Annotated in this window: 100 protein-coding genes (2 of these 100 cut by a window edge); 54 read left to right on the plus strand and 46 right to left on the minus strand. The window is 45.7% G+C overall.

From position 1 onward, the window contains the following. Both DFP81_RS08960 and DFP81_RS08965 read right to left on the minus strand, forming a co-directional pair. Positions 1-407, minus strand: the 5' portion of a protein-coding gene (locus tag DFP81_RS08960; RefSeq protein WP_115897434.1) for a DUF1007 family protein. 160 nt of this gene lie to the left of the window's left edge; only the first 407 of its 567 coding nucleotides appear in the window; the start codon lies at positions 405-407; its stop codon lies off the left edge, out of view. Positions 408-410: 3 nt separating this feature from the next. Continuing rightward, positions 411-1,367, minus strand: a complete 957-nt coding sequence (locus tag DFP81_RS08965; RefSeq protein ID WP_115897435.1) for a homoserine kinase — start codon at positions 1,365-1,367, stop codon at positions 411-413. Between the two features lie 275 nt (positions 1,368-1,642). Between DFP81_RS08965 and polA the strand changes: the two genes are divergently transcribed. The 4 genes from polA (at position 1,643) to DFP81_RS08985 (ending at position 7,145) form a co-directional block, all read left to right on the plus strand. Beyond that, entirely contained in the window at positions 1,643-4,378 is a 2,736-nt protein-coding gene (polA, locus tag DFP81_RS08970) for a DNA polymerase I (RefSeq protein WP_115897436.1), read from the plus strand. 158 nt (positions 4,379-4,536) lie between these two features. Then, positions 4,537-5,187 (plus strand): Abi family protein, encoded by a 651-nt coding sequence (locus DFP81_RS08975; RefSeq protein WP_115897437.1) that lies wholly within the window; start codon positions 4,537-4,539, stop codon positions 5,185-5,187. Between the two features lie 176 nt (positions 5,188-5,363). After that, positions 5,364-5,516 (plus strand): DNA polymerase, encoded by a 153-nt coding sequence (locus tag DFP81_RS08980; RefSeq protein WP_281272030.1) that lies wholly within the window; start codon positions 5,364-5,366, stop codon positions 5,514-5,516. A 93-nt stretch (positions 5,517-5,609) separates the two neighbouring features. Beyond that, positions 5,610-7,145 carry a P-loop ATPase, Sll1717 family gene (locus tag DFP81_RS08985; RefSeq protein ID WP_115897439.1) on the plus strand — a complete coding sequence of 512 codons (1,536 nt, stop codon included), beginning with the start codon at positions 5,610-5,612 and terminating at the stop codon, positions 7,143-7,145. Between the two features lie 580 nt (positions 7,146-7,725). On the opposite strand, the gene DFP81_RS08990 is transcribed toward DFP81_RS08985, so the two are convergent. After that, positions 7,726-8,382 (minus strand): metal-dependent hydrolase, encoded by a 657-nt coding sequence (locus tag DFP81_RS08990; RefSeq protein WP_115897440.1) that lies wholly within the window; start codon positions 8,380-8,382, stop codon positions 7,726-7,728. A gap of 233 nt (positions 8,383-8,615) precedes the next feature. Here DFP81_RS08990 and mtgA point away from each other — a divergent pair, with 233 nt between their 5' ends. From mtgA to DFP81_RS09005, 3 genes are all read left to right on the plus strand, one after another. Then, positions 8,616-9,296 carry a monofunctional biosynthetic peptidoglycan transglycosylase gene (mtgA, locus tag DFP81_RS08995; protein WP_115897441.1) on the plus strand — a complete coding sequence of 227 codons (681 nt, stop codon included), beginning with the start codon at positions 8,616-8,618 and terminating at the stop codon, positions 9,294-9,296. A gap of 98 nt (positions 9,297-9,394) precedes the next feature. Beyond that, positions 9,395-11,296 (plus strand): B12-binding domain-containing radical SAM protein, encoded by a 1,902-nt coding sequence (locus DFP81_RS09000; protein ID WP_245959126.1) that lies wholly within the window; start codon positions 9,395-9,397, stop codon positions 11,294-11,296. A gap of 210 nt (positions 11,297-11,506) precedes the next feature. After that, positions 11,507-13,129: a methyl-accepting chemotaxis protein gene (locus DFP81_RS09005; protein WP_115897443.1), complete on the plus strand. Its 1,623-nt coding sequence runs from the start codon at positions 11,507-11,509 to the stop codon at positions 13,127-13,129. Between the two features lie 114 nt (positions 13,130-13,243). On the opposite strand, the gene DFP81_RS09010 is transcribed toward DFP81_RS09005, so the two are convergent. Continuing rightward, entirely contained in the window at positions 13,244-15,592 is a 2,349-nt protein-coding gene (locus DFP81_RS09010) for a bifunctional diguanylate cyclase/phosphodiesterase (protein WP_181903066.1), read from the minus strand. Positions 15,593-16,021: 429 nt separating this feature from the next. Here DFP81_RS09010 and adhP point away from each other — a divergent pair, with 429 nt between their 5' ends. After that, positions 16,022-17,032: an alcohol dehydrogenase AdhP gene (gene adhP, locus DFP81_RS09020; protein WP_115897446.1), complete on the plus strand. Its 1,011-nt coding sequence runs from the start codon at positions 16,022-16,024 to the stop codon at positions 17,030-17,032. A 93-nt stretch (positions 17,033-17,125) separates the two neighbouring features. Here adhP and DFP81_RS09025 read toward each other — a convergent pair whose 3' ends face one another. After that, a complete protein-coding gene (locus DFP81_RS09025; RefSeq protein ID WP_115897447.1) occupies positions 17,126-18,412 on the minus strand; it encodes a dicarboxylate/amino acid:cation symporter in 1,287 nt (428 codons plus the stop codon). A gap of 328 nt (positions 18,413-18,740) precedes the next feature. Here DFP81_RS09025 and DFP81_RS09030 point away from each other — a divergent pair, with 328 nt between their 5' ends. Further along, the gene (locus DFP81_RS09030) at positions 18,741-19,148 is read left to right on the plus strand and encodes a GFA family protein (RefSeq protein WP_115897448.1); all 408 of its coding nucleotides are present in this window, start codon (positions 18,741-18,743) and stop codon (positions 19,146-19,148) included. A 495-nt stretch (positions 19,149-19,643) separates the two neighbouring features. Here DFP81_RS09030 and DFP81_RS09035 read toward each other — a convergent pair whose 3' ends face one another. Further along, positions 19,644-20,480 carry an HPP family protein gene (locus DFP81_RS09035; RefSeq protein WP_115897449.1) on the minus strand — a complete coding sequence of 279 codons (837 nt, stop codon included), beginning with the start codon at positions 20,478-20,480 and terminating at the stop codon, positions 19,644-19,646. A gap of 38 nt (positions 20,481-20,518) precedes the next feature. On the opposite strand from DFP81_RS09035, the gene DFP81_RS09040 reads away from it, so the two are divergent. Both DFP81_RS09040 and DFP81_RS09045 read left to right on the plus strand, forming a co-directional pair. Next, positions 20,519-21,364 carry a LysR family transcriptional regulator gene (locus DFP81_RS09040; RefSeq protein WP_115897450.1) on the plus strand — a complete coding sequence of 282 codons (846 nt, stop codon included), beginning with the start codon at positions 20,519-20,521 and terminating at the stop codon, positions 21,362-21,364. Positions 21,365-21,438: 74 nt separating this feature from the next. Next, positions 21,439-22,716: a DEAD/DEAH box helicase gene (locus DFP81_RS09045; RefSeq protein WP_115897451.1), complete on the plus strand. Its 1,278-nt coding sequence runs from the start codon at positions 21,439-21,441 to the stop codon at positions 22,714-22,716. 71 nt (positions 22,717-22,787) lie between these two features. Here DFP81_RS09045 and DFP81_RS09050 read toward each other — a convergent pair whose 3' ends face one another. Beyond that, positions 22,788-23,933 carry a methionine aminotransferase gene (locus DFP81_RS09050; RefSeq protein WP_115897452.1) on the minus strand — a complete coding sequence of 382 codons (1,146 nt, stop codon included), beginning with the start codon at positions 23,931-23,933 and terminating at the stop codon, positions 22,788-22,790. A 582-nt stretch (positions 23,934-24,515) separates the two neighbouring features. Here DFP81_RS09050 and DFP81_RS09055 point away from each other — a divergent pair. Then, positions 24,516-25,373 carry a PA4780 family RIO1-like protein kinase gene (locus tag DFP81_RS09055; RefSeq protein ID WP_115897453.1) on the plus strand — a complete coding sequence of 286 codons (858 nt, stop codon included), beginning with the start codon at positions 24,516-24,518 and terminating at the stop codon, positions 25,371-25,373. A gap of 27 nt (positions 25,374-25,400) precedes the next feature. Here DFP81_RS09055 and DFP81_RS09060 read toward each other — a convergent pair whose 3' ends face one another. Further along, positions 25,401-25,763: a ribbon-helix-helix domain-containing protein gene (locus DFP81_RS09060; protein WP_115897454.1), complete on the minus strand. Its 363-nt coding sequence runs from the start codon at positions 25,761-25,763 to the stop codon at positions 25,401-25,403. 181 nt (positions 25,764-25,944) lie between these two features. Further along, positions 25,945-26,508, minus strand: a complete 564-nt coding sequence (locus DFP81_RS09065) for a DJ-1/PfpI family protein (RefSeq protein ID WP_115897455.1) — start codon at positions 26,506-26,508, stop codon at positions 25,945-25,947. Positions 26,509-26,793: 285 nt separating this feature from the next. Between DFP81_RS09065 and DFP81_RS09070 the strand changes: the two genes are divergently transcribed. Beyond that, positions 26,794-27,465, plus strand: a complete 672-nt coding sequence (locus tag DFP81_RS09070; RefSeq protein WP_115897456.1) for a 7-cyano-7-deazaguanine/7-aminomethyl-7-deazaguanine transporter — start codon at positions 26,794-26,796, stop codon at positions 27,463-27,465. Positions 27,466-27,522: 57 nt separating this feature from the next. Here DFP81_RS09070 and DFP81_RS09075 read toward each other — a convergent pair whose 3' ends face one another. Continuing rightward, on the minus strand, positions 27,523-28,047 hold the full coding sequence (locus tag DFP81_RS09075; protein ID WP_115897457.1) for a YgjP-like metallopeptidase domain-containing protein: 525 nt from the start codon (positions 28,045-28,047) through the stop codon (positions 27,523-27,525). A gap of 289 nt (positions 28,048-28,336) precedes the next feature. Here DFP81_RS09075 and DFP81_RS09080 point away from each other — a divergent pair, with 289 nt between their 5' ends. The 4 genes from DFP81_RS09080 to DFP81_RS09095 all read left to right on the plus strand — a co-directional run bounded on the left by DFP81_RS09080 (position 28,337) and on the right by DFP81_RS09095 (position 32,747). Then, positions 28,337-29,077, plus strand: coding sequence for a DUF481 domain-containing protein (locus tag DFP81_RS09080; protein WP_115897458.1), 741 nt, complete (start codon positions 28,337-28,339; stop codon positions 29,075-29,077). A gap of 245 nt (positions 29,078-29,322) precedes the next feature. After that, on the plus strand, positions 29,323-30,096 hold the full coding sequence (locus DFP81_RS09085) for a DUF481 domain-containing protein (RefSeq protein WP_115897459.1): 774 nt from the start codon (positions 29,323-29,325) through the stop codon (positions 30,094-30,096). A 670-nt stretch (positions 30,097-30,766) separates the two neighbouring features. Further along, on the plus strand, positions 30,767-31,789 hold the full coding sequence (locus tag DFP81_RS09090) for an OmpA family protein (RefSeq protein WP_115897460.1): 1,023 nt from the start codon (positions 30,767-30,769) through the stop codon (positions 31,787-31,789). Between the two features lie 409 nt (positions 31,790-32,198). Continuing rightward, positions 32,199-32,747, plus strand: coding sequence for a porin family protein (locus tag DFP81_RS09095; RefSeq protein WP_115897461.1), 549 nt, complete (start codon positions 32,199-32,201; stop codon positions 32,745-32,747). Positions 32,748-32,827: 80 nt separating this feature from the next. Here DFP81_RS09095 and DFP81_RS09100 read toward each other — a convergent pair whose 3' ends face one another. Continuing rightward, positions 32,828-34,054: a TIGR03862 family flavoprotein gene (locus tag DFP81_RS09100; protein WP_245959127.1), complete on the minus strand. Its 1,227-nt coding sequence runs from the start codon at positions 34,052-34,054 to the stop codon at positions 32,828-32,830. A 340-nt stretch (positions 34,055-34,394) separates the two neighbouring features. On the opposite strand from DFP81_RS09100, the gene DFP81_RS09110 reads away from it, so the two are divergent. From DFP81_RS09110 to DFP81_RS09125, 4 genes are read left to right on the plus strand one after another with little or no spacing between them, the layout of a single operon-like run. Beyond that, positions 34,395-35,387: an ABC transporter substrate-binding protein gene (locus tag DFP81_RS09110; RefSeq protein WP_115897463.1), complete on the plus strand. Its 993-nt coding sequence runs from the start codon at positions 34,395-34,397 to the stop codon at positions 35,385-35,387. 28 nt (positions 35,388-35,415) lie between these two features. Then, a complete protein-coding gene (locus tag DFP81_RS09115) occupies positions 35,416-36,216 on the plus strand; it encodes an ABC transporter ATP-binding protein (protein ID WP_181903067.1) in 801 nt (266 codons plus the stop codon). Continuing rightward, a complete protein-coding gene (locus tag DFP81_RS09120) occupies positions 36,194-36,997 on the plus strand; it encodes an ABC transporter permease (RefSeq protein WP_115897464.1) in 804 nt (267 codons plus the stop codon). Before DFP81_RS09115 ends, DFP81_RS09120 begins: the two co-directional genes overlap by 23 nt. 12 nt (positions 36,998-37,009) lie before the next feature. After that, on the plus strand, positions 37,010-37,486 hold the full coding sequence (locus DFP81_RS09125; RefSeq protein ID WP_115897465.1) for a nucleoside deaminase: 477 nt from the start codon (positions 37,010-37,012) through the stop codon (positions 37,484-37,486). Between the two features lie 43 nt (positions 37,487-37,529). Here DFP81_RS09125 and DFP81_RS09130 read toward each other — a convergent pair whose 3' ends face one another. Beyond that, a complete protein-coding gene (locus tag DFP81_RS09130; RefSeq protein ID WP_115897466.1) occupies positions 37,530-38,120 on the minus strand; it encodes a DUF502 domain-containing protein in 591 nt (196 codons plus the stop codon). A gap of 169 nt (positions 38,121-38,289) precedes the next feature. Between DFP81_RS09130 and DFP81_RS09135 the strand changes: the two genes are divergently transcribed. The 11 genes from DFP81_RS09135 to DFP81_RS09185 all read left to right on the plus strand — a co-directional run bounded on the left by DFP81_RS09135 (position 38,290) and on the right by DFP81_RS09185 (position 49,655). Further along, positions 38,290-39,204, plus strand: coding sequence for a LysR family transcriptional regulator (locus DFP81_RS09135; protein ID WP_115897467.1), 915 nt, complete (start codon positions 38,290-38,292; stop codon positions 39,202-39,204). Positions 39,205-39,295: 91 nt separating this feature from the next. Continuing rightward, a complete protein-coding gene (locus DFP81_RS09140; RefSeq protein WP_115897468.1) occupies positions 39,296-40,102 on the plus strand; it encodes a putative hydro-lyase in 807 nt (268 codons plus the stop codon). Between the two features lie 90 nt (positions 40,103-40,192). Further along, positions 40,193-41,167, plus strand: a complete 975-nt coding sequence (locus tag DFP81_RS09145) for a TRAP transporter substrate-binding protein (RefSeq protein WP_115897469.1) — start codon at positions 40,193-40,195, stop codon at positions 41,165-41,167. 87 nt (positions 41,168-41,254) lie between these two features. Further along, entirely contained in the window at positions 41,255-41,773 is a 519-nt protein-coding gene (locus DFP81_RS09150) for a TRAP transporter small permease (RefSeq protein WP_115897628.1), read from the plus strand. Next, positions 41,773-43,080 carry a TRAP transporter large permease gene (locus tag DFP81_RS09155; RefSeq protein ID WP_115897470.1) on the plus strand — a complete coding sequence of 436 codons (1,308 nt, stop codon included), beginning with the start codon at positions 41,773-41,775 and terminating at the stop codon, positions 43,078-43,080. Before DFP81_RS09150 ends, DFP81_RS09155 begins: the two co-directional genes overlap by 1 nt. A 20-nt stretch (positions 43,081-43,100) precedes the next feature. Beyond that, entirely contained in the window at positions 43,101-43,841 is a 741-nt protein-coding gene (locus DFP81_RS09160; protein ID WP_115897471.1) for a 5-oxoprolinase subunit PxpA, read from the plus strand. Then, the gene (gene pxpB, locus DFP81_RS09165; RefSeq protein WP_115897472.1) at positions 43,838-44,563 is read left to right on the plus strand and encodes a 5-oxoprolinase subunit PxpB; all 726 of its coding nucleotides are present in this window, start codon (positions 43,838-43,840) and stop codon (positions 44,561-44,563) included. Before DFP81_RS09160 ends, pxpB begins: the two co-directional genes overlap by 4 nt. Further along, positions 44,553-45,476, plus strand: coding sequence for a 5-oxoprolinase subunit C family protein (locus DFP81_RS09170; protein ID WP_115897473.1), 924 nt, complete (start codon positions 44,553-44,555; stop codon positions 45,474-45,476). The genes pxpB and DFP81_RS09170 overlap by 11 nt, the downstream gene beginning before the upstream one ends. Before the next feature lie 197 nt (positions 45,477-45,673). Beyond that, positions 45,674-46,231: an alkyl hydroperoxide reductase subunit C gene (gene ahpC, locus DFP81_RS09175; protein ID WP_115897474.1), complete on the plus strand. Its 558-nt coding sequence runs from the start codon at positions 45,674-45,676 to the stop codon at positions 46,229-46,231. Positions 46,232-46,408: 177 nt separating this feature from the next. Next, complete coding sequence (gene ahpF, locus DFP81_RS09180; protein WP_115897475.1) at positions 46,409-47,956, plus strand: alkyl hydroperoxide reductase subunit F; 1,548 nt, start codon at positions 46,409-46,411, stop codon at positions 47,954-47,956. A gap of 283 nt (positions 47,957-48,239) precedes the next feature. Beyond that, positions 48,240-49,655, plus strand: coding sequence for a hypothetical protein (locus DFP81_RS09185; protein ID WP_115897476.1), 1,416 nt, complete (start codon positions 48,240-48,242; stop codon positions 49,653-49,655). A gap of 449 nt (positions 49,656-50,104) precedes the next feature. On the opposite strand, the gene DFP81_RS09190 is transcribed toward DFP81_RS09185, so the two are convergent. The 7 genes from DFP81_RS09190 to DFP81_RS09220 all read right to left on the minus strand — a co-directional run bounded on the left by DFP81_RS09190 (position 50,105) and on the right by DFP81_RS09220 (position 60,397). Next, positions 50,105-51,934 carry a DUF4209 domain-containing protein gene (locus tag DFP81_RS09190; protein WP_115897477.1) on the minus strand — a complete coding sequence of 610 codons (1,830 nt, stop codon included), beginning with the start codon at positions 51,932-51,934 and terminating at the stop codon, positions 50,105-50,107. A gap of 908 nt (positions 51,935-52,842) precedes the next feature. Continuing rightward, positions 52,843-53,184 carry a zinc ribbon domain-containing protein YjdM gene (locus tag DFP81_RS09195; protein ID WP_115897478.1) on the minus strand — a complete coding sequence of 114 codons (342 nt, stop codon included), beginning with the start codon at positions 53,182-53,184 and terminating at the stop codon, positions 52,843-52,845. A gap of 250 nt (positions 53,185-53,434) precedes the next feature. Further along, the gene (locus tag DFP81_RS09200; protein WP_115897479.1) at positions 53,435-54,934 is read right to left on the minus strand and encodes a mannitol dehydrogenase family protein; all 1,500 of its coding nucleotides are present in this window, start codon (positions 54,932-54,934) and stop codon (positions 53,435-53,437) included. Between the two features lie 21 nt (positions 54,935-54,955). Beyond that, the gene (locus tag DFP81_RS09205) at positions 54,956-56,659 is read right to left on the minus strand and encodes a purine-cytosine permease family protein (RefSeq protein WP_115897480.1); all 1,704 of its coding nucleotides are present in this window, start codon (positions 56,657-56,659) and stop codon (positions 54,956-54,958) included. Between the two features lie 642 nt (positions 56,660-57,301). Then, positions 57,302-58,597 (minus strand): MFS transporter, encoded by a 1,296-nt coding sequence (locus tag DFP81_RS09210; protein ID WP_245959128.1) that lies wholly within the window; start codon positions 58,595-58,597, stop codon positions 57,302-57,304. After that, positions 58,554-59,339, minus strand: coding sequence for an ABC transporter ATP-binding protein (locus DFP81_RS09215; RefSeq protein WP_115897482.1), 786 nt, complete (start codon positions 59,337-59,339; stop codon positions 58,554-58,556). The genes DFP81_RS09210 and DFP81_RS09215 overlap by 44 nt, the downstream gene beginning before the upstream one ends. Before the next feature lie 2 nt (positions 59,340-59,341). Continuing rightward, entirely contained in the window at positions 59,342-60,397 is a 1,056-nt protein-coding gene (locus DFP81_RS09220; protein ID WP_181903068.1) for a FecCD family ABC transporter permease, read from the minus strand. 274 nt (positions 60,398-60,671) lie between these two features. Here DFP81_RS09220 and DFP81_RS09225 point away from each other — a divergent pair, with 274 nt between their 5' ends. Next, entirely contained in the window at positions 60,672-61,754 is a 1,083-nt protein-coding gene (locus DFP81_RS09225; RefSeq protein WP_115897483.1) for an ABC transporter substrate-binding protein, read from the plus strand. Between the two features lie 93 nt (positions 61,755-61,847). Here DFP81_RS09225 and DFP81_RS09230 read toward each other — a convergent pair whose 3' ends face one another. The 5 genes from DFP81_RS09230 to DFP81_RS09250 all read right to left on the minus strand — a co-directional run bounded on the left by DFP81_RS09230 (position 61,848) and on the right by DFP81_RS09250 (position 66,009). Next, the gene (locus DFP81_RS09230; protein ID WP_115897484.1) at positions 61,848-63,086 is read right to left on the minus strand and encodes an MFS transporter; all 1,239 of its coding nucleotides are present in this window, start codon (positions 63,084-63,086) and stop codon (positions 61,848-61,850) included. 9 nt (positions 63,087-63,095) lie between these two features. Then, the gene (locus DFP81_RS09235) at positions 63,096-63,530 is read right to left on the minus strand and encodes a MarR family winged helix-turn-helix transcriptional regulator (RefSeq protein ID WP_115897485.1); all 435 of its coding nucleotides are present in this window, start codon (positions 63,528-63,530) and stop codon (positions 63,096-63,098) included. Positions 63,531-63,710: 180 nt separating this feature from the next. Next, complete coding sequence (locus tag DFP81_RS09240) at positions 63,711-64,223, minus strand: glycine cleavage system transcriptional repressor (RefSeq protein WP_115897486.1); 513 nt, start codon at positions 64,221-64,223, stop codon at positions 63,711-63,713. Positions 64,224-64,349: 126 nt separating this feature from the next. Beyond that, the gene (locus DFP81_RS09245) at positions 64,350-65,411 is read right to left on the minus strand and encodes a class I SAM-dependent methyltransferase (RefSeq protein ID WP_115897487.1); all 1,062 of its coding nucleotides are present in this window, start codon (positions 65,409-65,411) and stop codon (positions 64,350-64,352) included. Further along, complete coding sequence (locus DFP81_RS09250; RefSeq protein WP_115897488.1) at positions 65,401-66,009, minus strand: gamma-glutamylcyclotransferase family protein; 609 nt, start codon at positions 66,007-66,009, stop codon at positions 65,401-65,403. Before DFP81_RS09250 ends, DFP81_RS09245 begins: the two co-directional genes overlap by 11 nt. A gap of 216 nt (positions 66,010-66,225) precedes the next feature. Here DFP81_RS09250 and DFP81_RS09255 point away from each other — a divergent pair, with 216 nt between their 5' ends. Next, entirely contained in the window at positions 66,226-66,975 is a 750-nt protein-coding gene (locus DFP81_RS09255) for an SDR family oxidoreductase (RefSeq protein WP_115897489.1), read from the plus strand. A 21-nt stretch (positions 66,976-66,996) separates the two neighbouring features. Here the strand turns inward: DFP81_RS09255 and DFP81_RS09260 are convergent, their stop codons facing one another. The 8 genes from DFP81_RS09260 to pdxR all read right to left on the minus strand — a co-directional run bounded on the left by DFP81_RS09260 (position 66,997) and on the right by pdxR (position 76,032). Then, positions 66,997-68,640, minus strand: coding sequence for a tannase/feruloyl esterase family alpha/beta hydrolase (locus DFP81_RS09260; RefSeq protein ID WP_115897490.1), 1,644 nt, complete (start codon positions 68,638-68,640; stop codon positions 66,997-66,999). Between the two features lie 207 nt (positions 68,641-68,847). Then, the gene (cyoE, locus tag DFP81_RS09265) at positions 68,848-69,738 is read right to left on the minus strand and encodes a heme o synthase (RefSeq protein WP_115897491.1); all 891 of its coding nucleotides are present in this window, start codon (positions 69,736-69,738) and stop codon (positions 68,848-68,850) included. A 57-nt stretch (positions 69,739-69,795) separates the two neighbouring features. Next, entirely contained in the window at positions 69,796-70,116 is a 321-nt protein-coding gene (cyoD, locus tag DFP81_RS09270; protein ID WP_115897492.1) for a cytochrome o ubiquinol oxidase subunit IV, read from the minus strand. Next, on the minus strand, positions 70,116-70,727 hold the full coding sequence (gene cyoC / locus DFP81_RS09275; RefSeq protein ID WP_115897493.1) for a cytochrome o ubiquinol oxidase subunit III: 612 nt from the start codon (positions 70,725-70,727) through the stop codon (positions 70,116-70,118). Before cyoC ends, cyoD begins: the two co-directional genes overlap by 1 nt. A 2-nt stretch (positions 70,728-70,729) precedes the next feature. Then, on the minus strand, positions 70,730-72,709 hold the full coding sequence (cyoB, locus tag DFP81_RS09280) for a cytochrome o ubiquinol oxidase subunit I (protein WP_115897494.1): 1,980 nt from the start codon (positions 72,707-72,709) through the stop codon (positions 70,730-70,732). Continuing rightward, positions 72,709-73,740: a ubiquinol oxidase subunit II gene (gene cyoA / locus DFP81_RS09285; protein WP_115897495.1), complete on the minus strand. Its 1,032-nt coding sequence runs from the start codon at positions 73,738-73,740 to the stop codon at positions 72,709-72,711. Before cyoA ends, cyoB begins: the two co-directional genes overlap by 1 nt. 197 nt (positions 73,741-73,937) lie before the next feature. Further along, a complete protein-coding gene (locus DFP81_RS09290; protein ID WP_115897496.1) occupies positions 73,938-74,273 on the minus strand; it encodes a hypothetical protein in 336 nt (111 codons plus the stop codon). 241 nt (positions 74,274-74,514) lie between these two features. Beyond that, positions 74,515-76,032: a MocR-like pyridoxine biosynthesis transcription factor PdxR gene (gene pdxR, locus DFP81_RS09295; protein ID WP_115897497.1), complete on the minus strand. Its 1,518-nt coding sequence runs from the start codon at positions 76,030-76,032 to the stop codon at positions 74,515-74,517. A gap of 105 nt (positions 76,033-76,137) precedes the next feature. On the opposite strand from pdxR, the gene DFP81_RS09300 reads away from it, so the two are divergent. Beyond that, complete coding sequence (locus DFP81_RS09300) at positions 76,138-76,785, plus strand: pyridoxamine 5'-phosphate oxidase family protein (RefSeq protein ID WP_115897498.1); 648 nt, start codon at positions 76,138-76,140, stop codon at positions 76,783-76,785. A 24-nt stretch (positions 76,786-76,809) separates the two neighbouring features. Here the strand turns inward: DFP81_RS09300 and DFP81_RS09305 are convergent, their stop codons facing one another. Then, the gene (locus tag DFP81_RS09305; protein WP_115897499.1) at positions 76,810-79,671 is read right to left on the minus strand and encodes an FAD-binding and (Fe-S)-binding domain-containing protein; all 2,862 of its coding nucleotides are present in this window, start codon (positions 79,669-79,671) and stop codon (positions 76,810-76,812) included. A 317-nt stretch (positions 79,672-79,988) separates the two neighbouring features. On the opposite strand from DFP81_RS09305, the gene DFP81_RS09310 reads away from it, so the two are divergent. Then, the gene (locus DFP81_RS09310) at positions 79,989-80,762 is read left to right on the plus strand and encodes an FCD domain-containing protein (protein ID WP_115897500.1); all 774 of its coding nucleotides are present in this window, start codon (positions 79,989-79,991) and stop codon (positions 80,760-80,762) included. Positions 80,763-80,787: 25 nt separating this feature from the next. On the opposite strand, the gene DFP81_RS09315 is transcribed toward DFP81_RS09310, so the two are convergent. Further along, the gene (locus DFP81_RS09315; protein WP_115897630.1) at positions 80,788-82,104 is read right to left on the minus strand and encodes an MATE family efflux transporter; all 1,317 of its coding nucleotides are present in this window, start codon (positions 82,102-82,104) and stop codon (positions 80,788-80,790) included. Positions 82,105-82,510: 406 nt separating this feature from the next. Here DFP81_RS09315 and DFP81_RS09320 point away from each other — a divergent pair, with 406 nt between their 5' ends. Together DFP81_RS09320 and DFP81_RS09325 are read left to right on the plus strand one after the other, a co-directional pair. Continuing rightward, complete coding sequence (locus DFP81_RS09320; RefSeq protein WP_115897501.1) at positions 82,511-82,714, plus strand: hypothetical protein; 204 nt, start codon at positions 82,511-82,513, stop codon at positions 82,712-82,714. Continuing rightward, positions 82,715-83,149, plus strand: coding sequence for a group II truncated hemoglobin (locus DFP81_RS09325; RefSeq protein ID WP_115897502.1), 435 nt, complete (start codon positions 82,715-82,717; stop codon positions 83,147-83,149). It abuts the gene before it with no gap. On the opposite strand, the gene norR is transcribed toward DFP81_RS09325, so the two are convergent. Next, positions 83,146-84,732, minus strand: a complete 1,587-nt coding sequence (norR, locus tag DFP81_RS09330) for a nitric oxide reductase transcriptional regulator NorR (RefSeq protein ID WP_115897503.1) — start codon at positions 84,730-84,732, stop codon at positions 83,146-83,148. The two genes, DFP81_RS09325 and norR, sit on opposite strands and share 4 nt — an antisense overlap. A gap of 210 nt (positions 84,733-84,942) precedes the next feature. Between norR and hmpA the strand changes: the two genes are divergently transcribed. Then, entirely contained in the window at positions 84,943-86,136 is a 1,194-nt protein-coding gene (hmpA, locus tag DFP81_RS09335; RefSeq protein ID WP_115897504.1) for an NO-inducible flavohemoprotein, read from the plus strand. Positions 86,137-86,185: 49 nt separating this feature from the next. Here the strand turns inward: hmpA and DFP81_RS09340 are convergent, their stop codons facing one another. The 5 genes from DFP81_RS09340 to DFP81_RS09360 form a co-directional block, all read right to left on the minus strand. Beyond that, a complete protein-coding gene (locus DFP81_RS09340; protein WP_115897505.1) occupies positions 86,186-87,361 on the minus strand; it encodes a GNAT family N-acetyltransferase in 1,176 nt (391 codons plus the stop codon). 2 nt (positions 87,362-87,363) lie between these two features. Beyond that, a complete protein-coding gene (gene aroE, locus DFP81_RS09345; RefSeq protein WP_115897506.1) occupies positions 87,364-88,170 on the minus strand; it encodes a shikimate dehydrogenase in 807 nt (268 codons plus the stop codon). A gap of 67 nt (positions 88,171-88,237) precedes the next feature. Next, complete coding sequence (gene hemF, locus DFP81_RS09350) at positions 88,238-89,179, minus strand: oxygen-dependent coproporphyrinogen oxidase (protein ID WP_115897507.1); 942 nt, start codon at positions 89,177-89,179, stop codon at positions 88,238-88,240. Between the two features lie 178 nt (positions 89,180-89,357). After that, positions 89,358-90,296 (minus strand): lauroyl-Kdo(2)-lipid IV(A) myristoyltransferase, encoded by a 939-nt coding sequence (gene lpxM, locus DFP81_RS09355; protein WP_115897631.1) that lies wholly within the window; start codon positions 90,294-90,296, stop codon positions 89,358-89,360. A gap of 130 nt (positions 90,297-90,426) precedes the next feature. Next, positions 90,427-91,017 carry a TetR/AcrR family transcriptional regulator gene (locus tag DFP81_RS09360; protein ID WP_115897508.1) on the minus strand — a complete coding sequence of 197 codons (591 nt, stop codon included), beginning with the start codon at positions 91,015-91,017 and terminating at the stop codon, positions 90,427-90,429. 133 nt (positions 91,018-91,150) lie between these two features. Between DFP81_RS09360 and lpdA the strand changes: the two genes are divergently transcribed. Together lpdA and DFP81_RS09370 are read left to right on the plus strand one after the other, a co-directional pair. Then, positions 91,151-92,551, plus strand: a complete 1,401-nt coding sequence (gene lpdA / locus DFP81_RS09365) for a dihydrolipoyl dehydrogenase (RefSeq protein ID WP_115897509.1) — start codon at positions 91,151-91,153, stop codon at positions 92,549-92,551. A 272-nt stretch (positions 92,552-92,823) separates the two neighbouring features. Continuing rightward, the gene (locus DFP81_RS09370; RefSeq protein ID WP_115897510.1) at positions 92,824-94,224 is read left to right on the plus strand and encodes a sensor domain-containing diguanylate cyclase; all 1,401 of its coding nucleotides are present in this window, start codon (positions 92,824-92,826) and stop codon (positions 94,222-94,224) included. 13 nt (positions 94,225-94,237) lie between these two features. Here DFP81_RS09370 and DFP81_RS09375 read toward each other — a convergent pair whose 3' ends face one another. Then, the gene (locus tag DFP81_RS09375) at positions 94,238-94,591 is read right to left on the minus strand and encodes a hypothetical protein (RefSeq protein WP_245959129.1); all 354 of its coding nucleotides are present in this window, start codon (positions 94,589-94,591) and stop codon (positions 94,238-94,240) included. Between the two features lie 156 nt (positions 94,592-94,747). Here DFP81_RS09375 and DFP81_RS09380 point away from each other — a divergent pair, with 156 nt between their 5' ends. From DFP81_RS09380 to DFP81_RS09395, 4 genes are read left to right on the plus strand one after another with little or no spacing between them, the layout of a single operon-like run. Continuing rightward, complete coding sequence (locus DFP81_RS09380; protein WP_115897511.1) at positions 94,748-95,707, plus strand: dihydrodipicolinate synthase family protein; 960 nt, start codon at positions 94,748-94,750, stop codon at positions 95,705-95,707. Further along, positions 95,698-96,642: a 4-hydroxyproline epimerase gene (locus DFP81_RS09385; RefSeq protein WP_115897512.1), complete on the plus strand. Its 945-nt coding sequence runs from the start codon at positions 95,698-95,700 to the stop codon at positions 96,640-96,642. The genes DFP81_RS09380 and DFP81_RS09385 overlap by 10 nt, the downstream gene beginning before the upstream one ends. An 18-nt stretch (positions 96,643-96,660) precedes the next feature. Then, entirely contained in the window at positions 96,661-97,914 is a 1,254-nt protein-coding gene (locus DFP81_RS09390; RefSeq protein ID WP_220342901.1) for an NAD(P)/FAD-dependent oxidoreductase, read from the plus strand. Positions 97,915-97,956: 42 nt separating this feature from the next. Then, positions 97,957-98,973 (plus strand): Ldh family oxidoreductase, encoded by a 1,017-nt coding sequence (locus DFP81_RS09395; RefSeq protein WP_115897513.1) that lies wholly within the window; start codon positions 97,957-97,959, stop codon positions 98,971-98,973. A gap of 21 nt (positions 98,974-98,994) precedes the next feature. On the opposite strand, the gene DFP81_RS09400 is transcribed toward DFP81_RS09395, so the two are convergent. Continuing rightward, the gene (locus tag DFP81_RS09400) at positions 98,995-99,663 is read right to left on the minus strand and encodes a GntR family transcriptional regulator (protein WP_115897514.1); all 669 of its coding nucleotides are present in this window, start codon (positions 99,661-99,663) and stop codon (positions 98,995-98,997) included. A gap of 370 nt (positions 99,664-100,033) precedes the next feature. Between DFP81_RS09400 and DFP81_RS09405 the strand changes: the two genes are divergently transcribed. From DFP81_RS09405 to DFP81_RS09415, 3 genes are all read left to right on the plus strand, one after another. Beyond that, positions 100,034-101,497 carry an NAD-dependent succinate-semialdehyde dehydrogenase gene (locus tag DFP81_RS09405; RefSeq protein WP_115897515.1) on the plus strand — a complete coding sequence of 488 codons (1,464 nt, stop codon included), beginning with the start codon at positions 100,034-100,036 and terminating at the stop codon, positions 101,495-101,497. 97 nt (positions 101,498-101,594) lie between these two features. Beyond that, a complete protein-coding gene (gabT, locus tag DFP81_RS09410) occupies positions 101,595-102,872 on the plus strand; it encodes a 4-aminobutyrate--2-oxoglutarate transaminase (protein WP_115897516.1) in 1,278 nt (425 codons plus the stop codon). 244 nt (positions 102,873-103,116) lie between these two features. Beyond that, positions 103,117-104,970: a DUF3413 domain-containing protein gene (locus DFP81_RS09415; protein WP_115897517.1), complete on the plus strand. Its 1,854-nt coding sequence runs from the start codon at positions 103,117-103,119 to the stop codon at positions 104,968-104,970. Between the two features lie 35 nt (positions 104,971-105,005). Here DFP81_RS09415 and DFP81_RS09420 read toward each other — a convergent pair whose 3' ends face one another. Together DFP81_RS09420 and fabF are read right to left on the minus strand one after the other, a co-directional pair. Next, entirely contained in the window at positions 105,006-105,944 is a 939-nt protein-coding gene (locus tag DFP81_RS09420) for a LysR family transcriptional regulator (protein WP_115897518.1), read from the minus strand. A 173-nt stretch (positions 105,945-106,117) separates the two neighbouring features. After that, positions 106,118-107,392, minus strand: coding sequence for a beta-ketoacyl-ACP synthase II (gene fabF / locus DFP81_RS09425; protein WP_115897519.1), 1,275 nt, complete (start codon positions 107,390-107,392; stop codon positions 106,118-106,120). Positions 107,393-107,481: 89 nt separating this feature from the next. Here fabF and DFP81_RS09430 point away from each other — a divergent pair, with 89 nt between their 5' ends. After that, entirely contained in the window at positions 107,482-108,093 is a 612-nt protein-coding gene (locus DFP81_RS09430) for a TetR/AcrR family transcriptional regulator (protein WP_115897520.1), read from the plus strand. Between the two features lie 22 nt (positions 108,094-108,115). Here the strand turns inward: DFP81_RS09430 and cysQ are convergent, their stop codons facing one another. Then, positions 108,116-108,967 (minus strand): 3'(2'),5'-bisphosphate nucleotidase CysQ, encoded by an 852-nt coding sequence (gene cysQ, locus DFP81_RS09435; protein WP_115897521.1) that lies wholly within the window; start codon positions 108,965-108,967, stop codon positions 108,116-108,118. A 47-nt stretch (positions 108,968-109,014) separates the two neighbouring features. On the opposite strand from cysQ, the gene DFP81_RS09440 reads away from it, so the two are divergent. Next, complete coding sequence (locus tag DFP81_RS09440) at positions 109,015-109,434, plus strand: RNA-binding S4 domain-containing protein (RefSeq protein ID WP_115897522.1); 420 nt, start codon at positions 109,015-109,017, stop codon at positions 109,432-109,434. Positions 109,435-109,551: 117 nt separating this feature from the next. Here DFP81_RS09440 and dprA read toward each other — a convergent pair whose 3' ends face one another. Next, on the minus strand, positions 109,552-110,892 hold the full coding sequence (gene dprA, locus DFP81_RS09445) for a DNA-processing protein DprA (protein WP_115897523.1): 1,341 nt from the start codon (positions 110,890-110,892) through the stop codon (positions 109,552-109,554). Between the two features lie 259 nt (positions 110,893-111,151). On the opposite strand from dprA, the gene def reads away from it, so the two are divergent. From def to trkA, 4 genes are all read left to right on the plus strand, one after another. Beyond that, complete coding sequence (gene def / locus DFP81_RS09450) at positions 111,152-111,664, plus strand: peptide deformylase (RefSeq protein ID WP_115897524.1); 513 nt, start codon at positions 111,152-111,154, stop codon at positions 111,662-111,664. 126 nt (positions 111,665-111,790) lie between these two features. After that, positions 111,791-112,768, plus strand: a complete 978-nt coding sequence (gene fmt, locus DFP81_RS09455) for a methionyl-tRNA formyltransferase (RefSeq protein WP_115897525.1) — start codon at positions 111,791-111,793, stop codon at positions 112,766-112,768. A 5-nt stretch (positions 112,769-112,773) separates the two neighbouring features. After that, positions 112,774-114,144 carry a 16S rRNA (cytosine(967)-C(5))-methyltransferase RsmB gene (rsmB, locus tag DFP81_RS09460; protein WP_115897526.1) on the plus strand — a complete coding sequence of 457 codons (1,371 nt, stop codon included), beginning with the start codon at positions 112,774-112,776 and terminating at the stop codon, positions 114,142-114,144. 577 nt (positions 114,145-114,721) lie between these two features. Next, positions 114,722-115,343, plus strand: the beginning of a protein-coding gene (gene trkA, locus DFP81_RS09465; RefSeq protein WP_115897527.1) for a Trk system potassium transporter TrkA. It continues 752 nt past the right edge of the window; the window shows 622 of its 1,374 coding nt (coding positions 1-622); its start codon is at positions 114,722-114,724; the stop codon falls past the right edge of the window.

Raw genomic sequence — 115,343 nt, forward strand, 5'->3', positions numbered from 1 at the left:
GTTAACTTTGTTGTTTCAAGGTTAACTGGCGCCGGCAAGGTTACCTTTAGCGTCATCCAAAGCATTTTGTCCTTCATACCAAGATCGCTAATGGTAACGGATGCTGGCTTTAGCGTTTCGTCCGCTACTTTTAGCTGTACAAAATAATCGTCTTTCTTAAGGTTTTGCAAACCTTCTAACAACTGCGCACGCTCATTCCCCGTAAACTTGCCGTCTGCGTTTTCATCATACGCTTCAAGCAAACTCAACGAAGTGAACACATCCCACGACCAAGTCGCGTTCAAGGTTTCTATGGCGGGCATGTCTACTACTGCTTGGTATTGAACATCCACCCAAATATGTGGATGCGCCAGCGCTGAGTTAGCACCAAGTAAGGCAAACCATAAAACCCCAATTAATCGGAACAAGTGCTACTCCATTAACGCGGGAGCATGACGCACGCGCGCTTCTAATATTCGCTGAAATTCTTTTGGATCATGCTGCTGGGCTAAACGCTCTGGGTCGTCTTTAGCACCATGCCAAGCTTCAAGGCGAGACAACCAAAAACGCACGGCCGCAATCCTTAACATGTGTGGCCAAGCCAGTATTTCCTCAGCACTCGGACGGCGCTCATGGATGTAGTTGTGCAATAAAGCACGGTACTTTTCCATGTCTAATTCACCGCTATTAAGATCCGAGCACCAATCGTTTACGACGATCGCTAAATCGTACATCACCCAAGAATGGCACGCATTGTAAAAGTCGATAATCGCCGACAGTTGGTCCCCTTCAAACAAGGTATTGTTAAAAAACAAGTCACCATGAATGGTTGCTTTAGGCAGATCTGGGTGCTGCTTCACAAACTCATCAAAGGCATCAATTTGTGATAATAAAAGATGTGCTTGCTCTGGCTCCAGTTCAGGTGCGATTGCCTGACTTGTTGCCTTCCACCAAGCTTCACCGCGGTGGCTCTCTCTGTGCTCCGGGAAATCTTCTCCAGCAATATGCAGCTGTGCCAAAGCAGAGCCCATTAGCGCACAGCTTTCTACGCTGGTGCTTTCAAGACCATCGCCTGGGAAGCAATCAACAATAATAGCAGGGCGATCTTTGACCACCCGCAAGCGCTCACCATGAATATCAATCAAGGCAGCAGGGACGTTAAAACCTTTGTGTTTAAGGTGCGCAACCACATCCAAAAAGTAAGGCACTTCATCAAATTCAAACTCTTCAAACAAGGTAAGAACGTATTTGCCCGTGGTGGTGTTTAAAAAATAGTTGGTGTTCTCCACACCACCAGAGATACCTTGGTACGAAACCAATTCACCTAAATAATAATCAGCCACTAGGGCCTTCATGTCAGAGTCCGAGAGGGAAGTGTAAACAGCCAAGTTTGCTACCTATTGATCGTCAAGGGGATAGAGCGATTAAGAAAACGTCTATGCTCCACAATAAGCGACGAAAGGTCAATTCGAAGTGATGGAAATCCTCTATTTCTGGGGCGATTTTCGACTTAATCTAAGCTGACAGCCAAAACAGCTTTTGACAGTTAATGCGCAATTTAGACTGAAAAAATCCTCGTAAGTGCTTAGAATAGGCAGCAATAATCGCCGATTCATACAGAGGTTTCATTTTGGCTACCGATTCTAAGACACACACTCCACCAATGATTCTGGTAGACGGCTCGTCTTACCTTTACCGAGCGTTCCACGCGATTCCACCGATGAGCACCAGCGATGGCCAACCGACCAACGCGACTCGCGGTGTAATCAGCATGATCCGTAGCCTGATCAAGAGCTACCCAGACTCCCCTATGGTGATCATTTTTGATGCCAAAGGAAAAACCTTCCGCGATGAGATTTACAGCGAATATAAAGCACAACGCCCACCTATGCCGGACGATTTGCGCCCGCAAATCGAACCGATTCATCGCATGGTAGAAGCCATGGGCTTACCGCTAGTGATCATCGACGGTGTAGAAGCCGACGACGTCATCGGCACCATCGCCAAACAAGTGGGCGAAACAGGCCGTGAAGTGATCGTATCCACAGGTGATAAAGACATGGCTCAGCTCGTCACTGACAAAGTCACCTTGGTCAACACCATGACAGATACTGTAATGGACATTCAGGGCGTAAAAGATAAGTTTGGTATTCCACCAGAACTCATCATCGATTATCTGGCCCTAATGGGTGACAAGGTCGATAACATTCCTGGCGTACCAGGTGTTGGCGAAAAAACAGCACTCGCCCTCTTACAAGGCTTGGGCAGCATCAAAGACATCTACACTCGCCTAGACGACATCGCAGCCTTAGGCTTTCGCGGCTCGAAAACCTTGGCGAAAAAGATGGAAGACAACAAGGAAATGGCCGAGTTGTCCTACACCTTGGCCACCATCAAGTGCGACGTGGAGCTGCCGTTCAATGCCCTAGAATTGAAAAACAAAGAAGCTGATAAAGATGCTTTAAGAGAGTGGTTCACCAAGCTTGAGTTCAAACGTTGGGTCGCAGAGCTTGACCAAGCGCCAAGCGTCGAAACCGCCAGTGACACGCTTAATACAGATGGGCAAGCCGCCGTGCCAGTCGCGCCTAACCTTGTCGCAGACTACACCACAGTGTTGGATAAAGAGACCTTCGCCGTTTGGCTTGAGAAAATCCAAAACGCTGAACTGACCGCTTTTGACACAGAGACCACCAGCCTAAACTACATGGCCGCAGAATTAGTCGGCGTGTCTTTCTCAGTAGAAGCCGGCGTTGCCGCGTATGTTCCCTTTGCCCACGACTACGAAGGCGCACCAGAACAGCTCGATCGCGATTGGGTACTCGAACAGCTCAAACCTTGGCTAGAAGATGACAGCAAAGCAAAAGTTGGCCAACACCTTAAGTACGACGCTAACGTATTGAATAACTATGACATTGTGTTGCGCGGCATCGCCTACGACACCATGTTGGAATCTTACGTGTACAACTCGGTTAGCTCGCGCCACGACATGGACACCCTGGCGAAGAAGTTTTTAGACCATACTTGTGTGAGCTTTGAAGACTTGGCCGGTAAGGGCAAAAAACAGAAAACCTTTAATGAAATCGACCTAGAACAAGCCGCTTTCTATGCCGCAGAAGACGCCGATATTACCTTGCGCCTTCATCAAGCGATCTGGCCACAAGTTGAAAAAACACCAGAATTGGTCAGCATCTTTAAAGACATCGAATGCCCTCTTGTACCCGTATTGGCAAAAATGGAACAAACCGGCGCCTTGATCGACCCTGATTTGCTGCACGCGCAAAGTGCAGAGATCGCCGGTAAGTTACAAGAGCTGGAAATCAAAGCCCACGAGCATGCTGGCGAAAGCTTCAACCTCAGCTCGCCAAAACAGCTGCAAGTCATCTTGTTCGAAAAACAAGGTTTGCCTGTCATCAAGAAGACACCAAAAGGCCAGCCATCTACCGCCGAGCCTATCTTGCAAGAACTGGCACAAGACCACGAACTGCCACGCTTGATCATGGAACACCGCACCTTGTCTAAGTTGAAATCAACGTACACCGACAAGCTACCAGAAATGATCCAGAAAACGGGCCGCATTCATACCTCTTACCATCAAGCCATCACGGCGACCGGTCGTTTATCGTCCACGGATCCAAACTTGCAGAACATCCCGATCCGCTCGGCAGAAGGCCGTCGCATTCGCCAAGCTTTTGTGGCGCCAAGTGGTTACAAGCTCATCGCAGCCGATTACTCACAAGTGGAACTTCGCATCATGGCGCATTTGTCACAAGACAAAGGCTTACTCGATGCCTTCACTAGAGACGCCGATGTGCATAAAGCCACCGCTGCCGAAGTCTTCGAAGTCAGCCTAGACGAGGTCACCACAGAGCAACGCCGCCGTGCTAAAGCCATCAACTTCGGCCTGATCTACGGCATGTCCGCGTTTGGTCTGGCGAAACAACTCGACATCAGCCGCCCAGAAGCCGCGAAATACATAAAACGCTATTTCGAACGCTACCCAGGTGTACAGCAATACATGGAAAACACCCGCGAAGGCGCGAAAGAAAAAGGCTTTGTGGAAACCATCTACGGTCGTCGTTTGTACTTGCCTGACATCAGAGCGAAAAACGCCATGATGCGCCAAGCCGCCGAACGCACCGCGATCAACGCACCGATGCAAGGCTCCGCCGCCGACATCATCAAACGCGCCATGATCAAGATGCACGACTGGCTCGCCGACACCGACCTAGACGTGAAAATGATCCTACAAGTACACGATGAATTGATCTTTGAAGTGGCCGAAAAAGACCTAGACGCCGCCCAAGCAAAAATCACAGACATCATGCAAAACAGCAGCACAATCGACGTGCCTTTATTGGTTGAAGCAGGCATTGGAGACAACTGGGACGAGGCGCACTAGGGGCTTTGATAAACCCTAGAACAAAAAAAGCCATGCATGAGCATGGCTTTCTATTTCGTCTGTCTTCGGTGGGCTGCCTAAGCAGGGATATCCGAAGCTCTCGTTGATAATGCTAGCCAAAAGAAGTGTATCCGTCAAGACAACTTAAGGAGGCAAGGATGCCATATAACGCTATAGAGTACGCTCTTTCCGTTAATCGGTTCTCAACATATCGCCAAGCGGTAATAACATCGTTTGGTCATAACTGCACTGTAACGACCTTAAGGCTCTATGAATGGAATGCAGAGCTTTCCAGTCGATTCTTCTTTCCAATACATATTTACGAAGTTGCCATTCGTAATGCTATTTCTGATGCCATTAGCGGACGTTACGGCAGTGACTGGCCAACCAACACAGTCTTTCAAAACTCGCTAAACCACTTAGATAAGCAAACGCTTTTGGCGGCGTTGCGCAACGGCTACCAAGGAGTCGGCAAGCTACTTCCCGAAATCAAGTTTGTGTGGTTTGAGAATATGCTTACCAGCCGACATGATGGCCGCATATGGAAACCATATATCACCACAATTTTTCCAAATGCACCGACATCCATGACACCACAGGAAATCAGAAAAGCATTAAAAGACGCATGCTACATCATACGAAAATTCAGAAACCGATGTGGTCACCATGAACCGATATTTAACAGTGCGAGTTTATCTGATGTATATCCACATATCCGCAAGTCATTGCATTGGCGATGCGCAACAACAAGTAACTGGATGGACAGTAAACAGTCTGTTAGTGAACTATTGTGCAAGCCTGTGATATAAAGCGGTTTGAAGAATTGAGAAGATAAAAACCCCTAAGCAAATTCGTCGCAAGCAACTTCATTGAAAGGGGCCATGTTGGAACTAATTATATACGAAAGGTTCATGAATCAAAATGCTATATAGGGATGTGCTCCCTGAGCGATATTCACGACTGACTTGTGGTAGCCGGCCTAGACGTGAAAATGATCCTGCAATTTCACGATGAATTGATCTTCGAAGTGGTTGCAAAAAACATCGACGCCGCCAAAGAAAAAATCGTCAGTATTATGCTGAATAGCAGCAAAATCGACGTACCATTACTTGTGGAAGCGAGAATTGGAAACAACTAGGACGAGGCGTATTAAGCGCCTCCTCCTAAAAAAATATGTTAGGTGCTTAACCCCTCGAACTAATCATATGACCAAAGATAAAAGGACTTTAAAATGACTCCATACAAGTTTAGATCTGACGACACTATTGGTAATTTAGATGCTGAATCCGACTCATTTCTATCTAGTTGCTTCCTTGAGTCGAATGTCTACAAAATTCTTGCCAACTTTGAAAACAATATGGATTTTACCAAAAGAATAATAGTGGGCAGAACCGGTTCTGGAAAAACGGCACTCCTAAAACAGATAAAAGAAGATCATCGAATCAAAAAAACCAATGAAATTGAAGCAGAGTCTACGGTTTTTGAACATATAAAAAATAATGTATTCATATCACAACTCACTGATGAAAAAATTGATTTAAGAGTTTTTTATAAATCTTTATGGGTTCATGTTTTACTAACCAAAATAATAGAAACAATTGATACCGATAGGTTCATGGACTTACTCAAGAAACCTTTAAGTACAATAAAGAAAAGATACAATATTGAATTAGCTAAGGATTATATAGAGTCATTCAGCAATGGTTTTTTTAATGATAACATAATTTCTGAAATGACAGATAGAATGCAAAATGATTTAAAAGCATCTTTTAGCATTTCAGGCATAGGCATAAGTGGCGGTACATCTTCTGATACTTCTCAAAAAATCCAAAGAGAAACATCCAGATATGTAAGCTCAGAATTACTTAAAAAACAAAAAGAAATTATAAAAATAATTGAAGATGAATTTAGTAATGAACATCAAATAAAAATAGTAATAAGCATTGATGATCTCGATAAGTCTTGGCTTAGTTCTAGTGAAATAAGATATGATTTCATTAATGCTCTTTTAGATGCTTTCAAAGAATTAGTGAACGTTAAATCTGTAAAAATATTAATATCTATCAGAACCGACATTATGATGGGGATATATAAAAACAACTTAAGACAAGAGGAAAAAGATAAGGCTTTCATTTTGCCAATCAAATGGAGTAGGCAAGAAATATCAGAAATATTAGACAAACGTATAAATCACTTAATAAAACATAGATATCAATCTAAATCAGATGTTAGTTTTTCCGATGTTTTTAGCTTTCCGATAAAAAACACTACTGTCGATAATTATATTTTAGACAGAACAATGCTAAGGCCTAGAGATGCTATTGACTTCATAAATATCTGTCTATCAAATTCTGATGGACTCAATGAAATGGACGAGAATTTAGTTTTACGATCAGAAGAAGAGTTTTATACTTCAAGAAAACAAGCATTAGTAAAAGAGTGGATCAGTTTATACCCTCATATAAAAGATTATATCGATGGAATTTCATTCTTACTTAATTCTAATTTCACAATATTAGAAAATAAAAACACATTTGAAAAAATTGAAGAGTTTTTAATATCGAAATCAAAAGATAATGAGGGAATAGAGCATAACAAGATTGTCACCAACCCTTTTGATCTGATAAATATTTGGTTCATGATTGGAATTGTAGGGATTAAAAAATCAGACTCACTCATCATCTACTCCAGTTTTGATAAACAAGAGTTAGACATAACAGACCAAACTAAGAACTTCATTATTCATCCTTTATTTTTTAGAGAGTAACTTTACAAGCGAAAATCACACAGCTAACAATTGGGGTCAGATGAAAATTTAATCCATCTGACCCGGTTACCTACCTCGCTTTCTTGGCGTCACTCGCCTACCCGTTAGCTTCTCGATATCCTCTTTAAAAAGTTTGTTTCCCAATGCTATATCTACAACAATTGATTGAATGTCATGAGGACCATCGAGTCTAATAGTAAAGGTACAGAAGAAACTAAGTCAGGACTTTCCATATCCATGGTTTACCAGCGCCTTCCAAGACTTTAGAAGTGAAAAAACCGACACTAGGCCGGCTTATTCGTCCAACTCCAGGGGGCTGTATGTCGCCACGCGTGGAAGAAGGATAAGTTGTGAGCATAAAATAGCCAACTAGAGTAAACATTGCAATGCGAACCCTCTAAAAACTATGACATTAAAATGAGCAAAGTTCTGCTCAAAAACTGCTCTTAATCACCATAATGAGCAAAACTATGCGAATTCAGGTACTCGACAACACACACTATCCAGCCAAATGCTTAGAAAAAATGCCATCCGATGAAACCTTTATGAGCATAGTAGCAGCAGAACAACACCAAGTTTATTAATAGAGTTTCAAAACAGACAGCCAAGCATCTGGGGGTGGGCTTAGCCAGTATCCTGCGGCGCAGAATAGTACTAGCACTAATGAGGCGAGCGGTTCGCCCCAGTCGGTGAGTTTGAGTGCGGTGCCGAAAGAGCGTTTGATGCGCATGCCTGAGAGTTCGATGCTGTATAGCTCGTCGAGTATCAGGTGTATGGTGGCGCCTAGGAAGATAAAAGCGCCGATGCCCCATGCGGTTTTTGCACTAAGGTCAAACACATGATACGCAATCGGCACGGCAATAGCGGCAAACATGACGTTGGCCAGTAAGCTATGCAATGTTCCTCTGTGGATGGTGAGTTGTTCAAACAGCCATTGTATTGGGAAGCGTACGATTAGGTAGCCTGTCGCCGCCAGTGCAAGTACTTGCCAGTGAGGCAGCTGATTTACCCAAGCGGCGATGATCAAGCCTGCAACCAGTGCGCCGAACAAGCGGAACACCAGCCGGATGGCTATCGATTCATCCGCGTCAATATCGGGTAAAAGCCCTCCTAGGGTTCCAGCCAAAGCGTAGAAAATCGCTTCATTCATATGCGCAAATCCCATTACAAAAGCACTGGCTGCCAATGGCGCGCTGATGGCGGCAGCAACGGTAACGTGGGTATTAAAATTGGCCATCTGAGGTTGTCCTTGTGGCGATAAATTAAGCTAAGGTGATGTAGAGCTGACAGTAATTTTTAGCGGGTGAAGGCTACAGGACTCGAGAGATAAGGTCTGCGTATCAATACGTAAAAGGTCTGACCCTTTCCTGTAAAGATGGCATTCGCGGCGTCTAAGTCATTAGACATGCTAGTGTAAAAAGTTGCTATTATATTAAAAGGGTAACCCCTTGCTCACCTTTGAGGTAATAAATGGCAAAACGCAAACACGGTGTTATCGCTAAAATCTGGTCTGTCATGTGGCGTCTGCTGGTCGCCTTTGCGTTGGTTTTGTTGCTGTTTCGCTTTGTATCTCCCCCCACCACGGCTTTTATGCTGCAAAGTGACTACCCAGTCAAACAACAGTGGGTGGATATCGATAAGTTGCCAATACAGGTGCCCTTAGCGGTAGTGGGTTCAGAAGATCAGCGTTTTCCCAATCACTTTGGCGTCGACTTTACTGCCATAAGCAAAGCCATTAGCCAATATGACAATGGCGAAGGTCTGCGCGGTGCCAGCACCATTACACAACAAACAGCGAAAAACTTATTTCTTTGGCCTGGCCGGAGCTTTATTCGCAAAGGGTTAGAGGCCGGACTAGCCATCAGCCTTGAAGCTATTTGGGGTAAAAAACGCATTTTAGAAGTGTATTTAAACGTCGCAGAATTCGGCAAAGGGATTTATGGCGTAGAAGCCGCTAGCCAGTATTATTTTGGCAAATCCGCCCGCCATCTGACAAGCAATCAAGCCGCACGATTGGCGGTATTATTACCCAGCCCCCGTACCCGAAGCCCAAATCACCTAACCTCAAACCTTCGTCAACGGGTCAATTGGATCGAGCGGCAAATGCAGCAGCTAGGTACGGCTTACCTAAAGCCTATACTCGATAATTAGCAAGATATGCCCCTTCTTTGCTGCTAGAATGCTCCCTTATTTTTATTCCTTGTTACCCTTAAAGGTAGGCTATGACCGTTCTTCTAATGACCCCTCCAATGACTCAGTTAAATACACCGTATCCAGCGACGGCGTATCTTACGGGTTTTTTACGCTCTAGGGGCTATGAGGCAGAGCAACGTGACCCTGCCATTGAGCTGTTTCTTGAGATGATGACGGCCCCTGCTTTGGACATTATTCGTCAGCACGTGGAAGACAACTTCGAGCAATTTGAAGACGACGAGTTGCCCGATGTGATTTTCACCTTCTTGGCAGAGTTTGACCGCTATCGTCTCGCGGTGGAGCCCGTGATCCGCTTTTTACAAGGTAAAGACCCAAGCCTTGCCCTGCGCATTATCTCCCGTCGTTTCCTACCGGAAGGCCCAGCTTTTGACACCATTGAGCAAATGGAAGCCGTCTCGGGCGATGTATTAAAAGCGGCGTTTGGTAACTTAGGGGTGCAAGATCAAGCCAAGTATTTAGCCACCCTGTTTATCAATGATTTGTCGGCGGTAATCACCCAAGGTGTGGACCCTTATTTCGAAGTCAGCCGTTACGGTGAACGCCTTGCTGCGGCGAACCCAAGTTTTGATAACTTATATGACACACTAATGGGCGAGCCGAGCTTTAGTTCTGAAATCCTAGAACAATTGGTTGAGCAATATTTGGAAGAAACCCAACCCAGCGTGGTGGCCTTAACCGTTCCTTTCCCGGGCAATATGTTGGGCGCATTACGCATTGCGCAAACCTGCAAGGCGATTAATCCAGACTTGCCAGTCGTTATGGGGGGCGGTTTTGTGAATACCGAGCTACGTGCCCTGAAAGACACACGCGTGTTTGAGTTTGTTGATTTCATCTGTTTGGATGACGGCGAGCGCCCATTTATGACGCTGCTGGAGTTCTTTGACGGACAGCGCGAAATCGACGAGTTAGTGCGTACTTACTTTCTTGCTGAAGATGAAAGTGGCATCCCTTATGTGCATTTGAATGACAACAAGGAGTTACACGACATTCCCCAAACCGATGTGGGTACACCAAGCTACGACGGCTTACCTTTAAGCGAGTACCTGTCCCTTTGTGAAATGCTCAATCCAATGCATCGTATTTGGAGTGATGGCCGCTGGAACAAGCTGACCATTGCCCACGGCTGTTACTGGCGTAAGTGTAGCTTTTGCGATGTGAGCTTAGATTACATTGACCGCTACGATGCCGCAGGGGCTGATCTGCTGGTCGACCGAATTGAAGAGTTAATCGAAGAAACCGGACAAACTGGCTTTCACTTTGTGGATGAAGCCGCGCCACCAAAAGCCTTGTTTGCGTTAGCGAATCGCTTAATCGAACGCGGCGTTGTTATCAGTTGGTGGGGCAATATTCGCTTCGAAAAAACCTTTACCCCAGAGCGCTGCCAATTGTTAGCAGATTCTGGCTGTATCGCCGTCAGTGGTGGCCTTGAAGTGGCCTCAGATCGATTGCTTAAGTTGATGAAAAAAGGCGTCAGCGTCGAACAGGTGGCGCGAGTCACTAAAGCATTCAGTGACGCCGACATTCTAGTCCATGCTTATCTTATGTACGGTTTTCCAACGCAAACCGAACAAGAAACCATTGATGCACTAGAAATGGTACGCCAAATGATGGCTCAAGGCTGCTTCCAATCGGCCTTTTGGCATAGATTCGCCGCCACCATACACAGTCCGATTGGCATTAATCCTGACGACTATGGCATCACCCTAGATGAACGCCCTGAGATTCTGTTCGCAGAAAACGATGTAGACTTCACCGACCCAACCGGCACAGACCATGAAATGCTAGGTGAAGGGTTGCGTAAAGCACTTTACAACTACATGCATGGTATTGGCTTTGATCAACCGATGAATTTCTGGTTTGAGCGCCCTGTTTCAGATACCACTATGAGACAAGACCTAATATCAAAAGCCATTAATGATGTGATTGCACACAGCTAACCCTATGGCTGCAAAATAATACGGCGTGAGTCTTAGCGCGGATGCGAAAAACAGACGCTACAACAGACTCTAAGCCATAAATTAAGCTACACTCTTCCTTCACTTTTATATTATAGGGTAAAGCACTACGGCTGGAACTTCTCTACCCCTTTTGTGGACCAACTATTGTCTGCTTTCTGCAACGCTTGAATAGATTAACGGATTTAACTTATGACGATTAATGCTCGCCTTGTTATTGGCTTTGGTATTACTTTAGCCCTAACGGTTATTTTGACAGTAATTGCAATTCATCGAGTGAACTTCATCGACAGTACAATCACTCAGATGACTGACATTAATTCTGTAAAACAACGCTATGCCATTGATTTCCGAGGCAGTGTTCACGACCGTGCCATTGCGGTGCGTGATGTGGTTTTAGCCAGAGATAACAACGAGGTTTCTGCTGTCATCAAAGACATTGAGGAGCTTCATCAGTTTTATCAGAAGTCGGCAAACATGCTTAGCTCAGCCAAGCTCCCTATGACGGCACAAGAGCAATCCATTTACCGCAAAATACAAAGTATTGAAGAAAAAACCCTACCGCTTATTCAACGGATCATCAGCGCCAAACAAGCCAATGATTTAGACTCCGCTCATGCTCTATTGCTAAACGAAGCGAAGCCCTCTTTTGTGGAGTGGCTTGCGGCCATCAACGCCTTTATCAATCTTGAAGAAATGGCCAATCAACAAGCTACTCGGGAGACCCGAGAAGTTTCCAGTAGTTTCCAAGGCTGGATGATAACCCTTGCTGCTGTCGCGATTATTATTGGCCTTAGCGTGGCGTATTTAATCGGTCGCCGAATTAAAAATGCGGTAGGAGGTGAGCCTCAAGCAGCGGCGGATGTGATTGCCGAGATTTCCAAGGGGGACTTAACTGGCTCCGTCTCTTCTTGCTGTCCAAACAGCATGATGTCGTCAGTACAAATAATGCAGCAACAACTGGTCTCGATCGTTAACGGTATTATGAGGTCCTCTAATGAGCTGTCTCAGCGCTCAGCAACCGTGGCATCTGGCACCAAACAATCATTGGTTGCTGCCGATACTCAGCTAGAGTACACCAACTCTGCCGCTCATAAACTGGTCGAAATGAACGACAGTATCAACGCTATCTCAAATCGTGTTCGTGAAACCGAAAGCAACTCTAATGTCACCGCTGAACTTTCCTTGAAAGGGCAAACGGCAGTACAAAAAGTCGCCACAGAAATTGAGCAAGTGTCTCTCACCGTGCAAGCCACAGTGGAACAAGTTAACACTCTTGAGGAGCGCACCCGTAGCATTGGCGATATTATCAATGTGATTCGCGGTATTTCAGAACAAACCAATTTATTAGCATTAAACGCTGCCATTGAAGCCGCTCGTGCCGGCGAAACAGGCCGAGGTTTTGCGGTTGTAGCAGACGAAGTACGCCATTTAGCACAACGTACTGGCGATGCCACTGGCGATATTGAGAAAATGATTTTGCAAGTCCAAGAGGAAACCAAGGCTTCCGTAGAAGCAATGGAAACTACGGTGCCTAAGGTGCAAAATGGTTTATTGCTTACCCAAGAAGCCAATACCCTGTTGAATGAAATCCAGCAGCAGTCGAAAAACTCCTTAGAGAATGTGCTCGAGGTGGTCGCTGCCACCGCTCAGCAAGTCGCAACGGTCGCTGAGATCAATAGCGAAATTCAAGAGGTTGCTAATATGTCAAAAGAAACCAGCCAAGCACTGCAGGTGAATGCTGATGAAACCCTTGCTTTGCAACAGCTTTCTGAAAAGCTTAAAGCCGATATTAATTATTTCAAAGTTCAATAACTCGCAGCAAAACCTCTAAATAAATGGCCAGCTGAGACCTGTCTCAGCTGGCCATTTTTTGTTTTGAACCAGTCTATTGCTACCTAGTATCGGACGCTCTAACTCGATAATACCCTAGCTCAATAACACCTTACCTTGTTGATAACTGAGTACTTTTTGCAATGGGATCGGCTTAGAAAAGTAATAGCCTTGTAGGTAATCACAGCCGTAACCTAATAACAAATCCGCTTGTTCTTGGGTTTCCACCCCTTCCGCTACTACCAACACACCCAACGCATGAGCCATCGAGATAATGGCCTCACATAAGGTTTCTGAGGTGGTTTCTGCGCCAAGTTTCTGTACAAACTCACGGTCTATTTTCAGGTAATCTATATCGTAATTCATAATATAGGCAAGCGACGAATAACCTGTGCCAAAATCGTCTAAGGCCACTTGAATACCCTCTTCTCTAAAGGCTAAAAGTGCTTTTCGAGTACTTTCATCAGAGTTCATCAAAAGGTGTTCCGTGATTTCCACGATTAAGCCATTGTGTTGCTGTATTTTTCGACTGCTCGTGTTGTGAAGAAGTAACTCAGCAAGCAAACGACCGTCTTCACCTTGTTGTTTAGACAGCTGTATTGGGGAAACATTTACACTGATTTGAACCTGATCGCCGTGCACCTCACGAATAGATGCCAAAGCACGCTTCGCTTCCTGAATGACCCAATGTCCTATCTCAACAATTTGCCCTGACTCTTCTGCAAATTGAATAAATCGGTCAGGTGGGATTAACCCTTTCTCGGGGTGCACCCAGCGAATAAGGGCTTCGAATTTGGTTACCTTGCCATATTTGTTAACGATGGGTTGATAGAGCAGGTGAAATTCTTGGTTCAAAATGGCGTGGCGCAGATCTTGAATCAACTCTATTTTGCTTGTTAGCGCCTCTTTTAATTCCCAACTAAAGCGCCGTGTAGCATCTCGGCCACTTTGTTTAGCAAAGTACATGGCTTGGTCAACAGCAACCATCAACTCTTTGGCATTCGTCCCGTCGTCTGGGAAAAGGGCAATACCAATACTCGCCGTTACGACTATTTCAAAATGTGACACATTAAAGGGCTCTTTAATTAAGAGTCTAATTTGCTCACTCAATGCCACTATTTCTTCTTCGTCTATATTATCCAGCAACAAAATAAACTCATCGCCCCCAATTCGACTAATGAGCTTAGCCGAAGGGGCACAGCGAATAAGCCGAGAGGCGATCATTTTCAGTACTACATCTCCCGTTTCATGACCTCGGGTATCATTCACTTCTTTGAAGTTATCAAGATCAAGTAAGATAACACCGACCTGGCGGTTATCTTGATTCTCACACAGTATTTTAGCTAGATTAAAGTTGAGTGCGTCACGATTGGACAATGCGGTTAAGCTGTCTGTTTGCGCCTGTTGTACGATGAGCTCCTCAGCTTGGACTTTGTGTTTGGCCATATCCAAAAAGCTGTTTTGTAAATCGTCCATTTCTTTTACGCCAATCGGCAATGCCGTATAGACTTTCTCGTTTCTCCCGAGGCGCATAGCGAGCTCACCTAAACGATTCAGTGGCTTAGATATAGTGTTCATAAAAAACACCCTCAACAACACCAACATCACGATAACCATCAGGGTAAAGCTGGCCACTATCACCGTATAGCGTTCCTTCACCATGGAGATAGGCTTATCTACTGACACTCCGGTCAGAAAAGTCAGTAACACTTGTCCGTCTTCGTTAAACACTGAATTTCGAACGAATACACGATAGATATCGTCATTTCCCTCAACTATGGTGTTAAAAGTTTGAGGGGGCTCAAACACAAGATCATTCGGGTAGCTGGCAACCACTTTTCCTGTACTGTCTAACACATAAGCCACGCTCTTTTCAGGTAACTGACTATTACTTAACAAGAGGTTCCACCAATCTAGAGTGATAACGGCGACCGCCACTCCTAAGGAATATTTATTATTCGTTTCTAAATGAATAGGGTAGGCAAAATTAATGGTTGGCCGACCAACCGCACGGTCAATTTGTACCCCGCTTGACGTAAAACGGTCTTGGTTCATCGCTTGTTGGATATATTGACGATCGTATACATCGAGAGGGGAGGTAAGCGCTGTCCCATTACAAGTCAATATCCCCTCATCATTCGGGATGCCGATATTGATATAACGTTCAAATAACAAGGTAAGGTCGCTGACAAAACGTCGACAATGTTCTGAGTTCGGCTGTCGAACTTGCGGTAGCGAGGCAAGCGCTACTAAGAAGCGTCGAGTGGAAGACACTAGCTCTTCTTGATTTTCTGCCACTTGATTGGACACTATTTCAGCCGTTACAAGAAACTCTTCTTCGATAATGTCACGGCTGTAATCGAAGCTCAAGTAAGTGAAAAAGTAGAAAGGCATAACAATCAATATAGAGAGAAAATAAAGGCGTCCTTTCAGTGTATTAAACATTCTATTTCTCATACTCCATGATACGCACTTGGCACACCTCAAAACATATGAAAACCATCACCAGCCCAATACAAGTGCATTAAAATAAATACCAAGTACATCTCCAAGGTAATCATTGTTGACACAAGTGTGTCAACAACACTCTGATTTACTTCTCTTGAAGCTAGCAGATATACCGCAAAACATGCTCCCCTTTTTGTAATAATTCGCAAACCACAAGGCACTCAAGCTCACTCTTAGCAGACGATAAACGCAGAATTACCGACGTTTTACTTCATGCCAAAAGGTAAATTGTACTCAGGTGCAAACATAATGGACTATGAGGAAAACTTTTCTCTGCAGTGTTTTTAAAGTAGAAGGAAGGCAGGTGTTTGATGCTGTTAAACCTTGCCTTAACACTCACTTAATAAAAACTAAATGGAGTTTGTTATGAAAGCAGCAGTAGCCAGTCAATTTGGCGCCATTCTCAATATAGAAGAAGTGGCGAAACCAAGGATCGAAGCACATCAAGTGCTGGTCAAAATACATGCCTGTGGCGTGTGTCACACAGATTTGCACGCCTGTCACGGTGATTGGCCGGTCAAACCTACTCTTCCCTTTATCCCAGGACATGAAGGGGTTGGTGAAGTGGTCGAAGTCGGCAGCGCCGTAAAGCATTTAACCCTTGGCGATCGTGTTGGCATTCCTTGGTTATACAGCGCATGTGGGCATTGTGAATACTGCTTAACAGGCAATGAGAACCTGTGTTTGTCTCAACAAAATGCCGGTTACTCCGTAGATGGCGGTTACGCAGAATACTGCGCTGCGCACGCTGAATATGTCGTTAAAGTTCCAGATGGCTTAGGCTATATCGAAGCCGCCCCATTATTTTGCGCAGGTGTAACTACTTATAAAGCACTTAAAGTTTCAGCGGCAAAACCAGGTGACTGGGTCGCATTATTTGGCGTCGGTGGGCTGGGGCATCTCGCGGTGCAATATGCGGTCGCCATGGGCTTTCGCGTGGTCGCCGTCGACACTGGTGACGCCAAACGTGAGTTGGCTCTGTCACTCGGTGCCGAACACTTTTTCGATTTCAAGACAGACGATGTGGTCACACAGATACTAGATACCACCCAAGGCGTTCATGCCACTGTCTGCACAGCTGTGAGTAAAGCCGGCTTTAGGCAAAGTTATGATGTGATTCGCCGTGGTGGAAAATGTGTCTTGGTTGGCCTGCCACCCGAAGACATGCCACTGCCTATTTTCAATACAGTGCTGAATGGCGTAAGTGTAATTGGTTCAATTGTCGGCACCCGTAAGGACCTAGAAGAATGTCTAGAATTTGCTGCTCGCGGTAAGGTCAAAGCTATCATTGCAGAAAAGTCATTAGATGACATCAATGATATTTTTGACGACATGGTAAAAGGCGATATTACAGGACGTATTGTTATGTCGTTTTAACACATAAAAAAACGCCGTAGTGACATGATGCTTTATGGCATTCACCTCACTACGGCGCTTTCGTTAACGCGCGACTACGGCTTACAAATAGGCTTAAGCCTGGCCGGAGTCTGTCTTAGCAGTATGATGGCCTGCGTCAGGATCATTGTAGACACTTTCATCTAGTTGACCTTCACTTTTCGCCACAACCGCACTCACAACCGCATCACCAGAAATATTAACAGCGGTACGTATCATGTCTAATAAGCGGTCGACCCCTAGGATCAAGCCAATGCCTTCGATTGGCAAACCAACTTGAGCAAATACCATAGACAGCATGATCAAGCCCACTCCAGGTACACCTGCTGTACCAATAGAAGCCAACACAGCCATTAGGATAACTGTAAGGTAGCCCATCATACCAAGGTCAACATTGTAGATATTGGCGATAAAGACAGTGGCAACACCCTGCATGATCGCCGTACCATCCATATTAATAGTGGCGCCGAACGGTACCGTAAAGGAAGCAACTGAGTTTTTAACACCGAGACGGTCTGTCACGGTACGTAAAGTCACAGGAATAGTCGCGTTCGAGCTCGACGTACTAAAAGCAAAGATCTGCGTGCTACGCATTTTCCTAATAAAGGTTAATGGGTTTAAGCCAGACATAAGTTTTAAGATAATCTGCAGAGTCACAAACAAGTGGAACAGCAGAACGCCGATCAACACCAATACATAACCCAAGAGCTGCTCTAATAGATCTAAGCCTAGGTTAGCAATGGCTTTCGCGATAAGACAAAACACCGCGTAAGGTGCAACGGCCATAATCACGTTCACCATTTTCATCATGATTTCGTTCAGGGCCTCGATAAAACTGCTCACTGAATCCGCTTTTCTACCGACCATTAGCAAGCTAACACCGAATACGATCGAGAAGAAGATAACTGGCAGCATTTCACCTTTCGCCATAGCACTGATCGGATTAGATGGCACAATATTGATGATAACAGAAGACAGCGGTGGCGCTTCTTTACCTGTGAAGCTGTTATTAGCAACGGCATTCATGCCTTCGCCAATTCCTAAACCAGAAGCAAAGAAAATCGCACTAGCAATGGCGATTGCCGTGGTCATCAGGTACAAAACAAATGCTTTCGTACCAATCCGGCCAAGCAATTTAATGTCACCTATTCCACACACACCACAAACCAATGAGAAAAAGACCAAAGGCACGACTAGCATTTTCAATGCATTGACGAACATACTGCCGACAACATGAAACAAGCCATTGGTTAAATATTGATTCACCCAGCTACCGGATACATTGGATCCCGTTAAGTTGATAATTAACCCAACGGCGATACCTAACGCCATCCCCAGTAACACCTTCATTGTTGTACTCATAACACTCTCTCTAGTTTTTATATGTTACGTTGATTTGCTATGCCCAATAAATATGGCTGAAAATAAAAGTGGGGCATGATACATGGCATCAAGCCGTATCAAAACCTATATTTTCTTTACAAACAGGGAGATAACTTGCGCGCCCCCCTTGAAAGCCCCGAAATTACTGGCTTTTCAAAAGAAGGACATACTCTGTTTCGCGCCAAATACCGAACATAAGCCATAACGATAGGGCGTGATGAGTGATATAAGATCCAATATCAACGTTAATTTACTCTTAGCATAAAGCGCTGATAGTGACCTCAACAGATGCAGAAGGAACGAAACTATGAACCAAACACACACTGGCTCTTGCCTCTGCGGCACGGCCAAATTTGAATTGATCGGCGAATTTAAAAAATTTTTCCTATGCCATTGTAGCCGCTGTAGAAAAAGCTCAGGGAGCGCCCATTGTGCTAACCTTTTCGCTCCAGGAGCGGAGTTAATTTGGCTAAGCGGGGCGGATAAACTCAGCTTTTACAAACATCAAGAAACTAACTTTTCACGTACCTTCTGCTCCGTCTGTGGTTCTAATGTTCCTACAGAAATCAAAGCGCGAGGAATCGTTGTTGTACCGGCAGGCTGCTTGGATACAAGTCTGGAGCTGTCGCCTCAAGCCCATGTTTTTAGCGGCAGCAAAGGCAATTGGGACGATGGCTTTGCCGACCTCCCTGTCTTCGACGGTATGCCAAGTTAGACAGGGTGTTGCGCAGCGCCAACACAAAGACGCCAAAGCCAAGCTTATGTTTGGCGCTTCTCTCAGAGCAGTTTGATATGACTAAACTGTTATCAGCGGATCAAGAGTGGTCGAAGATCGGCCACTCTTTAGCAGGAGGACAGCACAACTTGTATGACCTTTAAGACTGATGCAAACTAGCAAGTATTCATAATAACAAAGAGTTAGATTGACCAGATGAAGTGCCCACACTGCCAAGAAAAACTGCCCTTTTCACTGCTTAAAAAAAGCCTTTTTCGGCCCCAAGCATGCCAGAGCTGTAAAGAGGGATATGTACTAACCATTAGCATTGGTCGTATGCTCTTACTGCTCTTGCCCGTCGCGTTTAGCCTTATCATGATCCGGCCAATCAGTCTTCATTGGGGTATTGAGCCTACTTTTTTCTCTGCTTTAATTCTGCTGTTGTATGGCCTTTCTTGCCTTACACTCAGCCAACGGGCAATCAAATAACGCACTTTAAGCCGCTGTTAAAAATTTGCGTTTGGCCTTGGTGGACGCCTCGGCCGCACGCCGTTGCTCGGCAATAGTGTGCGCCGCATCATAAATGCTTTGTAATTCATCCAAGCTAACATCAACAAACACATCTTGCTGTTGTAGCACTTGATGTAAGTCTTCTACATTAAACTGCTCAAGGTTGGCCGCTACTTGATGAGCGTGTTTCTCTGTCGATTTTCTATTCAACCAAAACAGTGGATAGCGCCGCCAATGAAACAGATTATTTATCACCATGGCTAACGCTAGGATAATCAAAATATTAACGATGAAAACAAGCACGGATTGCGCCAAGTTAATCTGCGGCAAATTGGTCACAAAATAGAAGGCGGTAGCACCACCAGGTGGATGCAAACAGCCCAAATAATGCATCAAAATCACCGTCACACCCACCGCCAATGCGGCGGTCAGTAGGCTGCTATCCAACACACTGGCAAAGCCCACGCCAACCACCACAGACAAGGTTTGACCAGCCAACGCAGGCCACGGCTGAGATAAGGCTCCATGGGGTAAAGCAAATACTAGGAAAGCCGTCGCCGCGGTTGAAGCAAAAAACAAGATATGTGCATCCGTCGACAAACTCCACTGAGTAACAAAAGCCACAATGGCAATCGCTAAGCAGGTGGTAATACCAGACACTATCCGCTCTAGATGCGATGTTCGGTTGGCTTCCACGCCAATAAATTGACAAAACGTTTTAACAAAAGACAGCTGCATAATAAAGAAAACGTAGACGAGGGTAAAAAGTTGAGTGGCTATAGTACGGAACTCTTTAAGATCGGTATAATGAATATTAAACAATCATAAGTTCAATTAAATTGCACTTAAACTGGATTCATATGGATATTGAGCTAGCAAAAACCTTTCTTGAAATTATGCAGTCCGGCACTTTTGCTAGGGCAGCGGAGCGGCTTCATGTGACACAAACAACCATCACCGCACGAATTCACTCTCTTGAAGCCAACCTGAACTGTACGCTTTTTATCCGTAATCGCGGTGGCGCACGCCTCACCCCTGAAGGCGAGCGTTTTGTGCGGTATGCTAAAGAAATGATCGCCTCATGGCAGGCGGCACAAGAAGTCTGCTGCAGCCCTTTAACAGAAAGTAAAACCACCTTATCTCTCGGCGCGGAAAACAGCTTATGGAACCCCATTATGGTGGAATGGCTGATTCAGCTTGCAGAATTTGAGCAGCTACAATTACACAGCCAAGTAGATAACACTGACGCACTCTATGATGCCATCCGAACGCTTCGCTTGGATGCGGCCGTGGTTCACAGCGCTCGCTACTACCCTGATTTAAACATCGAGCAAGTTGCCGAAGAAAAACTCATTCATGTCGCCTCTGTGCACACGCCAGAACCCAACCTTTATATCGATTGGGGCGAAGAATTTGCTCAACAGTTCGACCGCTGCTTGCCCTTCAATCGGCAAACGGCAATGCAATTTTCACTTGGCCCAATGGCGTTAAAAGTCATGTTAAAACAAGGGGGGAATGGTTATTTTAGGACCCGAGTAGTAGACCAATATCTGCAACAGGGCCACCTCAAGCGGGTACCTAATGCTCCTGAATTTAGTTACCCTATCTACCTTGTTTCACACCGCGGGCATCTGCCAAAAGAGTTCAATCAGGTCAAACACCGTCTAAAAAGAGTGCTCAAAAGTAGCAACCAATGGCCGGTATAAAACAGCCCGTCTGGTGCCGTAAAATGCTACACTAATGACCTTTGTTATTCGTCTACCATTAAGCGAGCAAGTTCATGAGTTTTGCGTCATTAGGCCTTCATAAAATACTGGTTAACACGGTTTCTGAGCGTGGTTACAGTAGCCCTACCCCCATCCAAAAAGAGGCCATCCCAACTATTTTAAAAGATCGGGATGTGATGGCTGGCGCACAAACCGGAACCGGTAAAACGGCCGCGTTTGCTTTGCCAATTTTGCACCGTTTGCTAGAGCAATTTGACTTAGACCAAACCAGCGATGCGGGCTTGGCCAACCAGAAATATAAAAAAGTCAGTGCACTCGTCCTAGCGCCAACACGCGAGCTTGCCCAACAGGTATACAAGAGTTTTGCGACTTACAGCCAAGGCACATCGCTGCAGTCGGTCGTGGTGTATGGCGGAGCAAGCATCAACCCCCAAATCAATGCTCTCAATAAAGGCTGTGATGTATTAATTGCGACGCCTGGCCGCTTACTAGAGTTACTAATGAAAAACCTCGTCAAACTCGATGGGCTAAAAACACTGGTACTAGACGAAGCCGATCGCATGCTCGACATGGGCTTCATCGTCGATATTCAGCGTATTCTGACGAAAATCCCAAAGAAACGACAAACATTGTTTTTTTCCGCCACCTTCAATCAGGATATCTTTGCGCTGAGTAAAACCCTGCTAAACGATCCAAAGTTGATAGAAGTCGATCAGCGTAACGCGACCGCAAGTAAGGTTAAGCAGCTGGTCTATCAAGTCGATAACGATCAAAAAAGTGGCTTATTGTCCTACCTAATTGGCTCAAAAAACTGGCAACAAGTACTAATATTTACTCGCACCAAACAAGGTGCAGATGCGCTGGCAAAAGAAATGCAAAAAGATGGCATAGCCACTCAAGCTATCCATGGGGATAAGTCTCAAGGGGCTCGTGATCGCGTTTTGTCTGACTTTAAAGCAGGCCAAGTAAGAGCCCTAGTCGCAACCGATGTCGCCGCTCGAGGCTTGGATATCCAACAACTACAGTATGTGGTCAATCATGAGCTGCCATACAACGCGGAAGATTATATTCATCGTATTGGTCGCACCGGTCGTGCTGGATTAGAAGGGCTGGCGATTTCTTTAGTCTCTAGCAAAGAAAACTATTTATTAGATGATATAGAGAAGTTAGTCGGCGAGAGCTTTAACCCTCAGTGGTTCCCAGGCTTTGAACCTGATTTAGACAAACAAGAAAGCAGCAATAAACGTCCGCCATCGAAAAAAACGCTACGAGCCAAAGCCTTAGGTAAAGAGACGCGCAAAGATAAAAAGCCAAGAAGAAACCGACGATAAGCCAGTCTAAGGCGCATAATCAATGATAGAAGATTACCCAAACGTTCATGGGCAATCTTCTACTGTTTTTGTTATAACTGGCTTAATTTCTGTGCGGCTTCCACCAAGGTATGTTCTTCCTTAGCAAAGCACAAACGAATAAGACGTTGGTCTTGGGGTGCATCTTGATAAAAGACGCTGACAGGAATCGCGGCCACTCCCACTTCATCGATCAACCATTCACAAAATGCCACGTCATCAAGCTCACTAATGGCGCGGTAATCCAACAACTGGAAATAGGTGCCATCACAAGGCAATAAATCAAATCGGCTACTTGCTAGGGCTTCTCTTAATACGTCCCGTTTTTGTTGATAAAAGCCTGCTAATTCAGCACTACTTTCTGGTACATCAACTAAATGCTCCGCCAATGCTTGTTGCAATGGCGTGGCCGTGCAGAAAGTGACATATTGATGAACTTTGCGCAGCTCTTCGGTTAGTGCCACTGGTGCCACTACATAACCAACTTTCCAGCCTGTTAGGTGAAAGCTCTTGCCAAACGAAGACACCACAAAACTTCGCGCACTTAGCTCTGCGTGTTTATGCACACTTACCGCTTGCCCAGAAAAGTGAATAAATTCATACACTTCATCGGATAAAACATAAATATCTTGGCTTTTAATCGCCTGCCATAAAGCGTCTAGGTCCTCTGCACTCCAACAACTGCCCGTAGGGTTATGTGGCGTGTTAATAATCACTAGGCGCGTTTTCTCTGTTAGCAAAGACGCAAACTCCAGCCAATCAGGTCGAAAATCAGGCGCAGTAAGCGTTACCCGTCGGCAGACACCGCCAGCCAATGTAATGGCGGGTTCATAAAGGTCGTAAGCAGGATCAAACAGTATTACTTCATCGTCTGGCTGGATCAAAGCGGTAATAGCATTAAAAATGGCTTCTGAAGCACCACTGGTCACAGTGATTTCTTCTGTGGCATTAACCTGTCGTCCATAATGGCGAGCAATCAAACGGGCAATGGCATCGCGCAATGATGGCAAGCCCGTCATTGGAGCGTACTGATTGTTACCTTGTAATAGTGCTGTTGAGGCGCGCTGCAATAAACCTTCGTCTGGTTTGAAATCAGGGAACCCCTGAGATAAATTAATCGCACCTTTTGCGCTGGATAATGCGGACATTTTACTGAAGATATTGGTACCCACTGCGGGTAATTTAGAAGAAATAGCCACGTTGTACTTGCCTTAAAACAAAATGAAATACGGAAAAACAATAGCGCTAGTAAAAAGATTTACTGACTTAAGGTCAATGTATTCTCTGTTATACCTGAATAAACAGACCACCACGCAGCCAGTGTGCTCTTGCTTGTACTAAAATTTGCAAAAGCGCGTGCTATTAAGAGTCATTCTGGGAGGTTTTCATTTACGATATAATGGCAAGCAAGGTTGAGAAAATCGGTTATCTAGGGGAAGTATGAGCAACGCTTCTTGCTTCAGCACGAGGAGAAAAGCGAGCAGTGCGCAACGAGTATCGGATCTAAATAGTAGACCTATTGACGATTTTTCTTAAAGCCTGATACTGAGACAACTTATTCGCACCTTTCCTAGCGGTATTACTGATAAAATAAAGTCGCTGTTGTCATCAGAGGCACCGATTGCCCTGGAAAAAAGAAAAACAGGGGGTAACTGTCTGATCTGCTCTGAGCTACTATATCGTGACGCCATGACGTCTAAATTGACCAAAATAAGGAATATGTTTTTGTTTTTTACTTCTGTTAGTAACCTTTGTTATCTAATACCCACACAAGGAGTAGCATGAAAATCCCTAAGAGAATTCAACCACTTCTTGAAGACGGTTTGGTCGATGAAGTACTTCGGCAATTAATGAGCGGTAAAGAAGCCACTGTTTATGTTGTTCGTTGCGGCTCTGAAATTCGCTGTGCGAAAGTCTATAAAGAAGCCAGTAAACGTAGCTTTAAACAAGCAGTGCAATATCGTGAAGGCCGCAAGGTCAAAAACAGCCGCCGTGCTCGAGCCATGGAGAAAGGCTCAAAATTTGGTCGTGAAGAGCAAGAAAATTTATGGCACAACGCCGAAGTCGATGCCTTGTACAAACTTGCCAATGCCGGTGTCCGTGTACCTAAACCCTATGGCTGTTTTGATGGGGTATTGCTGATGGATCTGATCATGGGCGACAACGGCGATGTCGCACCACGTCTCAACGATGTTTCCATGTCGGCAGAGCAAGCTCGCGAAGATTTCGAGCTTATTATCCGAGACATAGTACGCATGCTGTGCGCCGGGTTGGTTCATGGGGATCTGTCGGAGTTTAATGTATTAGTGGATGCAGACGGCCCAGTCATCATTGACCTGCCCCAAGCAGTCGATGCGGTTGCTAATAACCATGCTGAGTGGATGTTAGAGCGCGATGTAAACAACATGCGAGATTATTACGGCATGTTCGCGCCAGAGATCTTAGAAACCCAATACGCGAAAGAAATTTGGTCTATTTACGAAGCAGGAAAGCTCACCCCAGAAACAGAATTAACCGGCCTCTTTGAAGAACCAACCGAAGCCGCCGATGTAGACTCTGTACTGCTTGAAATAAAAGAAGCATTAGCGGAAGAAGAAGCGCGCCTAGCAAGAATCAGCGCAGACGACGAAGAAGGCTAAGCTCAGCTGGCAGCCAGATACATAGTATCAGTGAACACCGCGACTCGCAGATTTAGACTCATTTTGTAAAATGCGCTCTGAATCGAGCGAGGCGATCGGAACATCTGTTTGCAGCGGAATGTCACCATTTAACTGCAACGCCTGGTAACGCAACGCGCAAACACGCAAAAAGGACGTGAAGTTAGCCACATCATGGCCCACTTTAATCGATTCTTGATAAAGACGAGTAATCAACTGGGTTACGCTTAACCCATCCCGAGCACCAATTTCAGTTAACAACGCCCAATATGCATTTTCCAGGCGTACACTGGTCACCATGCCATTAATCCGCAAAGAATGCGTGGTCGACGACCAAAGCTCTGTATCGGCATTAATAAAAAGCTTACACATGGTGCTAACCTCTTCGCGGACTGAGCAAAAAGTGTAGCGACAGAAATCTAAAATGGCAACCAGCTAAAAAGCCTGAAAATAGACGCTGAAAGTGAGAGTCACGCCACCGAAACACAAAGAGGAACATCTATTATTGGCGTTTCTCTTTGCTCATTCAGCGTCAATCAACAGACCTTGCCATCTATAGCAAAGCGATAAATTGCGCCAGCCAAGCGGGATGCGCAGGCCATGCCGGAGCCGTTACTAGGTTGCCGCTCGTGACGGCTTGATCGACTGGAATATCAGCATACTCACCACCGGCCTGCTCCACTTCTGGACGACACGCAGGATAAGCAGAGCATTTTTTCCCTTCTAATACGCCAGCTGCAGATAAGATTTGCGCACCATGGCAAACCGCCGCCACGGGTTTATTCGCGCTAAAGAAGTGGCGCACCATGTCTAATACGGCTGGATTTAAGCGTAGATACTCAGGTGCACGACCACCTGGGATCACTAAAGCGTCATACTCTTCTACTTGAATCTTGTCGAAATCTGCATTCAAGGCGAAGTTATGGCCCGGTTTTTCGGTATAGGTTTGATCACCTTCAAAGTCATGAATGGCTGTTTTTACCGTATCACCACTGACTTTACCTGGGCACACCGCATGCACGGCATGCCCCACTGCCATTAGGGTTTGAAATGGCACCATGGTTTCATAATCTTCGGTGAAGTCTCCAGTAATCATGAGAATTTTTTTTATTGTCATCACAGGCTCCTAAACTATTGTTGGGTCGAGCTATGATGCTAACAAGCGATAACAACGAACAGGTATTAGGCCATTACTACAATAAAAGAAACACAATAAAAGAAAACAAAGGCTGTATAAAAAACATCCCAAAAGCTATTTCCTGAACAGTCGGTTAATGTATAATCGCACCCAACTTTGGCCAACAAACGAAAGCGAAAGTTTATAGCGCAAATCTTAATGTTTTTATTTGGGTTCCCTCACCCCAAACAGCATTCCAGCCGAAATTAAAAAAAAGGTGTTATCATGAGTAGTTTTACCCCCGAGCAACAGCGTAAGGCGTTGTGGTATCTTGCTGGATTCCACTTGCTGATTATCGCGTCTAGCAATTACCTAGTACAAATTCCATTTACCGTATGGGGCTTCCATACCACATGGGGTGCATTTACTTTTCCGTTTATTTTTCTGGCCACAGATCTCACTGTCCGAGTTCTCGGGGCGGCACTCGCTCGGCGCATCATTTTTCTCGTTATGATCCCCTCGCTGCTGGTGTCTTATGTGTTATCTGTGCTGTTTGCACAAGGGCAGTTTCAAGGGGCTGAAGCCCTGTCTTCATTAAATTTATTTGTCGCTCGGATTGCCATCGCCAGCTTAATGGCGTACTTACTTGGCCAAATTCTAGATGTTCAAGTGTTTAATCGCCTACGCCAAATGAAGCAATGGTGGATTGCACCAGCGGCGTCTACTGTATTGGGGAATGGCTTGGATACTTTGGCGTTTTTCGGCATCGCTTTTTACCAAAGTCCTGATCCTTTTATGGCGCAACATTGGCAGGAAATCGCACTTGCTGATTACGGTTTTAAGCTATTTATTAGTATCGGTTTATTTATTCCAATGTACGGTGTTTTATTGGCCTATTTGGTAAAGAAAATTACCGCCGTAAAACCAGACTTCAAACTAGAAAGCAGTAAGGCCTAATACTAAAAAAGCAGGCTAACCTTGCGTTTAGCCTGCTTTTCTCACCTTATTTACGCGCTACCAAAGATCACCAAAAAGCTCGCGATGACATAAATAAAAGCGCAGTTCGAACTCCAGTTGGTGGTATTCCGGCTCCATATAACAGCACAATTTGTAAAACGCCTTATCGTGCTCCTTCTCGCGTAAGTGTGCTAATTCATGCACGACAATCATTTTTAATAAAGGCTCGGGCATACGACGGAATAATGAGGCAATACGAATCTCATTCTTTGCCTTCAGCTTGTTACCCTGCACGCGAGAAACATAAGTATGCAAACCTAATGCGTTATTAATGACATGGATTTTGTCATCGTAGACCACTTTGCTTATCGGTGCTGAGCTACGCATAAATGTGTTTTTCAGCGCCATTGTATAATCATAGAGCGAGCGAGGAGCACTCAAGTCATGCGCTTCAGGATATTTCTTCAAAAAAAATGCCGCTGTTTTCTCTGTCTCTAACAAGACCTGCGCTTGCTGCTGTAGTTGGGGGCTATAGGCACTGAGATAACCTAGGTTCGGTGCTGTTTGACGACTCCGACTCATCGTTTCTTCCTTCGATATTTGAGCCGTCAGTTTACTTTATATTGTTTTTAAACACAGGAGGAATAACGCTTCACCAATGGCTTTTGTCAGTTTTTTCTCTGCATAAAAGCACGAATATGAAAATAGCCTAAGGGGAGGGGATTTTCCGCCGAGAAGGCTAAAAGCACACCAAGCTTTATGTTAAATTCTCGGATATTCACCGTTTTTTTAGCACTTGGCTCAAACGTCTATTATCACTCTTTATCTTGAACGATACGGTATTTTACCCTTCCCAATAAAAAAGGTTTTCATGATTTTAAGGTACAGCTTACCTATCTTGGTGATGCTTGCTACACAAACAGCATTTGCAGCAGATAAGACAGCTGACAAGCTCGGCGTCAGAGGCTCAGCAGAGTTTGGTCTGCAAATGACTTCCGGCAACAGTAACACCGACAACCTTAGTAGCGGTCTCCATATTCACCAGAACCTAAAGAACTGGCGTAACCATTATGCTTTTGAGTCTTTCAATTCTGATTCAGACCATGTGGCCACCAGTGAAATCTATCGCGGTTCATTACAAAGTGATTATAAATACAACAATAAGGAATTTTGGTACTTGCGAGGAGAGGCGGAGAAAGACCGTTTTTCCGGCTATAAATACAAAACGAATGTTTCCACAGGTTACGGAAACCGTATATGGCAGCAAGAAGATGGCTCTTTTCTAGAAACATCTGTGGGTGTCGGTTACCGCAGAAATCAAATTGAAACCGGCACAGAAGAAGACATTTTTGATCGGGGTGTTATCACGCGCTTCGCTCTCAAGTTATTAAAAAAAATCTCCCCGACTGCCATATTTCGACAATCTCTCACCACTCAATTGAACTTAGAACACTTAGGCACAGTGACAGAATCCGTCTCATCATTGCAGGTAAGTATTGTCGATAACTTTGCGATGAAGCTATCTTATCGTGCCCAGTATTCTTCAAAAGTCCCCATGGATACCGCAAAAACAGACACAGAAACCTCGATCACACTGCTTTACTCTTTCTAAGTTCCCGCTTCTTCAATATAAATTCTGTCACAAGCGATTACAGTGTCTAAATATCATGAAGCAAAGGTGTAACCTTGGCTATTTGCCCGAATATTATGCTTAGAAATGTTAGTTTTCTAGCCACACAAACACCCTTATCAGCAACACAAGCGACGTGACCGTTTCGTTTCTTTGTTATGTCACAGTGGTGATCACACTGGCGATTATTAAGCGTCATCAAGCTATATAAACAGGGAGAAGAGTCAATGAAACCCAGCTACCATTTACCCCTTATTGCGTTGCTTGCCACACAAGCAGTCCAAGCAGCGGGTAATGATTCCCCCCCAGAAAAAAAGACAAACCCGCAAAACAAAACACAAAAGCCATGGCAAGGGTCTGTGGAGTTAGGTGTCATCCTTACAACAGGTAACAGTGACACGACTAATATCAACTCTAAGTTCAATCTGGTTCAACAGCTAGAAACATGGCGTAACACTTATACCTTCACCTCGCTGTACGCCAATTCAGACGACACCACCACCGAAGAACAATATCGTGGCGCTATTCAATCGGACTATATTTTTAACGACCACCAGTTCTGGTATATCCGTGGTGCTTACGATAAGAATTTGTTCTCTGGCTATGAATATCAAAGCTCGGCTTCAACGGGTTATGGTAATCGCTTTTGGCAAAAAGAAGACGGTTCATATTTAGAAGCCTCTGCCGGTGGTGGTTATCGGAGCAATAAGATTGATGAGGATAATACAACAGACGATTCTGAGCGAACGCCCATTGTGCGTTTTAGTGGCACCTATGAAAAACATTTATCCAAAACATCATTGTTTAAACAAGAATTAAATACTGAAATAGGAACAGAAAATGGCAGTTCAATTACTGAGTCAATTTCGTCATTACAGGCTAACGTTGTCGATAACTTAGCAATGAAGATTTCATACCGAGTGAAATATTCTTCAAATGTACCAGAAGATACTAAAAAAACAGATACTGAAACAACGGTCTCTATGCTGTATTCCTTCTAAAAATGCTCACTTCCCTAGACTAGAGTTTATTTAAACATTCGTCTTTTCGAGTTTAGAAGTAGCCGATAGAAAAATCTAAAGGGGGTATAGTGTGCTCTTATGCTTACCGATGTAGCGCAAGCCCCCTTCTTAGCTGTCCATCAAAGTCGCTAGTGGTCACTTTATGATACTAATAAAAAGCTTATGAAAGTTACCCTGATGCAGAAAGAAGCAACTTGGCGACCTGGTTTTTATTCACTTTTCTGTAATATAAAAAACTTTTATTTCGCGCACCACCAAGAGACTAAAAGAGGTTATTTTCTCTATTATTAATAACCAAACTGTGCCCTCTCATTCTAGTGGTAAATAATACCATTCTATGTCCACCCCCCTCCTATAACATTTATCAATCAAGTTACAAAAATATATATTGAAAAATTCTTGTAATGAATCACTACATTTCCAGACATTTCTAAACATTTCTCTCCCTATTGATAGATCGCCTGTGTGGTAAAGTTGCCATATACGTCAACCACCCGTAATGAATGTGAAATAGAATTTTTATTCGCTATTTTTTATGCAATAGAGGAAGGCTTTTCCTATAGTTAAAACAGGCTTATGGTGTGAAGTAGAAATGGCAACGAAAACGCATAGTTCAGAATATTTAAGAATGCATTTAAGGAGAAAGGAAATGTCTTTAACATTAAAAAAACGCACTATTGTTGGTGGTATTATTGCCGCTTCATCCATCTCTACCGCAGCGCTTGCTGCACCAACAGAAGGTTTCACAATATCCCCTAGTATTGGCTATTACGATTTTGACAGCGACCGAGACACAGATAACGATACCGCCTACTCGCTCGGTCTAGGGTATCAATTCGATAACCCATGGGCGGTTGAATTTACCTACCTGAATGCAGACAGTGAAAAAGATGGTCAAGATGTCGGTGTAGACGAATACCGCCTTGATGGCCTATATCATTTTGCTGAGTTCTCCAATACTAGCATTACCCCTTATCTCGCAGCGGGTGTTGGTATCGCAGACTTTAGTGACGCATCCGACAGCACTAACACTTTCGTGAATGCCGGTGGTGGTCTGAAATACGCGATCAATAAAGCATTGTCGCTGCGCGCAGACTTCCGTCTTATCAAAGATGTAGAAGATAACCACTTGGATAATCTAACTTCTTTGGGGGTGACCTACACGTTTGGCACTTCTCATGATTCTTCAAGCAACGATGACTCAGATGCCTATATGCAACAAGAGCCTGCTCCTGTAGAGGCACAGCCTGAGCCCGTTGCAGAACCAATGCCAGAGCCCGTTGCAGAGCCAATGCCAGAGCCAGAACCTGTTGTGGTACCAGTGCATAAAGTTGATCTTGTGGTTCCCTTTGCCACTGACTCCGCAGAAGTTCAACAGCAATACTACCCAGAAATTCAAAAACTTGCGGATTACCTAAAAGCGATGCCTAGTGCAACCGTTGTGATTGAAGGTTATACCGATGACCGTGGTGCTGCCAGCTACAACAAAGCACTTTCTGAAAGACGTGCCGCAGCGATTTCTGACGTGTTAATCAACACCTTCAATGTCTCTGCTAATCGCGTCTCTTCTATTGGTTACGGTGAAGAACGACCATTAATGGATAACGATACTGCAGCAAACCGCGAAGCGAACCGTCGAGTTGTGGCTGTCGTTTCAACCAACGAGGCCTAAGCCTTACAAGGTTGCCGCGTTACCAAAATAAACAGATAGAAAACGTTTCTAGCGCCTCTGATGAGCAATCATCAGAGGCTTTTTTATGCCTTATTTTGGGCATCCAGTTAGACAGTCTACGAGTTATTAAGCCTCTATAGTCCTTTATAAAAGCCACCAGCACTCTATTTCTAATGAAAATAGTCTGTAATAATCCGCTGTTTTATTTCACCCTTTCGACATAAAAACGACGCTCAAAAAAGAACCTATCCTAGTTTTCAGTCTAGTTAGTCAAGCCCATGTAATGATTCCGCCATGGCTCTATTTTGTCGCCCATTTCACGCTTTTTTCAAAGGCTTTTAAGTCGCTAAAAAGCGCGTATTGTGGGGGCTAGAACAACAAACACTAGATTCATTAGGAGATTTAAAAGATGTCTATTTCATTGAAGAAGCGAACACTTTTTAGCGGTGCAATATTGGCAACCTCCATGTCCACTATGGCGTATGCAGAGCAACCAAAAGAAGGCTTCACCGTGACCCCAAGCCTAGGTTACATTCATACTGATTCGGATCGTCATCTTTCTAATGATACGACCTATTCCATCAGTGTCGGTTATCAGACTAAAACACCTTGGGCGGCAGAATTAACGTATTTGCACTCTGATTTGAAACACCGCGGAAGCAGTGTCGATCTTGATCAATATCGTCTAGATGGCCTTTACTCACTAACGGAGTTCACCAATACCAAACTCACTCCCTATCTAGCGGCTGGCATAGGTAATAACTACTACACCAACAATGCTTCGGCGACCGATAACGACACCTTTATTAATGCCGGTGGTGGCGTCAAATATGCGATCAATCAAGACGTCTCGTTACGGGCAGATTTTCGTCTCACCAAAGACCTGACTAACACCAAATTCGACAACATCACTTCCATCGGAGTGCAATACAACTTTGGCAAGCCTGCGGCGCTATAGTCACTGATAAGCTCAGCAACAAAAATGCCCAATCAATATCATTGGGCATTTCTGAGTAAAAGAGCGTAACCCCACAGTTCTTAGCTGGCTAAATAGCGGCTCACACCTTGCGCTGCTCGATGGCCTGTTGCAAAACAGGCGGTTAACAAATAGCCTCCGGTAGGTGCTTCCCAATCCAGCATTTCACCCGCACAAAATACACCGGGTAGCGCCTTTAGCATCAAATAATCATCAACACTGCTTTCACACACACCACCAGCGCTAGAGATGGCTTCCGCAATGGGTTTTACCTGATGCAAACAAACAGGGATAGCTTTCAAACAACGCGCTAGCCCTTCCGGTGTTTGCCATGCGGACTTTTCATGAGTCTCATAAAGCAACGCGGATTTAATACCGCTAACGCCTAGGGTACGCTTTAAATACTTACTGAAGGACTCTTTTGGCTTTGTCTTTTGCAGCTTGCGTACCAGTTGCTCTTCACTAAAAGCCGGCAGTAAATCTATCAGTAAATGAGCCTTTCCAGTCTGCTTAATAGTGTCCCGCAGGTATTTTGAAAATGCGTATACAAGGCTGCCTTCCAAGCCATCCTTAGTCACAATACACTCACCTTTACGGGTGATAGACAAACCGTCCAACGAGGTAAAAGTAAACGCCATGTCCTTGAGAGGGCTACCAGAAAAATGACTTTTTAAATGCTCACTCCAATCACTATAAAAACCGCAGTTTGCACTTTCTAGTGGGGCAAGATTCACGCCTTGCTCGGCCAATACTTTGTGCCAGGCACCGTCAGACCCTAGTTTAGGCCAGCTAGCGCCGCCCATTGCCAAGATAATCGCATCGGCATTAACAGACACCCGCTCACCGTCATGGTCGAAAGTGGCGTGATTGGCGTTCAGTTCGATCATTTTATGGCGCATATGAAACTGCACTCCGGCATCTCGCAGACGCTTAAGCCAGTTGCGTAGTAACGGAGCGGCCTTCATATCACTTGGAAAAACCCGACCAGAGGTTCCTATAAAAGTTTCAATGCCAAGATCATGAATCCACTGGCGCAAAGCGTCTGCATCAAAATCACGAATCGAGGTATCGAGCCATTGGGCTTTGTCATAATAACGTTGAATAAATGCATCAAAAGGTTCTGAATGTGTGATGTTCATCCCCCCTACGCCCGCCAGCAAAAATTTGCGACACGCACTGGGCTTAGCGTCATAAACATCGACTTGGAATCCCGCCGCGCAAAGACGCTCTGCCGCCATCAAGCCCGCAGGGCCTGCTCCAATCACCATGACAGATTTCTGTTGCTGCACCAAGATCACCCTAAAGCAAAAGAGCGCATGATAAAGAAAAACACGCAGCGCACCAATGCTTCATGAGAAAAGTTTTCACCAAAGCAGTGAATTAACGCCATGCACCAGCAGTCAGCAGATAAGATCGTTGAGCAGCACTTTTTGTGTGCAGTCACCAGAACTCATCACAGAAAATACCCTTGTATTTCAATTATTGCCTTTTTTAATAAAAAAAATAGCAGGCATTTCATTGCGTTAGCACCTTTACATTGCAAACAAAAAAACAGGCTCACTTTTTGCAGATTGAAACAAACGTTGCAAGCAACATCTTTATGACTCGTCATATCAAGGAGAACAGTCGATGAAAAAATTGAACCGCTTATCTATGATCGTCATGGCCCTCACCATGACCAGCAGCGCTTTCGCGGCTGACAAGGTAACGTTTCAGCTTGATTGGTTACCAGGAGGGGATAAAGCACCTGTTTATGTTGGCATCCAAGAAGGCTTCTTTAGCGCGCTAGAGCTGGACGTCAAAATAGCCAGCGGGCGCGGCTCTACGGATGCGATCACCAAGCTTGCAACTGGGCAGTCTGACGTTGGCAGCTCAGATATTGGCGCTTTGATGGCCGCCAGAGCCCAAGATAATGTGCCTGTCAGCGCCGTCATGTCATATTTTACAGAAGCCCCTCATGCTTTCTATGTGCTCGCTGATAGCGGTATAAACAGCATCAAAGACTTACAGGGCAAGAAAATTTCCACCTCGCCTTTTACCTCTTCAAATGCCTTTTTACCTCTGGTACTAAAACAAAATAATGTACCAGTAGATTCTGTGAAATTAAGTAAAGTCGACCCTGGCGCCCTTGGCCCTATGCTCATGGTAGGGAACACTCAGGCGATTATTGCTTGGGTCACAAACACCGCTTTATTTGAGCAACAAGCCGCGCAAACAGGCAAAAAAATCAAGGTTCTACCTTGGTCTGAAGGCGGCTTATCCCTCTATAGTTCGGCATTGTTAGCGTCTGATAAATTCTTAGCCTCACGCCCCGAGGTCGCGAAGCGTTTTATTAAAGCTTATGCACAGTCCGTTCAGTTTACCTACCAACACCCAGACAAGGCAGGACAAGATCTACATAACATGGTACCCGAAGTTGATGCCGACATTGTCTCTGCACAAATCAGCAGTATTCATGACTTGGTTTTCAACAAAATCAGTCAACAGGATGGATTTGGCATGCTGACACCAACACGCATCGCGACCACATGGAAATATGTCGCGCAGGCCAATGACCTCAGATTGGATTCACTCAACCCTGAGAGCGTCGTCAACCGGGCTTTTATCCCAAGCCACGAATAACCCACAATCAATTGAAGGGAAACAATGGATGAGTGAATCAAGCGAAAACAACCACCAACAAGCCTACGTGAGCATGAAAAACTTCGGCCATCGCTATGGCCCAGACCCTCAAGCTCCGATAGCTGTGCAAGACATTAACCTAGACATCCACCGCCATGAATTTGTTGCTGTGGTTGGGCCTTCTGGCTGTGGTAAATCGACCCTATTACGTATGGTATCTGGCTTGCTGATACCGAGTCATGGTGAAGTCTCTGTGTTTAATCGAGCGGTAACAGAGCCCCGAGATGATGTGGGTATTGTGTTTCAAAAGCCAAATCTATTGCCTTGGCTGACGGTAAAAAAGAATGTGCTCTTCCCCCTAAAACACAAATATGGTCGAGTACGAGAAGAAGATAAAAAGCGCGCTGATGAGCTACTGAAAATGACCGGGCTCAGCGCCTTTTCCGACAAAATGCCAGATGAGCTATCGGGCGGTATGCAACAAAGAGTCGGCATAGTGCGAGCCTTATTACTCAACCCTGACATTCTGTTAATGGACGAGCCTTTCTCCGCTCTCGATGCCCTGACTAGAGAACAAATAGGTTTCGATCTGTTGGATATTTGGCGTGACCACCCCAAAACCGTACTGTTTATTACCCACTCCATTACGGAGGCAGTGTTATTAGCCGATCGCATTCTCGTGATGAGCAAGCGACCTGGCACTGTGCTGGATTTAATCGAGGTCGACTTGCCCAGACCGCGAAACGCCGAAACCATTAACAGCGCACGTTTTTCCGAACTCACCAACATCATCCGAGGGCATATTTATGAACCAACCAGCCATGCCTAAACTCACTTATCGCCAGTGGTTAAACAAGCAAGGGTGCCGCTTTGCACCGGCGCTCTTTTTTATTGCTCTACTCGTCTTCTGGGAGCTAATCTGCCGCTTGGGGAACGTACCACAATATATATTGCCCTCTCCTTCTGCCATTGTAGAAGCCTTTTTTAACGTCGAATTCTCCCGCTGGATGACCCACTTATGGGCCACGCTACGAGTCGCGTTAATGGGCTTTGGATTATCTATCTTAATAAGCTTACCGCTGTCGATTGGCATGATCCGCTCAGAGCTATTAAACCGCACTCTCTATCCAGCCCTGATCGTGATTCAGTCAACTCCTGTGGTGGCCGTTGCGCCTTTAATCATTGTGTTAATGGGCACAGATGACCCATCTAGGGTGCTCATCACCTGTTTAATTACCTTCTTTCCGTTAGTGGTTTCAACCACCACAGGTATGTTGGAAACACCACCAGAATTGATCGAGCTAAGTCAATCGTTGCGCGCACCTCGCTATCGTGAAACCTGGCAAATTCGTATTCCCTATGCGATTCCGCATATTTTCAGTGGCTTACGGGTGTCGATTACGCTGGCCATCATTGGCGCCGTGGTCGCGGAGTTTGTCGCGGCCGAGCAAGGACTGGGATACTTCATCCAATTTTCGACTTCCTTCTTTAAAATCCCACAGGCATTTGCGGGCTTAATCTTCCTGTCTGCCATCAGTTTATTACTCTTTAAGTCTGTGCAATGGCTGCAGCTTTGGCTCTTTCCATGGAGCCTGCCAAAGAAAAAATAATCAGGAGTAGCAATGCAATTAAACACCCAGGATGAACAACATCTGCGACACAGTTTCAAACTCGCAGATGAGGCAAAAAAACAAGGTATTCATCCCTTTTCTGCGGTCTTAGTGGACGCAACTGGAAAGGTACTAATGGAGCAGGTAAACGGCTATCTACCGGATTTGGACATGACCGGCCATGCTGAGCGAATTATTATGACTCGTGCTAGCAAAGCGTACCGTCCAGATTTTTTGAACCAATGCACCTTGTTTGTCTCCGCCGAACCTTGCGCCATGTGCGCTGGCGCAATTTACTGGGCAGGCGTCGGACGCGTGGTTTATGGCTTAAGTGAAGAGCGCTTAAAAGCGATGACTGGCAACCACCCAGAGAATCCAACACTCGCCCTACCTTGCCGTGCTGTTTTTGCATCCGGCCAAAGAAGCACAGAGGTAATCGGCCCAGTGTTAGAGGCCGAAGCCGCGGCGCTTCATGAGGGAGTCTGGTAGCTGGAGCATAAAGCAAGCTGTCAAAACACAGCTTGCTTTATAGTCACACTCTCGGGGATTCTTTGCCTGATTGGATGCCTGCGGTTAGGGCTAAGCGCATCGCTTCTTCCACACCTATGTCCAACTCGGTTAAGCGATCACGGGAAATGTATAACGTAATACCACCGATTTGATAGCTCAATGGGACATACACTCCGACCAGGTTTTGATCACCAAATAATCGCTCTCCGGTTTTCTCACCGGTGATAAAACCAATGACCTGTGCGCCATTCCACTCTAATGACACTACGCTTTTCATTTCTTTCTTTTCTGACAGATTAAAGACCGTCATCATGTCTTTAAACGCCCCATAAATGGACTTTACCAACGGAATGCGTTCGAAAATATTTTGACTCAACTTCACTAAATAGCGAACGCCATACAGGTTGACCAACAAGCCAATCAAAATCAAAGCACCCAGCGTAGCCAGTAAACCAAGACCTGGGAAGTATAAGGAATCAGGTAGAATCCAAGTAATCACCGGCTTGGCAATTTTCTCACCGGTCGCCAACAGCCAATAAATCAAATAAACAGTAAGGCTGATCGGCAACACCGCCACCAGACCCTTTAATAATAAGGTAACTAATTTATTCATCTTTACATCGTCTCTTAAGTTTACAACAGCATAACGCAAGCTTTATGCCATACCTATGACTCTCGCAATAGTTAACGAAAAGATTGCCGAAACATGATCGGGCTTATACTCTTTTGCTAAATACCTTCTTATTTACTATCTCCATTTCATTACTCACTGGAATAACAACGTGAACTATAAGCGACTAGAAACCTTTGTCTGGGTGGCCTCTCTCGGCAATTTCCGTAAAGCCGCAGAGCGCCTCCATACTACCCAGCCAGCTATTTCTGCTCGCATTGCTGGTCTTGAGCAAGAATTGGGGGTTAAGCTCTTTGAAAGAGAAGGTGGTTCAAGCCCCATCATATTGACACCAAAGGGAAAAGAATTACTCCCTTATGCGGAAAAGATTCTCTATCAATCAGCACAGCTGAGAAAGCAAGCAGACGTCTCGACCACCTATTCCGGGGTCTTACGATTAGGAGTATCGGAAACCATAGTGAACACCTGGTTACCGGATTTTTTGGCACAGCTGCACAAAAATATGTCGAAGTTGAACGTCGAATTAACCGTTGATAATACCAGCTCATTGGCAGAAGGCATTAAAGAGCGAACACTCGATTTGGCCTTTCTAATGGGCCCTATTTCAGAACCCTATATTGTCAATCGAGAGCTTTGTACCTTCTCTTTATCTTGGGTTGCCAGCCCTACGCTTGAGCTTCCAGATCGCTTGCTTTACCTAGAAGAACTGGCGGCATGGCCGATTGTAACCTATGCCAGATCCACCAAGCCTTATATCGAGATCGTACAGAAATTTCGTGAATTAGAAGGTGCTCCGGTGAACTTTTTTGCCTCCACCTCGCTCGCCGCTTGCTTGAGTTTGGCGGTCAACGCGGTCGGCATTTCGACCATGCCCAACGTCATGATAAAAAAGGAATTAGCCGACGGAAAACTGCGTAGATTGCGAGCCATGTGGACACCCAGTGACCTCTCCTTCACCGCGTCGTACTCAGACACTCCCTATAACCCAATTGCAGAAGTCGCCACCAGCCTCGCGGTTGCATCGGCCAAAAAGTACGAAACAGAACACCTTGATAAAAATAATTGATCAAATATCCCAAAAAAACGCGATTAGACTTTTTGGCTATCGAGGATCTACTCTAGAAAAATCGTATATTACGATTTTAGGAGCACCGAGAATGAAACAAGAACAAAATGTGTCCAGCTTACAACAACAAACAAAACAGCTTCGTGGCGCTATTCGCAGTGCTCAGCACACCGGCCCAACCAGCGGCTTAGCCACGGGAGCAATGCAAGGTAATGTGGTAATACTACCGGCAGAATGGGCAAATGAGTTTTTGCTTTATTGTCAAAAAAACCCTGTTTCCTGCCCTTTGCTTGGTGTCTCTGAAGTCGGTAATTTCACCTTGCCTGAACTGGGCGATGACATCGATATGCGTTATGACGTCCCTGAATACTTGGTTTACCGAGATGGCGAGAAAGTCGACAGCTGTGTTGATATTGCCGATTTATGGCAAGACGATTTTGTTGCTTTTGTTCTAGGATGTTCTTTCTCTTTTGAAAACGCCTTATCGCAAGCTGGGTTAACACCCAGAAACATAGAACAAAACGTCAATGTGTCTATGTACGAAAGCTCTATCCCAACCGTACCTGCTGGGCGCTTCTTTGGTAATACCGTGGTAACAATGCGACCTTACCAGCCCAAAGACGCCATTCAAGCGATCCAAATCACGGCTCGTTTCCCGAAAGCACATGGCTCCCCTTTGCATTTCGGCAACCCAGAAGAGATTGGAATAGAAGACCTTTCACAGCCTGACTTTGGTGAAGCCGTAGAGATAAAAGAAAAAGAGGTTCCCATCTTTTGGGCTTGTGGTGTTACGCCTCAAGTCGCAATTCGCAATGCAAAACCACCGATTTGCATCACCCACGCTCCTGGGAAAATGCTCATCACCGATCTATTAGATACGGACCTAGCGGTTCTTTAGCCGCTTTGCCGTGTAATCACGGCATGCTAAAAAAACTCTAAAATCAAAAACAAAACAATAACGAAAATAATCACTTAAAAGGAACGAACCATGTTAAAAACAACGAGCGCAATACTTATTGCCGGTCTGATGTCCGGTACCAGCTTTGCAGCAAAATGGCACATGCCAACACCTTATGGTGACGGTAACCTACAAACCCAAATCGCTTACAGCTTTGTAAAAGAAGTAAAAGAAAACACCGAAGGCGCCCTTGATATCACAGTGCATTCAGGTGGATCTTTGGTAAAACACACAGAAATCCCACGTTCGATCAAAACCGGGCAGGTACAAATTGGCGAGGTGTTTTTAGGCATTCTGGGCAATGAAAGCCCTGTTTTCAAACACGACAACATCCCCTTTTTAGCCACCTCTTTTGACGATGCCAAAAAACTGTGGAAAGCCGCTAAACCCGAAATTGCGAAGCATCTAGACAAAAATGGCATGATGCTGCTTTATACAGTTGCTTGGCCTGCACAAAGCCTCTACAGCAAACAAGCAGTCAATAGTTTGGCCGATCTGGAAGGTCAGAAAATGCGTGCCTACAGCCCGACTCAGTCACGTCTAGCGGATCTGATGCACACCACCCCAATGACAATCCAAACACCAGACATTCCACAAGCATTCAGCACAGGCATCATTCAAGCCATGATCACCTCACCGTCTACCGGTGTGGATAGCCAAGCATGGGACTACGTGAACTACTACACGGACGTTAAAGCATGGATTCCAAAGAATGTCGTTGTGGTGAATAAACGTGCCTTCCGTCGCTTGGATAAAGCAACTCAACAAATCGTGTTAGACGCGGCCAAACATGCAGAAGCCGCTGGCTGGACTCAAATCGCGGCACGCGCGGCGAAAGACAAAGCCACCTTGGTGGAACAAGGCATGACAGTATCCGATCCTTCTCCTCAGTTACTCAAAGAGTTGCAAGCGATTGGACAAACAATGGCAGAAGAATGGAAAGCAGAAGCACCAAAAGAGGTTGGCAGCATCCTGACTCGTTACCATCAAGAGTTAGGTCAATAACCAAATATTCTTCTCTATGAGTCGAACAGACCCATGTCTTGGTCAGCGTCTTGTTCGACTCAACCTACTGCCAAAGAAGTAAACCATATGAATTCATTAAAAGAAAAATGCTATCAATGCTCTGGGCTACTTTCTGGTTTATGCATTGTTATCATCACCTTACTGTTATTGGCCCAAATTATTGGCCGTTTATTCGGTTTCATAGTGCCTTCTGCAGAAGATTTTGCAGGCTATGCACTCGCTGCCTCTACTTTTTTAGGGCTAGCTTATACCTTCCGTGAAGGCGGGCACATTCGCGTTACTTTGTTAATACAGCGGTTTTCATCTGTGCCTCGTAAAATTCAAGAAGGCGTGATCCTCACCCTATCTTTCGCCTTGCTGTGTTATTTGTCTTACGCCTGCTCGTACATGGTGTACGAATCTTATATTTATGACGAAGTCTCTTACGGCTATGTGCCAGTCCCATTATGGATACCGCAAATGCCTGTCGCTATTGGTGTCATTGCTCTTAATCTCGCTATCCTAGACGCCTTGATTACGGTGCTTCGTGGCAAGCAGCCCGCTTACAGCGAACAAGAAGACGCACTGTCTTTGGAGGAAATCTAATGGATATGATGTGGTTTTCTATTTTGCTGGCCGTTTCCATGCTGGCGCTTTTGTCACTTGGTGTGTGGGTGTCATTCACTCTGATCGCCATTGGCGGCCTAGGCTTGATTCTGTCTGAAAACTATCAGGTCGATTTGCTCTTTGCGACGTCCAGCTGGGGAGCGAGCACCGCGTGGTCTTTAACCGCCTTGCCGCTGTTTATTTGGATGGGTGAGGTATTATTTCGTACCCGTCTTTCTGAAGATCTATTTAAAGGTCTGTCACCTTGGTTAGGCGGTGTGCCTGGAAAATTACTGCATGTGAATATTCTTAGTTGTGGCATTTTCGCGGCGGTGTCTGGCTCTTCTGCCGCAACCGCAGCGACCATCGGACGCATGACTTTACCAGAGCTTCGCAAGCAAGGTTACAGTGATCGAATGGCCATCGGCACACTGGCAGGGTCTGGGACCTTAGGGCTATTAATTCCACCCTCGATTATTTTGATCGTCTATGGCGTAGCCGCCGAAGTCTCGATTGCGCGTTTGTTTATCGCTGGCGCCTTACCTGGTTTGTTATTGGTCAGCTTATTTATGGGCTTCACTATGGTTTGGGGCCACCTGCACAAAGACGAACTGCCCAAAAGCACAGGCCACGAAACCAGCTGGTCGGCGCGCATCAAAGGCTTGCGTAAACTGTTACCGGTCATGGGGCTAATTGGATTCGTTCTAGGTTCCATTTACGGCGGTATTACCACGCCAACCGAAGCCGCGGCATTAGGTGTCACCGGAGCGCTAGTGCTTGCTGCATTGACCGGCTCACTCAGCCGTCACAGTTTTATGGACAGTTTATTGGGGGCGGTAAAAAGCTCCTGCATGATTGGTTTTATCTTAGTCGGCGCACACTTTCTCACACTTGCTATGGGCTTTTTGGGCATTCCTAAAGCATTGGCGGTGTGGATCGCAGGTATGTCACTTTCCCCGATGGAGCTCATTTTGTATCTCACGGTGTTATTCGTGATATTAGGCTGTTTCTTGGATGGCATTTCCGTTGTGGTACTGACTGTGGCCGTCATTCTACCTATGGTGCAAGCGGCAAATATTGATCTTTTATGGTTTGGTATTTTCATTGTCTTGGTGGTGGAAATGTCGCAGATAACGCCTCCGGTTGGCTTCAATCTCTTTGTCATTCAGTCACTGACTGGGAAGAATATACTTTATGTTGCAAAAGCGGCATTACCCTTCTTTCTACTGATTGGCGCGGCGATTTTGTTGATCAGTCTGTTCCCTGAAATTGTGACCTATTTACCGACAACTATGTCACAAAACTAACTTTGTACGAGGAATCAATCATGAAATTAAATTGTGATATGGGTGAAGCGTTCGGCGCATGGAAAATGGGACTAGACGATCAAATTATGCCGTATGTGGATCAAGCCAATATTGCCTGCGGTTTTCACGCTTCGGATCCGCTGACCATGGCCAAAACCGTGGCGTTAGCAAAACAATACAATGTGAGCATTGGCGCGCACCCTGGCTACCCTGATTTAGTCGGTTTTGGACGCCGTAATATGGACATTGCGCCAGCAGAACTGAAAGCCATTATCCAATACCAAGTGGGCGCATTAAAAGGCATCTGTGAGAGTCAGAACACTCGGATTGAGTACGTAAAACCACACGGTGCTATGTACAATCAGATGATGTCTGATTTCAGCAAGCTCGAAACCGTGATGCAAGCGGTCAGCGAATTAGACCCATCATTGGCCCTAATGGTAATGGCGATTCCTGAGGTTGAGGAAGTAAAAGCACTGGCTGAAAAATACCAGCTCACCCTCTATTTTGAAGCCTTTTCTGACCGTCTTTATTCCGATGAAGGCCGTCTTACGCCTCGCAAACAGGCCAATGCGGTTCACCAAAGCTTTGAGTTGATCGAAGCACAAGTCTTACAGCTTAGCCAACACGGCACATTGACCACAGAATCAGGGCAACCATTGGCGGTTCATGCCAACACCATTTGCGTCCATGGGGATGGTTCGCACGCGGTGGAAGCGGTAAAACGCATTCGTTCTGTTGTGGATGGAGCCCGCTCATGAGTCAAGCCGAGCAACAGCCTTTTGAATTCGGTCAGATCACGATAGAGATGGTCAATGAACAATCCTGCTTATTACGCTTTGCTGATCATATTGATGATACGGTTGCCGATGCCATTGGCTTAGTTACCCTGCGATTACGTGATCTGGATGGCATTATTGACACCATCCCGTCCTATACCAGCCTGTTAGTCACCTTTGCTATCGAGCAGTATGACCAAGTGGCCATTTGTCAGCAGATTCAATCCTTGCTGAATAACCTAGACATGGCGGATATAAAAAGCCGCGTCAGCCGCGAAATCGTCATTCCTGTGTATTATGCCGAAGAAGTCGGCCCTGATTTGCAAGAAGTAGCGGATCATTGTGGCATGACAGTAGAAGAAGTCATTCAACTGCATTCACAAACCACCTATCGCGCTTATGCTATTGGCTTCACTCCAGGGTTTGCCTTTCTCGGAAACACGCCAGAGGTGCTGCATGTGCCAAGAAAAAACACGCCGCGCCTAAAAGTACCCACGGGCAGCGTGGCGATTGCGGAGCGACAAACAGCGGTCTATCCAGGCGTTTCCCCCGGCGGCTGGCAAATACTCGGGCGAACCCCAACCCCTTTAGTAGATTGGCAAAGCGACAGCCTTGCTCTTATCGAAGTGGGAGATAACGTGCGTTTCGAAGCGATTTCCCAAGCCGAATTCATTGCCCAAGGAGGCCAACTCGATGGCTTTTAATGTAATCAAATCTGGCGTGTTGACTCTCGTTCAAGATCTTGGCCGCCATGGCTACCAACACCTTGGTGTGACTACCGGCGGTCCAATGGATGAATTTGCCTTTCGCTGGGGCAATGCATTACTTAGCAATCACGCCAATGCCGCGCAGCTGGAAATCACCTTTGGCATGCTCACACTGGAAGCCCAAGCGCCAACCAGCATCGCCATTACCGGCGCTGATCTGGGCGCGACATTGAACAACAAAGCGATTTTACCTTGGCAAACTTATGCCATTAAAAAAGGCGATGTACTGACGTTCAATCAACCCAAGCTTGGCTTGCGTGCCTATTTAGCCGTTAAAGGTGGTTTGCAAATTACCCCCGTGCTCGGCAGTGTGGCGACCGTTATGCGTGAAGCACTAGGTGGTTTATCAGGGAAAGGAGAGAAAATTCAGAAAGGCGATATCCTTCCCTTTGTTGCTACCACTGAACACCAGCAACGCATTACACCGCGTCTTGCCATCCCCAACTATGAGCAGCAAAACATACCTATGGTAATGAGCTATCAGTTCACCACGCTCTCTGGGCTTGATAGAGCGCGCCTCTTTTGTAATGAATACGCCGTGACTGCAGCCAGCGACCGTATGGGCTACCGCCTTTCGGGTGAAGCGATTCAAGGTGACAAAAAAGGCATTATTTCTGAAGGTATTGCCTATGGCTCCATCCAGCTTCCCAATGACGGCCAACCAATAGTGTTGCTGCGTGACCGACAAACCATTGGGGGGTACCCAAAAATGGGCTGTGTCACCTCTTTCGGTGGCGGGTTATTAGCTCAGAAGAAACCAGGGGATATGATTAATTTCCAATGCCTCTCTCTCAATCAGGCTGAACAAGAACGCACAAGAAAAATGACGCAGCTTAGCCAATTACGCTGACCTGCCAGCCAACCATCGCTGACGCCATAAAAAGGGGGTTAAGCCCCCTTCAATCACTCTATTCTTTACCATTATCAGTCCTGATAGCTTTTATTTATTGTGATTTAATAAAATTACAATTTTTATAATTCATAAATATCTTCTACTATAGCTCCTGTTGGTAACGCACTTAACTCTAATCACTTAGGAGATACACAATGATCAATACAAAAATCAAACCATTCAACGCCTCTGCTTTTAAATCTGGCGAGTTCGTAGAAATTTCTGAAAAAGACGTACTAGGCAAATGGGCTGTGTTTTTCTTCTACCCAGCTGACTTCACATTTGTTTGCCCAACTGAGCTTGGCGACGTTGCAGACAAATACGCAGAACTACAATCTCGTGGCGTAGAAGTTTTCTCTGTATCTACAGACACTCACTTCACTCACAAAGCTTGGCACGACAGCTCTGAAACAATCGGCAAAATCAATTACTACATGGTAGGCGACCAGTCTGGCAACATCACAAACAACTTCAACGTGATGCGTGAAGGTCAAGGCCTTGCAGACCGTGCTACTTTCTTGATCGATCCAGAAGGTACTATCCAAGCAATGGAAATCACTGCTGAAGGTATCGGCCGTGACGCTGAAGACCTACTTCGCAAAGTAAAAGCGGCACAATACGTTGCTGCTCACCCAGGCGAAGTTTGCCCAGCTAAATGGAAAGAAGGCGAAGCAACTCTAGCTCCTTCTCTAGACCTAGTAGGTAAAATCTAAGCCCCGCTTTGATTAGCCACTAAAAAAGGGTCGGATCCACCTTAAAAGGATCTGACCCCTTTTAATCTTTTATATACATTATTTTCGGAATGCGGATTTCAAGTCGTTTATTGGCTTGATATGGATTCTTGCACCCGAAATTTACAGTAATCCCTCAGTCTTAACGGGTTAAACATTATGTTAGAAGCAAACATCAAACAACAGTTGGGCACATACCTACAGAATATCGTTAATCCGATTGAAATTACTGTGTCTACAAATGGAACTGAAAAAGCAGAAGAACTACTTAGCTTAGCACGTGAAATCACCGAGCTAAGAAGTGAAAAAATCACCTTAACTGTGGATGAAAATCCTACTGGGCGAGCGCCTCAAATGGCGATTGGTCCACAAGGCGAAACACCTCGCGTACGTTTTGCAGGTATCCCAATGGGTCACGAATTTACCTCATTGGTATTGGCCTTGTTACAAGCCGGTGGCCACCCATCAAAAGCGGCACCAGCAACCTTAGAACAAATTAAGTCTTTGGACACAGAATTGAACTTTGAGGTGTACATTTCCCTCTCTTGCCACAACTGCCCAGACGTTGTGCAAGCCGTTAACCTAATGGCGGTTCTCAACCCAAATATTACGGCGACTATGATCGACGGCGCGTTATTCCAAGACGAAGTGGAAAAACGTGAAATCATGGCAGTGCCATCCGTTTACCTAAACGGTGAATTATTCGAACAAGGTCGTATGACATTGGACGAAATTCTAAACAAAGTAGACACTGGCGCAGCGAAAAAACAAGCGGCGGCATTATCTGAAAAAGACCCATACGATGTACTTGTCGTTGGTGGAGGTCCTGCAGGCGCAGCCGCAGCCATCTACGCAGCACGTAAAGGCATCCGCACAGGTGTTGTTGCAGAGCGTTTTGGTGGCCAAGTTTCTGACACCATGGCAATCGAAAACTTCATTTCTGTAAAAGCAACAGACGGCCCTAAACTGGTTGCCGGTCTTGAGCAGCACGTACTTGATTACGATGTAGACCTGATGAAAACGCAAAAAGCGGTTCGTCTAGAGAAAAAAGAGTTCGTTGAAGTTGAGCTAGAAAATGGCGCACTGCTAAAAAGTAAAACCGTTATCTTGGCAACCGGCGCACGCTGGAGAGAAATGAACGTACCAGGCGAACAAGAATACCGTGGTAAAGGCGTAGCATACTGCCCACACTGTGACGGTCCATTGTTCAAAGGTAAGAAAACAGCGGTTATCGGTGGTGGTAACTCAGGTATCGAAGCAGCAATTGACCTTGCCGGCATTGTAGAACACGTTACGGTTCTAGAATTTGGTGACACGCTTCGTGCCGATGATGTATTAGTGAAAAAAGCGCAATCTTTGCCAAACGTCACCATCATTAAAAATGCCATGACCACTGAAGTACTAGGCGATGGCCAACGTGTTATCGGTTTGAAATACACAGACCGCACCACAGATGAGTCACACCTTGTCGAAGTTGCCGGTATCTTTGTTCAGATTGGTCTAGTACCAAACAGCGAGTTCTTGAAAGACACGCTAGAGCTAAGCAACCGCGGTGAAATCATCATCGATCAGCATGCTCAAACCTCTATCCCAGGTGTATTTGCCGCCGGTGACGTAACAACAACACCATACAAGCAAATTATCATCTCTATGGGTGGCGGCGCGACAGCAGCACTGGGTGCATTTGATTACTTGATCCGTAACTAATCAAGCCCCACCCCATAAAAAGCCGATCTGGTGAAAATCAGATCGGCTTTTTTGTGCCTCTTAGCAGCAATGCCAAGATATGACGCGGCGCTATTTAGACACTTTTTCATCCCATGTTTTTAGCTTGGCCTTAGACGACCTAAAAAGGGGTCAGATCCCTTTTTATTTAAGGGATCTGACCCCTTTTTATTTAAGTGGCGACAGCGTCGTCATTAAAACGTCACCTTATAAGGCTAGCGTAATCAGACTATATATTTTTGAGTCTATTCAGAAGGAATCTCCCATGTCCATGCTACAAAGTACTCACATGTTAAAAGCACTTACCCTGTCTATTAGTGCTGCTTTGTTCACAACCACAGCTTACGCTGCGCCGATCCAAGTCATGAACGGTAACGACAGTGGTGAAGGGTCCATGCGGGCGGCACTGGAAGCCGTCGCCTCAGGTAAAGCAAACAGCATCATTGTGACGACTAAAGAAGAGATCGAGATTAATTCAACGCTTGTTTATAACGGCCAAGCTCCGATCTCTATTTACGGCAGCGGACAGACCATCGAAACCGACAAAAATATAAACTTGCTGGCCATCACAGAGGGCGCTGATATCAACATCAGTGGATTGAAATTTGAAGGTCCGGGTGGTTTTAGTATTGAAAACCGTGGCGACCTTGATGGTGAAGCTGGTAAGGGTATCTTGGTAAATGTTCGCAACGACCAGACTGGCACCCTGACCGTAACACTAAACGATGTGGAAGTAAGCGGCGTTGCGGGCCACGGTATCCACGTGTCCGATTGTGATATCGCCGAGAACTGTGGGGCTGGCGGTGGCGGTGAAGGCGGCGGTTCTCCTGCTAGCATCGCAGTAAATGCCTACAATGTTCATGTTCACGACATTGGATATGGGCGAGTCGATGGCGATGGTCTACGTGTAGACGAACGGAACGAAGGCGACATTCACTTCACAGCCCATCACTCTCGCTTCGTAAAAGTCGGTGCAGATGGCGTTGAGCTTGATGAAGGTCAGGACGGTAGCGTCATTGTTAACGTCAGCAACGTCGACTTTTCTGACAATGGAGGATACTGCCAGAAAGACCTATTAGAAAGCTTGCTTCCGTCGCCAACGGAAGCCGAATTCAAACAAGGTACAATGATGGCAGCCAGTGTACCTGCCGCCATTACTGGCTCACCTGATGACAAATGCTTTGAGCGTGAAGTCGCGCTATACAAAGATGGCTCGGTCGAATCCTATGAGTTTGGTATCGACTTCGACGATGGTTTTGATATTGATGAAGCTGGAAAGGGTGGCATTCAAGCGGTGATCTACGCTTCCACGATCCGCAACAATTTAGACGAAGGACTAGACTTGGATGAGGAAGGTGACGGCAATATCGACATCACTCTTGTAGAGACAAAAGCGACCGGCAATACCGACGATGGTATTAAAGCGACAGAAGAAGACAACGGCAATCTCAACGCACTAATCTCTTCTGTTAACTCTAAAAAGAACCACGGCGAAGGCATTACTTTAGAATCGAAAGATGACGGTATTGTCACGGCATTCATTGAAGACAGTGAGACAAAAGGCAACGATAGCGGTAAAAAATCTGGGCTTAAGATCAAAGGAGAAGGTGTTATCACACTGAAAGACTCTGAAATCAAAGATGGCTTTAATGCCAAAAACGCAGAGATTATCCAGCTATAAACAGCCTAAAAAACAACAAAAGGGATTCAGACCTAAAAGGGGTCAGATCCCTTTTATTGTTTTTATCATGGAAAAGAAAAGGGGAAGAGACTGTGCAGGCCAGTGGCATCATGTTAGGTGGTTTACGCCAAGTATCTAGGTGAAAGTCAGGGTCAAAGCCCTTTTTGGCGCGGTGTTTTTAGTTGTAGAAAGCTTGGAGGGCAAAAAAGGGGTTCGACCCTTGAGTATTGGTGGCGACAGAAAAAAACGTTTACGCTGATGAGGTCAGCGGCAAACGCCTTGTTTTGTAGGCCTAAAAGGGGTCTGACCCCTTTTTTCTAAAAAAAGAACATGAAAATGTTCTTTTTTTAGAAATTCTACAGTTTCAGCGCCTCGCTCAGCGGAAAATTGAGAGCGTTGCGAGTAATTTTTCCGAGTGCAGCAATTTGTTATGCACTTTGAATACAGGACTACTCATTAGCTTCATCTATCACCACTAAAGAATGAACAACAACCCTGAGGATCATCCACCATGCGTAAACAGTTGATATTGATGAAGAAGAATTATCACTTAATAAGCCGTGAGCAACTTCATTTCTTAAGTTCCCCCCCAGAGAGTCAGTAAATATGCTTTTCAATTCAAAGCAGAAATCTTCTCCGAAAACCTGCGAAGCTTGAGGTAGTTCCATTAATGTACTGAGACCGTTTTCATGCTCAATACCATTTCGATCTATGTTGCTAGTGTGTGCTCCAGCTTCTTTTAATTTCATACGAACGATGTGCTCAACTTGGGGGCATAGCAAATGAATAGAAATTCCAAAATCATGTTCAAAGCCTAACCACAAAGCATGTCCTAGAAGTTGCGCTCGGTCGTCGGGCACAATTGGAGAATGATGGCAAAGAGCCTGTAATAGCTCCTTTGTCACTCTATGCTCCAATAAGATCTGTCGCAATGCCGGTAATATTTTCCCCTCTACTACTAATTGAGTTTCTATTCCAAAATATTGCTGAACCTGTCGGTTTAACACCGCCTCATTGTTTTGGTCGCCCTCACCTGTATTAAGGTTCATCGGTGGAGTCCTTCCAACAACACGTCCATCGCTACTCATTTGTGTGGAGCCGAATAGACTACTTATTAGGCTATCCTGCATGCTTTCTTGAGCACTTGAACGCAAAGCATTGTAATTTGGGGCAGAGGACAGCCCTGCAAAGTACATTAGTACCTCTTCCACTGACTGTTTTCCAGATACATGGGATTTGGACGCTTCAATAGTGTTTGAGAGGTCGACTCCTGGGGTTTTAACCAACCCCATTTCGCCTAAAGATTCTCTTCCTGTTACCGATATTTTCTTTCGGATACCATCGATTTTTTCGCTGACGTTATAACTGTCACGATGCTTTGTAGGAATACGCCTATAGGCCTGTATTGCATTTTCATAAAATGAATTTGCAACCATGTTACTGCCAGCAGCTCTAGAGTCTGCCTCTCTCTCAAAGCAATTCGCTAGAGCAACAAGAGACTCTAGCCAGCCATTCTCGTCATCAGATTGTTTGTATTTCTTGGCCGACAACTCGTAATAAGATCTAGCAGAATTAAAGTCACCCAAAACCATTAAATCATTACCACTATTGAATAGCCTAGAAGCGATTTCCTCTTTGAAATCAGAATCTATATTGAGCTTATCCATCAACTCAGAAAGCCATAAGGCCATGAACTTACAATTCGAATACTCAAGTCTAAATGCAGCAAATAGCTGATTCTTGATTATGTCAAGGCGATCAAACTCTCTTAGCTGCATACAAAGCCTTGCAGCCCTTTCCCAGCAATCGTTTACATCACGATGCCATGTGTCAGAATCTAAACCATGAGAAATATACGAATCAATTGCTACTTTGGCATGATCTGGGTTTCTAGGTTTTTTACATAACCATAGTAAATCGGCTAATCGTGACTTTAGCCACGGCTCTGTTACATCTGCCAGGATTTCACCAAAAAATTTCAGTTCGTCTTCAGTAAAGTCTTCTGGAAGCGGTGACCGTCTGCCTGCTTGGAAGTCTTGAAAATAAGGTTTGAAAGGTTCATTTAAGCTGGTAGGAGAAAGCATCATTGAGGCAGTACGACTTAATAATTTTAGTATTTTTCCCTGTTCCTCTAACCCTGACTCTAACTTTTCCTTAGCACTCTCTTCAAGGCTTCGCATAACAGAAGAGTATCCATAATGATTTTCAGCCTTAATATCATAGCTCCAGCCGCATGCAACAAACTCATCGCGAGCATATAGTTCATTTGAATTTGTCATTAACTTATTTAATCCTTCTGCTTAAAAGCTGAACCATTGTAATATCGCATAACAGCGATATAGTGCGCATGCGTGTCGCGTACTCGGTGTTTAACGAGGGAATAAAAGGGAGGTATTTTTCGAGAGTCAACCATCCGTTAGTTGCTTTGCTTTCATTCCTTTGTCTAGAAAATGTAACCTGTGTCTATTGAGATTACCAGCGTGCTTTATGGCTTTTTGATTGTTTGGTTCTGGCTATCCAGTCTGAGAGCCTGAGATAAAAGTCAGGGATGAAATAAAGGGCGTGACCTATCATTTCGACTTTAACCGGTTTTAGCATTCATCAAGGCATGACTTATTGACTGCTTTTTTTTAGGTATTCCAACCCACAAGAACTAGTTCCAGTGCACCCCATCCTAGCCTTCCCCTTGGAAAAGAAAGGGGAAGGGACAGTTCAAGCCAGTAGCATCATGTAAGGCGGTTTACACAAATGAGACCATCACAGCGATAAAGAAGTCCATTCGATGCAACGAAGTTGCGCGACTTGATGATGTTTCCGAGGCAATGTTTGATGATCTATCTCAATCTAAAAAGGCGCTAAACACCTTCCTTAAATGATCGACGTACAGGCGTTGTAATATGCCACGCAAATCATACGCTAAAGGTCTTAAAGAGATTTTTTTGGTTACTTTTTTTATCAACTGAAAAAAGTTACACGCTCAGCAGAGCGGAATAAAAGTCGGGAAAACAAAGCATTAGAATGGAACCCGTAAAACCAACAATCTAATCCTAGCCTTCCGCTTGAAGAAAGGGGAAGGGACAGTTCGAGCTAGCTGCGAGCATAAAAAAAGGGCGTTTGCGCTGATGAGGTCAGCGGCAAATGCCCTTTTTGAGTTCGTTGCCTGAGCGGGCCAGGTAACGAGTGGTTGTTACGCTGAGGCTTTTTTGACGAATTGAGATTTCAGCATCATGTCGCCTGCGCCGTCGACTTTACAATCGATGTCGTGGTCGCCGTCTACAAGACGTTTGATGGTTGCTTTGGTGCCGATTTTAAGCACTTGTGAAGAGCCTTTTACTTTAAGGTCCTTGGCTAAGGTCACTTTGTCACCTTCTTGCAGTAGCTTGCCGCTCATGTCTTTGATGACCAATGCATCTTCGTCTACTTCCACTTCGTTCGGGTTCCACTCGTGAGCACACTCAGGGCAGATCAGCATAGCTTGATCTTCGTATACGTATTCTGAGTTACATTTAGGGCAATTTGGAAGACTCATGGTTGTCACTACCTCGGACGTTGGCTGTAAAAATTTCGCGCATTATACCCTTATTTTCACTGTGGTTTTTCACCTTCACGAAAAAATTTATTAGCGCTCCCGTTTAAGTCTCTTTTTTTGGTGTTTTAAAGCTACCAGAAAAAAACATAATCCATTGATGTTTAAGAACAAATAGAACAAAAAAAACCCGATCTCTGGCGAAGCCGGAGATCGGGTTTATCGCAGGTTACTCACCCGCTAAGAGGCGTTATTAAGCGACTAAAGCTTCTTTTTCAAGCATGTTTTGCATTTGCTCAGCAATATTAGGGTTTGCGTAAAGCGCGTCTAACATAGCCACATACACATCCGTAAAGACGGCATTTTGAGCAAGATCACCAAACACAGCGGTCAGCTTAAGGAAGGACAATTTATCATCCTGAGAACCTGCTGCGGCAGTGTGTAGCTCAGCTTTCATGTCATCAACAATATCCAGCGCAACGCCTTCTTTGTTAACGCCTTTGTCTGAGTAGTAACACCACGCGGCGATCACAAGCGCTGCGAATTGAATGCTGCCACCTTTTGCCATGTTTTCTGTGATCGTAGGGATCAAGAATTTAGGCAGTTTGGATGAGCTTTCTAGGCAAATACGTGCCAAGTTGTCTTTCACGTTCGGGTTACCGAAACGCTCAATCAAAGAGCTTTTGTAATCTTCCAGATTAATGCCTTCAACAGGCGCTAATACTGGCGTTGCTTCTAGGTCCATAAAGCGGCGTAGGTAAGCCGCAAACAAAGGGTCTGCAACACAACCATCAATCGTTTGATGACCGTGGATAGAGCCCAACAAGCCCAAGACAGAATGACCAGCGTTCAGCAGGCGAATCTTCATGGTTTCGTAAGGCGTTACATCTGGCACAAACTGAGCACCAACGTTTTCCCAAGCAGGACGACCATTAGAGAAAGTGTCTTCGATTACCCACTGTGAGAACGGTTCACAAACTACTGGCCAAGCGTCTTCCACGCCAGATGCCTGTAGGTTGGCAATATCGTCAGGCGTTGTTACCGGTGTGATACGGTCTACCATGGCATTTGGGAAGCGCACTTCTTGTTCGATCCACTTAGCCAAGTCTGCGTCTTGCTTCTCAGCGAAGGCGAGCAGCATTTTTCGCGTCATATTGCCGTTGTGCTGGATGTTGTCACAAGACTGAACAGTGAAGGCTGGCAGGCCTGCAGCACGACGTTTACGTAGCGCTTCTGTTAGAAAACCAAACACCATTTTTGGATTTTGTGGGTTGGCTAAATCGTGTTGCACATCTGGGTTTGTGAAATCAAACTCATTAGTAGCAGGGTTGAAGTTGTAGCCACCTTCGGTAATGGTCAAAGAAACAATCTTAGTGTCTTCACTGGCCATTTTGTCCGTGACCGCAGCCGCATCATCACAACCCAACATGAAATCAACAATCGAGCCAATAACACGGTTTTCTATTTTGCCGTCTGGGTGTTTTACAATCAGCGTATAAAGATAATCTTGCTGCTTTAGAATATCGCCAATTTTACGATCGGCTTCACGCAAGCCAACACCGCAAATGCCCCATTCAGTTGAGCCTGTTGATGCTAACAACTCATCTGTGTAAAAGGCTTCATGCGAGCGGTGGAAACCACCGATACCAATATGCACGATTCCCGCTTTTACCTTGCTACGATCATAAGTAGGTAACGCAAAGGATTCAGGCAAGTTTTGTAGATTGCCTTGGTTCAATTGTATTGTATTCATTAGTGAATCTCGCAGTATGAGTTATGCTTGAAGCGCTTTTTGGCGTTTTAGCGCCCAGTAAGCAGCCGTAAAATAAAGAATGGTGCAGACAAAACCATAGGTATAAAACGTCTCACGATTCTCTAGGTAGTGCGCCATATTGTCACTCGCGAACATGGTGATAGAGGCCAAAGCCAGTGTCACAATCAAGCTAATCCACGCGATGCTTTTCAGCGCTTTAGAAAGCAAAGAGGTGTCTTCAACAGCAGGCATTGCAACACGCGCTTGCTCTTCGTGATACGCCTCGACCAGTTTGTCATGGGACGCCATTTCTGCCATTTCTTCCGGGTACTCTTTATTCGCACCATAGCGTTGGGCCAGCAGAGTGTAAGCAATGATGGTCACGATCCACGTTGGCAAGAACAAGTAATAGAAAGACATAACATTCAGCGCGTTTAAGCCAAAACCAAATGCCAAACCAATCCCCCATGACGCCACCGCTGGGGTGCTATGGGTTAATTTTTGGTAGCTTACCCAGTAACGGCTAAAGCCGATTTTCGGGAACAAAACGTGCTCAGAGAAAACGATTGCACCGACCGGCACCACCAACAAACCTGCGTAGGTAAGCAGCGGCAGCATTTTGCTGAACACAAATGGGAAGCAGGCCACAACCATGGTGATCAAGCCAACAGCAAGGGTGGTTTGACGTCTGGAATAACGGGTAAAGATCGCCTGTGCAGCAAGACCGGCACGATATAAGTTGGCGTTTGCTGTGGTCCAACCTGCGACGATAACAATCACAAAACCAGAAAGGCCCAACGCTTGAAACGCCACATCGCCTGGGTCTAAAGCAATGATGCTTTTCTTAACCAATACCGCAGTACCCGCACCCATGATGCCGGCAGATACCCAAGCGATAAAGTGACCAAACAGCATACCTGAGCTGGTTGCTAGGCCGTAAATCGGCTTTTTCGCATAGCGGAACAAGGCCATATCGATCAAACCAAAGTGCGTAATGGTGTTCGCCGCCCATGCAAAGCCAATCACCTCAAGAAGACCAATACCCGGTTCTCCGTACGCGTTTACACCCGTCCAGATAGACTGATCGCCAATGGTAATAAAGTCTTTAAAGCTGTGCAGTGTGGTGGTGCCTAATACCGATTCAGATAACGCAGGCATGATCACCAAGGCGCCAGAGCCAAACATCACGAATAACCAAGGCCCACAGATACCAGAAAACTCTGACACCGCTTTAAAGCCGTACATGGCAACAAACACAACCACAGCGCCCACCGCCAATACCACCAGCACAAACCAAGAGTTGGTTGGGTACCAGTTCAGCTGGGCTGGAATGTTAAACAAATACCTGACCGCGGTACTCGACACGGTAATCATGGCCGCGGATATGACGGTAAATATTATGACGTTGGCCCAGTTATAGAGCTTGGTCATCGACTTACCAGCGACTTTTTCTAGGTAGGTATAAAGACTTAAACGGGTTTGAGTAGCGATCGGTGCTGTGATTAACGTCCAGCTTAAAATAGCGAGAATATTACCGATCAAGAGGCCTAAAAGGATGTCCATGGTTTTTGCACCCAACGCAACAAAGGTCGCGCCGATAACAAATTCCGTTGCCGCGACGTGCTCGCCGGCGTACAAACCTAAGAAGTGCTTCCAACCATGCTGTTTGTGCTTAGCAATAGGCAGCTGCTCTTCACTGACACTGTCTAATTTTTCAAAATTCATCTCTTATCTCATTATTTTTTTAATATGGATTAGCAAAAGATATGAAGTCAGCAGCCGGACTGAACCCGCTTTCACTTAATATCTTTCATTGATAAATAGTGCTACATCGCCCTCGACCTGATTTGGCACTTACGCGGTGAATGACAAAACAAAGCAGACTTATCTAGCTATCAGTCAGACAAGCGTTAGAAAAACGTAGGTTGAATTTTTTTGAGGGAAACAAAAACCAAAAATAGCTATTAAATTCAGCAAGTTAAGATAAAAGCCGATGTTTTAACAACCAAAGAAGAGTATTGCTATCGTCCATTATGCTTACCGAACCGTGAAGCAAGCATCCATCAGAGAAAACCATTTCTAAACCAACCATTCTGATGGTAGGGAGTTTAAAAAGTAGTCTGTCGGTAAACAAATACAATAAAGTGAAAATAACGATACTATTTTGACAAAAAATACATTTCTACATAAAAAATGATACTTTTATGATGTTAATTTTATTTGGAATAATAAATATGTACTTTTATGCACTATTAAATCGCTATTGGTTTTAAAATAGTACGTTTTCCATCAATTTTAAGGCGAATAGACGGTTTATTGATCATAAAAATTGAAGAAAAACGAAAGAAAGCAGACAAAGAGGTCCGTCTAGCCTTCCATTAGCCGCTGAACCTGACGACACAAACCCAGCCCTGCGAACACTCCAATGCCGGCTAAGCCAACCCAAATCACGGTTCGATCCAGTGCTTCTATCGACAACAACCAGCCAATGCCAACATTGCCACTGAACGCCGCAATGCCTCCAATGCAAGAGTACAAACCATAGTAACTGCCTAACTCAGATTTATCGCAGAAGCGGGGGACAAACGAACCAAGTAGTGGCAATACCAGCATAGAGCCCAAGCTAAACATCACTCCGTAAGCGATAAAGTTTAACCAAGGCAAACCATCAAACGAGATCAAAAACCATAAAAAAGAACCGCCCATTAACCCCAGCCCCAAGCCCATCGCTTTAGCACTGCCTATGGTCTGAGAAACCCAGCGGCTAATGGGCATTTGCAATGTAATGCCCAATACAGAGGTGGTCATAAAAACCCAAGTAATGACATAAGAACCCAAATCACGGGCTTCCACTTCACTCGGCAAAGACAGGTATAATTGATGAAAGAACAAGTGAAAGGCGCAGGCAAAAGCAATAAATTGCATAAACGCGCGATTTAACAACATGCTTTGCCACTGTCGCCAGAAGCCTTGCGGCGCGGCAGAGCGCTTGGCTTGATCCGCCAATACCGGCAGATAACGCCACTGGATCAGAAATAAAACGAAGAACAATAGGGCGGCACTTAACCCCACCCACATAAAGCTTACTGCCACCAGCGAAATACCCAACAAAGGCCCGAGAAACATACCCGCCTCACTGGTCCAATTTTGCATTGCAAAAATACGGTCGCGGCGTACTTGGTCCGGCGCTTCATAGGCTAAATAAGCATTGCTTGAAGGGGTAAATAAAGCCCCAGCAAAACCGGTAAAGAAAGCGCCCAATAAAAGCAGAGGCAAACTCTGCGCCACACCCAGTAATACAAAACCCACCACGCGAACCAAGCAGCCCAGCAAGATCAATCGCTTATAACCGAGATAATCCCCCAACGTACCGCCGATTAGAAACAGCCCCTGCTGGCTCAATACACGCAAACCGATCACAAGTCCCACGTACCAAGGGGTTAATCCCAATACACGCTGTAGATGATCCGCGAGATACGGCAACAGCATGTAAAAGCCCAAGTTAAAGCTGAAACCATTAATGACCAAGACACGGCTAGCCGCGGACAACTGACGCCAATCGGTCAGAAAGTGGTTTATCTTCATAGCACTGCGCTTACCGTTATAGTGTTTCTGCCAATCATACCAGTGATGCGTGATGACCACTGCGCTGAGTTCGAACAAAAGGCACACCAGCACTGTCTTGCATCACTTCTGCCGCCACGCCATAAACGTCGTACACCAATTCTGGGGTGAGAATGTCTTTTGGTGCCCCTTGGGCAACCAGTTTGCCTTCTTTTAGTACCAATAAGTTATCGGCGTATTGAGCGGCTAGGTTTAAGTCGTGCAGGATCATGATAGACACCCAACCATGCTGCTTAGTATTGCGGTCTAAATGATCCAACAACACTTGCTGAAAATGAAGATCTAGTGCACTAACAGGTTCGTCTAGCATCAGAATTTTAGGTTGGCGCATTAGGGCTTGCGCAAATAAGATCATTTGGCACTGACCACCACTCAAGGTTCTCACATCGCGGTTTGCCAAATGCAGCAAGCCAATTTGATCCAACGCCTCCAGAGCAGCCTCTAATAAACGGTTACCCAGTTTTAATGACAGGGCATCGAGCTGGCCAAGCAACACCACTTCCAACACGCTTAAGCCAACATCTAAACGAATGTCTTGTGGCATATAGCCAAAGCGCTGCCGCCATTCACCTAAGTGCTTGCGGTTTAATAGCTCGCCATTAAACCGAACCTCTCCTTGTTGTGGCTGTAAATCACCAAACAAGGTTTTTAACAAGGTGCTTTTACCTGTGCCGTTAGGGCCAATAATCACATGGGTTTGCCCTGCTTTAAGGGAAAAGCTAATGTCATCCGCCAGCACAAGATCATCGAAGGCTAGGTGTAAATTTTTAACGTCTAACATGACTATCGCTTCTTCCCTATGATCAACCAAAAGAAAAACGGCACACCAATAATTGCTGTCACTATGCCGATAGGAAACAAAGAGCCGGGCACAATCGCTTTAGACAACACAGACGCACTGGACAACAAAAAGGCACCAACTAAAAAGGACAGGGGCAAAAAGTAGCGTTGATCTTCACCCACCAGCATGCGGGCGATATTCGGTGCAACGATACCAATAAAACCAATGATACCCACAAAACTGGTCGCTGTTGCCGTCATAATCGCCACAATGATCAAGGTTTTTAGGCGTAGCCGAGTAACGTTAACCCCTAAACTTTTGGCACGCTCTTCACCGAGACGTAATGCGGTGAGCTTCCAAGCATCTTTCATGAGCACCAAAACACAAACTAGGGTAACGCCCGCGGTGATCGCCACATTCGTCCAAGTGGCCTTGGTTAAACTACCAAACAACCAAAATAGAATCTGTTGGCTTAACTCTGGTGACGACACAAACTGCACAAGAGACAACAAAGATTGAAACAAAAAGAGCAGGGCGATACCCGCAAGAATCAGTTGGCCAGAGGTAATATGGCGCATCATGGCGAGGCCAAATAACAAGCTGGCAGATAACATACAGCACACGAAAGCCCCGATCGGGACAGCAATTTGTGAACTCATGCCTAACGAGCCTAAGTAAAGCATCAAGGCGGCTCCAAAGCCCGCTGCGGCGGCCATACCCAAGGTGTACGGGCTTGCCATTGGATTATTCAGCAAGGTTTGCATTTCGGCACCACCCACGCCCAACGAACCTCCTACAATGACCGCCATTACAGCAATTGGTAGACGTAAATTGGTAACGATGACCTGTGTGGTGCGCGACACTTCTACCGGCAGCCCAAGCAAATTGGCAAGCGCATTTGCCACCTCAGTAAGGCCCAACATAGAAGGCCCTGTGGCAATATCAAAAACAAACGATAGCAGGAGGACAAACATTAAACAGGTTATGACAAACCAGCGGCGCTTTTCAGAACGACGCTGGGCATTAACCGCATCGGTGACGAGAGTGGAATGAATCATTAATCGATCGCTTTTATGGTGAAGGTGCTTGGCGAAGCCACTAAAAAGTGTTGTTTAAAATGGATGGCATTCATAACTCAACGCTCACTAGGGCAGCGAATATGCTTTTTTTCATAGCAAAGCCTTTTGTAAAAATAGTCTAAAAATGTAATAAAAATTAATGATAATTATTTGCATGTGTATTGTAGATGAACGTAAAATCCATACAAGCTTTTCAGTATTATTTCTTTCTCTTGTGTCCGTTAAAGGCACGAATTAATCAGGAATTTATCTCATGCTCCAGAAAATTGTTAGCTTGGCTGCCTTGCTCTTTGCGTCATTAAGTTTTGCGCAAACCACTACGGTCACCGACGTGCTTGATCGTGAAGTCACCTTTAATGCACCCGCTCAGCGGGTCATTGTTGGCTTCTACCCAGAAGATTACATGGCCATTGGCACAGAGGCGGCATACGACAAGGTAGTCGGCATGTCGAAATACATTTGGCAAGCCCGTTCCGCTAACTGGGAAATGTACACTCAATATCGCCCTTCGTTAGCAGATATTCCTGGCATTGGCCGAGTTGACACAAAAACCTTTTCGGTTGAGAAAGTCATCAGTTTAAACCCTGATATTATTATGTTGGCCGATTGGCAATTTAAAGGATTGGGCGCGGATATAAGCCGCTTAGAAGCCGCCGGTATTCCTGTGCTTGTGGTCGATTACAACGCCCAAACTCTGGAGCGTCATGTTAAAAGCACGCAATTGATTGGCGTGATTACAGGCCAACAAGAGCGCGCCGCAGAGATTGCTGATCAATACACCAAAAACATGACGCTGATTACTGAGCGTTTGGCCAAAGCAAACCTACCTAAACCAAGAATCTATACGGAATTTGGCGCATCAGGGGTCAATGAAATTGGCTATACGTTTGGCAAAAATATGTGGGGAGCCATCGCGACCATGGCAGGTGGAGACAATATTTCTGCGCCTTACATCGAATGGTGGGGCAAATTAAACCCGGAGCAGATTCTCGCTTCCGACCCGCAAGTTATCGTAGTGACAGGTTATGAAACAGGGAACGGCGATGATGCCATGTTGATGGGTCAGGGCGTCGACAAAAATGTCGCTCAAGCACGCCTTGCTGGTTTCAAGCAGCGCGTTGGCTGGTCTAGCTTGTCTGGGGTACAAAACAATCGAATGTTTGCCGCTTACCACGGCGCCTGCCGAACCATTATGGATGGTGCTATGGTGCAGTTCTATGCCAAAGCGCTTTACCCAGAACTGTTCAGCGATTTAGACCCAGAAGCCGCTTATAAAGACTTTTACAAAAAATACCTTCCGGTTACACCAGAAGGGACCTTCATGACTCAGCTGTAAGTCATAGGGCAGTTTTCAGATGAAAAAAAACCGAGTAAGCGCAATCATTTACTCGGTTTTTTTGTAACTTATAATATACTTTAAGTCATTCTGTTATGGCCGACTCATACGGCCTTTGCTGGTGCTTTGTTGGCGCATAAACCAAAAGCCTAAGGCGGCTGCCACAAGGCCAAATATGCTGCCAATACCAATACCCCAGCGAGCCCCCAATAGGTCTGAAACCGCACCAACAACAGGACCACCAAGCGCGGTACCGCCCATGCCAGTGGCCAACAAAACAGCCATCACTCGGCCGCGATAACGACGATCGGTCGACAACTGAATCAAGGTGTTACTGGAGGTCATAAACATTTGCAGACACAACCCTAGCACCACCAGCGCAATCGTAAAGCAGATAAAGTTTGGGCTCAGCGCCGCCACCGCGCTACTCACCGCAAAGCCGCTCGCCGCCAAGGTTAAGAACAACATAGTTGGCTTACTGCGATTCGCTGTCACCATAGCACCCATTACTGAGCCAATCGCCATAATAGAGATCAACATGCCATATTGCGCGGCGTGGCCATCAAAAACATGGACCGTCATAGACGAAAGATAGACCGCAAAGTTCATCCCTAAACTGCAGATCAAAAAGGTCATGATCACTTGAACTCGCATTGCCGGGTGACGGGCAATGTAACGAAAACCATCTAGGAAATTCGCCGTCGATTTTTTATTTTCCGGCGAGTCGTCCAGCGCTCTTACTGGCATTCGGGCCTTCAATAGGTGCAAAGCAATCAGCAGCGGAATAAACGACACCGCATTGATTAAAAATACCCAACCTGCCCCCACCCAAGCCAGCAACAAACCGGCAATGGCAGGGCCCACTAAACGCGCGGTATTAAAAGATAAGGAGTTCAAAGAAACCGCATTGGTGAGCTCAGACTCTTTCACCACATCCGCAACGAAAGCATGCCGTGCTGGTGCATCAAACGCCGCGACACAGCCGAGTCCCAATGCACAGGCACATACCTGCCAGAGTGCGACATGATCACTCAACACCAAAAAGCCCAGAATCAAAGCCAAGACGGACATCAGTAATTGAGTAATAAACAGCAATTTACGGCGGTCGACTCGGTCAACCGTCCAACCCGTAATCGGCAACAAGATGATTTGCGGAGCAAACTGCAAAAACACCACCAGCCCAACGGCCGAGGCATTGTGATCAGACAGTTCTGAAATTACTAACCAATCTTGGGCGGTGCGCTGCAACCAAGTCCCTATATTGGAAGGCACCGCGCCACTAAACCATAGGCGATAGTTAGGGTTCGCTAATGAACGAAACGTCTTACTCAAGCAGTCCTCCTAGGCGTCAGCGACTAATTTGTTCAACGCAGGAAGTGCTTGCTCTAGGGCATGAATTTCTTCTTCCGTAAGGCGCTCCGTCATGCATTGCTGCAGCCACTCTTCTTTTATCAGCAGAGTTGCTTCCACTTTTTGCACAAAGTCATCGGTTAATGACAGTAATGTTTTGCGACCGTCTTTGGGGTCTGGCTGACCGACTATATAACCCGCGTCTTTCAATGATTGTACGGTCGCCCCCATCGACTGAGTGCGAACGCCTTCTAACGCCGCCAATTCAGAAATCGTTGACACGGAATGACGGTATAAATAGCGCAAGACATGCTTTTGCGACCAGTTTAGATCAGCATCATGGGACTTTTCTTTGAGTTTACGATGTAGAAGCACCAAGGTTTGGTGTAAATCCATGGCTAAAGGGGCGTATTTTTCTTGCGGCATATAAAGGGCGGCTCCAATAATTAGAAAGGTAAACTACCAAGTTTAGCTTTGCAATTAAAGCACCGAAGGCAAGAAATCAAATTCTTTCCTTATAACAGCAAAATAAGGGCAAGTATTGCCCTTATTCGTTTGTTGATGAGCGTCTGGGGGCTGTGTGATTTACAGACCCGCTAGGCTTAGTTAGTCGTCACCTTCCAGTTCGACCATTAGGTCACTACCAATGCTTTCGAGCGCACCTTCTAAATCCGATAATGCCAGCCCCACAGGAATACGCAGTACCATCTCGGCTTTGAATAACATTTCAGAACTCATTGGCGCCGGTTCGCAGCTTGTTTCTAGTTCTTTCACATTAATCATTAATGAATGGAGAATTTGAGAGACTTCTTTGATGATGCCAGGCTTGTCGTTGCCTACTACGCTCAGGTGGACGTTCTTACCTTGTTGAGGGGAGCTATTCGCGGTTTCCACCATGACATTCAAGCCAAATTGCTCAAACGCTTGCAGTGTGCTGACCAGTTCAGCCTCATGTTCAGCAGGCACAGACACGGTTAAAATACCGGCAAATTTGTCTGCTAAGTGTGCCATTCGGCTTTCTTGCCAGTTTCCATGATGTTCACGCACGGCTTCTGAAAGGCGTTCTACTAAACCTGGTTTGTCTTCACCAATAAAGCTTAATACGAGTTGTGTTGTCATAACCTGCTCCCGTTACTTATTTTATGTTGGAATGCGTCAGCTCAATACCTACAGTGTAGACTACTGCCTTTCACCACGAATGCAAAACAGATGAGATAAAAAAGGCGACCTAGGCCGCCTTTTAGATTATCGTTTTTTCGGCTGCCGCCCATGGTAAATGGCAAAGCCTTTATCACGCTGTAAACGAGTATGAGAGCCTAATGCGGCATCTAGTATTGGTGGGTATCGCAAGAAATCGTTGGCCACAACAAATAGCTCGCCATTAAGCGTAAGGTGTTGCTTTACCGTCATAAAGAACTGTTCAGCAATGCTGTAATCGGTGCTAATTCCGGAATGAAACGGAGGGTTTGTCACCACATAGTTAAAGCGGCCTTTTACTTCTTTCAGGCCATTTGAGGCGATCAGCGTAACTGCATCAGACGCCTGATTAGCTGCGAAGGTCAGTTCTGTCGCTTTAAGAGCAAAGGCGCTATCATCCAGTGCGGTAATTTTGACGCCGGTTTTGTTGTACAACCATAGGGCGATGATGCCATCGCCACAGCCAAAATCGAGCAATCTAGCGTGCGCTATATCACTCATAAAACGATGTTGATCTAGCTGATTCAGTAATAGCTCGGTGCCTTTGTCTAATTTACCATGGCCGAAAACACCCGGCATGCTACACAGGGTTAGAATTTGACCCGCTACTTCTTGTTGCCAAGTAGTCACCCACTTTTCAAAGACGAATGGCTTAGCTTCTTCACGCTTGTAACCTTGGTACAGCAAGCAGTGTTTAGCCCCTTCTACCTTGCCCACTTCTTCTAGGCCATTTTCTAGGCGCTTCATGGACGATTTCACACCACTTTTGTTATCACCTACTAACCAGACTTTACCGCCCATTTTGACCAGGGGTAATACCGCTGCAATTAGGTAATCCAATAACTCTTTGGCTTTTGGCTGATAGATAACCACATGGTCAAATTCAGCGCCTGCTGCTGCAGGCCATTGCTCTGCAAATACCAATTTCTCTGCGGCAAACCCAACGCTTGTTAGAGCATCACATAAGGTTTTAGATTGGCACCAAGCATAAACGTCGGCGGTTCTGCTTAGATCTTTTGGGTAAGTGTCTTCTGGATTGGCAAACAATACTTTGCCAGTAAGAGACTCTTCATTGCGCGCCAGTAATTGGCTCGTGGTATTAAGATTCATATGTGATGGATAGCTCTTTAATAGAAAGGGTAGAAACAGGCGCCAGCAAGGTGTTTAAACGCTCTGTGGGTAAATCGGGTTGTACTCGTGGGTAACGAGGCTGTTGTCTGTCATTCAGTAATGGGGCTTGCCAGCCTTTCGTTAATGCCAAGAAGTCCTGTGCGAAGGCATCACCATGCTCTAGGCAACCCGATAAAATGACATCCACATAACTTAGTGCAATTGGGCAGCTATGGTCTGGCTCGATCACCGTGTGGGTGTGATAAACCCAATAGGTGCCAGCTGGTAACTCGTGATCAAGATAGGTTGTCAGCTTGGTCGGTTCGATTTTCGAACGCTGGTAGCCTTGCTCTCGTTCATCAAAGAGCGACAGTTGATCATGGGGCACTTCTACCAGAACACCGTTACAAGCACGTTCTGCAGCTTCAATTACCGCCACAGAGCTCATACCAAAGTCGGCAGACATGACCGACCAATGACGTTCAAATCCATGCAGTTTGACAGGCCATACATCGCCGGTTTCGCCTGTCTTCGCGCGGCTTTCGCCGTTAATCAGACTGCCGTAACCTAGAATAAAGTGTCGGTCTTGTGAACTCATCTCAACCTCCTATACATGATTTAAACGCACTGGCGTTACTATGATGTGCATCATAACGTGCGGCCTAGCACATCGCTAGACTTGAACCATATTCTTCCCGACTAGCAAGCCGCTTAACACGCCTATTATTTGCACCAACAAGAGGCCAAAGCCTCTATACAAAAGTAGATCATTATCTGTATGGTGTTTGAATAACTCTCAGGAACGAGGCTGATCATGAAACAAGCTGTTATTTTGATTACGGGGGGTAGCCGTGGTATTGGGGCTGCTACTGCGAGACTGGCCGCGCAGCAAGGCTACTGCGTGATTATCAATTATCGAATCGATATACACGAAGCACAGAAGGTGGCTCGCGATATCCAGCAATGTGGCGGTATTGCCCATTGCCTGCAAGCTGATGTCAGCCAACCTGAGCAAGTGAAAGCCATGTTTGACTATATACGGCAAAAATGGGGGGCGATTAGAGCTTTGGTAAACAGCGCGGGGATTTTAAGCAAACAAACCCGCTTTGTTGATACAACCCCCGAGCGTTGGCAAGCGCTCTTTCAAACGAATGTGTTTGGCACCATGAGCTGCTGCCAGCAAGCCTTTACGCATATGGCAACCAGCTTAGGCGGGCAAGGCGGTTCGATTGTCAATGTGTCATCCATTGCTGCCTTATATGGCTCTCCTAATGAGTACGTTGATTATGCCGCCAGCAAGGGAGCCATTGACTCATTTACAAAAGGGTTTGCTCTGGAAGTGGCCAATGAAGGGATTCGTGTTAATGGCGTTCGCCCAGGACTCATTTATACACAAATGCACGCTGAAGGCGGAGAAGTGGGACGAGTTGACCGCCTTGCCCCCACCTTGCCACTCAAACGTGGTGGCAAACCTGAGGAGGTTGCCGAAGCAATCATGTGGCTAATAAGTCCAAAATCCAGCTACTCGACAGCGAACTTTATTGATGTTGGCGGCGGCCGCTAACGGTCACTAGATTTGTGGCCTTTATGGCGCTTCTAGGCAAGCAAAAGAGCTGGCCAGACGCACATCCCCTTGGCGATATATGGCAGTTCTTGGGTATGGACAAAGCGGCCTCTGTAACGCCATCATTCGGTTTGTTACTTCTGGGTTATGTATGCCAGCCGTTGCCATAATACGCTCAGGCACTTGGTTTTTTTCTACCCATTGCATTAATGGGAGCAGGGTATCAAAGCGCCCCAGAGACATGCCGCCATCTCCGTGAGGCAAGCCAGGAACACGATATAGACGAACAAAGCTGTCAGCCAGCCCCTGCTGGTTAACAGTCAGTTTCTGATACCAATCTATGGTTGCATTCACAGAAAACACAGGGTCACTGTTACCATGAAAAACCAGCATTTTTCCGCCATTTTTTTGAAACGCTGATAGCCTCGGGCTAGCAACATTAGGGGGCTCCATGAGGTCCAGTGCCGATTCCGGATAACGGCGGCTGCTGGCGTAGATGTTGAGCGCATCTTGATCGAAGTCGAAGCCTAATAAAAAGTTTTCTAAACTTGCTGCCGTCGCCCCTACATCGACTGGGGGTGTCATATAAAGGTTGGCCAATGCTGCCGCACCTAAGACGCTGGAAGCGGGCTTATCCTGCCAAACAGATACCGCACTTTGGACTTTCCAGCGCTGCCAGTTCACAGAACCAATGCCGGTGTCGTATACCCAATCAGTGTATAAGCTCATTCCCTGACGGTTGCTTGGACCTTGCTGCATACGGGTGATGGCTGCGACCTTTTCAGACGCCAAACAATATCGATCAAAGTCACTGTGACATACTAATTGCGAGGCTTGAAACGTGCGCTGGCAGGCGTCGGCAGCAAAAATCAAGTCGTCGTTTATACCGTCCAAGCCATCACATTGATCCAACACACTTTTAGCAAATAATGCTAAGTCTCTCTTGGTAAGCTTATTCATCTCCAAGGAGTGCAATATCTGGGCATCCCAAGCATATTGCAAGGCGGATTGAGGGAGGTGCAGTCCCGGTGCTGCCGCCAATAAACCATCAAACATATGCGGAAACCGTGACGCTGCGACTATGGCCATACGTCCGCCATTCCCTTCACCAATGCCATAGCTATAACGAATTGGGGCGCGGTAATAATTTTGTATTAAGGCACGGGCCACGGGGTACAACTTGCGCACGGCATCATAACTGTAATCTCGACGCGCTTGTGGATCACGAGCAAACAGCACGGAGCTGGTTAAGCCTGCGACAGAGACAGGTTCCGCATCATGGCCGCCATTACTAGACAGAACAGCAAAACCTCGATTAACCGCATACTGCTGTGGTAACAGTCCTGTTACTTTTCCCACTGCGGGTTTCACGCTGCCACCATTACCACTATTAAACTGATAAGCAAATCGCCCTTGCCAGTAATCCGGCAAACGTAGCTCGAATTTGAGTTGGTAGATTTTTCCATCAGTGCCGACACGTTGATCGGTTTTGCCTCTCACTAGACAATAGGAAGTCAGTGATTGCCCATCCGCTAAATAACGCTGTGTGGCTAATTGGATACCTTGCGGAGCGGTAGCCGCGAGGTCACTGCACGCTGTCGCATGGCTCAGGCTACTGGCTAATAATAAAGATAAGAGCAAGAAGGGGAGAAGCAGTGCATTCATCACGTCATCCTTAATATCGATCGCTCAAAAATAGCAGACTACAGTGGTCGCTGATAGTCGTATTGTGGCGATCATAGTGTGAGTTGCGGAATATTTACACTCCTAATGAAAGCACTGGGTCGAGAATCAATAGGCAATAAAAAACGGGCTAGAAGCCCGTTTTTATAAAGACATTGCTGATAGAGACATCCGCAATTAGAACAAGGATTAATGCGCTGAAGCGAAGACTAAAAAGTCTGCCGGCGTTTTAAAATCTATCGCCATAGTAACGCTTAGCGCCGTCACTGTAATGATAGAAAAGAAGAACACTTGGCGCGCCCAACCATTTACATCAATATCCTTGCGGTAACCCCGTAGCGCCATTGCTAGCCACCAAAGGCTGGTCGCTAAGGCAACCACCATAAAGCCCACTCCCACATAACCGGTTAACGGTAAAAGGGCGCTGACAATCGCAAACGCAGCAATGTGTAATACGATATGGCGTTTTGCTTTGCTAATACCTTCAGCAACAGGCAGCACTGGGATGTTCGCTGCGGCGTAATCTTTATAACGAAAAATGGCAATCGCATATGAGTGCGGCATTTGCCAAATACAAAACATTAAAAGAAGTATTGCAGCGCCTGCATCAAACTGACCAGCAGCAGCACAATAACCTACTACTGGAGGGACAGCACCAGACAAGCTGCCGATGGCCGTTCCGTATACGGATTTGCGCTTAAAGTACATGGTGTATAAGCCAACATAAACAAAGTAGCCGAAACCCGCGAAGGAAACAGCAACCCAGTTAGTGAAGTAAGCCAATAAGGCAAATCCCACTAGACCTAAAACAACACCGTGAAAAAAAGCGGCTTTACCAGACATTTCACCCGTCACCGTTACTCGGTTACGTGTACGTTGCATTTTTGCATCTATGTCTCTGTCTATATAGTTGTTAATGGCACAGCCAGAAGCAACCACTAACGACAAGCCAATGACCGTCGCCAGCATAAGAATCCAGTCGATCTCGCCACGAGAGGCTAATAAAAAGCCCCCCGCAACTGAGATGAGGTTGCCCATAATGATGCCCGGTTTAGTCACCTGTAGGTAACGCTTAAACATCTTTATAGACTCCCATCGACGCGGCTTTTACTCCGCATATTCATCAATTTACTCTGCTTACATCATCATTGCATTGGATGCGTAGATAATCCATACGGACAACGCGACAACCATTACAATAATTACAGCAGCGAATATGAAAGAATAAGTGTCCAACTTGCCTTGCTCAGAGAAGTTCAAGTGAAGGAAGTACTTCAAGTGAACAAAGATTTGAACAATAGCTAACACAATAATTGTGATGTAAGTAGGACCTTTATCAAACGCTTCCGTCATTACCATCCAGAATGGAATGGCTGTCAGAATAACTGACAGCACAAAACCTGTTAGGTAAGACTTAACGCTACCGTGTGTATTTGCTTCAGAAGAATGACCGCTCATTAGATCGCTCCCATCAGATAAACAACGGTGAAAACACAAATCCAGACAACGTCTAGGAAGTGCCAGAACAAGCTTAAGCAGCTTAAGCGTGTCACTGTACGACTACCAAATCCAGACACTACCAACTCAATCATTAGGATGGCCATCCAGATCAAACCTGCTGTTACGTGCAAGCCGTGTGTGCCGACAAGGGCAAAGAAGGCTGACAAGAAAGCGCTGGCTTGAGGACCATTACCATGGACGATTAAGTGATGGAATTCATAGATTTCCATCGCGATGAAGATAGCACCCAAAAGAAACGTAACAGACAACCAGCTAAGGGTGCCTTTTTTGTTTTTATTGTGTGCGCAAATCATTGCAAAACCGTAAGTGATACTTGAAAGAAGTAGCGCTGCAGTTTCGTAGGCAACGAAGTCTAATTCAAAGATATCTTTGCCTGATACACCACCTGCTGTGTTCATAAAGAGCACAGCGTAGGTAGCGAAGACGGATGCGAATAACAAACAGTCCGTCATCAGGTATAACCAAAAACCAAACACATTATGTGGTGCTGGATCGTGATCGTGATGCTCGTCGTGAGCGTCGTGCGTATTCAAATGTGTAGTGCTCATGATTACCCCTTAGCCACGCTATCTAGATGCGCATTCTCAATACGAGCCACTTCATCTGGTTGAACGTAGTAATCAACGTCTTTGGTATAAGCACGCAGGACAAGAGATACAAAGCCACCAAACAAGCCAAGCGCAGCCAACCACCAAATGTGCCAGATTAAGGCAAAGCCCATTAGTGTAATACAACCAGAGATTAAGATACCTGATGCTGTGTTTTTCGGCATATGAATCGCTTCATAGCTTTCATGACGAGTATAAGCTTCACCTTTCTCTTTCATATCGGTAAACGCATCGATATCAGAGATAGTAGGGATCTTCGCAAAGTTGTAGTACTGCGGTGGAGAAGCAGTAGACCACTCAAGAGTATGACCATTCCATGGATCACCAGTAGTGTCCAAGTTTTGTGCGCGGTCACGGAAGCTGACATACAATTGTAGCAACTGGCAAATAATACCGGCCATGATGATAAACGCACCCACCAAAGCAATGTACAACCAGATGTTCCAATCAGGGTTATCAGTATGATTCAAACGACGAGTCATACCTAGGAAACCCAATACATACAAAGGCATGAAGGCCATGAAGAAGCCGATTAACCAGCACCAGAAAGCCGCTTTACCCAACTTAACGTTAAGGTGGAAGCCCATTACTTTAGGGAACCAGAAAGCAAAACCTGCAAGATAACCAAATACCGCACCACCGATGATGGTGTTGTGGAAGTGAGCAATCAAGAACAAGCTGTTATGCAATACATAGTCAGCACCAGGTACAGCTAGAAGTACCCCAGTCATACCACCGATGGTGAAGGTCACCATGAAACCAAGTGTCCAAAGAACCGGTACTGTCACACGAAGGCGACCGCGGTACATAGTGAACAACCAGTTAAACAGTTTCACACCCGTTGGTACGGAAATGACCATTGTCGCCACACCGAAGAAGGCGTTAACGTTGGCACTTGAACCCATGGTAAAGAAGTGATGCAGCCATACGATGAAACCAAGAATCGCAATAGCACCACTCGCCCAAATCATAGATTTATGACCAAACAAGCGCTTACCAGTAAAGGTAGAGACAACCTCAGAGAAGATACCAAATGCTGGAAGTACAAGTATGTACACCTCAGGGTGACCCCATGCCCAGAACAAGTTGATATACATCATTGAGTTACCGCCGCCATCATTCGTGAAGAAGTGGAAGTCAAGGTAACGATCAAGCGTTAGCATTGCCAATACAGCAGTCAAAATTGGGAAAGAGGCAGCGATCAGGATGTTGGCCCAAGTACAGGTCCAAGTGAAGATCGGCATATCCATCAATTTCATGCCAGGAGCACGCATTTTGAACACAGTAACCAAGAAGTTAACGGCCGTTAAGGTCGTTCCTATCCCGGATATCTGCAGTGCCCATATGTAGTAATCAACCCCCACGTCCGGACTGAACTGCAACCCGGCCAATGGCGGATACGCCACCCAACCTGTTTTTGCAAATTCACCCACGAAAAGAGAGATGTTAATTAGGATCGCACCACCAGCCGTTAGCCAGAAGCTAAGGTTGTTTAGGAACGGGAAGGCAACATCACGCGCACCAACTTGTAGCGGTACAACAATGTTCATCAAACCAATCATAAATGGCATTGCCATAAAGATGATCATGATGACACCGTGTGCCGTAAAGACTTGGTCATAGTGATGGGGCGGTAGGTAACCTGGGTCACCATTGGTCGCCAATGCGAGCTGCAAACGCATCATGATAGCGTCCGAGAACCCTCGGAGTAGCATGATAAGTGCTAGTACTATGTACATAACACCAAGACGTTTATGGTCAATAGACGTGATCCAGTCGCGCCATAACACACCTAGCAAGTTGTACTTGATAAGCAAGTAGGCCAGTGCCAATGCGCCAACAACAATAACGCAAAAAGTCGTTACTAGGATTGGCTCATGGTATGGAATCGCGTCTAACGATAATTTACCTAGAATAGACATTACTTGTCTTCCTCCACGTGTTCAGGCGATTCATGGCTCATTTCACTATGATTCATGCTGCCGTGGTCCATATCGCTATGATCCATGCTGCCTTTAATCATTGTAGAATCAAAAGGGGTACCTTTTAGAAGCTCAACTTTGCCGTGATCTTTCATGAATTTCATGACATTGTCATGGAAGATGCCTGGTTTGATTGAGTTGTAGTACTGAACAGGAGTCGCTACATGTACATGATGAGGATCGGCATCATACTCAGCAAGCTTGTCATAAGACGCTTGATCCAACATGGCATGATTAATTACATCGCCATGAGTACCTGCTTTCACGCCCTCAACCCAAGCATCAAAATCAGCCTCAGTTGGAGTAGCGATGGCATTAAACTTCATGCCTGTGAAACCTGGGCCACTGTAGTTTGCAGAGATGCCTTTGTAAGTACCAGGCTCATTTGCAATCAAGTGCAGCTTAGTCACCATGCCAGCCATTGAGTAAATTTGACTACCCAATTGCGGAATGAAGAACGAATTCATAGTTCCTTCTGAAGAAATTCTAAATGAAACAGGAACATCGGTTGGGAATACCAACTGGTTCACTGTCGCAATTCCTTGCTCTGGATAGATGAACAACCACTTCCAGTTCATAGAAACAACTTCAACCGTGATGTGATCTTTATCAGATTTCAACGGTTTGTAAGGATCTAGTGAATGGGTAGTTTTCCAAGTAATTACGCCCAAAATTAGGACGATAATAATTGGCACAGTCCATACAACTACTTCAATTTTAGTGGAGTGGGACCACTTAGGTTCGTAAGCCTCATCACGACCTTCACGATATTTCCAAGCGAAATAAAGTGTCATAAAGATCACTGGGATTACTACAAGTAGCATTAGCAAAGTCGCAATTATAATTAATTGCTTCTCTTCAATACCAACTTGTCCTTTTGGATCAAGCACGCCACCTTGGCAACCAGCAAGCAAGCCTACTGCAATAGCCAACGCGATTTTACTTAGGATACGAGTTAACAAAAGAATCATCCTCTAACCCTGAGGTTCACAACACTGCATCTTTACCATTAAAAATGCAGAACGAAAAATCCGGTCTAAACCGGGTATTTCAGCAAAGATGCTCCGCACACTGAAATCAGTATTACAAAGATCCCTACTTCATTAATTTATATTAACGAGGTAAGTTTCTTGTTGGATCACCTAAATCTGAAAAAGGGTGCTCTAAATCATCCCGTCGTGGGTCGTGCCGCAACACGCACCAGCTGCTCTTTTAAAGAGTCATCACGATTATTAAAGGAGGCCAGTATCTGGCGAGCTAGGTTGATATGCGCATTTTTGCACCAATATCTAACCAATAAACAGGTAATGCTTGCGCTCATAAACAGCACAAACATAAAAATAGGGGAGGTGAAGAAAGACGCTGGAGTTGGATAAGTAAGAAAGGTCACAACACAAAGCGTGCTAACGATAAACGACAGGCACAACAAAACCGTCAACCAAATAGGTGACATTTGCTGAGAAAGTAGGGCTTTCTTATGCAAAACTGTTTGTAGTGAGTCCAATTTTTCGTCCAAATTTATTAACTATTAACCGTGCTAAAACGGCGATCTCTGCATTACACGCAATTCTTGTGCGCGGAATATATCAAAAATTATACAATCGCACAAAGCGTAGTTTAGCCTTTGTCAGCCTTGTCTTCACGGCCTTTTTATAAAAAAGCCTCTTATTCATCATAAAGAAAGCTTATGCTGGCCATTCAACCTACGTTATAAAGAAAATTCCTTACAATTGTAAGACTAAGCATCACCGATTGTGGCTCAAAAACCACTTTTTTAGCACATTAATAGACTGGCGCATTGTTTCTATTGATGATCCACTGAAACCTAAAATAAATCCCTGCCTCTCATAACTAATTGAAAAATGATGAGTTAATGGTGATAAAACGACTCCTTCCTTTACTAAATCCTGAGTGATTTTCTGGTCCCATTTAATATCTTCCCGTGACCCTAACCAGGTCGATTTTATTTCTACCAATACGTGCATTCCACCTTGTGGCTTTTGCCATTCACACCACTCGGATAACTGCTCACTTAATAGTGTCAGCAGAGCATCGCGCTTTAAACGGTAATGTCGGCGCATACGATTTAGGTGCCGGTCAAAGCCACCTCGTTGCATAAAATCCGCCACCGCGGGTTGGATCGGCAAAGAAGCAGAAAAACCTATGGTGCGTTGGGTGTCACTAAGGTGTGCCAGATAAACCCGTGGTGCAACAATAAACCCTAAGCGTAACCCTCGGAAAAGCACCTTAGAAAAACTGCCCATAAAAAAGGTGCGATCCATTGCACCTTCATGCAAGGCCGCAGTTTGCATAAAAGGCACGTCCACTCGGCCTTGATAGACGAATTCATTGTCATAATCGTCTTCGATAAACCACCAATTCTCAGCACTAGATTGCAGCTTCAATAGCCATTGCTGACGGCGAGAAGGGCTCATATTAAGACCTAAGGGATACTGCCTATTTGGCGTCAACAGCGCGACATTAGTCGCCTGCTGCTTGGCACGCTTAGTCTTAAGCACCGTCGGCAATCTAGCACCTTCTTCATCTATTGGTAGAAAAGAAAGCGTCCCTTGTTGAGAAAGCACTTCTCGCAGCGGTGGATAAGTAGGGTCTTCAAGCCACCAAGAAAGGGCCGCTACCTCGCTGTGCGCTGACGGAGCTGCTATCGTCGCATTAGGCGTTGGCAAGGAGGCAAGCGCGTGATGCAATAAGATCAAACTATCTCGACTTCCTGCCGTGACGATAATTTGCTCAGCACTGCAACGCATGCCACGCACTCGGTAGAGATAATCTACAATGGCTACTTTGAGATCTGGCAATCCAGTGTGGTACTTGCCTTGCAATACTCCAGAGTCAGGGTTCAACCAACTCCTGCGCATGCTTGCTGCCCATTCTTTGTTTGGAAAAACCGCCACATCAACGCCGGAGTCGAACCGCCATGCTTGTGTTTGAGGCTCTTTTTCAGCCACTAAGCCCGCTGTGTCATGTCTCACTTGTCTTGCAAGAGGCTGAGCGGCCACAAACACACCGCGCTTTTCCTCACTTAGCAGAATACCTTCTGCCACGAGATGCTCGTAGGCTTTTGATGTCGTGCTCCGAGAGACACCTAATGTGCTGGCCAATGCTCGTGATGAGGGCAATTTATCGCCCACGGACAAGGCCCCAGAGACAATGCCTTGTTGAATTTGAGTCATCAGTTGTTGGTAATACGCCGCTCCATGGTTATCCAAAGAGAAACGTAAACTGGCGCTGGCGTGCTTCATATCTGGCCTGCTTTTTTATCTTCATTCTGGCTATTTTTATAAATACCAGATCACTTTAGAGTCTTGTTATAGCCAGTCACTCAACAAGAAACAAGGAGAGAAGCCATGCGCCAGTCATTAGAAACGCCCCTTAGTAAGGTAAAACGTGGACCCAATCGAGCACAATACGATGCAGAAACGGCCTTTCGAATCATAGATAACACGCTTATGTGCCATGTGGGACAGAGTAAAAACGGCCAGGTGTTTGTCACACCCACTTGCCATTGGCGTGAGGGGGAATACTTTTATTGGCATGGGCATGCGAAAGCGAGAAACATCAAAGCGCCGATCGATGACGCTGAAAAGGTGTGCATCAATCTTTGTCAGTTAGATGGTTTGGTATTGGCTCGCTCTGCCATGCACCATTCTGTTAACTACCGTTCAGTGACGCTATTTGGCGTACCTGAGTTGATCGAAGATACTGAAGAAAAAGTCCGTCAGTTTAAAATCTTCCTCGATAAAGTTAGCCCTGGTCGTTGGGATGCGCTCAGGCCGATCAATGACATTGAAATCAAAGCGACAGGCTTATTAAGAATCAAAATAGAAGAGGCGTCGATTAAAGTTAGAGCGGAACCTCCTGTGGATGACCCAGACGACAATGATTGGCCGGTTTGGGCTGGCGTAGTGCCGCTGCAACAGCAATGGGGGCCGCTAGAGCAAGACCCCATTCAAACTGAGTTATTTGACACACCCACGCCACCCGATGCCTTCTAGGATAGTCTTTTAGAGTACAGCCTCTTAACGGGGCTGGCTTAACTCATCCACCAGATACACGATGGATTGATAATCCAAGCCACTGTGTTCACTCAAGCCAATTTCACAGGTGCGGCTATTGGAGTAACCCGCGTCACATCCCGCTACCGCTTTGGGTAAGGTTTTCAGCGCGCTCGCGTTCAGTTCCGGGGTGGAAAAGCCCTTATCTCCAGCGAAACCACAACAAGTAATGTCTGGCGGAAGCACCACTTCATCAGCAAGCTGTTGCGCAAGCGAAACAAAACTATCGGCTAATCCCATACGAGTAGTACTGCAGGTAACGTGCACCGCAATACGAGCTGACTTTTTGCTGATCTGTAAATGTGGCAAAGCAAATTCATTTATAAACGACACCTGCTCGTACAGCTTCAGTTTCTCGTCCAAGGTTTCTTTCATACGCAGCAAACAAGGGCTGGTATCACAGACAATGGGATAGCGACCATTTTCACTGGCGGCTAATAACAATGTATTGAGGTCATTGGCTTTTTGCTCTGCGACAGCGAACTGCCCTTTACTCTGAAAAGCCAAACCACAGCAGCTACTTTCTACGCCGTCGGGAATAATCACTCGATATCCCGATTTGTTCAGCACACTCAACATCACTTCCATCACTGAACGCTGATCTTTCGATGCAGGGCTACTGCCCATTACTCGTGTGGCACAGCTGGGTAAATACACCACCGTAAGTTGGTCACTCTCAGTGGCGCTACAATCACTGTTTTCAAGCAAGGTTTTCAGAGGAATGGACGCCTTCGGCATAGTTGAACGCCACTTAGGTACGACACCGGCTGAGACTTTATTCGCAGCCCCAGTGAGTACTTTCATACCGGCATCACCCACTATGTTCTTCATGACTGATGCCGAAGCAAGTCCTAAGCGCGCGGTTTTTGTAACTCCTTCAAAGTGATCTCCAATCCAATATCCCACCTTACTATCTGGAATACGGTCGTGTCGCAGCTCTCGAGTTAAATCGCCAGTATTGATACCAACCGGACATTGCATAGAACACAGACCACAGCCTGCACAAGTATCAACACCTTGATAATCATAGTCTTTTTTCAATAGAGCTAAGCGCTCTGGCTGATCCTTTGTCACACTTAGACGTTGGATCTCACGCCAAATAACGATGCGTTGACGAGGGGTCAAGGTCAGGGATTTAGAAGGGCACGATGATTCGCAGAAGCCGCATTCTATACAAGTATCCACCTTGTCGTTTGCCTTGGGTAAGGGTTTCAAGTTTTGTACATGAAGGTTGGCATTGTGGGTCAAAATCACATCAGGATTGAGCAAGCCTTCAGGGTCAAATGCCCGTTTAATCTCCCACATAATGTCGTAGGCTTCTTGCCCCCATTCAAGGGAGACATAAGGCGCCATATTACGACCAGTGCCATGCTCAGCCTTCAGGGAGCCTTGGTATTTTACCGCCACTAACTGAGCTACTTCATCCATCAGTTTTTCGTAGCGGATCACTTCGGCTGGGGCATCAAAACCTTGGGTAAAAACAAAATGAAGATTGCCCTCTAAAGCATGACCAAACAAAATCGCCTCGTCATAACCATGTTTTTGAAACACACCTTGTAGCTCTAATACGCCTTCGGCTAATTGCTCAACGGGAAAAGCCACGTCTTCGATAATCACCGTTGTTCCAACAGGGCGAACCGCGCCTACAGCGGGAAAGAGCCCTTTACGAATTTTCCAATAGGAGTCGTAAATGTCTTTCTGTTGGGTAAATTCAATCGGATTCAAAGGCTCGCAGCCTGTCAGGGAAGAGGACACCAACTCAAGATTATGGGCCAACTCTTGGGCGTCTGCTGCGCGCACATCAATCAATAAGCCTGCGGCTTGATCGCCCAATGTTGTCAGCATGTCTGGCATTCCAGGCTTCCCTTCAACCGCACGCAAACCAGCACGATCAATCAGCTCTACAGCAGAAACAGGGGCACTTTTTAATGCCGTTACGGCACGGCAGGTTCTTTCCATGTCGTCAAAAAACAGCATGGCCGCGGCTTTAATAGGGTGATCCACGACGGTTTGATAAGTCACTTCACTTAAAAAGCCCAACGTCCCTTCAGAGCCAATCATCAGGTGCAACAGGATATCAAAGGGATCTTGGTAATCCACCAGGCTGTTTAGGCTGTATCCTGTTGTGTTTTTTAATCGATATTTGTGTCTTATTTTGTCGGCAAGCGCCGCATTTCCTCGGGTTTTTTCACCCAACCCTTTTAAGGTCGCCAGCAACTCCCCGTGGGTTTGGGCAAAGCTTGCCTTGCTCGACTCATCGGCTGTGTCGAGAAGCGTGCCATCGGCTAATAAAATTCGTGCGCTTTGAATGGTGTTATAGCTGTTTTGCGCGGTACCACAGCACATACCACTGGCATTATTAGCCGCAATCCCCCCTATCATACAGGCGTTAATGGAGGCGGGATCTGGGCCTATTTTGCGCTGAAAAGGGGCCAGCAATTGATTGGCTCGGGCTCCGATAATACCTGGCTGCAGCGAAATGATTTGCCCATGCTGATGAATCGCGTGGCTTTTCCAGTTATCGGAAAGCTGAATTAAGATGGAATCGGTTACCGCCTGACCAGATAAGCTCGTACCAGCAGCTCTAAAGGTCACAGGTAGCTTTCTCAACTGTGCCTCTTTTAATACCAAACGTACTTCTTCTTCGTTGTCCACGCGCACCACCAACTGTGGTACTAAGCGATAAAAGCTGGCGTCTGTGCCATAGGCCAAAGTCCGTAAAGGATCTCGTATCAAACGCGCCTCGTCTATGCTGTTCAGCAGCACACGGTACAGTGCTTCATAATGAAAGTCGGTATTTTTTGAGGCTAACAATGGAGAAGTCATAACAATGCATCCCAGGCACAAGGGCCAGCTAACTTTTTATTATTTTGGTTATTTAAACAGATAAATAACTGGACAGAGATAGGGCAAAAATAATAAATTGGTAATACCAATTTACCTTATAAACCTGAGCTACAATAAAAATCCCGACCACATTTGTCAACCTATAAGATACTTGAGAGTTAGAGGATTTTAGCGTCATTTTATATTGGTTTTACCACTTTTAATCTTATCAACAGGAAGCATTTCAAGCCGTTAATAAGACCAAAAGTGCTTCTGTAACTGGCGTTTACTTAACCACCATATGGACCAATAAGCCGATGGAAACCAATCGCTTTGCCCGTGTTAAACAGGCCAAAATCTCAGATATTATTATGCAGCAGTTAGAAAGCATGATTTTAGAAGGTAGCTTCACCCCAGGCCAGAAATTACCACCAGAGCGTGAGCTGGCGACACGATTTGAGGTTTCTCGCCCTTCATTAAGAGAGGCAATTCAGAAATTAATCGCCCGCGGTATTCTCTATAGTCGTCACGGTGGCGGCACCTATGTCTCAGAGCAAATAGGAAGCTCATTTGCCGATCCTTTGCACGACTTACTGAGCGCCCACGATGAGTTTTTATACGATCAACTTGAGTTTCGTGACGCGCTAGAAGGTCTGTCCGCGTATTATGCGGCACATCGAAGTACTGAAGCAGACAAAGCACGATTAGGCCAATGTTTTGAGCAATTAGAACAGGCCAATCGGCAACAGAATTTCGCCTTAGAAGCTAAGTTAGATGCAGAATTTCATATGATCATCGCCGAATCTGCGCACAACGTTGTATTGCTTCATACCTTACGCAGCTTATTTTCTATTTTAGCCAGCAGCATTTCGGCAAATTTAAAAAACCTGTTTGAAAAGAAAGCAGCACGTAAGCAAATTATGGATCAGCATCGCGCTATGTATAAGGCTATTATGTCAGGTGATGCGGAAGGAGCACGTAACGCTGCCCATGCTCACTTGGTGTTTGTGGAGGAAAATCTGCTCAAAATGCGTCAAGAGGAAACCCGTATCCAGCGCTCCCTCAGACGTAACGAGAGCCTCAAACCTTAATCACCTAAAGGCAACAGAGCAGCGACTAATTTGGCTCGCTGCTGCCTGCCTTATGAGTATCACTAAACCACACCCCTTTCTTCATATTTTGTAGGTAGCACCAATATAAGGTGACGCCACGAGCAATAAACAACAGCGCCTGGCTAAGCCATAATCCATGATTGCCTAACCCCTGAGTAACATACCAGACAGGGAAAAAGACGCCGATAACACACACTATCATGGTATTTTGCATCTGTTTAACACTCGTTGTACCAATAAATACGCCATCCAACATAAAGGACCAAATACCTAACAGAGGGAAGACAATAAGCCAGGGTAGGTACAGAGCTGCGTCCTCTCGAACAGATTCTACACTGGTCAAAAGACCTATAATTTGATTTCCAAATAGCCAAAATACAAAGACCAATATTAACGCCGCAAAGCATGCCCAATAGGTAGAAAGACGCAATACTTTTTGAAACGAAGCTTTATCCTTGCGTCCATAATATTCGCCACATAAGGCTTCCACCGAAAAAGCGAAACCATCTAAGCCATTGGAAATAATCATTAAAAATGTCAGCAATACCGCATTGGCAGCCAGAATCGAATCGCCCTGACGAGCGCCTTGCGCAGTAAAGAAGAGCATAACGAGTAACAATAAAATGGTGCGCACAAACAAGTAGCGGTTAACCCGAATCAAAGCCATGTATTCACGCCATTTTGCCAAGGCTTTAAGCGGTACATGGCCCTTAAAACCTTTTAGCTTATGCCATGCCAGCACGGCGGCGACAGTGACACCAATATAGTGTGCAATCACAGTCGCCCAAGCGACGCCATCGCTGGCCATCCCCAAGCCATACACTGCGGCATAGTCTAAGATCATGTTCGCAATATTGATGATCAGCAACATCCATAATGGGCCCTTGGAATATTGCACGCCAAAAAACCAACCCATTAATGCATAACCAGCCAATACCGCTGGCGCACTGTAAATTCGAGCTTCGCAATACAAACGTGCCCAAGGCTCCACATCGGCACTGGGGGCCATTAAGCGAATCGCCAAATCGATAATCGGCTGACGAAAGAGAATCAGCATTAAGCCAATGAAGACACCCATAAGAATGGACTGTAATAGCAACTCGCGAACACGCCGATCATCACCTTGACCTAAGGCTTGTGCCGTCAGTCCGGTTGATCCCATGCGCAAAAAGCCAAATGCCCAGAATAGAAAGCTGAAAATACTCGCGCCAATCGCCACTGCGCCAAGGTGCGTCGCGGTTCCTAAATGGCCAACAACAGCGGTATCAACCAATCCTAATAACGGCGTCGTAATATTGGATACCATAGGAGGCCACGCCATGCGCCAAATTTTTTGATGTAAAGCGGCATCGTTTTTATAAGAGTGGATAATCTGTTGAAAACTAAAAAAAGGCACCGAAATGACGTCCTTGTGGATACTTTAACTTCTGTGGATAAAAATACGGAGAGATTGCCTCGCCGGTTTTCTTTTCTGTGTGGGTAATTTACCTATTTATACACAAATAGCCACTTCAAAGCGGTATTTTTAACAGATTCTGCCTTGCTCAACGCCAGTTTTTCTCGATTTCTTCGTATTTTTGGGAATAAGTCATTTTTATAGAGAAAAAGTTATCCCATTAAATATTGTCTTTTTTTCTGGGATAACTGATGCTTTTTTCCACAATAAGGACTACAAGGTCTGAAAATTTTGCTAAACTCGCGCTTATTTTTTATGCACCGGAGACTCTATGAAAAAGCAACTTAGACCTTTAATCGAAGGATTGGCCGTAGGTTGTGTGTTTATCAGCATCACCATGCTGTTCCAAATTCCGCTCTATATGAGCTTTATTATTGGTGCATTAGCCGCAGTGGGTGGCTATCGTAATTCCATCAAGATGGATCGTGCTAAAAATGACAAAAAAGCCGATAGCAGCACATCGGATACAGAGTAAATGACAGACTCTTTTCGTCCACCTTATGGCGAAGGCGATGGAACATTGCAAGCCGTCGGAGGATTATCGGGGTTACAAACATTGGTCGAAACCTTCTATCGACTGATGGAAAATACGCCAGAATTTCGGCCGTTATTTGACATGCACCCCAATAATATCGAACTGACCATCGAAAAACTCGTGGCTTTCTTATCCGGTTGGATGGGAGGAGAACGTTTATTTTCGAAAAAATTTGGCCCTATTAGCCTACCGCAAGCCCATGCTCACTTGGTCGTCACTGAGAAAGAAAAGGCCATGTGGCTCAATTGCATGGAAGCGGCGTTAATAGAGCTAGGTTATCAAGACGAGCTACGGTCTTATTTGCTTACTCAGCTTGAGTTTCCTGCAGAACGGGTCCGTCAGGTCAGTGCCGCCCGCCATGGTCAGAGCGACTAACTTTTTATCGCTTTGCCTACACTAATGCCTAAGCGCTTCGCCAAGCGCGCTAGATTAGCGCGATCCATGGACAAATAGCGCGCAGCTTGCGACCAATTACCACCGCTAGCTTCTAATGCTCGACGAATTCTATCCTTTTGATAACGTTCAGTTTCTGCTCGTAAATCAATGGCTTCGACAAAGCTTTCTTGAGGGGGTTCTGAGTCAATTTCTTGCTTCTGTATCTGGTTTTTATAAGCAGGATCTATTTGTAACCCAGTAAGATGCTGAGGCGTAATAACGGTAATGCCAGTCGGCGCATCGGCTTTAGCAAATAACGCGGCTCGAGAAATCACATGCTCTAGCTCACGCACATTACCCGGCCAATGATAGGCTTCTAACAAAGAAATCGCAGCAGCAGATAATGTCAGTTGTTGAAGCCCTAGTTTGCGACGAAAACTTTCCGCAAAATAACCTGCCAACAATGGTACATCGCCACTGCGTTCTTTTAAGGCAGGCACTTGAATAGGAAACACACTAAGGCGATGAAACAAATCTGAGCGAAAGCGGTGCTCCGCTACTTCCTGTTCTAAACGACGATTAGTCGCAGCAATAATCCGTACATCAACTTTGCGGATTTCATCCTTGCCCACCGCCTGAATTTCTTGGTTTTGAATCGCTCGCAATAAACTGCCTTGCACTTCTAATGGCAGCTCACCAATTTCATCCAAAAAGAGCGTGCCACCATCGGCAAGCACAAACTTTCCTTCGCGGTCACGATCGGCGCCAGTAAAGGCTCCTTTTACATGGCCAAAAAGCTCACTTTCAATCAAGTTCTGCGGAATGGCAGCACAATTTACATACACCATAGGTGACTGGCTACGATGAGAGGCATGATGCAGCGAACGCGCCACCAGCTCTTTGCCCACGCCAGTTTCGCCTTCAATTAAAATGGCAAAGTCGGAAGGAGCAACCAACTGAATCGCTTGTTGCAGCGCTTTCATCACGTCACTTTGCCCAATCATTTCATGGCCATTTTTGCTTGTGGCTTGTTCACTCATGGCCTGCAGGGCGTGTTCTGCGCGTTGCGATTTCGTCTCTAATTGCTCCATTAACATCGCGGTATTTAGAGTCATTGCCGCCATGGTGCCAATGATCTCCAGTGCTCTGGAATCAATATCATCAAATACATTAGGGGTAATACTGTCTAACGTTACCACTCCAATAAGCTTGCCTGATAAATACAAGGGAACACCCATACATGAGTGCACTCGTAAATGCTCATCATGACCTAACACCATGCCGTCATAAGGGTCAGGCAAAGGAGAATCCGCAGGAAAGCGTACTGGGTAATGGCCCGCACAGATTTCCTTTAACCTAGGATGCTCGGTAATGGTAAAACGCCGTCCCATTAAGTCTTCTGACAAACCGCGCTGAGCGATCGGAGTCAATACACCGTGATGATGGATCAGCAATACCACCGCATCACAATTAATCGTTGCGCGCACCGCATAGACTAATTGCTCGAATCGATTCGCTTGCGTAACGGCGCTGGCCAGATCCAGTGCAAAACTCAGCAAAGCATTGTTTGAAACCTGATTCATCTTCTTCAACCTATGAAATCACTTTAATAGAGTCATTTTGACACAAAGGAAATAAAACGACCTATTTATATTTGTGTCAAAATGACTCTTTATAATTATGATATTTTTTAAGCAATTGAAATATATGGCTTTATTTTGTTGGCACGACTTTCGCTATAGAAAGAGTAATTAAGATTTAACAACGATATTTCTGTAGAAAGGAGCACCACCATGCTATCTCAAAAACACATAGACACAGTAAAAGCGACTATCCCATTATTGGCCTCTGCAGGCCCTGCTATTACTGAATACTTCTACAAACGCATGTTTACTCACAACCCAGAGTTGAGCGATATCTTCAACATGACAAACCAGAAAACAGGTCGCCAACCTGCGGCCTTGTTTAATGCGATTGCGGCTTACGCGACTCATATCGACAATCTGGAAGTATTAACCGGCGCAGTGATGCGCATTGCTCACAAACACACTAGCTTCAACATCCAGCCAGATCAATACGACATTGTCGGCCACCACTTGATTGAAACCCTGCGTGAACTTGCGCCAGAGGCTTTCACTCCTGACGTGGAAGAAGCTTGGGTAGCAGCTTATGCTCAATTAGCCGAAATCTTTATCAAGGTCGAAGGTGATCTATACGCGAAAAATGCCGCTGAAACCGGTGGCTGGAAAGATTTTCGTGAATTCCGTGTTGCGTCTAAAACAGCAGAATCTGAATTGGTTACTAGCTTCGTTCTAGAGCCGGTAGATGGTAATCCTGTAATTGACTATATTCCTGGCCAATACTTAGGCATTAAAGTGCACCCTAAAGGCAATCAGTATGATGAAATTCGCCAGTATTCTTTGTCTACTACTGCCAATGGCAAAAACTACCGCATCAGTGTCAAACGCGAAGGGCGTGATGAAATGGCCGGTGTGATGTCTAACTATCTGCATGATCACATCAATGTTGGCGACATTGTCGAAGCGATGCCACCAGCAGGTGACTTTGTTTTCGAAGACAAAGCAAAGCCGGTTGTACTGATCTCTGGTGGCGTTGGCTTAACACCGATGCAAGCCATTTTGGACACACTTGCCAAACAAGGTTACAGCCAGCCAATTAGCTACTTACATGCTTGTGCTCACGAAGGTCAGCATTCTTTTAAAGCGCATGTAAACAGCTTTAAAGCGCAGTTGCCTCAACTGTCTGTTCATACTTGGTATGAGCGTGCTAACGAAACAGAAGAAGGTGTGTACGAAGGCAATATGCAGCTGGCAGACATCAAAGACGCTTTGCCATTAGCCGATGGGGAGTTTTACCTTTGTGGGCCAGTTGGTTTCATGATGTTTGTTAAGCAGCAGCTACTGACATTAGGCGTGGAAGCCGACCGTATTCATTACGAACTGTTCGGCCCACACCAAGACGTTTAAGCCATCTTTATCGTGGCATTCTTAAGCATCAGTCTGGCGGGCGACGAGCTTAGTGAGACTCTTGCTTAAACGGCAACAAGGCGTGAGTATCTTGATGGTACTCGCGCACCGCTTCGGCTTCTTCCTCACAGAAGTTCCCAATCGCTTCTCGAAACCCTGAATGAGCAATGTAATGCACACTGTAACTAAAGACAGGTTCAAAGCCACGAGCAATCTTGTGTTCCCCTTGAGTACCTGGATCGAAATGCTGTAACCCTTTTTCTAAGCAGAACTCGATACCTTGGTAGTAACAGGCTTCAAAGTGCAGGCAATCCACTTCTTCCATGCAGCCCCAATAGCGCCCATATAAAGAATGGTCGTCAAAGAAACACCACGAGGCAGCAATCGCTTCGCCTGCTCTGTAGGCCTGCACCAAGAGGATTTGATCGCCCATGGTCTCGGCCAGCAAGCCAAAGAATTCTCGCGTCAGATAACCTTGCTGACCACGTTTAGCATAAGTTGATTGATAACACAGATAAAAGAAGTCGATTTCAGCGGCCGTCAGTTCATTACCCAGAGTACGGGTTAAGGTCACGCCTTGTTTGACAACCTTATCTCGTTCTTTGCGCGCCGCTTTACGCTTACGACTCGAGAAGTGCGAGAAATAGTCATCCATGTCGCGATAATCACGATTAAACCAATGAAACTGACAGGAAATACGCTGTAATAGAGTTTTATCGTGACGAAATAAGTCAGCGTGTTCAGGCTTAGTAAAGAGCAAATGCCAGCTTGAAAAATGACGCTCTTGATTGGCGTCCGTCATCAGTTTCGCCAATGCAGGATACATATTGGCAAAGTCGGCATCGTCACCTTTTGGATCAAGGTGAGAGAAGATTCGCAGCCCAGTGACAGGAGAAAAGGGAATCGCCCAAATGCGCTTAGGGTAGTATTCCATACCATAACGCTGGTAAGCATCCGCCCATGACCAATCGAAGACAAACTCGCCTTGTGAGTGGATTTTAAGATAAGTTGGGGCAATGGCTAATGGTCGATCCTCGCCCAGCTCATCTGCATCAGTAATCAGCAGGTATTCTGGGTACCAGCCGGTGCCTTCACCAATACTACGACTTTGTTCCAAAGCGAGGTGAAAGGCGTATTGCGCAAAGGGATAACGGGTCTCACCAATAGCCGCTTGCCAGTTGGCTTCACCTATCTGGTCAACGCGATTAAACCACTGCGCTTTCATCTTTAGGCTTCCATTTCTTGGCGCATTTTAGCGACTAAAGAGCGTGTCTCAGGGCGTACTTGGCGCCATAAATAAAACGACTCAGCGGCCTGACAAACCAACATACCTAAACCATCTACACCTTGTGCTCCGTGTTGTTCCGCCCAGTTTAAAAACAACGTCTGTTCTTTACTGTAGGCCATGTCATAGCACCAAGTATCCGCATCGATAATGCTGTCTTTTAACGGCGGTAAGCTGCCTGAAATGCTGCTCGCAGAACCATTAATAATGATATCAAAGCGTCCTTCTAGATCGTCAAATGAAGACGCCAGACAAGCGTATTGCTCAGCCAATGCTTCGGCTTTTGACACAGTGCGGTTCACTACTGTAACTGACGCTGGCTGCTCGGCTAATACTGGCTCTAATACACCACGTACTGCACCACCAGCGCCAATAATCAGCACGCGCTTGCCTTGCAAAGACTGCCCATGGTTCTTAGTAATGTCGTTGACCATGCCTACGCCATCTGTGGTATCACCAAAAATGTCGCCATTGCGGCCTAGCATTAGCGTATTCACCGCACCCGCTTGCTTGGCTCGCTTGCTCAGCACATCACACATATCATAAGCACGACCTTTAAACGGCATAGTCACGTTCAGGCCTTTACCACCGTTTTGAAAAAACTCTTTAACTTGTTCTTCAAAGCGTTCTTCGTCGCCTAAAAGCGTCGAATAGCTTAAGTTTTGCTGAGTTTGTTGCGCAAAATACGTATGAATACTTGGCGACTTACTGTGTGCTATAGGGTTACCAACAACGGCGTATGAATCCACGATTTAGCCTCTTTATCTCAATATTTTTTGCCACTGGATCGCAGCCTAGTGGCACTGTTTTAACTAGTTAAGCGTTCAGCCAGTCTTTGGCCGTCAAATAATAACTTGTCAATTTAGCTTCTTCGCTGTCTGGCTCAACTTGATAATCATAAGTCCAGCGAACTTCTGGTGGTAAGGACATCAAAATCGACTCGGTTCGACCTGCTCCGCTTTGCAAACCAAAATGCGTCCCGCGGTCAAATACCAAATTAAATTCCACATAACGGCCACGACGATGCAACTGAAAATCACGCTGCTGCTCAGTAAAAGGTAGGTCCTTACGACGCTCTAAAATCGGCATATACGCCTTTTTATAAGCATCCCCCACCGCGCGCATCATGGCAAAGCTGTGCTCAAAGCTGCCCTCGTTAAAATCATCGTAAAACAAGCCGCCGATACCACGAGGCTCACCACGGTGCTTAAGATAAAAATACTCATCACACCAGTGTTTGAAGCGCTGATAATAACCTTCACCAAACGGTTCAACGGCATCAAAAGCGGCTTGGTGCCAATCAACACAGTCTTCATCAAAACCGTAATAAGGGGTTAAATCAAAACCGCCGCCAAACCACCAAACAGGCTCCATGCCTTCTTTATGCACAACAAATAAGCGCACATTCGCATGGGACGTAGGCGCCATAGGGTTTTTAGGATGAATCACCAAGGAAACCCCCATGGCTTCGAAGCTGCCACCTGCTAATTCGGGACGATCCGCCGTTGCCGAAGGAGGGAGGTTATCGCCCATCACATGAGAGAAATTTACCCCACCTTTCTCAATAACCTGACCGTCTGCAATGACACGTGTACGACCACTGCCACCGTTAGGGCGATCCCAGGCATCTTCACGAAATCGACATTCTGGCTCAACACTTTCTAAAGCCTGACAAATTTGATCTTGTAGCGTAAGCAAGTAGCGTTTTACCGCATCAATATCAAGGCGGGTAAGGGAAGGGTTAGTACTGTCTAACATGAAGAACTCCATCACGTTTGGTTCAGCCTAGTCGTTAATAACAGGCAATCGATGAGCCGTAGTTCATCATTGAAAGTGAAAGCATATGAAGCGGAGAAGCGGCGTTTCAACGAAGAAAAAACGCTTCTACAACAACATCATATTTTACGTTTCGTTTTTGAGTGTCGTCTCTTTGAAGTTAATAAAGCTTGCTGCCGTCTGGGCGGCTGCGCAGCAGGTTTAAAATCCACATATACTGCTCTGGGTGCTCTGCGATCAAGGTTTCCATCGCTTGGTTCATCGCAATGGCATCTTGTTCTTCATCTCCAGTTGGAAAATTTTCCAGAGCGGGCAGAATAAACAGTTCGTATTTACCATTTTTCGCGTTATAGGTCGGTAACATTGGCACCACAACCGCTTTTGTCAGCTTGGCAAATTTGCCCAAGCCCTTCATAGTCGCTTTGGTTTCACCAAAGAAAGGCACAAACACAGAATGCTGTGGGCCGAGATCTTCATCCGGTAAATAGTAGCCCAAATAGCCTTCTTTAACGGACTTCAAAAAAGGTTTAATACCCGCTGATCTTGGGTAGATTTTACCGCCAAACTGCATTCGCTGTTTGTGTATCAACCAATCGACAATTTCTTTCTTTTGCGGCTTCATCATGGTGGAAACTTGATAGCCTTTAGCGGCAATCATTACCGCGGCATAATCGATCGCCCAGCAATGGGGGACTAAGGCAATGACCTTCTCTCCTCGATCAAGAAGCGGGAGTAAGTGCTCACCTCCTATCATCACCCCTTTGGCTTGTGTGTGCTTTTTACTGCGCACCAACAAGCCTGCATAGCCCAGAAAAAACTGCACGGCGGTTTCAAAACAGCGTGTCAGAATGTCTTCTCGTTCTGCAAGGGATTTTTCTGGAAAGCAGTGCTGCAAGTTTAAACGAGCACGCTTCAACGCGCTGTTATCACGCTTAACGAGGAAATGAGCAATTTTAGCGCCCATTTTATCGCGTAAACGAAATGGGACAAATGCCAGTAATGCGGCAAAAAAAAGGCCGATCCAAGTCAGCCAATGCTGAGGAAGAAGAAAACGCCACTTAAACGTAGGATTATGTAAATGTTTGTCTGTTGTGCTCATCTTTAACAATATCTTGCCTGAATGAAATAAGCCCACATAGTACATCAAGGCGAATTAGCCTCAAAACAACCACCTCATTTAAATCGGCAAATAACCGCGGAAAACACACTATTTGCCATTCTTTACCTGTCTAGTCCGCTGGCTGACGCCAACTAGATGCCACTTTTTCATACCAAGCTGGCTCGCCAGTTGCCTGCACCAAGACAGATGCACCGTGCAAAGCAGCAATAAATTGTCCGGCGCGGTTCTGTGCCGCGGTTTCAGTTCCACCCTCTAAGCGCTTAAACACGCTTGTTAACCAGTCTAATTTAACTTGATAGAAATCCGCTAAGGACTGGCTAACCACGTCAGATAACTGATGTTTATCCGCTGTTAGCATGGTGCAGATGCTCATATTATGGTGCTCTACATTTTGCGCTCTAAAGCCATCAATAAAAGCATTGAGCGTACGTTTAGCGTCGAAATCAGGGGTATTGGGATCGGGTAATGCGGCCTGAAAATCGTGGGTAAAGCGCACCATAACAGCCACCACAAGGTCAGCTTTAGTCGGGTAATGATAGTGCACGCTCGCACTTTTAATACCCACTTCTTCCGCAATATCTCGGAAACTAAAGGCGCCATAGCCTCCTTTAACGATTGCCGCTTCAGCCGCATTCAATATTTTGCTTTTTGTGTCCATACTAGGAAGACGTTTGTGAGAAAACATATTTTCTGCAGACATTGCATTATCCAACTTTATAAATCTATCTATAGGTAGGTATTTTATTGACCTTAGCGAAAGTGACAAGTTATATTTACACCTATCAAGTGATAGGTAGTCTCTCACTCTTAATATAGAATATAGAGGACATATAATGAAATACGATCTTTTGGTTCTTGGCAGTGGTCCTGGTGGTTATGCTGCCGCCTTTCGTGCAGCCGATCTAGGGTTGTCTGTTGCAATGGTCGAGCGTCACGAACGCATCGGTGGCGTTTGTTTAAACGTGGGCTGTATTCCATCCAAGGCGCTATTGCATGTAGCGGGGAAAATCCTCTCGGCTGATGAGCCAAGTCATGGTGTTGAATTCCCTAAACCAAAAATTGATTTAGATGCTATTCGCCATCACCGTCAATCCACCGTTGATACCCTAACCGGTAATTTGGCGCTCATGGCAAAAGGTCGTAAAGTTGACATACTGCAAGGTGAAGGTGTATTTGATTCGACGCACTCTATTGTTGTCAGTAAAGACGGCAAAGACGAGAAAGTTGAATTCGAAAACGCCATCATTGCGGTCGGCTCTCGTGCTATTCGCTTACCTTTCGTACCTTATGATGACCCACGTATTCTAGACGCCACCAGCGCACTGCAATTGGAACGTATTCCAGAGCATTTATTGGTGCTAGGCGGCGGGATTATTGGTTTGGAAATGGCCACTGTCTATCAATCTCTAGGCTCGAAAATTACCGTAGCTGAGCTGGGCGACCAAATTATGACGGGGGCCGATAAAGATTTGGTGCGCGTTTTTGAGCAAGTGAACAAAGATCGCATGACGTTTTTAACGAAAACACAAGTGACCAACATCGAAGCGACTCCTGAAGCGCTAAACATCACCTTAGAAGATAAAGATGGTGCTCGGAATCTAGCGGTTGATGCTGTGTTAGTGGCGGTAGGGCGTTCACCTAATGGCCGCAAAGCCGGCATTCCAGAAATGGGCGTTGAACTGGATGAGCGTGGTTTTGTATTGACCGATACCCAAGGCAGAACCAATATACCTAATATCTTTGCCATTGGTGATGTGACTCATGGCCCTATGCTGGCCCACAAAGCGTCTCATCAAGGTCATATTACCGCAGAGGTTATCGCTGGACACAAGGTTGATTTCCAACCATTGGCTATTCCTTCTATTGCTTATACTTTCCCTGAAGTAGCTTGGGTTGGTTTAACTGAAACAGAAGCGAAAAAACAAGATATTGCCGTTAAATCCGCTGTTTTCCCATGGACTGCGAGTGGTCGCGCTATCGCTTCTGGCGTTACTAAAGGCAAAACTAAGTTGATCTACGACGACGAAAGCCAACGTGTGCTTGGCGCTGGTATTGTGGGCTCTCATGCTGGTGAACTTCTGGGTGAGCTGACGCTGGCTATTGAGTTTGGGGCCACGTTAGAAGACATCGCCTTAACCATCCATGCTCACCCAAGCTTACACGAAAGCGTTGGCTTAGCAGCCGAACTAGGGGCTGGAACCATTACTGACTTGCCGAATAAAAAGCGCCGTTAACGGCTTTTTATAACCCAGGCGAGCCCACTCTTACAGGGCAAGATAACCGCCTCCATTGCACCACGCAGTGGGGGCGTTTTGCTTTCGGGCACATACCTTTAGTTACAAATCTGTCACAAAAAATGCCATAAAAATGTCTAATATTGATGCCCTTAACTCATTCACTTACTGTATATTTAGTAAACGCTAGAAGCACTCCAATAAACTACTTTAACGCAGCCCCAAAGCGCTAAAGATCATCCATTGGAAAAGATTTACGAGAGACATATGGCATGATGAAATTGGCAGAGACGAATCCAATAACACAGTTAGAAAATCTATTAGAATTTGCTCCCATCGCAATTGGTGTATTTGACGCTGAATCACAAAAAACCCTATTGCTCAATGATGCCTTCCAAAGACTATTTGGCTATACCCTCAGCGATATTCCAGACATGGACACTTGGCACACTAAATCCTTTGCTACTAGCGACTCAAGCACGCCAGCTTTTTCAACATGGTTAACCAAAGCTGAACTCAATACACCTTCCTCCTGCCTCACGGCAAGTGTACGTATCAAAGACGGTAGAATTCGACAAATCAGCGTGTCTTTGACCCTAGCGGAAGGAAAAAAATTCTTTTATGTGAATGACATTACCGATCACTTGATCATTGAGCAACGCCTACAAGCCCACAATGATATGCTAGAAATGGTCGCGAAAAGCTCTTCTCTTAAAGATGTGCTAACTGTGATTGTTCAACAGGTACAGAGGGAAAGCCCTCCGTCCCTATGCAGCGTTTTATTATACGACAAGCAAAAACAATGCTTATGGTTAGGGGCAGCGCCGAATTTCCCAGAGTATTACAACCAAGCGATACATGGTATTCAAGTAGGACCTAATATCGGCTCTTGTGGCGCTGCGGCGTATCATAATCGACACATCATAGTGGAAGACATTAATACACACCCTAATTGGCAAGCCTTTACTGAATTGACTCAAAAAGCAGGGCTTACTTCTTGTTGGTCAGACCCTATTAGAGCTGCTGACGGTACATTACTCGGTACTTTTGCCATTTATAACAGCCCGTCTCCTTCACCTAGCCAAAAAGATATTGAGCAAATTCAATTCGCCAGCAACCTCGCCAGTATCGCCATCGAGAATCACAATGCTCACCAAGAATTAGAACGCCGCGCTTACTTTGACTACTTAACAGGACTTGCCAATCGCCGCTCCTTCTTTGAACTCAGTAGTAACATGCTAAAACAAGCTAGCGTCTTAAAAGAAAATTGCGCGCTACTTATGATGGACGTCGACCATTTCAAAAAGATAAACGATATTCATGGTCACGACCTCGGTGACCTAGTGTTAAAACATCTGGCAAAAAACAGTCTCAGCAACCTGCCTGAAGGCGCTATTATGGGCCGTATCGGTGGCGAAGAGTTCGCTATTCTATTGCCAGACACAGACCGAGCAGCAGCCTCAAACATCGCAGAGTCGCTGCGTAAATCACTTTCAGATACCAGTTTTATCAGCCATGAAGGGCAGACAATTCACTACACCGTTTCCATTGGAATGACCTTCAGTCTTGGATTGCATTGCTATATTGATGAACTCCTACGAGAAGCGGACTCTGCACTTTATAAAGCAAAGCAGACAGGGCGGAATCGCGTCTGCACATTCACTGCTTGCTAGCCCCCTTCCGCGGCTAACTCACATACACAATATGCTGCTCATTATCGTAACTAAAATTGAGAGAGATCTGGATTTGAGTAGTATCAATGTGCAACTTAGCAGCAAGATTAGATGTACCTACCTCGGCTTTACGCGCAAGCGCTGATAATTGTTTTTCTAACATAGTCCAAGCCAGATCATCCCTTGAGTCATCCAGACTATTAAGTGTCGTAGACGTTTCTCTTAAAGCACGAAAATAGGCTAACGAGTTCACCTTAACATCCAAATCATCACCACTATCTGTTTCTACATAGCTCAGCCCAAAATGGGAAAGATGTTGTTTTAAATACATTTTCCACTGCTGCATAAATTCTTCTAAATAAGACAAAGTCTTCTCCTAACGTCATAAGCCTCTAATTTAGAGACATGCGTTATAGATTATCACGTTATATTGATGGCTATTTTTTACTCAAAATATATTTTGTATCCAATATCCAATTGTGAGATAACAGAACAAACACAATGGCAATGATAGGGGCGGACAATGAATAAATCTGTTTTTAACGGTGTAATGCCGGCGCTAATGACTCCATGTAAAGCCAATCGCACACCAGATTTCGATGCCTTGGTAAAAAAAGGGCAAGAGATGATGCAGGCTGGAATGTCCGCTGTTGTCTATTGTGGCTCAATGGGAGATTGGCCTTTGCTAACGGATGCAGAGCGCATGGAAGGTGTCGAGCGTTTAGTGAAAGCTGGTATTCCTGTGGTGGTTGGTACTGGCGCCATTAATACTAAATCTGCTGTGGCATTGGCCGCCCACGCAGAAAAAGTTGGTGCCGCAGGCCTCATGGTTATCCCACGTGTGTTGTCTCGAGGCTCTGTGATTGCCGCACAAAAACAGCATTTTAAAGCCATTCTGGCCGCCGCGCCTTCGGTGCCTGCCATTATTTACAACAGCCCTGTGTATGGCTTTGAAACTCGCGCAGACTTATTTTTTGAGCTACGTTCTGAACACGCTAATTTAGTTGGCTTTAAAGAGTTTGGTAGCAAAGAAGCCATGCGCTATGCGGCGGAAAATATCACCTCAAAAGACGCAGATGTTTTATTAATGGTTGGGGTCGATACCGCTGTGTATCACGGTTTTGTGAAGTGCGGTGCGGTTGGCGCCATTACCGGAATAGGAACCGCTTTGCCGAAAGAAGTGCTGTTGCTGGCAGAGCTGTCGAAACGCGCTGCGGCTGGCAATGCAGAAGCTCGGCTCCGTGCCCAAGAGCTAGAAGAGGCCATGTCTGTGTTGGCCAGTTTTGATGAAGGCCCAGAGCTCGTTTTGTTCTTCAAATATCTCTTAGTATTAAATGGCGAACAGGCCTACCGCCTACATTTTAATGAAACGGATGAACTCAACACCGCGCAACGCACCTATTGTGAAGAGCAATATGCCTTGTTTAAGGCATGGTTCGCGGATTGGTTTAAACAAGCTGGAGTGATAGCAGAATGTTGGTAATCGATAGCCATACCGAAGGGGAACCTACTCGAGTTATTGTGGAAGGGGGCCCAGACCTTGGCTCTGGGCCTTTGTCTGAGCGTGCCGCCCGCTTAGGGAGTGAGTTTACCGACTTTTATCGTTCGATCGTAGCGGAACCCTATGGACAAGAAGCCATGGTCGGAGCTTTATTGACCGAACCAACGAACCCTGAATGCGTCGCTGGTGTTATCTATTTTGATGCTGCCGCCGTCATTGGCATGTGTGGTCACGGCACGATTGGCTTAGCGGTGACCTTGGCGCATCTTGGCAAAATAGGCCCAGGGACGCACAAGATCGAAACACCTGTCGGTATTGTCGACGTCACACTGAAAGATAAAAACACCGTCACCGTGACCAATATCGACAGTTATCGCTCCCAAAAAACAGTAACAGTTGAAGTAAGTGGTATTGGAAAGGTAACAGGTGACATCGCTTACGGCGGTAACTGGTGCTTTATAATTGACCACAGTCCTGTCCCTGTTATTCCTAGTAACATCATGGCGTTAACTGAAGTTGGCGTGGCAATTCGCGAGGCCATTTATGCTCAAGGTATTAGCGGTGAAGAAGGCGGCGTTATTGATCATATTCTTTTTTATGGCTCTCCTCTAAACCCTAACAATCATTCCCGAAATTTTGTTTTGTGTCCTGATAATGCCTACGACCGCTCGCCTTGTGGTACTGGCAGCTCTGCGCGGTTAGCCTGTTTAGCCGCTGATGGCTTACTGCAAGCTGGCAAGCAGATTTATCAGGAAAGCATTATTGGTAGTGGCTACACACTGAGTTACCAGGCTTCACCCAAGACGCACGGCGCGGTTGTCGCTTCCATTACAGGCTCGGCTTTCGTAACACGAGAAGCCAAGCTAATAAACAACCCAACCGACCCTCTGCGTCATGGCGTTACGTTAACGCAATAGTCATCAAAAGGAGTTTGCTTGAAGCATCAAGGTATTCACGATGTGATTGTTATCGGTGCCGGTATTATCGGTATTAGCATTGCATTAAAGCTGCAATCTGAGGGGCTCCAAGTGTTAGTACTGGAGCGAAAAGGGGTCGCTGCTGAGACCTCTGCAGGTAATGCTGGTGCTTTTGCCTTCGCTGATGTTGTTCCGCTGGCAACGCCTGGCATTATGAAAAAAGCCCCTAAATGGCTGTTCGACCCATTAGGGCCACTGTCTCTGCGTCCCGCTTATGCCTTTAACATACTCCCTTGGATGCTGCGTTTTTGGCGCGCCAGTCGAGCGGATAGATACCAAGCAGCCTTGGTTGCCCAAGCGAACCTAATGGCCCTTTCAAAAGATGCTCTTGAGCGACAAATCCGTGCGGTGAACGGCGAAGCACTGATTCGCCGTGAAGGGCAGCTGCAACTCTATGAAGGCAAGGCCGAGTTCCAGGCAAGCCTAGCTAGCTGGCAAACCCGCAAAGAACACGGTGTGATCTTTGAGTTACTAGAGAGCCCGGAGGCAATTGAAAATATACAACCAGGCATTCATCCTAGATTTACTCATGGAGGATATACGCCTGAATGGAAGAACGTTGTAGACCCTGCTCAATGGACCCAACATTTAGCGGATCAATTCCAGAAAAATGGCGGCAGAATAATAACTTCAGAAGCCTACCGCATTGATTTTAAAGAAAATATTGTCGAATTAAAAAGTGACTCTTGTGACTATCAATGCCGTAATCTGGTCATTGCGGCTGGTGCTTGGTCGAAAACATTAGCCCAATCAGTAGGAGACAATTTACCTCTTGATACAGAAAGAGGGTACAACACTACGTTACCCGCCCAAGACTTTCCGTTAAAAACTCATATTACTTTTGCTCATCATGGCTTTGTTGTTAGCAAGGTGGGGGAAGGGATTCGCGTTGGAGGTGCTGTGGAGTTTGCAGGGTTAAAGCTAAAACCGAATTATCGACGAGCAGACGTATTACTGCAAAAAGCCGCATCATTCCTGCCAGATTTAGACATCCGCTTCGGCAAGCAATGGATGGGGTTTCGTCCTTCTCTGCCAGACAGCTTGCCAGTGATCGATTATTCCAGTAAATCTAAACGCATTATTTATGCTTTTGGGCACGGTCATTTAGGCTTAACACAGTCAGCAGGCACCGCCGAGCTGGTTTCTGATTTGCTCGCAGAGAAAAAACCGCAGATACCAATGAAGGCATATTCGGCTGCCCGTTTTTTATAATCTTTGGCATTTCATCAACTTTCATAAGCAATGGAGAACGGCATGAGCGATAACATTAGTCTCAGCTTGGCAGAAATGCGTGAGCTAAGCGAAAACATTCTAATAGACAATGGGTTCAGCAAGGATCACGCTAAATCTATTACTGATGTCATGGCTGCGTGCCAACAAGATGACTGTCACTCTCATGGCTTATTCCGTCTTTTTATGTGTACCCAAAGCATGAAACTTGGTCGAATTAGTGGCTCCGCTCAGCCTGATGTAATAGATGCCGCACCTTCTGTCGTCAGAGCAAACGCCAATGGCGGCATCTCCTTATTAGCATTAGACGCGGCTTTGCCATTATTAATCGAGAAAACAAAGAAAAATGGCATTGCCGCATTGGCGATAAATCATTGCTATCACTTTTCCGCTCTTTGGCCCGAAGTCGAAAAGCTATCGGCCGTCGGATTAGCCGGGCTAGCCATGGTGCCTAGTCATGCTTGGGTTGCACCGGCTGGCGGAAAGCGAGGCACGCTGGGGACCAACCCTTTGGCCTTTAGCTGGCCACGTCCAGGCCAACATCCGTTCACCTTTGATTTTGCCACCAGCCAGTTTGCCCGGGGCGAAATAGAACTATATCGTCGTGCCGGAAAGCCTCTTCCTGAAGGCGTAGCCATTGATAAAGAAGGTCAGCCAACGACCGATGCCGAAGCCGCTATGGCAGGAGCCATGATGACATTTGGTGGTTATAAAGGCTCCGCTTTGTCGATTATGATCGAACTACTGGCCGGTCCGCTGATTGATGATTTGACCAGTAAAGAAAGCATGGAAGCGGCGGATGGTCAGCCTGAAGCCCCATACCACGGAGAAATTATTATTGCCTTTGACCCAAACCTCTTCAGCGCCGGAAAGGCAGTAGCCAATAACGACAGAGCAGAGCGCCTATTTGCGGATATTATTGATCAAGGAGCTCGCTTGCCATCGCAACGCCGCTATCAAGCGCGCGAACGTAACTTGGCCCGCAACGCGGTAGAGATACCCAGAACCCTGTATAACGACCTGTTAGCCTTGCGCAAATAATGGCCGGATGACGATCGAAGACTAAGCTCGAGCGGCATTAATCAGTGCTAGAACCTGATGTTTGGTTTGGTCGATATGCACACGCAATGCCTCTGCTGCGGCGTCAACCTTACCTTGGCGGGCTAAGGTTAACAAAGTGGCATGGTCTTGCTGTGCGCTGTCCGATTTCTTTAACCGATCAATATGCATACTCACATATCGGTTAGCTTGTAGACTGACTCGCGCTAATAAATGGGTGGTTAATTCACGGCCTGCAGCAGAGTACAAAGCGGCATGATAACGAGCATTCAGAGGTCCCCAATCTGCCACGTTACCAGAGCGATACGAATGCTCCATCTCCAATAAAATGGCTTCACAGCGCGCAAAATCATCGGTTTGCATTAAAGGAATAGCTCGCTTGAATAGGTCGACTTCTAACACCGCTCGAATATCAAAGATTTCACTAATTTCATCCACCGTGTGAGTCGTTACCGTCGCACCACGGTTGTTCATAAAAACAACTAAGCCTTCTGCGTCTAAGCGTCTAAGCGCTTCGCGCACCGGCATCCTAGAAACTTGATACTCGTCGGCAAGCACTTCTTGGCGAATCAGTTCTCCCTCAGCAAGGTCGCCCGATAAAATCCGCTGTCGAAGATCTGCAACAATAACATCCGGTAAGCTTTGGCGGATAACCGCTCGATTCTGAGCCAATATTCTTTCCTCTTTGAAATCTCTGTGTAGTAGGTTAAACACACACAATCGCCTCTATTATACGCAAAAGTTCGTCTAAAGAAGGGCTAAAGTTTTTCTGGTCTTAGCGTATTTTTCACCTTTTACGTGCCTTTATCTCATTCAGGGATAGACTGAAAGAAAAGGGCTACCTTTTAGAAAAAAGCCATCAAGAACAAAGAAGATGGCAGCAGCAAATTGTGCTTTCGCGCGAATGTTTGAGAAACTTCAAACATTGCGTTGATAGCTTTTCATTTTTCTATCCCTACGCTTTATCTACTATCGAAGAACGCGGTTATTTCTACCTTAATGACACTTTACAACATTTTCCGCAGCGAACTTGGAGCCATTTATGCCAGTACAATTAACACAGCCAACCCTTCTTAAAAGCCAGTCTTATATTGGCGGTCAATGGGTGTCTTCGGCATCAAGCAAGACCTTTGCGATCACCAACCCATCTAATGGTGAACACCTGATCGATGTTCAAGATTTAGGAGCGCAAGAGACAACCCAAGCGGTTGAAGCCGCGGCGGTTGCCCAGAAAGAATGGCAAGCTCGTACCGCAAAAGAGCGAGCTACACTAATGCGTCGTTGGAACCAACTGATTCTAGACAATCAAGACGACCTTGCCACGCTAATGACACTGGAGCAAGGCAAACCCTTCGCAGAAGCAAAAGGTGAAGTGTTATACGGTGCATCTTTCATTGACTGGTTCGCTGATGAAGCGCGCCGTCTTAATGGCGATACTATTCCTACCTTTGCCAAAGACAAACGCGTGTTAACCATCAAACAGCCTATTGGTGTGGTTGCGGCCATTACGCCTTGGAACTTTCCAATCGCTATGATCACTCGTAAAGCAGGCCCTGCACTGGCAGCAGGGTGTTCCATCGTGATCAAACCATCCGATGAAACCCCATTATGCGCCTTGGCGTTAGCTGAGTTAGCACATCAAGCGGGCATTCCTGCTGGCGTGTTAAACGTCGTTGTAGGTACAGATGCAAAAGCCATTGGCGGTGTACTAACAGGCCATCCTACAGTGCGTAAACTGTCTTTCACCGGCTCAACACCAGTCGGCAAACTTCTGCTTTCCCAGTGTGCGCAAACGGTAAAACGAACCTCAATGGAGCTAGGCGGCAATGCGCCTTTCATCGTCTTTGATGATGCTGATCTCGACGCGGCAGTGGAAGGGGCTATTGCCTCCAAATACCGTAATGCAGGACAAACTTGTGTTTGCGCCAATCGTTTGTTGATTCAAGAAGGTGTGTATGACGCCTTTGCGGAAAAGCTAGCCAAACGAGTAGCGGAATTTAAAACTGGGGATGGTTTCTCAGATGGCGTGACCATTGGCCCCTTGATCAACAACGCCGCTATCGGAAAAGTCGAACAGTTAGTAAATGACGCGGTTCAACAGGGTGCAAAAGCATTGGTGGGCGGTTCTAAGTCCGACGTTGGTGAGCGTTTCTTTGAACCGACTATTTTGACCGGTGTCACCGACGACATGGAAATTTTCTCTAATGAGATTTTTGGCCCGGTAGCCCCACTGTTTAAGTTTAAAACGGAAGAAGAGGCCGTTGCCATGGCAAACAATACCCCATTTGGCTTAGCTTCTTATTTCTATTCCCAAAATATTGCTCGTATTTGGCGTGTTTCTGAGGCCTTAGAGTACGGCATGGTCGGTATTAATGAAGGCATTATTTCTAGCGAAGTCGCGCCATTCGGTGGTGTAAAAGAGTCAGGCAGTGGCCGTGAAGGTTCTCAATACGGCATCGACGAATACGTTGAAATCAAATACTTGTGCATGGGTGGCTTGGCGTAAGGTTTTACCTCACTCAACCTCTCTTTATCGTTAACAAATAAGCGGTGATAGCGCCGCTTCATGTACATAGAGCTTGCTCTAAAAGGTGAAAGACAAAATGAACAACGCTGATCTACAAAAACGCAAAGAAAGCGCCATCGCTCGTGGCCAAGGCAACATGGCTCCGGTTTATGTTGACCGAGCTCTAAACGCTGAAATCTGGGATGTTGAAGGCAAACGCCATATTGATTTTGGCGCCGGTATTGCGGTGGTCAACACAGGTCATAACCACCCAAAAGTCAAAGCGGCCGTACAGGCTCAGCTTGAGCGCTTCACTCACACTTGCGTGATGGTCAGCCCTTATGAATCTGCCGTCGCGTTAGCGGAAAAACTAAATGCGGCTGCACCAGGTGATACTCCGAAAAAGTCCATCTTTGTCACTACCGGTGCTGAAGCGGTTGAAAACTGTGTGAAAATCGCCCGCGCTTACACTGGCCGCCCTGGTATTATTGCCTTTAACGGTGGTTTCCACGGACGTACTAACATGACCATGGGATTAACTGGCAAAGTCAATCCATACAAAATTGGCTTTGGTCCTTTCCCAAGTGATATTTACCATATTCCTTATCCAAACGAATACCTTGGCATTACTGAAGAGCAAGCGCTTGCTGACCTTCAAATGCGCTTCACTTGTGACATTGAGCCATCTCGCGTTGCTGCTATCATCATTGAACCAGTACAAGGCGAGGGTGGTTTCTACCAAGCGTCTGCTAGCTTCTTACAAACGCTTCGTAAACTGTGTGACGAGCATGGCATTCTATTGATTATGGATGAAATCCAATCAGGCTTTGCTCGTACTGGCACCATGTTCTGTCACGAGCAAGCGGGCATAGAAGCCGATCTAATGACTGCTGCCAAAGGCATTGCCGGTGGCTTCCCTATCGCAGCCGTCGTCGGTAAAGCAGACATCATGGATGCCCCTATCCCTGGTGGGCTAGGTGGTACTTATGGCGGCTCTCCTGTGGGATGTGCTGCTGGTCTTGCGGTGTTTGATGTGATCGAAGAAGAGCAGTTGTGCGCTCGTGCAACACAAGTCGGCGCCTACTTTGTCGAGCACCTAAAAGGCCTTCAAGCTGAATACCCGCACATTATCGGTGAAGTCCGTAATGCCGGCGCTATGATCGCGGTTGAGTTCGTACACGATGGGGATGTGAATAAGCCATACCCTGAACTGGCTAAGAAATTGTCTGCAAAAGCCGCTGAAAATGGCTTAGTGCTTTTGTCTTGTGGTATCCGCGGCAATGTCATTCGCTTCTTACCAGCCTTGACCATAGAGACGGATATTATTGATGAAGGCATGGCGATCTTTAAGCGTTGCTTTGCTGAACTTGTCTAAAAGCGAAATTGATATCTAGTTAGCACTAGGGTGCTCTCCCTTTGGCCACAGGTCCCCATAGCCCTGTGGCTTTTTTTATCTATTATTTCATTGTTTTTAATTGGCATTCTTACCTGTATCACTTAACTAAAAAGGTGTTTGACTAGGTCCTCTAATCCACACTTATTGAGCGTTTCACGTCTTTTTTCTATGGTACTATTTAGTCATATATGTTTCGTTAAAATAACTTAAGACTAATGCCTGTATGACTGTTATCAACTACCAACCTAAAAAGACATTGCGCTGGAGTCTCAAAATGAGCAGCGTCGTGTTGCTGATCATTTATGCTATTGGCACACGCTATTACAGCAACATTCCTTTACCTGATGACTTTTTAGGGTACAGCTATTTTATCTCTGCCTATATAGGACACTTTGGCTTCCTTGCCATTATTGCTTGGCTGTTCATAGCGCTTCCCATCAGCCTCATAGTGCCTAATCAATGGCTCGCTCGGACTCTTATTACATTGGCGTCCATTGCCATTATTGTCCTACTGCTGCTCGATACGTTTGTCTTCCAACAGTATCACTATCATCTGAATTCATTTGTCTGGGCACTGGTGGTCAATAACGGTAAAAATGATATTTTTACCTTTTCTGTACTGATGCAAAGCATTGCGATAGCCGCTATTGCAGTGATTTTGATCATCATGTTTATGATAAACCGTACCCTTTGGCGCCATAATAACAAGCCGGTGCCGGCGAAAAGAACCATGGCGGGTATTATCTTTTTGTACTTAATCGCCAACTTTATTCATATTTGGGCATCCGCACAAAACCTACAAGGTGTCACTCGGTACGACGCTGGGCTGCCTATTTTTTACCCTGCCACAGCCAATGGCTTTATGAGCCGACACGGTTGGATTGACCACGAAGCTCAAAAAGCCAATGCGGCTATTAAAATAAAAAGTAATCAATCTACGGTTAACTACCCGTTAAAACCCTTGACCATTATTCCGCCGACACAGCCGATGAACATTCTTATCGTCGCTTTAGATTGCTGGCGCAGTGATGATATGAACCCGCGCAACACCCCAAATATGTGGGCAATGGCGCAACAATCTACCTTGTACAAAAATCATTACAGTGGCGGAAATGCAACTCAGACAGGGATTTTCTCGCTCTTTTATGGCCTACCAGGAAAGTATTGGAATGCCATGCTTGGCAACAAGAAAGCGCCCGCTCTTATGGATGTTATGAAGCAGCAGGGTTATGACTTTGGTATTTTTGGTAGCGCAGGCTTAACCAGCCCAGCCTTCAACGAGACGGTATTTCGTAACATTGATAACTTGCGTCTTTATTCAAAAGGTAACTCACCCATTGAGCGTGACACCAATACCACACAAGATTACCTTGATTGGATGCAGCAACATCAAACGAATAAACCCAACACGCCATTTTTCAGCTTTATCTTCTACGATGCGCCACACGGTTATTCGGTCGATAAAAGTAAGCCTATGCCTTTCCAACCAGACGAAGACATGGACTACCTGACGCTCACCAATAATACCGATCCTACGCCATATCATAACCGTTACCGCAACGCCGTGTATCAGGATGATATGCTCGTCGGCAAAGTGATGGACGACCTTAAAAAGCGTGGTCTATTAGACAATACCATTGTGGTGTTTACTGGCGATCATGGCCAAGAATTTAACGATAATAAACACAACTTTTGGGGCCACTCTAGTAACTTTAGTGCGGCGCAAACCCATGTTCCTTTCATTATGTATTGGCCAAACAAGCCAGCTAAAGTGGTAGAACAAACCACCACTCATTTTGCGCTAGCACCGACGCTACTTAAATACGCTTTGGGTGTGACCAATGATAAGCGCGATTACTCTGTGGGCAACGACCTAATGGATGTACAGCCAAAACCTTGGCGCTTAGTAAGCAGTTATCATAATTTTGCCATCATAGATAACGAGCAAATTATTCTGTCGGACTACAACAGCAAGCTGCAGGTGTATGACATGCATATGAATAAAATTGAAAAGCCCACGTTGAACTATGCCCATATGGCGGAAGCAATGGACGAACTAAGCCGCTTCTATAAATAGAGTGGGGGGTAATAAAAGTAGCCGCAGCGCCTAGATTAATAAGGCGCTGTGTCTAACTCTTGAAAGGTTTGAGTGAGAAGGTTAAGAAACAGTTCTTGGGGCTTATTAGGTTGAGAAGACTTCTTACAAATCACCGCCACACCTAAGGTGTAAGAGCGCTGTTGTGGCGCAACCTTCACTATCTTACCTTGATCGACATAGGGTTGGGCGTACAAGTCAGGCAAAAATCCAATGTACTTGCCCGATAGTAGTAACGCTAAACGACTGTCGTAAAAATAAGACACCGCGGTCATATTCATTCTGGCGATCTGATTGCTGATCGCTTCATGGGGTTTCAGCCCTGCATGGGTTGCTGGATGGAGATCGGCCGTATTATTTTGCTCAACGTCTGACAAGCAGGCCAATGGGTGATGGCTACTGCAATATAGATAACAAACATCGCTATAAAGATGAATGTAATCCAAACCTTCTAACTTTCTATGATAAGGGATAAAGCCAATATCCGCCTCGTCATTGAGTATCATACGTTCGATGTTCGACATGGAGGCGACATTCGTCGTGATAGAAACCTCAGGCGCATCATTAGAAAAACGCTGAATCAGCTCTGGAAACTGGCTACGAGGATCCAAACTGACGGTATCGGACAAGGCTATTCTCAATTTACCAGTTAAGCTAGCATTGAGATTGTTCACCGTGGTCCGAAAGGCATCCAGAGAGTCCAGTAACTTCTCTGTCATTTGATAAATAACCACACCTTCCTCGGTCAAAGAAAAGCCACCTCGTCCGCGCTTACACAACACCAGATTTAGCCGCGACTCTAAATTAGAGATGTGCAAACTAATGGTCGAACGGCCGATGTTTAATGCCGTTTCAGCCGCCGAGAAACCGCCGCAATCGACCACGGTTTTAAATACCTTTAATTGCTTAATCTCATAGTCGCCGACCTGACCCAATGAGTAATTTTTTGCGCTCATGGCAACTCATTCCTCTACTCAAAACTCATCTATTTTCCCGTATTCTCTTATACCCCTTAGCAGAAGGCGAGCATTATCCGGCGTTACTTTTTCAAGCGGGATAAAAACACAAAAAAGGCGACTCTATAAGTCGCCTTTTGTCAGTGAGTACACACTTACTAGTCTTTAGTTTGTTAAGCCGTATAGCGCTTAAGGATCAAGGCAGCATTCACACCACCAAAACCAAAGCCGTTTGAAAGCACATATTCCACGTCTTTTTTACGGGCAACTAAAGGCACCAGATCTAAATCTTCCATGCCTTCATCTGGTTCATGCAAATTCAAGGTTGGCGGAAGCGTAGAGGTTAGGATAGCCTGCGCACTGAAAATGCTTTCCATACCACCTGCTGCTCCTAGTAAATGCCCAGTGGCTGATTTGGTAGAAGAAATAGCCACGTCTTTCACCCCTTCACCAAAGATACTGCGCAAGGCATTAATTTCGCCACGATCACCCACTGGCGTCGATGTAGCATGCGCGTTCACATAACCAATTTTACTCGGCTCAAGATCCGCCATTTTCAACGCTTGTTTCACCGCTCGGGCAGCGCCTTCTCCGCTTTCTGGACCAGAAGTTAAGTGATAGGCATCACCACTGGTGCCGTAGCCAACAATCTCCACAAGCGGCGTAGCGCCACGTTCCAAAGCATGCTCTAGTGTTTCAATCACTAATAAACCCGCGCCTTCGCCAATGACAAAACCATCACGGTCCTTACTAAACGGGCGTGACGCGTGTTCTGGTGCTTCGTTTAACGTCGACAAGGCTTTTAATGCACCGAAGCCGGCAAGCGATAAGGGATCAATACACGCCTCTGTACCACCCGCAAGGGCGACTTTCGCTTCACCTGTCAGCAACATACGAACCGCATCGCCGATCGCTTGTACACCTGCTGCACACGCGGTGACAGGTGTTCCTAATGGCCCTTTAAAGCCATATTTAATCGATACATTGCCTGCCGCTAAGTTGGCAAGGAAAGAAGGAACCGTAAAAGGAGACAAACGACGTGGACCTTGTGCATCCAGGACTTTTTGCGCATTGGTTAACGCTGGTAACCCACCGATGCCAGTACCGATGATTGTAGCCGTTGCTTCTTTGTCTTCATCTGAGGTTGGAAACCAGTTTGCTTGTGCCAAAGCTTCGTCGGCTGCGGCTAACGCAAATAAGGTAAATAAATCGATGCGTTTACGCTCTTTTGGCGTCATATAGTCTGCTTCGTTGAGACCATTTTCTTGTTCGGTATGGCTAGGTACTTGCCCTGCTATCTGAGTAGCTAAAGGCTCTGAGCCTTCCATCACTAAGCGACGGATACCTGACTCACCTTTCGTTATACGATCCCAGACAGCGTTCACTCCCAAGCCTAAAGGAGATACTAAGCCCATGCCCGTGATCACAATTCTTTGTTTAATTGACATAAGAAAACCTCTTATACTTTCGACTCAAGGAAACATGTCATGCTAAAGTAGATCTAAATATGATCAAGATAATATTTAGGAGACTAAATATGCCTTACACGCCACAGCACAAAGAACAAACCCGCCAACGCATTCTACAAACGGCGGCAAAACTGTTTTGTACCTATGGATTTGACCGCGTCACGCTAGATCAAATCATGAAGAAGGCGAACATGACTCGTGGGGCGTTTTACGCTCACTTCTCAGGGAAAAGTAGCCTCTACGAGGCGGCATTGCAATTTGCCGCGTCAACTTCTTTTTGGGCACGTAGAGAAAAACAATCAGAAGACAAAGAGACTCATATTAAAGCGCTGGTCACTCGTTACTTGAGCTGGACACATAATGATAACAACTCACCATCACCATTAGAATTTCTAGTGACGGATGCAGCTCACAAAGAAGAAAAAGTCCGTAAAGCCTACCAGGCTTGCTTAGACAGTTTGGTCGAGCGGTTAACAGTGATTCTTCAAAAGCAGGGTACCACAGGAGACATCAAAGAGCTGGCGGAAGAAACCGTTGTTTCTCTAGTCGGCACGGTGGCCATTGCGCGTTCGATTAACCACCCACTTCAAGAAGACTTTTTGAAGCGGGCACAAAACCGTATTTTTAATCGCATCAATTCAGCGATCAAAAAACCTCAGACAATGTCTAATAATACTTAATTCGCGAGAAGAGTGGTGAGCACTACTCTTCTTCGTCTGCTTTTTGTTGGTACCATGCCATCACATTGGGGGCAATTTCTGGACCCGATACAAAAAAGTGGCCATTCAATAGTGTTTCTCTTTGGTTATATCGAAAAGGAAGCCCTTTAGGTGACACCAACATACCACCTGCAGCTTCGACAATAGCTTGTTGTGCCGCGGTGTCCCATTCACTGGTAGGACCTCGACGTAAGTGTAAATCCGCCACACCTTCTGCAATACGACACGCTTTGATTGAGCTGCCTTTGGGGATTTCTCGAACCGATTGGTAACGGGCTTTAAGCTCGTCTTTTAACTCGACCGGAAGGGAAGGGCCATGACTGCGGCTGGTCATCGCAATGAGCGGGGTATTAGGTTTACGCACGTTAATGCTTTCCACTTCGTGCCCCTGCCATTTGACAGCGCCCAACGGCAAATCACGCCAACTTTGCGTTACCCCAAAATAGCCTTCAGAGGTTGTCGGTAAATACACCATACCCAAGATAGGCACACCATTTTCAACCAGCGCAATGTTGATACTGAACTCTCCATTACGCTTAATAAACTCTTTAGTACCGTCTAGTGGGTCAACAATCCATAACAAAGGCCATTGAGAGCGCTCTTCGAAAGGCACCACGCCTTCCTCCGATAATACTGGCACATCGGGCGCCATCGCGTTCAGCCCTGCCAAAATCGTCCTGTGAGCGGCAATGTCTGCAGCCGTTACTGGACTATGGTCTGACTTTTGTTCAATACCCAAATCGGCACGCTGATAAATTTCCATGATCACATCGGCAGCATCGTGTATTATTTTTTGTAACGCTTGGAAAATAGGGTGATGACTTACATCCCTCATAACAGCCTCGAACATGACAATAAACAAATTGGATCTATACGTAACTTATGAGTAAAGCAGAAAAACAACCAGCACCACAAGCAGTACGTTTGGATAAATGGCTTTGGGCCGCACGATTCTTTAAAACACGCTCTTTGTGCAAAGACGCGATTGATGGCGGCAAGGTCACTTATAACGGCAGTAAAGGCAAAGCCAGTCGCAACGTAGAAGTCGGTGCCTTAGTTGGCTTACGCCTTGGTTGGGATGAAAAGATTGTCGAGATCAAAGCCATTAGTGGACAACGTCGAGGCGCACCAGAAGCCCAACTACTCTATGAAGAAACACCTGAGTCAGCAGCTAAACGGGAAAAGAGAGCACAAGAGCACAAATCATTTGGCGGTCGCATCATGTCTGATCACAAACCAAATAAAAAAGAGCGTCGTGATATTAAACAACTTAAAAAAGATATCTTCAGCAATGTCGACTAATCGCCTCTTTCCGCCTACTAACACTTAGCTTGATGACAGCCATTGCTTGATTGAACATATCGGCCTTGGCTGGCTCACTAAATAAATGAGTCTTGCCGAGTTAACCGTCCTGTTGAGTTAGCTGCGGATATAAACCCCATGACGATTTTCAATACACTGACAAAGCTCGAGCTCCATTAACACTTGCATCATCGCCGGGGCAGTTAAGTTACTGTGACGAACTAAAGCATCAAAGTCCATCGCTTGAGATTCCTTTTCCAACAACTCAGCAACACCGCGAGCCTGGTTTGAAATATGATCAGGCAAAGGGGTTATTCGATCGAGCTTAAGCAGGGATAAAGTACTGGTATCTCTGTCCATTACTTTTTGGGCAGGTTGTTTATTTGCTTGTTTTAACAATGTTTCCCGTGAAACATCAGATTCTTTTTTGGCGCTTTTAAAGGTGCGTTGCTGGATGTTTGTTGTCAGCCCCTGATGGCAAGATTGCGCGACAGGTAAAATATCGCCCAAGATATCCTCTACATGACGAACCAGCACAGCCCCTTGACGTATCAATTGGTGACAGCCTTCGGCTTGCGCGTCTTTCACTCTACCTGGTAGTGCAAATACCTCACGGTTTTGCTGAAGAGCATAATTAGCACTGATCAAGGAGCCACTTTTAAGTGAGGCCTCTGTCACCAATACCCCCAAACTCAAGCCACTAATAATCCGATTTCGGGGAGGAAATAGGTGAGGGCGAACTCCTGTCTGTAATGGGTATTCGCTAACTAAGCATCCCCCTTGTGACAAGATTTCTTCGAACAAGGCTTTATTCTGCACGGGGTAATGCACTAATAAACCCGTCCCCATCACAGCTATCGTTGGACTAGCTTGCGCAGAGAGCGCCCCTTGATGAGCTGCCGTATCGATACCTCGCGCCCCACCGCTAACGATGGAAATACCATGCTGGGCTAACTGACTGGCGAGCTGTCGCGTCACTTCTCGCCCGTAACCAGTACAACGCCGTGCACCAACTATGCCTAATTTAGGATAAGCCAGGGCATCGAGCTTACCTTCTACATATAAAAAGGCTGGTGCAACACTTATTTGCTTTAGCATACTGGGATATTGCGCATCGCTTTGGAGCAGTAAATGATGATTCTCTTCCGCTAGCCAGTCTAGAGTTTGCTGCTTTTTGGCGGCTTGCTCATCCAAAAGAGTACCATGATGCAAGTAAGCCATCGCTTCGCGTGCTGTCACTTCAGGCCATTTTAGCTGGCGTAACAGTTCATAATTTACCTCTTCAGGAAAAGCACCAGCCTCGCAGTCTGATAGCAAGTCTTCAGTTTGCATCGCTTCCAGTTCGCTAAAATAAGTAAACAAGCGAGATAATCTCGATGGCCCAATGGAAGATAAGAAACTTAGGCTGAGCCAATCCTCATGAGTTAGCCCTCCTAGTGGTTGAATAGAAGTAGTCATATTGCTGTGCATCCTTGCGACAGTGAAATTTACGGGTAAGAAATTTATTAATGTCCTCCTCTTGGTCTAGATTGAAAATCCGTTTTTCGCCATTAAAATCCTTTAAATAGGCAGATTCTATTAACTCGATATGAAGGAATTGCCTAAAAAATCGGCATCACAGCAATGCCCATCTTCACCACTTGCGGTACAATATAGGTAAGAAAAGGTCGCGCTGAAAATAGTGTGGCAAAGAATATAAGACATATTGGAAAAGATCATGGCCGTTTTACCCGTACTCGAATATCCAGATCCACGCCTGCGCAAAGTCGCAGAACCGATCACAGAATTTACTCCTGAGCTGCAAACTCAAATCGATGACATGTTAGACACCATGTACGATGAGAATGGTTTGGGGCTAGCTGCCACTCAGGTAGATTATCACTATCGTCTTGTTGTTATGGACTTTTCAGAAGAACGTAATGAACCACTGGTGTTCATTAACCCTGAATTCGAAATCGTCAACGACGAACCGAACGAGTTTCAAGAAGGCTGCTTATCAGTACCTGGTTTTTACGAACACATTTACCGCGCAGCGGAAGTGATTGTGAAAGCATTAGATCGCAATGGTAAGCCTTTTGAAATGAAAGTTGATGAGCTACTAGCGGTATGCGTGCAGCATGAAATTGACCACCTAGATGGCAAATTAATGGTTGATTACTTGTCACCATTAAAACGCAACCGTATCAAAACGAAACTGCTCAAGGCTCAAAAAAACGCAGCTAAATCTTGATGCTACAGCACACTCTTCGATGGCGACGACATTCACAACTAATACTGATGCAAGAATGTCGTTGAGCCTCTGAATACCCATTTAGTGAATCAGGCTTCGGCCTGATTTTTTCGTTAAGGAAACCAAATGACAACTTCTCCGTTACGTATTGTATTTGCAGGCACCCCTGAATTTGCCGCGGTCAGCCTACAAGCGTTATTAGACAAGCAACAACAAAACAACTACCAACTAGTCGGTGTTTACACCCAACCTGACCGCCCATCCGGTCGTGGTCATAAATTGGTAGCAAGCCCAGTAAAGCAACTTGCTATTGAACATGACATTCCTGTATTTCAGCCGCTTAATTTTAAAGCGGAAGAAGACAAAACAGCACTGGCTCAACTTAACGCAGACATTATGATAGTCGCCGCTTACGGTATCATCTTACCTAAAGCCGTTCTCGATACTCCTAAACTTGGCTGTCTAAACGTCCATGGTTCAATTCTACCTAGATGGCGTGGTGCTGCACCCATTCACAGAGCCTTGATAGCTGGAGACAAAACCACTGGTATCACTATCATGCAAATGGATGTCGGCTTAGACACCGGCGATATGTTGTTGAAAGCCTATTGTGATATCAAACCAACAGATACCTCTGCCAGCCTACATGACCAGTTAGCTAAACTGGGTGGTGAGGCCTTGGTCGAAGCATTAGAAAAACTCAAAAAAGGCGAGCTAGTCGCAGAGAAGCAGGACGATAGTTTGAGCAACTATGCTGCAAAACTCACTAAGCAAGAAGGGGACATTCAATGGAACCAGGACGCGGAATTAATCGAGCGTCAGGTTCGGGGTTTGTCACCATGGCCATCTGCTTTCACAAAAACTAGCGAAGGTGTAATGAAGATTCATGGGGCCGAATTAGCGAGCCTAGATGCAAGCAGTGCAACGCCAGGTGAAGTCCTAGTGGTTAGCAAAGAGGGTGTCATCGTCGCTACCGGACAGGGAAGCGTTCGAATTACTGAGGTGCAATTCGCCGGAGGCAAACGCATGAAAGTGCAAGATGCTCTAAATGGTAAACACAAAGCAGCCTTACAAATAGGCCAACACTTCGGCTCAGTAGAGTAATCATAATGAAACCAACAGACGTTCCTTCTATCCAACACAGTGCGCGACAAGTTGCCATTCAAGTAGTGACAAATATCTTGCTGCAACAAGGTTCTTTAAGCACTCAGTTAGCCCGCCATCAACATGATGTCGCCAGTGAACATATTCCTCTACTTAAAGAGCTATGCTTTGGTGTCTGCCGCCAATACCCTCTATTAAATAGTATTGCTCTGCACCTTTTGAACCACCCTTTTGAAGAAAAGGACATGGACCTTTATGCCGCACTCTTGATCGGCCTATACCAACTTGGTTACATGAACACTCCCGACCATGCCGCGGTTAATGAAACGGTTGAAGCCTGTCGTTTATTAAATAAAGACTGGGCCACCAAACTTATCAATGCCGTCTTACGTCGTTATCAACGGGAAGCTGATGATATTATTGAAGCCCTCGAAGCCATGCCATCGGTGGAATACAACCAGCCAAAATGGCTTGTGAAACGCTTTAAGAAACATTGGCCTGAACAGCTTGAACAAATAATAGAAGCAAGCAATACACATCCTCCTATGTGTATTCGCATTAACGAAAGCCAAGTTTCACGTGAAACATACAAGATTCAATTGGCAGAACAAGGTATAGAATCACAAGATGGCGTGCTTTCTCCTTCGGCTTTGTACCTAAGATCAGCAGTACGAGTAAATGAGTTACCTGATTTCGATGATGGTTTTTCAAGTGTACAAGATGAATCTGCTCAATTAGCTGCACACATATTAGCGCCGGAAATAGGGGAGCGAGTGCTAGATGCTTGCGCAGCCCCTGGTGGAAAAACCGGGCATTTGCTTGAATTTGCCGCAGCAAAAGAAAACGCGGAACAAACACTTGATCTCACTGCTGTCGAACTAGAGCCTTGGCGACTAGAGAAAATTGAAGCCAACCTAGAACGAATTGGCCTTATGGCAAACTTACAGTGTGCTGATGCTGGTGACCTTGATGCTTGGTGGGATGGAATTCAATTCGATAAAATTCTTCTAGATGTGCCTTGTTCAGCAACGGGCGTTATTCGTCGTAACCCTGACATCAAAATTAACCGAAAACCCGCAGAGATAGATGAACTAACAAGCATCCAAAAAAACATTGTGGATCAGGTATGGAAAACATTAAAACCCGGTGGTTATCTTCTATATGCTACTTGCTCTCTGATGCCCGAAGAAAACGAACAGCAAGTAGCGGCGTTTCTTGCTACTCACGATGACGCAATAGAAAAACCTTTAAACAGCCTAAACTCAGAGCTCGATATATCACTTGGCCTTCCTGTCTCCCATGGCCATCAATTGTTCCCAACAGTAAAAGGCAATGATGGTTTTTACTATTGCTTGATTCAAAAAGTGATTGCTTAACATAACGACTGTTTAACATGGCTAATATTTACCAAACCTACTGTGCGTAGATCATTAGCCTTATTAGTTTAAAAACCAACAGATTTTCAGCTAACAGGTTTAATAGCTAAGAAGTCTTGTTTACCGAAAATGCTCAGGCTGCTGTTGTTTCACATGAAACAGTTAGTTGCATGAGCATTTTTATTCCACTTCCCTTACCCCTATAAGAAATTAGAAATGGCAGTAGGGGCTAGCCACTTTGACTGATCATGACAAGCTATTCTAATAGAAAGAGCTTCTGTCTTTGTCTTGGTGTCTTGGTGTCTTGGTGTCTTGGTGTCTTGGTGTCTTGGTAAAGACTAGTAATAAGGTTAACAAACTCCAAAGTGCTTAGAAGAATCTATGTTTTTTGCGCATCGAATAAAGCCAAATTGATTTTTTTTAACGATTTCATCCATGTCGTTAAATAAGTAGTTGAAGTGGCTAAATTTCGGCCTAACATAGAAGGCAAATCGAAATCAGTTTTGGCGTTTCTCTAAGCCAACAAGAACAAACAAAATAAAGAGCTAGATTTCTCTATTATGCTCTAAGGCAAACTATGAAAATCATCATTATTGGAGCAGGCCAAGTTGGCGCTACTCTGGCTGAAAATCTCGCGAATGAGGACAATGATATAACCGTCATTGATCCTGACTTAACCCGTTTAAGAGAACTTCAAGATCGTTTAGACATTCAAACAGTGGAAGGCAGTGGCTCTCATCCAGCAATCCTAGCTCAAGCAGGTTGTAATGATGCCGATATGTTGATCGCTGTAAGCAACCAAGATGAAACCAATATGGTGGCTTGTCAGGTTGCACATACTTTATTTAAAACGCCAACAAAAATCGGTCGTGTTCGCTCTAGTGCCTATGCAGGCTATCCTGAACTATTCAACGATCAAGCTCTCCCCATTGATGTTCGTATCAGCCCAGAAAAAGAAGTCACCAAACATTTAAGCCGTCTGATTCGTTATCCGGGTGCATTACAAGTAATGGAGTTTGCCGACGGCAAAGTTCAGCTGGTTGTGGTCAAAGCAGAAAAAGGCGGTCCACTGATCGATCAGCCGATCAGTTTTCTGCGCGAACATATGCCTTCTATTCAAACCCGAATAGCCGCTATTTATCGCGACGGTAAATCGATCAAACCGGATGGCAATACTTGTATTCGAGCCAACGACGAAG

The organism is Marinomonas pollencensis (assembly GCF_003387375.1).
GTDB classification, from domain to species: domain Bacteria; phylum Pseudomonadota; class Gammaproteobacteria; order Pseudomonadales; family Marinomonadaceae; genus Marinomonas; species Marinomonas pollencensis.

What these genes read in the sequence shown, in the direction of transcription:
- polA (WP_115897436.1), top strand. Translation starts at nt 1,643, where the DNA reads ATGATTCTGGTAGACGGCTCGTCTTACCTTTACCGAGCGTTCCACGCG.
- DFP81_RS08975 (WP_115897437.1), top strand. Translation starts at nt 4,537, where the DNA reads ATGCCATATAACGCTATAGAGTACGCTCTTTCCGTTAATCGGTTCTCA.
- DFP81_RS08985 (WP_115897439.1), top strand. Translation starts at nt 5,610, where the DNA reads ATGACTCCATACAAGTTTAGATCTGACGACACTATTGGTAATTTAGAT.
- DFP81_RS08990 (WP_115897440.1), bottom strand. Translation starts at nt 8,382, where the DNA reads ATGGCCAATTTTAATACCCACGTTACCGTTGCTGCCGCCATCAGCGCG.
- mtgA (WP_115897441.1), top strand. Translation starts at nt 8,616, where the DNA reads ATGGCAAAACGCAAACACGGTGTTATCGCTAAAATCTGGTCTGTCATG.
- DFP81_RS09000 (WP_245959126.1), top strand. Translation starts at nt 9,395, where the DNA reads ATGACTCAGTTAAATACACCGTATCCAGCGACGGCGTATCTTACGGGT.
- DFP81_RS09005 (WP_115897443.1), top strand. Translation starts at nt 11,507, where the DNA reads ATGACGATTAATGCTCGCCTTGTTATTGGCTTTGGTATTACTTTAGCC.
- DFP81_RS09010 (WP_181903066.1), bottom strand. Translation starts at nt 15,592, where the DNA reads ATGTTTAATACACTGAAAGGACGCCTTTATTTTCTCTCTATATTGATT.
- adhP (WP_115897446.1), top strand. Translation starts at nt 16,022, where the DNA reads ATGAAAGCAGCAGTAGCCAGTCAATTTGGCGCCATTCTCAATATAGAA.
- DFP81_RS09025 (WP_115897447.1), bottom strand. Translation starts at nt 18,412, where the DNA reads ATGAGTACAACAATGAAGGTGTTACTGGGGATGGCGTTAGGTATCGCC.
- DFP81_RS09030 (WP_115897448.1), top strand. Translation starts at nt 18,741, where the DNA reads ATGAACCAAACACACACTGGCTCTTGCCTCTGCGGCACGGCCAAATTT.
- DFP81_RS09040 (WP_115897450.1), top strand. Translation starts at nt 20,519, where the DNA reads ATGGATATTGAGCTAGCAAAAACCTTTCTTGAAATTATGCAGTCCGGC.
- DFP81_RS09045 (WP_115897451.1), top strand. Translation starts at nt 21,439, where the DNA reads ATGAGTTTTGCGTCATTAGGCCTTCATAAAATACTGGTTAACACGGTT.
- DFP81_RS09055 (WP_115897453.1), top strand. Translation starts at nt 24,516, where the DNA reads ATGAAAATCCCTAAGAGAATTCAACCACTTCTTGAAGACGGTTTGGTC.
- DFP81_RS09060 (WP_115897454.1), bottom strand. Translation starts at nt 25,763, where the DNA reads ATGTGTAAGCTTTTTATTAATGCCGATACAGAGCTTTGGTCGTCGACC.
- DFP81_RS09065 (WP_115897455.1), bottom strand. Translation starts at nt 26,508, where the DNA reads ATGACAATAAAAAAAATTCTCATGATTACTGGAGACTTCACCGAAGAT.
- DFP81_RS09070 (WP_115897456.1), top strand. Translation starts at nt 26,794, where the DNA reads ATGAGTAGTTTTACCCCCGAGCAACAGCGTAAGGCGTTGTGGTATCTT.
- DFP81_RS09075 (WP_115897457.1), bottom strand. Translation starts at nt 28,047, where the DNA reads ATGAGTCGGAGTCGTCAAACAGCACCGAACCTAGGTTATCTCAGTGCC.
- DFP81_RS09080 (WP_115897458.1), top strand. Translation starts at nt 28,337, where the DNA reads ATGATTTTAAGGTACAGCTTACCTATCTTGGTGATGCTTGCTACACAA.
- DFP81_RS09085 (WP_115897459.1), top strand. Translation starts at nt 29,323, where the DNA reads ATGAAACCCAGCTACCATTTACCCCTTATTGCGTTGCTTGCCACACAA.
- DFP81_RS09090 (WP_115897460.1), top strand. Translation starts at nt 30,767, where the DNA reads ATGTCTTTAACATTAAAAAAACGCACTATTGTTGGTGGTATTATTGCC.
- DFP81_RS09095 (WP_115897461.1), top strand. Translation starts at nt 32,199, where the DNA reads ATGTCTATTTCATTGAAGAAGCGAACACTTTTTAGCGGTGCAATATTG.
- DFP81_RS09110 (WP_115897463.1), top strand. Translation starts at nt 34,395, where the DNA reads ATGAAAAAATTGAACCGCTTATCTATGATCGTCATGGCCCTCACCATG.
- DFP81_RS09115 (WP_181903067.1), top strand. Translation starts at nt 35,416, where the DNA reads ATGAGTGAATCAAGCGAAAACAACCACCAACAAGCCTACGTGAGCATG.
- DFP81_RS09120 (WP_115897464.1), top strand. Translation starts at nt 36,194, where the DNA reads ATGAACCAACCAGCCATGCCTAAACTCACTTATCGCCAGTGGTTAAAC.
- DFP81_RS09125 (WP_115897465.1), top strand. Translation starts at nt 37,010, where the DNA reads ATGCAATTAAACACCCAGGATGAACAACATCTGCGACACAGTTTCAAA.
- DFP81_RS09130 (WP_115897466.1), bottom strand. Translation starts at nt 38,120, where the DNA reads ATGAATAAATTAGTTACCTTATTATTAAAGGGTCTGGTGGCGGTGTTG.
- DFP81_RS09140 (WP_115897468.1), top strand. Translation starts at nt 39,296, where the DNA reads ATGAAACAAGAACAAAATGTGTCCAGCTTACAACAACAAACAAAACAG.
- DFP81_RS09145 (WP_115897469.1), top strand. Translation starts at nt 40,193, where the DNA reads ATGTTAAAAACAACGAGCGCAATACTTATTGCCGGTCTGATGTCCGGT.
- DFP81_RS09150 (WP_115897628.1), top strand. Translation starts at nt 41,255, where the DNA reads ATGAATTCATTAAAAGAAAAATGCTATCAATGCTCTGGGCTACTTTCT.
- DFP81_RS09155 (WP_115897470.1), top strand. Translation starts at nt 41,773, where the DNA reads ATGGATATGATGTGGTTTTCTATTTTGCTGGCCGTTTCCATGCTGGCG.
- DFP81_RS09160 (WP_115897471.1), top strand. Translation starts at nt 43,101, where the DNA reads ATGAAATTAAATTGTGATATGGGTGAAGCGTTCGGCGCATGGAAAATG.
- pxpB (WP_115897472.1), top strand. Translation starts at nt 43,838, where the DNA reads ATGAGTCAAGCCGAGCAACAGCCTTTTGAATTCGGTCAGATCACGATA.
- DFP81_RS09170 (WP_115897473.1), top strand. Translation starts at nt 44,553, where the DNA reads ATGGCTTTTAATGTAATCAAATCTGGCGTGTTGACTCTCGTTCAAGAT.
- ahpC (WP_115897474.1), top strand. Translation starts at nt 45,674, where the DNA reads ATGATCAATACAAAAATCAAACCATTCAACGCCTCTGCTTTTAAATCT.
- ahpF (WP_115897475.1), top strand. Translation starts at nt 46,409, where the DNA reads ATGTTAGAAGCAAACATCAAACAACAGTTGGGCACATACCTACAGAAT.
- DFP81_RS09185 (WP_115897476.1), top strand. Translation starts at nt 48,240, where the DNA reads ATGTCCATGCTACAAAGTACTCACATGTTAAAAGCACTTACCCTGTCT.
- DFP81_RS09190 (WP_115897477.1), bottom strand. Translation starts at nt 51,934, where the DNA reads ATGACAAATTCAAATGAACTATATGCTCGCGATGAGTTTGTTGCATGC.
- DFP81_RS09195 (WP_115897478.1), bottom strand. Translation starts at nt 53,184, where the DNA reads ATGAGTCTTCCAAATTGCCCTAAATGTAACTCAGAATACGTATACGAA.
- DFP81_RS09200 (WP_115897479.1), bottom strand. Translation starts at nt 54,934, where the DNA reads ATGAATACAATACAATTGAACCAAGGCAATCTACAAAACTTGCCTGAA.
- DFP81_RS09205 (WP_115897480.1), bottom strand. Translation starts at nt 56,659, where the DNA reads ATGAATTTTGAAAAATTAGACAGTGTCAGTGAAGAGCAGCTGCCTATT.
- DFP81_RS09215 (WP_115897482.1), bottom strand. Translation starts at nt 59,339, where the DNA reads ATGTTAGACGTTAAAAATTTACACCTAGCCTTCGATGATCTTGTGCTG.
- DFP81_RS09220 (WP_181903068.1), bottom strand. Translation starts at nt 60,397, where the DNA reads ATGATTCATTCCACTCTCGTCACCGATGCGGTTAATGCCCAGCGTCGT.
- DFP81_RS09225 (WP_115897483.1), top strand. Translation starts at nt 60,672, where the DNA reads ATGCTCCAGAAAATTGTTAGCTTGGCTGCCTTGCTCTTTGCGTCATTA.
- DFP81_RS09235 (WP_115897485.1), bottom strand. Translation starts at nt 63,530, where the DNA reads ATGCCGCAAGAAAAATACGCCCCTTTAGCCATGGATTTACACCAAACC.
- DFP81_RS09240 (WP_115897486.1), bottom strand. Translation starts at nt 64,223, where the DNA reads ATGACAACACAACTCGTATTAAGCTTTATTGGTGAAGACAAACCAGGT.
- DFP81_RS09245 (WP_115897487.1), bottom strand. Translation starts at nt 65,411, where the DNA reads ATGAATCTTAATACCACGAGCCAATTACTGGCGCGCAATGAAGAGTCT.
- DFP81_RS09250 (WP_115897488.1), bottom strand. Translation starts at nt 66,009, where the DNA reads ATGAGTTCACAAGACCGACACTTTATTCTAGGTTACGGCAGTCTGATT.
- DFP81_RS09255 (WP_115897489.1), top strand. Translation starts at nt 66,226, where the DNA reads ATGAAACAAGCTGTTATTTTGATTACGGGGGGTAGCCGTGGTATTGGG.
- DFP81_RS09260 (WP_115897490.1), bottom strand. Translation starts at nt 68,640, where the DNA reads ATGAATGCACTGCTTCTCCCCTTCTTGCTCTTATCTTTATTATTAGCC.
- cyoE (WP_115897491.1), bottom strand. Translation starts at nt 69,738, where the DNA reads ATGTTTAAGCGTTACCTACAGGTGACTAAACCGGGCATCATTATGGGC.
- cyoD (WP_115897492.1), bottom strand. Translation starts at nt 70,116, where the DNA reads ATGAGCGGTCATTCTTCTGAAGCAAATACACACGGTAGCGTTAAGTCT.
- cyoC (WP_115897493.1), bottom strand. Translation starts at nt 70,727, where the DNA reads ATGAGCACTACACATTTGAATACGCACGACGCTCACGACGAGCATCAC.
- cyoB (WP_115897494.1), bottom strand. Translation starts at nt 72,709, where the DNA reads ATGTCTATTCTAGGTAAATTATCGTTAGACGCGATTCCATACCATGAG.
- cyoA (WP_115897495.1), bottom strand. Translation starts at nt 73,740, where the DNA reads ATGATTCTTTTGTTAACTCGTATCCTAAGTAAAATCGCGTTGGCTATT.
- pdxR (WP_115897497.1), bottom strand. Translation starts at nt 76,032, where the DNA reads ATGAAGCACGCCAGCGCCAGTTTACGTTTCTCTTTGGATAACCATGGA.
- DFP81_RS09300 (WP_115897498.1), top strand. Translation starts at nt 76,138, where the DNA reads ATGCGCCAGTCATTAGAAACGCCCCTTAGTAAGGTAAAACGTGGACCC.
- DFP81_RS09305 (WP_115897499.1), bottom strand. Translation starts at nt 79,671, where the DNA reads ATGACTTCTCCATTGTTAGCCTCAAAAAATACCGACTTTCATTATGAA.
- DFP81_RS09310 (WP_115897500.1), top strand. Translation starts at nt 79,989, where the DNA reads ATGGAAACCAATCGCTTTGCCCGTGTTAAACAGGCCAAAATCTCAGAT.
- DFP81_RS09315 (WP_115897630.1), bottom strand. Translation starts at nt 82,104, where the DNA reads ATGGCGTGGCCTCCTATGGTATCCAATATTACGACGCCGTTATTAGGA.
- DFP81_RS09320 (WP_115897501.1), top strand. Translation starts at nt 82,511, where the DNA reads ATGAAAAAGCAACTTAGACCTTTAATCGAAGGATTGGCCGTAGGTTGT.
- DFP81_RS09325 (WP_115897502.1), top strand. Translation starts at nt 82,715, where the DNA reads ATGACAGACTCTTTTCGTCCACCTTATGGCGAAGGCGATGGAACATTG.
- norR (WP_115897503.1), bottom strand. Translation starts at nt 84,732, where the DNA reads ATGAATCAGGTTTCAAACAATGCTTTGCTGAGTTTTGCACTGGATCTG.
- hmpA (WP_115897504.1), top strand. Translation starts at nt 84,943, where the DNA reads ATGCTATCTCAAAAACACATAGACACAGTAAAAGCGACTATCCCATTA.
- DFP81_RS09340 (WP_115897505.1), bottom strand. Translation starts at nt 87,361, where the DNA reads ATGAAAGCGCAGTGGTTTAATCGCGTTGACCAGATAGGTGAAGCCAAC.
- hemF (WP_115897507.1), bottom strand. Translation starts at nt 89,179, where the DNA reads ATGTTAGACAGTACTAACCCTTCCCTTACCCGCCTTGATATTGATGCG.
- lpxM (WP_115897631.1), bottom strand. Translation starts at nt 90,296, where the DNA reads ATGAGCACAACAGACAAACATTTACATAATCCTACGTTTAAGTGGCGT.
- DFP81_RS09360 (WP_115897508.1), bottom strand. Translation starts at nt 91,017, where the DNA reads ATGTCTGCAGAAAATATGTTTTCTCACAAACGTCTTCCTAGTATGGAC.
- lpdA (WP_115897509.1), top strand. Translation starts at nt 91,151, where the DNA reads ATGAAATACGATCTTTTGGTTCTTGGCAGTGGTCCTGGTGGTTATGCT.
- DFP81_RS09370 (WP_115897510.1), top strand. Translation starts at nt 92,824, where the DNA reads ATGATGAAATTGGCAGAGACGAATCCAATAACACAGTTAGAAAATCTA.
- DFP81_RS09380 (WP_115897511.1), top strand. Translation starts at nt 94,748, where the DNA reads ATGAATAAATCTGTTTTTAACGGTGTAATGCCGGCGCTAATGACTCCA.
- DFP81_RS09385 (WP_115897512.1), top strand. Translation starts at nt 95,698, where the DNA reads ATGTTGGTAATCGATAGCCATACCGAAGGGGAACCTACTCGAGTTATT.
- DFP81_RS09395 (WP_115897513.1), top strand. Translation starts at nt 97,957, where the DNA reads ATGAGCGATAACATTAGTCTCAGCTTGGCAGAAATGCGTGAGCTAAGC.
- DFP81_RS09405 (WP_115897515.1), top strand. Translation starts at nt 100,034, where the DNA reads ATGCCAGTACAATTAACACAGCCAACCCTTCTTAAAAGCCAGTCTTAT.
- gabT (WP_115897516.1), top strand. Translation starts at nt 101,595, where the DNA reads ATGAACAACGCTGATCTACAAAAACGCAAAGAAAGCGCCATCGCTCGT.
- DFP81_RS09415 (WP_115897517.1), top strand. Translation starts at nt 103,117, where the DNA reads ATGACTGTTATCAACTACCAACCTAAAAAGACATTGCGCTGGAGTCTC.
- DFP81_RS09420 (WP_115897518.1), bottom strand. Translation starts at nt 105,944, where the DNA reads ATGAGCGCAAAAAATTACTCATTGGGTCAGGTCGGCGACTATGAGATT.
- fabF (WP_115897519.1), bottom strand. Translation starts at nt 107,392, where the DNA reads ATGTCAATTAAACAAAGAATTGTGATCACGGGCATGGGCTTAGTATCT.
- DFP81_RS09430 (WP_115897520.1), top strand. Translation starts at nt 107,482, where the DNA reads ATGCCTTACACGCCACAGCACAAAGAACAAACCCGCCAACGCATTCTA.
- cysQ (WP_115897521.1), bottom strand. Translation starts at nt 108,967, where the DNA reads ATGAGGGATGTAAGTCATCACCCTATTTTCCAAGCGTTACAAAAAATA.
- DFP81_RS09440 (WP_115897522.1), top strand. Translation starts at nt 109,015, where the DNA reads ATGAGTAAAGCAGAAAAACAACCAGCACCACAAGCAGTACGTTTGGAT.
- dprA (WP_115897523.1), bottom strand. Translation starts at nt 110,892, where the DNA reads ATGACTACTTCTATTCAACCACTAGGAGGGCTAACTCATGAGGATTGG.
- def (WP_115897524.1), top strand. Translation starts at nt 111,152, where the DNA reads ATGGCCGTTTTACCCGTACTCGAATATCCAGATCCACGCCTGCGCAAA.
- fmt (WP_115897525.1), top strand. Translation starts at nt 111,791, where the DNA reads ATGACAACTTCTCCGTTACGTATTGTATTTGCAGGCACCCCTGAATTT.
- rsmB (WP_115897526.1), top strand. Translation starts at nt 112,774, where the DNA reads ATGAAACCAACAGACGTTCCTTCTATCCAACACAGTGCGCGACAAGTT.